The 114111-nt window shown below is 67.0% G+C and carries 99 protein-coding genes, 3 tRNA genes and 1 pseudogene (2 of these 103 running past the window's edge); 57 read left to right on the top strand and 46 right to left on the bottom strand.

The genetic code is table 11. The features are described 5' to 3' along the window. Together ACZK33_RS07585 and ACZK33_RS07580 are read right to left on the bottom strand one after the other, a co-directional pair. A protein-coding gene (locus ACZK33_RS07585; RefSeq protein ID WP_032127908.1) for an ATP-binding protein crosses the window boundary here: on the bottom strand, positions 1-197 show its 5' portion. It extends 1213 nt beyond the left edge of the window; the window shows 197 of its 1410 coding nt (coding positions 1-197); its start codon is at positions 195-197; its stop codon lies off the left edge, out of view. A gap of 6 nt (positions 198-203) precedes the next feature. After that, the gene (locus ACZK33_RS07580) at positions 204-932 is read right to left on the bottom strand and encodes a response regulator (RefSeq protein ID WP_005408779.1); all 729 of its coding nucleotides are present in this window, start codon (positions 930-932) and stop codon (positions 204-206) included. Positions 933-1136: 204 nt separating this feature from the next. Between ACZK33_RS07580 and ACZK33_RS07575 the strand changes: the two genes are divergently transcribed. Genes ACZK33_RS07575 through ACZK33_RS07565 form a run of 3 tightly spaced genes read left to right on the top strand, consistent with a single transcriptional unit; the run spans position 1137 to position 5769 of the window. After that, complete coding sequence (locus ACZK33_RS07575; protein ID WP_201118576.1) at positions 1137-2378, top strand: efflux RND transporter periplasmic adaptor subunit; 1242 nt, start codon at positions 1137-1139, stop codon at positions 2376-2378. Then, the gene (locus ACZK33_RS07570; protein WP_032127910.1) at positions 2375-4333 is read left to right on the top strand and encodes a MacB family efflux pump subunit; all 1959 of its coding nucleotides are present in this window, start codon (positions 2375-2377) and stop codon (positions 4331-4333) included. Before ACZK33_RS07575 ends, ACZK33_RS07570 begins: the two co-directional genes overlap by 4 nt. Further along, on the top strand, positions 4330-5769 hold the full coding sequence (locus tag ACZK33_RS07565) for an efflux transporter outer membrane subunit (RefSeq protein ID WP_423174768.1): 1440 nt from the start codon (positions 4330-4332) through the stop codon (positions 5767-5769). Before ACZK33_RS07570 ends, ACZK33_RS07565 begins: the two co-directional genes overlap by 4 nt. A gap of 76 nt (positions 5770-5845) precedes the next feature. Here ACZK33_RS07565 and rlmB read toward each other — a convergent pair whose 3' ends face one another. From rlmB to rnr, 3 genes are all read right to left on the bottom strand, one after another. Continuing rightward, positions 5846-6589, bottom strand: a complete 744-nt coding sequence (gene rlmB, locus ACZK33_RS07560; protein ID WP_005408775.1) for a 23S rRNA (guanosine(2251)-2'-O)-methyltransferase RlmB — start codon at positions 6587-6589, stop codon at positions 5846-5848. Between the two features lie 93 nt (positions 6590-6682). After that, entirely contained in the window at positions 6683-7177 is a 495-nt protein-coding gene (locus ACZK33_RS07555) for a GFA family protein (RefSeq protein WP_279943068.1), read from the bottom strand. A gap of 94 nt (positions 7178-7271) precedes the next feature. Then, the gene (gene rnr, locus ACZK33_RS07550; protein WP_423174767.1) at positions 7272-9737 is read right to left on the bottom strand and encodes a ribonuclease R; all 2466 of its coding nucleotides are present in this window, start codon (positions 9735-9737) and stop codon (positions 7272-7274) included. 128 nt (positions 9738-9865) lie between these two features. Between rnr and ACZK33_RS07545 the strand changes: the two genes are divergently transcribed. After that, a tRNA-Leu gene (locus tag ACZK33_RS07545) sits at positions 9866-9950 on the top strand. 54 nt (positions 9951-10004) lie between these two features. On the opposite strand, the gene ACZK33_RS07540 is transcribed toward ACZK33_RS07545, so the two are convergent. The 4 genes from ACZK33_RS07540 to ACZK33_RS07525 form a co-directional block, all read right to left on the bottom strand. Then, on the bottom strand, positions 10005-10391 hold the full coding sequence (locus ACZK33_RS07540; protein WP_032127914.1) for a cupin domain-containing protein: 387 nt from the start codon (positions 10389-10391) through the stop codon (positions 10005-10007). Between the two features lie 75 nt (positions 10392-10466). Then, complete coding sequence (locus tag ACZK33_RS07535; RefSeq protein ID WP_223276835.1) at positions 10467-10883, bottom strand: helix-turn-helix domain-containing protein; 417 nt, start codon at positions 10881-10883, stop codon at positions 10467-10469. Next, positions 10870-11292, bottom strand: coding sequence for an AraC family ligand binding domain-containing protein (locus ACZK33_RS07530; protein WP_223276836.1), 423 nt, complete (start codon positions 11290-11292; stop codon positions 10870-10872). Before ACZK33_RS07530 ends, ACZK33_RS07535 begins: the two co-directional genes overlap by 14 nt. 79 nt (positions 11293-11371) lie before the next feature. Then, positions 11372-11932, bottom strand: coding sequence for a helix-turn-helix domain-containing protein (locus ACZK33_RS07525; RefSeq protein WP_423162641.1), 561 nt, complete (start codon positions 11930-11932; stop codon positions 11372-11374). A gap of 101 nt (positions 11933-12033) precedes the next feature. Here ACZK33_RS07525 and ACZK33_RS07520 point away from each other — a divergent pair, with 101 nt between their 5' ends. Both ACZK33_RS07520 and ACZK33_RS07515 read left to right on the top strand, forming a co-directional pair. Beyond that, positions 12034-12945: a DMT family transporter gene (locus ACZK33_RS07520; RefSeq protein WP_423174765.1), complete on the top strand. Its 912-nt coding sequence runs from the start codon at positions 12034-12036 to the stop codon at positions 12943-12945. Positions 12946-12983: 38 nt separating this feature from the next. Then, positions 12984-13068, top strand: a tRNA-Leu gene (locus ACZK33_RS07515). A 78-nt stretch (positions 13069-13146) separates the two neighbouring features. On the opposite strand, the gene ACZK33_RS07510 is transcribed toward ACZK33_RS07515, so the two are convergent. Continuing rightward, positions 13147-13893 carry a sulfite exporter TauE/SafE family protein gene (locus tag ACZK33_RS07510; protein WP_107433349.1) on the bottom strand — a complete coding sequence of 249 codons (747 nt, stop codon included), beginning with the start codon at positions 13891-13893 and terminating at the stop codon, positions 13147-13149. 99 nt (positions 13894-13992) lie between these two features. On the opposite strand from ACZK33_RS07510, the gene ACZK33_RS07505 reads away from it, so the two are divergent. The 3 genes from ACZK33_RS07505 (at position 13993) to ACZK33_RS07495 (ending at position 15631) form a co-directional block, all read left to right on the top strand. Further along, a complete protein-coding gene (locus ACZK33_RS07505; RefSeq protein WP_423174764.1) occupies positions 13993-14892 on the top strand; it encodes a LysR family transcriptional regulator in 900 nt (299 codons plus the stop codon). A gap of 50 nt (positions 14893-14942) precedes the next feature. Next, positions 14943-15027, top strand: a tRNA-Leu gene (locus tag ACZK33_RS07500). A 325-nt stretch (positions 15028-15352) separates the two neighbouring features. Beyond that, positions 15353-15631: a hypothetical protein gene (locus ACZK33_RS07495; protein ID WP_106550641.1), complete on the top strand. Its 279-nt coding sequence runs from the start codon at positions 15353-15355 to the stop codon at positions 15629-15631. A gap of 110 nt (positions 15632-15741) precedes the next feature. Here ACZK33_RS07495 and emrB read toward each other — a convergent pair whose 3' ends face one another. Genes emrB through emrR form a run of 4 tightly spaced genes read right to left on the bottom strand, consistent with a single transcriptional unit; the run spans position 15742 to position 20459 of the window. After that, positions 15742-17328 carry a multidrug efflux MFS transporter permease subunit EmrB gene (gene emrB, locus ACZK33_RS07490; RefSeq protein ID WP_423174763.1) on the bottom strand — a complete coding sequence of 529 codons (1587 nt, stop codon included), beginning with the start codon at positions 17326-17328 and terminating at the stop codon, positions 15742-15744. A gap of 7 nt (positions 17329-17335) precedes the next feature. After that, a complete protein-coding gene (gene emrA / locus ACZK33_RS07485) occupies positions 17336-18514 on the bottom strand; it encodes a multidrug efflux MFS transporter periplasmic adaptor subunit EmrA (RefSeq protein WP_049399501.1) in 1179 nt (392 codons plus the stop codon). 11 nt (positions 18515-18525) lie between these two features. Continuing rightward, positions 18526-20019, bottom strand: coding sequence for a multidrug efflux transporter outer membrane subunit EmrC (gene emrC, locus ACZK33_RS07480; protein WP_049463707.1), 1494 nt, complete (start codon positions 20017-20019; stop codon positions 18526-18528). Then, a complete protein-coding gene (emrR, locus tag ACZK33_RS07475) occupies positions 20016-20459 on the bottom strand; it encodes a multidrug efflux system transcriptional regulator EmrR (RefSeq protein ID WP_032127923.1) in 444 nt (147 codons plus the stop codon). The genes emrC and emrR overlap by 4 nt, the downstream gene beginning before the upstream one ends. A 172-nt stretch (positions 20460-20631) precedes the next feature. On the opposite strand from emrR, the gene ACZK33_RS07470 reads away from it, so the two are divergent. Then, complete coding sequence (locus tag ACZK33_RS07470) at positions 20632-21513, top strand: helix-turn-helix domain-containing protein (protein WP_049399506.1); 882 nt, start codon at positions 20632-20634, stop codon at positions 21511-21513. A 60-nt stretch (positions 21514-21573) separates the two neighbouring features. Beyond that, complete coding sequence (gene parC, locus ACZK33_RS07465; protein ID WP_182267510.1) at positions 21574-23817, top strand: DNA topoisomerase IV subunit A; 2244 nt, start codon at positions 21574-21576, stop codon at positions 23815-23817. 303 nt (positions 23818-24120) lie between these two features. Here parC and bfr read toward each other — a convergent pair whose 3' ends face one another. Next, entirely contained in the window at positions 24121-24609 is a 489-nt protein-coding gene (gene bfr / locus ACZK33_RS07460; RefSeq protein ID WP_004151115.1) for a bacterioferritin, read from the bottom strand. Positions 24610-24732: 123 nt separating this feature from the next. Here bfr and ACZK33_RS07455 point away from each other — a divergent pair, with 123 nt between their 5' ends. Beyond that, positions 24733-27060 carry a penicillin acylase family protein gene (locus ACZK33_RS07455; protein WP_423174762.1) on the top strand — a complete coding sequence of 776 codons (2328 nt, stop codon included), beginning with the start codon at positions 24733-24735 and terminating at the stop codon, positions 27058-27060. Between the two features lie 39 nt (positions 27061-27099). Here ACZK33_RS07455 and ACZK33_RS07450 read toward each other — a convergent pair whose 3' ends face one another. Further along, the gene (locus ACZK33_RS07450; RefSeq protein WP_423174761.1) at positions 27100-28488 is read right to left on the bottom strand and encodes a cation:proton antiporter domain-containing protein; all 1389 of its coding nucleotides are present in this window, start codon (positions 28486-28488) and stop codon (positions 27100-27102) included. A 100-nt stretch (positions 28489-28588) separates the two neighbouring features. After that, a complete protein-coding gene (gene asnB, locus ACZK33_RS07445; RefSeq protein WP_049399515.1) occupies positions 28589-30280 on the bottom strand; it encodes an asparagine synthase B in 1692 nt (563 codons plus the stop codon). Positions 30281-30619: 339 nt separating this feature from the next. On the opposite strand from asnB, the gene ACZK33_RS07440 reads away from it, so the two are divergent. Further along, a complete protein-coding gene (locus tag ACZK33_RS07440) occupies positions 30620-31498 on the top strand; it encodes a tetratricopeptide repeat protein (protein ID WP_423174760.1) in 879 nt (292 codons plus the stop codon). Between the two features lie 66 nt (positions 31499-31564). On the opposite strand, the gene dapE is transcribed toward ACZK33_RS07440, so the two are convergent. From dapE to map, 6 genes are read right to left on the bottom strand one after another with little or no spacing between them, the layout of a single operon-like run. After that, complete coding sequence (gene dapE, locus ACZK33_RS07435) at positions 31565-32701, bottom strand: succinyl-diaminopimelate desuccinylase (RefSeq protein ID WP_423174759.1); 1137 nt, start codon at positions 32699-32701, stop codon at positions 31565-31567. Beyond that, the gene (locus ACZK33_RS07430; protein WP_204305881.1) at positions 32698-33069 is read right to left on the bottom strand and encodes an arsenate reductase; all 372 of its coding nucleotides are present in this window, start codon (positions 33067-33069) and stop codon (positions 32698-32700) included. The genes dapE and ACZK33_RS07430 overlap by 4 nt, the downstream gene beginning before the upstream one ends. A 31-nt stretch (positions 33070-33100) precedes the next feature. After that, positions 33101-33970 carry a hypothetical protein gene (locus ACZK33_RS07425; RefSeq protein WP_423174758.1) on the bottom strand — a complete coding sequence of 290 codons (870 nt, stop codon included), beginning with the start codon at positions 33968-33970 and terminating at the stop codon, positions 33101-33103. Between the two features lie 2 nt (positions 33971-33972). Next, a complete protein-coding gene (dapD, locus tag ACZK33_RS07420) occupies positions 33973-35052 on the bottom strand; it encodes a 2,3,4,5-tetrahydropyridine-2,6-dicarboxylate N-succinyltransferase (protein ID WP_423174757.1) in 1080 nt (359 codons plus the stop codon). Next, positions 35052-37661, bottom strand: a complete 2610-nt coding sequence (locus tag ACZK33_RS07415) for a [protein-PII] uridylyltransferase (protein ID WP_478057913.1) — start codon at positions 37659-37661, stop codon at positions 35052-35054. The genes dapD and ACZK33_RS07415 overlap by 1 nt, the downstream gene beginning before the upstream one ends. 20 nt (positions 37662-37681) lie before the next feature. Further along, positions 37682-38524, bottom strand: a complete 843-nt coding sequence (map, locus tag ACZK33_RS07410; protein ID WP_080355365.1) for a type I methionyl aminopeptidase — start codon at positions 38522-38524, stop codon at positions 37682-37684. A 173-nt stretch (positions 38525-38697) separates the two neighbouring features. Here map and ACZK33_RS07405 point away from each other — a divergent pair, with 173 nt between their 5' ends. From ACZK33_RS07405 to ACZK33_RS07290, 24 genes are all read left to right on the top strand, one after another. Beyond that, entirely contained in the window at positions 38698-39228 is a 531-nt protein-coding gene (locus tag ACZK33_RS07405; RefSeq protein ID WP_032127934.1) for a Csu type fimbrial protein, read from the top strand. After that, on the top strand, positions 39228-39977 hold the full coding sequence (locus ACZK33_RS07400) for a fimbrial biogenesis chaperone (protein ID WP_049399527.1): 750 nt from the start codon (positions 39228-39230) through the stop codon (positions 39975-39977). Before ACZK33_RS07405 ends, ACZK33_RS07400 begins: the two co-directional genes overlap by 1 nt. A gap of 7 nt (positions 39978-39984) precedes the next feature. Next, positions 39985-42363 (top strand): fimbria/pilus outer membrane usher protein, encoded by a 2379-nt coding sequence (locus ACZK33_RS07395; protein WP_423174756.1) that lies wholly within the window; start codon positions 39985-39987, stop codon positions 42361-42363. Then, the gene (locus ACZK33_RS07390; RefSeq protein ID WP_049463631.1) at positions 42360-43397 is read left to right on the top strand and encodes a Csu type fimbrial protein; all 1038 of its coding nucleotides are present in this window, start codon (positions 42360-42362) and stop codon (positions 43395-43397) included. Before ACZK33_RS07395 ends, ACZK33_RS07390 begins: the two co-directional genes overlap by 4 nt. A 260-nt stretch (positions 43398-43657) precedes the next feature. Further along, the gene (locus tag ACZK33_RS07385) at positions 43658-43876 is read left to right on the top strand and encodes a hypothetical protein (RefSeq protein WP_164081126.1); all 219 of its coding nucleotides are present in this window, start codon (positions 43658-43660) and stop codon (positions 43874-43876) included. Then, on the top strand, positions 43876-44574 hold the full coding sequence (locus ACZK33_RS07380) for a fimbrial biogenesis chaperone (RefSeq protein WP_423174755.1): 699 nt from the start codon (positions 43876-43878) through the stop codon (positions 44572-44574). Before ACZK33_RS07385 ends, ACZK33_RS07380 begins: the two co-directional genes overlap by 1 nt. A gap of 219 nt (positions 44575-44793) precedes the next feature. Next, on the top strand, positions 44794-45600 hold the full coding sequence (gene rpsB, locus ACZK33_RS07375) for a 30S ribosomal protein S2 (protein WP_005408748.1): 807 nt from the start codon (positions 44794-44796) through the stop codon (positions 45598-45600). Positions 45601-45726: 126 nt separating this feature from the next. After that, positions 45727-46602 (top strand): translation elongation factor Ts, encoded by an 876-nt coding sequence (gene tsf, locus ACZK33_RS07370; RefSeq protein ID WP_032127939.1) that lies wholly within the window; start codon positions 45727-45729, stop codon positions 46600-46602. Positions 46603-46860: 258 nt separating this feature from the next. Next, the gene (locus tag ACZK33_RS07365) at positions 46861-48399 is read left to right on the top strand and encodes a GGDEF domain-containing protein (protein WP_423174754.1); all 1539 of its coding nucleotides are present in this window, start codon (positions 46861-46863) and stop codon (positions 48397-48399) included. 121 nt (positions 48400-48520) lie between these two features. Then, entirely contained in the window at positions 48521-49249 is a 729-nt protein-coding gene (pyrH, locus tag ACZK33_RS07360) for a UMP kinase (protein WP_010486325.1), read from the top strand. 96 nt (positions 49250-49345) lie between these two features. Beyond that, a complete protein-coding gene (gene frr, locus ACZK33_RS07355) occupies positions 49346-49900 on the top strand; it encodes a ribosome recycling factor (protein WP_032127942.1) in 555 nt (184 codons plus the stop codon). Positions 49901-49905: 5 nt separating this feature from the next. Further along, a complete protein-coding gene (gene uppS, locus ACZK33_RS07350; protein ID WP_032127943.1) occupies positions 49906-50673 on the top strand; it encodes a polyprenyl diphosphate synthase in 768 nt (255 codons plus the stop codon). Continuing rightward, positions 50670-51506 (top strand): phosphatidate cytidylyltransferase, encoded by an 837-nt coding sequence (locus tag ACZK33_RS07345; RefSeq protein ID WP_010486331.1) that lies wholly within the window; start codon positions 50670-50672, stop codon positions 51504-51506. The genes uppS and ACZK33_RS07345 overlap by 4 nt, the downstream gene beginning before the upstream one ends. A gap of 2 nt (positions 51507-51508) precedes the next feature. Further along, on the top strand, positions 51509-52699 hold the full coding sequence (locus ACZK33_RS07340; RefSeq protein WP_423174753.1) for a 1-deoxy-D-xylulose-5-phosphate reductoisomerase: 1191 nt from the start codon (positions 51509-51511) through the stop codon (positions 52697-52699). Positions 52700-52754: 55 nt separating this feature from the next. Continuing rightward, the gene (gene rseP, locus ACZK33_RS07335; RefSeq protein WP_423174752.1) at positions 52755-54113 is read left to right on the top strand and encodes an RIP metalloprotease RseP; all 1359 of its coding nucleotides are present in this window, start codon (positions 52755-52757) and stop codon (positions 54111-54113) included. Positions 54114-54187: 74 nt separating this feature from the next. Continuing rightward, on the top strand, positions 54188-56551 hold the full coding sequence (bamA, locus tag ACZK33_RS07330; RefSeq protein ID WP_049463624.1) for an outer membrane protein assembly factor BamA: 2364 nt from the start codon (positions 54188-54190) through the stop codon (positions 56549-56551). A gap of 434 nt (positions 56552-56985) precedes the next feature. Next, positions 56986-58008, top strand: coding sequence for a UDP-3-O-(3-hydroxymyristoyl)glucosamine N-acyltransferase (lpxD, locus tag ACZK33_RS07325; protein ID WP_423174751.1), 1023 nt, complete (start codon positions 56986-56988; stop codon positions 58006-58008). Next, complete coding sequence (fabZ, locus tag ACZK33_RS07320) at positions 58005-58463, top strand: 3-hydroxyacyl-ACP dehydratase FabZ (protein ID WP_032128326.1); 459 nt, start codon at positions 58005-58007, stop codon at positions 58461-58463. Before lpxD ends, fabZ begins: the two co-directional genes overlap by 4 nt. A 16-nt stretch (positions 58464-58479) precedes the next feature. Further along, positions 58480-59271 (top strand): acyl-ACP--UDP-N-acetylglucosamine O-acyltransferase, encoded by a 792-nt coding sequence (lpxA, locus tag ACZK33_RS07315; RefSeq protein WP_032128327.1) that lies wholly within the window; start codon positions 58480-58482, stop codon positions 59269-59271. A 53-nt stretch (positions 59272-59324) separates the two neighbouring features. Next, entirely contained in the window at positions 59325-60527 is a 1203-nt protein-coding gene (gene lpxB / locus ACZK33_RS07310; RefSeq protein ID WP_279912341.1) for a lipid-A-disaccharide synthase, read from the top strand. After that, positions 60524-61192, top strand: a complete 669-nt coding sequence (locus ACZK33_RS07305) for a ribonuclease HII (protein ID WP_049461544.1) — start codon at positions 60524-60526, stop codon at positions 61190-61192. The genes lpxB and ACZK33_RS07305 overlap by 4 nt, the downstream gene beginning before the upstream one ends. Positions 61193-61410: 218 nt before the next feature. Beyond that, positions 61411-65001 carry a DNA polymerase III subunit alpha gene (gene dnaE, locus ACZK33_RS07300; RefSeq protein ID WP_125893833.1) on the top strand — a complete coding sequence of 1197 codons (3591 nt, stop codon included), beginning with the start codon at positions 61411-61413 and terminating at the stop codon, positions 64999-65001. A gap of 65 nt (positions 65002-65066) precedes the next feature. Next, complete coding sequence (locus ACZK33_RS07295) at positions 65067-65936, top strand: hypothetical protein (RefSeq protein ID WP_423174750.1); 870 nt, start codon at positions 65067-65069, stop codon at positions 65934-65936. A gap of 113 nt (positions 65937-66049) precedes the next feature. After that, the gene (locus ACZK33_RS07290; RefSeq protein ID WP_032128332.1) at positions 66050-67009 is read left to right on the top strand and encodes an acetyl-CoA carboxylase carboxyltransferase subunit alpha; all 960 of its coding nucleotides are present in this window, start codon (positions 66050-66052) and stop codon (positions 67007-67009) included. Between the two features lie 140 nt (positions 67010-67149). Here ACZK33_RS07290 and ACZK33_RS07285 read toward each other — a convergent pair whose 3' ends face one another. After that, a complete protein-coding gene (locus ACZK33_RS07285; protein ID WP_423174749.1) occupies positions 67150-67605 on the bottom strand; it encodes a CopD family protein in 456 nt (151 codons plus the stop codon). A gap of 149 nt (positions 67606-67754) precedes the next feature. On the opposite strand from ACZK33_RS07285, the gene ACZK33_RS07280 reads away from it, so the two are divergent. Together ACZK33_RS07280 and ACZK33_RS07275 are read left to right on the top strand one after the other, a co-directional pair. Continuing rightward, positions 67755-68345 (top strand): class I SAM-dependent DNA methyltransferase, encoded by a 591-nt coding sequence (locus ACZK33_RS07280; protein ID WP_032128334.1) that lies wholly within the window; start codon positions 67755-67757, stop codon positions 68343-68345. A 93-nt stretch (positions 68346-68438) separates the two neighbouring features. Continuing rightward, positions 68439-69746: a polyhydroxyalkanoate depolymerase gene (locus tag ACZK33_RS07275; protein WP_088025384.1), complete on the top strand. Its 1308-nt coding sequence runs from the start codon at positions 68439-68441 to the stop codon at positions 69744-69746. A gap of 199 nt (positions 69747-69945) precedes the next feature. Here the strand turns inward: ACZK33_RS07275 and ACZK33_RS07270 are convergent, their stop codons facing one another. Then, positions 69946-70935 carry a sensor domain-containing protein gene (locus ACZK33_RS07270; protein ID WP_423174748.1) on the bottom strand — a complete coding sequence of 330 codons (990 nt, stop codon included), beginning with the start codon at positions 70933-70935 and terminating at the stop codon, positions 69946-69948. Next, the gene (locus tag ACZK33_RS07265; protein ID WP_032128337.1) at positions 70932-71297 is read right to left on the bottom strand and encodes a PadR family transcriptional regulator; all 366 of its coding nucleotides are present in this window, start codon (positions 71295-71297) and stop codon (positions 70932-70934) included. The genes ACZK33_RS07270 and ACZK33_RS07265 overlap by 4 nt, the downstream gene beginning before the upstream one ends. 136 nt (positions 71298-71433) lie before the next feature. On the opposite strand from ACZK33_RS07265, the gene ACZK33_RS07260 reads away from it, so the two are divergent. Further along, on the top strand, positions 71434-72336 hold the full coding sequence (locus tag ACZK33_RS07260) for a peptidylprolyl isomerase (RefSeq protein ID WP_423174747.1): 903 nt from the start codon (positions 71434-71436) through the stop codon (positions 72334-72336). A gap of 277 nt (positions 72337-72613) precedes the next feature. After that, positions 72614-73558 carry an IS481-like element ISStma3 family transposase gene (locus ACZK33_RS07255; RefSeq protein ID WP_478454306.1) on the top strand — a complete coding sequence of 315 codons (945 nt, stop codon included), beginning with the start codon at positions 72614-72616 and terminating at the stop codon, positions 73556-73558. A gap of 393 nt (positions 73559-73951) precedes the next feature. Here the strand turns inward: ACZK33_RS07255 and ACZK33_RS07250 are convergent, their stop codons facing one another. Continuing rightward, the gene (locus ACZK33_RS07250) at positions 73952-74824 is read right to left on the bottom strand and encodes a DMT family transporter (RefSeq protein WP_423174426.1); all 873 of its coding nucleotides are present in this window, start codon (positions 74822-74824) and stop codon (positions 73952-73954) included. 115 nt (positions 74825-74939) lie between these two features. Here ACZK33_RS07250 and ACZK33_RS07245 point away from each other — a divergent pair, with 115 nt between their 5' ends. Beyond that, on the top strand, positions 74940-75884 hold the full coding sequence (locus tag ACZK33_RS07245; RefSeq protein WP_279913186.1) for a LysR substrate-binding domain-containing protein: 945 nt from the start codon (positions 74940-74942) through the stop codon (positions 75882-75884). Between the two features lie 68 nt (positions 75885-75952). Then, positions 75953-76246 carry a hypothetical protein gene (locus ACZK33_RS07240; RefSeq protein ID WP_005415831.1) on the top strand — a complete coding sequence of 98 codons (294 nt, stop codon included), beginning with the start codon at positions 75953-75955 and terminating at the stop codon, positions 76244-76246. A 31-nt stretch (positions 76247-76277) separates the two neighbouring features. Here ACZK33_RS07240 and ACZK33_RS07235 read toward each other — a convergent pair whose 3' ends face one another. Next, positions 76278-77057: a DUF4349 domain-containing protein gene (locus ACZK33_RS07235; RefSeq protein ID WP_423174428.1), complete on the bottom strand. Its 780-nt coding sequence runs from the start codon at positions 77055-77057 to the stop codon at positions 76278-76280. A gap of 32 nt (positions 77058-77089) precedes the next feature. Then, positions 77090-77446, bottom strand: a complete 357-nt coding sequence (locus ACZK33_RS07230; protein ID WP_110711692.1) for a GFA family protein — start codon at positions 77444-77446, stop codon at positions 77090-77092. A gap of 112 nt (positions 77447-77558) precedes the next feature. On the opposite strand from ACZK33_RS07230, the gene ACZK33_RS07225 reads away from it, so the two are divergent. Continuing rightward, positions 77559-79367, top strand: a complete 1809-nt coding sequence (locus ACZK33_RS07225; protein WP_423174425.1) for a DUF885 domain-containing protein — start codon at positions 77559-77561, stop codon at positions 79365-79367. Positions 79368-79430: 63 nt separating this feature from the next. On the opposite strand, the pseudogene ACZK33_RS07220 reads toward ACZK33_RS07225, so the two are convergent. Both ACZK33_RS07220 and ACZK33_RS07215 read right to left on the bottom strand, forming a co-directional pair. Beyond that, positions 79431-80633, bottom strand: a pseudogene (locus ACZK33_RS07220) (ISL3 family transposase). A gap of 131 nt (positions 80634-80764) precedes the next feature. Next, positions 80765-81001 carry a hypothetical protein gene (locus tag ACZK33_RS07215; protein WP_423174424.1) on the bottom strand — a complete coding sequence of 79 codons (237 nt, stop codon included), beginning with the start codon at positions 80999-81001 and terminating at the stop codon, positions 80765-80767. A gap of 164 nt (positions 81002-81165) precedes the next feature. Between ACZK33_RS07215 and ACZK33_RS07210 the strand changes: the two genes are divergently transcribed. Continuing rightward, the gene (locus ACZK33_RS07210; protein ID WP_423174423.1) at positions 81166-82164 is read left to right on the top strand and encodes a polysaccharide lyase; all 999 of its coding nucleotides are present in this window, start codon (positions 81166-81168) and stop codon (positions 82162-82164) included. Between the two features lie 9 nt (positions 82165-82173). Here the strand turns inward: ACZK33_RS07210 and agp are convergent, their stop codons facing one another. From agp to ACZK33_RS07195, 3 genes are all read right to left on the bottom strand, one after another. After that, positions 82174-83397, bottom strand: a complete 1224-nt coding sequence (gene agp / locus ACZK33_RS07205) for a bifunctional glucose-1-phosphatase/inositol phosphatase (protein WP_423174422.1) — start codon at positions 83395-83397, stop codon at positions 82174-82176. Positions 83398-83464: 67 nt separating this feature from the next. Beyond that, positions 83465-85297: a multidrug efflux ABC transporter SmrA gene (gene smrA / locus ACZK33_RS07200; protein WP_423174421.1), complete on the bottom strand. Its 1833-nt coding sequence runs from the start codon at positions 85295-85297 to the stop codon at positions 83465-83467. 199 nt (positions 85298-85496) lie between these two features. Next, positions 85497-87056: a serine hydrolase gene (locus tag ACZK33_RS07195; RefSeq protein WP_423174420.1), complete on the bottom strand. Its 1560-nt coding sequence runs from the start codon at positions 87054-87056 to the stop codon at positions 85497-85499. 110 nt (positions 87057-87166) lie between these two features. Between ACZK33_RS07195 and ACZK33_RS07190 the strand changes: the two genes are divergently transcribed. From ACZK33_RS07190 to ACZK33_RS07180, 3 genes are read left to right on the top strand one after another with little or no spacing between them, the layout of a single operon-like run. Continuing rightward, entirely contained in the window at positions 87167-87610 is a 444-nt protein-coding gene (locus tag ACZK33_RS07190; RefSeq protein WP_049461764.1) for a VOC family protein, read from the top strand. Further along, positions 87607-88437, top strand: a complete 831-nt coding sequence (locus ACZK33_RS07185) for a DUF72 domain-containing protein (protein WP_423174419.1) — start codon at positions 87607-87609, stop codon at positions 88435-88437. Before ACZK33_RS07190 ends, ACZK33_RS07185 begins: the two co-directional genes overlap by 4 nt. 34 nt (positions 88438-88471) lie before the next feature. Further along, a complete protein-coding gene (locus tag ACZK33_RS07180; protein WP_049461762.1) occupies positions 88472-89419 on the top strand; it encodes a DMT family transporter in 948 nt (315 codons plus the stop codon). Positions 89420-89449: 30 nt separating this feature from the next. On the opposite strand, the gene ACZK33_RS07175 is transcribed toward ACZK33_RS07180, so the two are convergent. The 6 genes from ACZK33_RS07175 to ACZK33_RS07150 all read right to left on the bottom strand — a co-directional run bounded on the left by ACZK33_RS07175 (position 89450) and on the right by ACZK33_RS07150 (position 99071). After that, entirely contained in the window at positions 89450-90610 is a 1161-nt protein-coding gene (locus tag ACZK33_RS07175) for an AAA family ATPase (RefSeq protein WP_180844844.1), read from the bottom strand. Between the two features lie 117 nt (positions 90611-90727). After that, positions 90728-91798 carry a sensor domain-containing diguanylate cyclase gene (locus tag ACZK33_RS07170; protein ID WP_125893804.1) on the bottom strand — a complete coding sequence of 357 codons (1071 nt, stop codon included), beginning with the start codon at positions 91796-91798 and terminating at the stop codon, positions 90728-90730. A gap of 144 nt (positions 91799-91942) precedes the next feature. Next, positions 91943-92665, bottom strand: coding sequence for a pseudouridine synthase (locus ACZK33_RS07165; protein WP_049424580.1), 723 nt, complete (start codon positions 92663-92665; stop codon positions 91943-91945). Between the two features lie 34 nt (positions 92666-92699). Continuing rightward, complete coding sequence (locus ACZK33_RS07160) at positions 92700-94364, bottom strand: sensor domain-containing diguanylate cyclase (protein ID WP_423174418.1); 1665 nt, start codon at positions 94362-94364, stop codon at positions 92700-92702. Positions 94365-94473: 109 nt separating this feature from the next. Next, a complete protein-coding gene (locus ACZK33_RS07155; protein ID WP_134951488.1) occupies positions 94474-96897 on the bottom strand; it encodes a putative bifunctional diguanylate cyclase/phosphodiesterase in 2424 nt (807 codons plus the stop codon). A gap of 227 nt (positions 96898-97124) precedes the next feature. Further along, on the bottom strand, positions 97125-99071 hold the full coding sequence (locus ACZK33_RS07150; protein ID WP_032128355.1) for a DEAD/DEAH box helicase: 1947 nt from the start codon (positions 99069-99071) through the stop codon (positions 97125-97127). A 265-nt stretch (positions 99072-99336) separates the two neighbouring features. On the opposite strand from ACZK33_RS07150, the gene ACZK33_RS07145 reads away from it, so the two are divergent. Further along, positions 99337-99558, top strand: a complete 222-nt coding sequence (locus ACZK33_RS07145) for an RNA-binding S4 domain-containing protein (protein ID WP_010486399.1) — start codon at positions 99337-99339, stop codon at positions 99556-99558. A 25-nt stretch (positions 99559-99583) separates the two neighbouring features. On the opposite strand, the gene ubiM is transcribed toward ACZK33_RS07145, so the two are convergent. The 4 genes from ubiM to ACZK33_RS07125 all read right to left on the bottom strand — a co-directional run bounded on the left by ubiM (position 99584) and on the right by ACZK33_RS07125 (position 103011). Then, complete coding sequence (gene ubiM / locus ACZK33_RS07140; protein WP_121503863.1) at positions 99584-100762, bottom strand: 5-demethoxyubiquinol-8 5-hydroxylase UbiM; 1179 nt, start codon at positions 100760-100762, stop codon at positions 99584-99586. Positions 100763-100842: 80 nt separating this feature from the next. After that, positions 100843-101232 carry an MAPEG family protein gene (locus ACZK33_RS07135; protein WP_201118509.1) on the bottom strand — a complete coding sequence of 130 codons (390 nt, stop codon included), beginning with the start codon at positions 101230-101232 and terminating at the stop codon, positions 100843-100845. A gap of 11 nt (positions 101233-101243) precedes the next feature. Further along, positions 101244-101789: a DUF4019 domain-containing protein gene (locus ACZK33_RS07130; RefSeq protein ID WP_180854203.1), complete on the bottom strand. Its 546-nt coding sequence runs from the start codon at positions 101787-101789 to the stop codon at positions 101244-101246. A gap of 58 nt (positions 101790-101847) precedes the next feature. Further along, complete coding sequence (locus ACZK33_RS07125; RefSeq protein ID WP_032128359.1) at positions 101848-103011, bottom strand: COG3904 family protein; 1164 nt, start codon at positions 103009-103011, stop codon at positions 101848-101850. A 429-nt stretch (positions 103012-103440) separates the two neighbouring features. Between ACZK33_RS07125 and ACZK33_RS07120 the strand changes: the two genes are divergently transcribed. From ACZK33_RS07120 to ACZK33_RS07110, 3 genes are all read left to right on the top strand, one after another. Next, positions 103441-104919 (top strand): AlkA N-terminal domain-containing protein, encoded by a 1479-nt coding sequence (locus ACZK33_RS07120; RefSeq protein ID WP_423174417.1) that lies wholly within the window; start codon positions 103441-103443, stop codon positions 104917-104919. Next, positions 104916-105407, top strand: a complete 492-nt coding sequence (locus ACZK33_RS07115) for a methylated-DNA--[protein]-cysteine S-methyltransferase (protein WP_012510484.1) — start codon at positions 104916-104918, stop codon at positions 105405-105407. Before ACZK33_RS07120 ends, ACZK33_RS07115 begins: the two co-directional genes overlap by 4 nt. A gap of 411 nt (positions 105408-105818) precedes the next feature. Then, positions 105819-107069, top strand: a complete 1251-nt coding sequence (locus ACZK33_RS07110; protein ID WP_423174416.1) for an alkaline phosphatase family protein — start codon at positions 105819-105821, stop codon at positions 107067-107069. A gap of 98 nt (positions 107070-107167) precedes the next feature. On the opposite strand, the gene ACZK33_RS07105 is transcribed toward ACZK33_RS07110, so the two are convergent. Then, positions 107168-107347, bottom strand: a complete 180-nt coding sequence (locus tag ACZK33_RS07105; protein WP_004150462.1) for a 30S ribosomal protein THX — start codon at positions 107345-107347, stop codon at positions 107168-107170. Between the two features lie 110 nt (positions 107348-107457). Continuing rightward, entirely contained in the window at positions 107458-107871 is a 414-nt protein-coding gene (locus tag ACZK33_RS07100) for a MerC domain-containing protein (RefSeq protein WP_008264835.1), read from the bottom strand. Between the two features lie 136 nt (positions 107872-108007). On the opposite strand from ACZK33_RS07100, the gene ACZK33_RS07095 reads away from it, so the two are divergent. The 5 genes from ACZK33_RS07095 to ACZK33_RS07075 all read left to right on the top strand — a co-directional run. Continuing rightward, positions 108008-110212: a TonB-dependent receptor gene (locus tag ACZK33_RS07095; RefSeq protein WP_153856873.1), complete on the top strand. Its 2205-nt coding sequence runs from the start codon at positions 108008-108010 to the stop codon at positions 110210-110212. A gap of 229 nt (positions 110213-110441) precedes the next feature. Beyond that, positions 110442-111008, top strand: coding sequence for a TetR/AcrR family transcriptional regulator (locus ACZK33_RS07090; protein WP_010483118.1), 567 nt, complete (start codon positions 110442-110444; stop codon positions 111006-111008). Continuing rightward, entirely contained in the window at positions 111008-112681 is a 1674-nt protein-coding gene (locus ACZK33_RS07085) for an MFS transporter (RefSeq protein WP_164079473.1), read from the top strand. The genes ACZK33_RS07090 and ACZK33_RS07085 overlap by 1 nt, the downstream gene beginning before the upstream one ends. A 10-nt stretch (positions 112682-112691) precedes the next feature. Further along, the gene (locus ACZK33_RS07080) at positions 112692-113852 is read left to right on the top strand and encodes an HlyD family secretion protein (protein ID WP_423174415.1); all 1161 of its coding nucleotides are present in this window, start codon (positions 112692-112694) and stop codon (positions 113850-113852) included. A 75-nt stretch (positions 113853-113927) separates the two neighbouring features. Next, a protein-coding gene (locus ACZK33_RS07075) for a hypothetical protein (RefSeq protein WP_423174414.1) crosses the window boundary here: on the top strand, positions 113928-114111 show its 5' end (the start). 470 nt of this gene lie beyond the right edge of the window; only the first 184 of its 654 coding nucleotides appear in the window; the start codon lies at positions 113928-113930; its stop codon lies off the right edge, out of view.

Genomic DNA, 114111 nt, shown 5'->3' with positions numbered 1-114111 from the left:
TCGGGGTTGCCGTCGAGCAGGTTGACGTAGCCCTGGAGGCGGTCGGCGATGCGGTTCAGGTTCTGCCGCTCGAACTCCTGCTGGCGTTTGGAGGTAGCCAGCATGGTCGCGCCGATCGCGGCCACGCTCATGCCCAGCAGCAGGATCACGAACAACCGCCCGACCATCGAGGACAGGAAATGGCGCAGGCGCTTCATCGCGGCTTATTCCAGGTTCACCGAGGAGGCCAGTACATAGCCTTCGTTGCGAACGGTCTTGATCAGTCCGTCCGGGCCACCGTCGTCGCCCAGCTTGTTGCGCAGCCGGCTGACCTGCAGATCAATGGCGCGGTCCTGTGCCTCGTAGTTGCGGCCGCTGCTGAGCGCGACCAACTGCTCGCGCGACAGCACCTTGTTGGCGTGGGCGATGAACACCCGCAGCAGGCGGAACTCGGCGCCGGACAGCACCACCACGCGATCGTCCGGATCGACCAGGTGGCGATGCTCCAGATCGAACACCCAGCGCGAGAAGCGCGCACGGCGCACCGCCAGCGGCTCCAGGTTCGCCGGCAGCGCCTCGGTCCGGCGCAGCACGTTGCGTATGCGTGCCAGCAGCTCGCGCGGTTCGAACGGCTTGGCCAGGTAGTCGTCGGCGCCCATTTCCAGGCCCAGCACGCGGTCGATCGGCTCGGCACGCGCGGTCAGCATGATCACCGGTGTGTTCGAGCGCGCGCGCAGGTCGCGGCACAGGGTCAGGCCATCCTCGCGCGGCAGGTTGAGGTCGAGCACGATCAGGTCCACGTGTTCGCGGTCCAGCAGCTGGCGCATGGCGGTGCCGTCTGCGGCCGTGCTCACCTGGTAGCCGGCCCGGCCGAGCTGTTCGGCCAGCAGGGTGCGGATGTCGTTGTCGTCGTCGACGATCAGCAGTCGATGCATCGTGTTTTCAGTCTCCATGTCGCGATCATCCCGTGTCGGCAGCTGAACCGCATCCGGGGCAATGCGTACCAGTGTATCCACCCATGGGCGGGATACCTGTGGTTACGCGTATTCACCGACAGTGTTACATAGAGACATACCCCGAGGATTGAGCCGCCCATCGCCCGGTCTTCACAATGCCCACCAACGCCGCCACCGCGGCCCCGAGAGTGAAGCCACGACGTGACGTTCCGCCTGCTGCCCGCGACCCGCCGGGGTCGCCTGATACTGATCGCCCTGCTCGCCCTTGCCGTTGCCGCAGCCGCCTGGTGGCTGCTGCGCAAGCCCGCCGCCCCGGCGGTGGCGACCACGCCCGTCAGCCGTGGTGACATCGAGCAGACGGTGGACGCCACCGGCGTGATCGACGCCTACAAGCTGGTCAGCGTCGGTGCCCAGGCCTCGGGCCAGATCAAATCGCTGAAGGTGCAGCTGGGCGACACCGTGAAGGAAGGCGACCTGATCGCTGAGATCGATGCCACCACCCAGCAGAACCAGGTGCTCAATGCGCAGGCCTCGCTGGACCAGGTCACCGCCCAGCGCGCCGTGCAGCAGGCCACCCTGCGCCAGGCCGAACTGGAATTCGCGCGCCAGCAGCAGATGCTGGCCGCCGAGGCCACCTCGCGCCAGGAGTACGATGCCGCCGAGGCGCAGCTGAAGACCGCCCGTGCCCAGCTGCAGTCCTACGAGGCGCAGATCAAGGGCCGCGAAACCGAGCTGGGCACCGCCCGCGCCAACCTTGCCTACACCCGCATCACCGCGCCGATGGACGGCACCGTGGTGGCGGTGGTGGCCGAGGAAGGTCGCACCGTGAACGCCAACCAGACCGCACCGACCATCGTCATGCTGGCACGGCTGGACGTGGTCACGGTCAATGCCGAGATCTCCGAAGCCGACGTGGTGAAGATCAAGGCCGGCATGCCGGTGTACTTCACCACGCTGGGCGACCCGGATCGCAAGTACCACGCCACGCTGCGCCAGATCAATCCGGCGCCGGCCTCGATCGCCAACGAGAGTTCGTCCAGTTCCAGCAGCTCGTCCAGTTCCAGCTCCAGCAGCGCGGTGTACTACAACGCGCTGTTCGACGTGGAAAACCCGGATGGCACCCTGCGCATCGACATGACCGCGCAGGTCTCGGTACTGCTGAAGCAGGCCAAGGGCGTGCTGATGGTGCCGGCGGTGGCACTGGGGCCGAAGCGCCGTGGCGACGAGCGCACGGTGCGGGTGCTGGACGACAAGGGCCAGCCGCAGCCGCGCAAGGTCACCGTCGGCATCAACAACGGCGCCTCGGCCGAGATCCTGTCCGGGCTGGAGGAAGGCGAGCGCGTGGTGGTCGGCGAAGCCGGTGCGGCCGGTGCCAGCGCCGGCGGTGGCAACCGTGGCGGCATGCAGATGCGGGTCGGCGGCCCGGGCATGGGGCGCCGATGAGCACGACGGCGCCGCTGCTGCGCCTGCGCGACCTGCGACGCGAATTCCCGGCCGGCGACGATGTGATCGCCGTGCTGCGCGACGTCAACCTCGACATCCACGCCGGTGAGATGGTGGCCATCGTCGGCCAGTCCGGCTCAGGCAAGTCGACGCTGATGAACATCCTCGGCTGCCTCGATCGTCCCACCCGTGGCAGCTACCAGGTGGCCGGCCGCGAAACCGGGAAGATGGAGCCGGACGAGCTGGCCGAACTGCGTCGCGAGCATTTCGGCTTCATCTTCCAGCGCTACCACCTGCTGGGCGACCTCGATGCGCGCGGCAACGTGGAAGTGCCGGCGGTGTACGCCGGCAGCCCCGGCCCGGTGCGCAACGCGCGTGCCGAGCAGCTGCTGCAGCGGCTGGGCCTGAGCGACCGCATGCACCACAAGCCGGGCCAGCTGTCCGGCGGCCAGCAGCAGCGCGTGTCGATCGCACGTGCCCTGATGAATGGCGGCGAGGTGATCCTGGCCGACGAACCGACCGGCGCGCTCGACACGAAATCCGGCGAGGAAGTGATGGCGATCCTCGGCGAGCTGCACGCTGAAGGCCACACCATCATCATCGTCACCCACGACATGAGCGTGGCCGAACACGCGCAGCGCATCATCGAGATCCGCGACGGCGAGATCATCGCCGACCGCGCCAACCCGAATGCACCGACCTACCGCGCGCAGCGCGAGGCCAGCACCGGCGTCGCCCGCGGCAACAGCTGGCGGGCCGCGCGCGACCGCTTCACCGAAGCATTCCGCATGGCGTTGCTGGCGATGAACGCACATCGGCTGCGCACCTTCCTGACCATGCTTGGCATCATCATCGGTATCGCCTCGGTGGTCTCGGTGGTGGCGCTGGGCAACGGCTCGCAGCAGCAGATCCTGCAGAACATCAGCGCGCTCGGCACCAACACCATCGATGTCTACCCCGGCCGTGGTTTCGGCGACATGCGCTCGGCCCGCGTGCAGACGCTCAAAGCCAGTGATGCCGATGCGCTGGCCCGGCAGAGCTACGTCGACAGCTCCACGCCCAGCGTGTCGACCTCGGTCACCGCGCGTTACCGCAACCAGTCCTCCACCGCCCAGGTCAGCGGCGTCGGCGAGCAGTTCTTCCGGGTCAAGGGCGTGACCCTGCTCAGCGGCAGCTTCTTCGATGCCGATGCGGTGAAGGGCCTCGGCCAGGTGGCGGTGATCGACGAGAACACCCAGACCCAGTTCTTCCCCGATGTCGATCCGATCGGCCAGGTGATCCTGCTGGGCAACGTGCCGGCGCGCGTGGTCGGCGTGGCCAAGCGCCAGAGCTTCGGGTTCGGCGGCAGCACCAGCCTGAGCGTGTGGCTGCCGTACACCACGGTGATGTCGCGCATGCTCGGCCAGAGCCACGTGTCCAGCATCACCGTGCGCGTGGACGACGCCACGCCGATGGATGCGGCACAGGAAGCAATCACCCGCCTGTTGACGATGCGCCATGGCACCGAGGACTTCTTCCTCAGCAACAGCGCCGAGATCCGCCAGACCATCGAGCAGACCACGCGCACGATGACCCTGCTGATCGGCGCCATCGCCGCCATCGCGCTGCTGGTCGGTGGTATCGGTGTGATGAACATCATGCTGGTGTCGGTGACCGAGCGTACCCGTGAGATCGGCGTGCGCATGGCCGTGGGTGCACGGCAGAGTGATATCCGCCAGCAGTTCCTGATCGAGGCGGTGCTGGTCTGCCTGCTTGGCGGCGTGCTCGGCATCGGCCTGGCCCTGCTGCTGGGCTCGATGATCGGGCGCTTCGCCAGCGACTTCCAGGTGCTGTTCTCCACTGCCTCGATCGTTGCCGCGTTCGCCTGCTCGACCCTGATCGGCGTGGCGTTCGGCTTCCTGCCCGCGCGTAACGCCGCGCAGCTCGACCCGGTGGAGGCCCTGGCCCGCGAATGAAGATGATGACCCGACTGCCCTTCCCTGCTCCATCGCGCCTGCTGCTGGCCGGCGCCGTACTGCTCGCCCTGTCCGGCTGCGCGTCGGTGGGCCGCTATCCGGTGCAGGCCCCCGACGTGGCGGCGACTTACGGTCGTGGCGACGCCACCCTCAATGCGCCCGCCGACGATCCGCGCAGCAGCCTGGATACTCCGGGCCGCGACATCCGCCAGGACACCTGGTGGACCGGTTTCGGCGATGAACGTCTCGACCGTCTGGTGGCGCAGGCGCTGGCCGCCAACAGCGATCTTGCCGCCGCTGGCCTGGCCGTGCAGCGTTCGCGCCTGCAGGCCGGCCTGGCCAGCAACGCGCTGTGGCCACAGCCTTCGTCGTCCGGCGTCAGCGGCAATGCCAGCCGCGCCACCGACCAGGCCGACGACTGGCGCCGCAGCTATTCCACCGGCGTCTCGCTGGGCTGGGAAGTGGACCTGTGGGGCCGCCTGCGCACCCAGCGCGACATCGCCCGCTGGGAAGCCGAGGCCAGCGAGGAAGACCGGCAGAACACCGCGCTGCTGGTGATCAGCGACACCATCAACCAATACTGGAACCTGGCCTATCTCAACCAATCCATCGCCACCGGCCAGGCCAACCTGGAGCGGCTGGAACGTACCCGCGAACTGGTCCAGGCCCGCTTCGACGCCGGTGCAGTATCGCGCCTGGAAGTACGCCAGGCACTGCAGAACCTGCAGTCGCAGCGTTCCTCGCAGAGTGCGCTGGAACAGCAGCGAGTGGAGGCCCGCAATGCACTGACCGTGCTGCTGGACGGCACGCCCTGGCCGCAGCAGGACGAACCGCAGGACCTGCTCGGCGCAAGCAGCCCCAGCATCGCGGAGGGCCTGCCGACCGACCTGCTCGGTCGCCGTCCCGACCTGCGCGCGGCCGAACTGCGCCTGCGCAACAGCCTGAAGACCATCAAGGTGACCGCTACCCAGTACTACCCGGCGCTGAGCCTGACCGGCAGCCTCGGCTCCAGTGCAACGTCGCTGGGTGACGTGCTGCGCAACCCGGTGGCCACGCTGGGCGCCGGCCTGTCGCTTCCGTTCCTCAACCTGCAGCGCGCGCAGCTGGATACCGATATCGCCGGCACCGCCTACCAGATCGCCGCGACCAATTTCCGCAAGACGCTGTATACCGCGCTCTCGGAAGTGGACAACGCGCTGTCGGCACGCGAGCAGCTGGCGCGCCAGGTGGCGGCCTCGCAGGCTTCGTACGACGAAGCGGTGGAAGTGGAACGGGCGCAGGAAGTGCGCTACCGCGTGGGTGCCACCGACCTGCGCACCTGGCTGGAAGCGCAGCAGACCCGGCGCGATGCCGAGCTGTCGCTGGCGCGCGTGCGCCAGGGCCAGCTGAACAACGACGTGACCCTGTTCAAGGCACTGGGCGGCAGCGCGGGGTGAGGCTTTAGGAGCGCCAACCAAGGTTGGCGACTACCTGGTGGGAGTCGACCTTGGTCGACACAGCCGCTGCTGCCGATCAACCGCGCTGGCGCACGGCCTCGAACAGGCTGACACCGGCCGCGACGGAGACGTTCAGGCTCTCGATCTCGCCCGGCATCGGGATCTTGACCAGGCCATCGCAGTTCTCGCGGGTCAGGCGGCGCAGGCCATCGGCTTCGCCGCCCAGCACCAGCGCGATGTTGCCCTTCAGGTCCAGCTGGTACAGCGAGGCGGTGGCTTCACCGGCCAGGCCGTAGATCCACACGCCCTGCTTCTGCAGGTCCTTCAGGCAGCGCGACAGGTTGGTCACCGCCACCACCGGGATAAGATCGGCGGCACCGGCCGAGGTCTTGCGCACAGTGGCATTGACCGTGGCCGACTTGTCCTTCGGGATGATCACCGCAGTCGCCCCGGCGGCAGCGGCCGAGCGCAGGCAGGCGCCCAGGTTGTGCGGGTCCTGCACTTCGTCCAGCACCAGCAGCAGGGCCTTGCCCTCGGCTGCGGTGACCAGGCCTTCCAGCTCGTTCTCGCTGTAGGTGCGGGCGGCGGCATAGCGCGCGGCCACGCCCTGGTGGCGCACCGAACCGCCAACACCGTCCAGCGCCTGGCTGTTCACCTTGCGCACGTCGATGCCCTTGCGGCGGGCGTTTTCCTCGATCTCGGTCAGGCGCGGGTTCTTCGCACCGGCCTCGACCAGCACTTCGCGGACGTTCTCGGCGTCGTTCTCGATGGAGGAGGCGACGGCGTTGACGCCGACAATCCACTGGCTGTTCTTGCTCATGCTGGCGGGGACCGGAAAGGGGGTGGCTATGGTAGAGCATCGGCGCCGACCGCGCTGCGCGCTCGCCGGGCACGGCCCGGCGCTACCCGCCGCTCAGCCTTCGGCGGAGCGGCTGCGCGGCGGCCAGTGCGGGGTGTCGTGGTCGGGGTGCTGGTGGGACACGATGGTGGCCAGGAACTCCAGCGCCGCGACGTCTTCCTCGGTACGTCGCGCCGGCAGGCTGGACAAACTGTCGACGAACGGCAGCTTGCGCTCCACCCCGTACTGGATGGTCGGTGGCAGGCGTTCTGGCTCGTCGAAGGCACCGGCGGCCACGGCCACGCCATCCGGGGCTTCGTAGGTCAGGGGCGTTCCGCAGTCGGCGCAGAAGCCACGCCGCACCACGTTGGACGACTGGAAATAGCGTGGCTGGCCGCGGGTCCAGCTGAACTGCACGCCGCGCACCGACACCAGCGGCGCATAGTAGGCACCGAAGGCCTTCTGGCACATTCGGCAATGGCAGATCGAGCTGTCGGTCAGCTCGCCTCGCGCCTGGAAGCGGATCGCGCCGCACTGGCAGCCGCCGCTGTATTCGGGTTGGCCCTGCATGCGATGTCTCCTGGTGGTGCCGGCCGCTGGCCGGCAACCCGTCGGTGCCGAGGGTGCCATGGATGCCGGCCAGCGGCCGGCACTACCACGGTCATCAGTATTTCTCTTTCTTCCGCTTGGCCGGCTTGCCACGCTCGGGCAGCGGCGGCAGGCCATCGCCTTCATCCTCACCCTTGTGCTCGACCAGGCGGAAGTCGATCTTGCGCTCTTCCATGCTGGCCTTCAGCACCAGGATGCGCACGCGATCACCCAGCCGGTAGCTGCTGCCACGGCGCTCGCCGGTCAGCGTCTTGCGGGTCGCGTCGAACTTGTAATAGTCCTGCGGCAGCTGGGTCACATGGACCAGGCCCTGCACCTTCGACTCGTCCAGCTCCACGAACAGGCCGAAGCTGGTCACGCCACTGATCACACCGTCGAACTGCCCGCCTACGTGCTTTTCCATCCACGCGGCGCGGTAGCGCTCGTCGACCTCGCGCTCGGCCTCATCGGCACGGCGCTCACGCTCGGAGCACTGCAGCGCCAGCGCAGCCATTTCGCGTGCGTTGTAGGTGAACTTGTCCAGCGGCTTGCCGGACAACGCGTGCTTGATCGCGCGGTGCACCAGCAGGTCAGGGTAGCGACGGATCGGCGAGGTGAAGTGCGCGTACGCCTCCAGCGCCAGGCCGAAGTGACCGTGATTCTCCGGGCTGTAGATCGCCAGGCTCTGGCTGCGCAGCAGCACCGATTCCAGCAACGTGGCATCAGGACGGTCGCGGATCTTCTTCAGCAGCTTGGTGTAATCGCCCGGACGCACCTTGGACCACGGCGGCAGGCTCAGCTTGAACTCCTTGAGGAATTCCAGCAGGTCGGCGTACTTGGTTTCCGGCGGCTTCTCGTGGATGCGGTACGGGGCCGGCACATGGCGCGACAGCAGGTACCTGGCCGCCTCGACGTTGGCCGCGATCATGCATTCCTCGATCAGCTTGTGCGCGTCATTGCGCACCAGCATGCCGGCCTGGGTGACTTCACCGCGGTTGTCCAGCACGAAGCGCACTTCGCTGCTTTCGAACTCGATGGCGCCGCGCTTGGCACGTGCCTTGGACAGCACCTTGTACAGCTGGTGCAGGCGCTGCACCTGCGGCAGCAGGTCGCCCATCCAGGCCTTGGTATCGGCATCGTCCTCGCCCACCGCCTTCCACACCTGGGTGTAGGTCAGGCGCGCGTGCGAGTTCATCACCGCCTCGTAGAAGCGCGAATGCGTGACCAGGCCGTCGCGGTCGATCTGCATGTCGCAGACAAAGCACATGCGGTCGACCTTCGGCATCAGCGAACAGATGCCGTTGGACAGCGTCTCCGGCAGCATCGGCACCACGAAGCCCGGGAAGTACACCGAGGTGGCGCGCTTCTGCGCCTCCTCATCCAGCGGCGTGCCGGGGCGCACGTAGTTCGAGACATCGGCGATCGCCACCACCAGGCGGAAACCCTCGGCATTCGGCTCGCAGTAGACCGCGTCGTCGAAGTCCTTGGCATCCTCGCCATCGATGGTGACCAGCGGCGTGCTGCGCAGGTCGACGCGGTCGCCGATCATCGCCGGTTCGACCACCAGCGGTACCGAGGCGGCTTCGTCCAGCACTTCCTGCGGGAACTCGAACGGTAGCTCATGACCGTGGATGGCGGTTTCCACCACCAGCGAGGCGGTCAGCTTGTCGCCGAGCACGGCAATGATGCGGCCGATCGGCGGGCGGCGGCTGTCCGGCGCCTGGGTCAGTTCACAGACCACCAGCTGGCCATCGCGCGCACCACCGGTCTGGTCCGGCGGCACCTGCACGTTGCGCTGCACGCGCTTGTCGTCGGGCACCACGTAGTTGATGCCCATCTCGATGCTGAAGCGGCCGATCAGGCGGGTCATGCCGCGCTCGAGCACGCGGGCGATGCTGCCTTCGCGACGGCCACGATGGTCGATGCCGGTCACACGGGCCAGCACCTTGTCGCCGTGCATGACCTTGCGCATCTCATACGGCGGCAGGAACAGGTCGTCACCGCCCTCGACCGGGCGCAGGAAACCGAACCCTTCCGGGTTGGCGATCACCACGCCAGTGACCAGGTTCAGGGTCTGGATCGGGGCGAAACCGCCGCGACGGTTCTGCACCAACTGGCCGTCGCGGACCATGGCACCGAGCCGGCGCGACAGCGCCTCGGCCCGGTCCGGCGCGGTCAGGCCCAGGCGCGCGCCCAGTTCTTCGGCGGTCTGCGGCCCTTCGCAGCGCTCCAGCAGGGCCAGGATGGCCTCGCGGCTGGCGATGGGCTGTTCGTACTTCTCGGCTTCGCGGGCGGCATAGGGATCGTCGATCACCTTGCCGGTCGGCGGCAGCTTGCGGCCCGGGGCCGGGCCCGGAGCGGCGGCATCGGCGCTGCGGACCTTGCGACCACGCGGTGGTGCGCCGCCTTCATTCAATTCGGGGAACCAGCCCGGCAACGGCTTGCCCGGCTTGGTGGTGCGGGCCGGGCCCGCCTTGGCGCCCTTCTTCGGGGCCTGGCTGCGGGAGGTGCTCCCGCCCTTGCTTGGTTTTTTGGTAGTCATCGCCCTACATGGTAGCCGCTGACGGCGTGCAGAACGGGTCAGCGGCTGTCTTGAAGGCCTTGCATGAAAAATATTCAGGAAGTCGTTGACAGCCTGCGGATTCATCTTCACAATTGCGCCTCTGGAACGCCCAGGTGGCGGAATTGGTAGACGCACTAGTTTCAGGTACTAGCGGGTAAAACCGTGGAGGTTCGAGTCCTCTCCTGGGCACCACTGATAAAGAACCCCTGAGCGATCAGGGGTTTTTTGTTGTCCGGCGCCTCCGCCTCATATCCAGACATCGTTCTGCGCAGTGCGCTCGCCGCGCGAATCGCCCGTATTGAGCACGCCTCGCGGCTCGACCAGCATCAACCACACTTCGTGATCGGCACAGGTTCTGTGCTCCACCCCTTTAGGCACGACGTACAGTTCGCCTCGTCGCAGCAGGATGTGCCCGTCGCGGAATTCGATGCGCAGCTCTCCCTCAACCACCAGGAACGCCTCATCAGTGTCGGCGTGCACGTGCCATACGAATACGCCCTCGATGCGTACGATCTTGAACTGGTAGTCATTCATCTCGGCGATGACCTTGGGTGCCCACTGTTCGGTAAACAGCGCAAATTTCCGGGCAAGCGAGACCGGCTGGGGCAGAGGAGAGGGATCAAGGTGTGACATGCGGATGCTCTTGGCGACATGGAAGAGGAAGCATGGAAAACTCCGCCGTGGGGTTCTTGTACGATCGTGCAACGATCAACGGCGCCGGCCGCGCATGCCCATCCGCTTGAGCCACAGCGCAGGCGTGACCCCGTAGGCAAGCAGGAACTGCCGCGCCATGTGGCTCTGATCGAAGAAGCCCGTATCGAGTGCAGCCGAGGCGATTGATTGCCCGGCCAGCAGGGCCCTGCGCACCCTGTCGAGCCGCCGAAGTGTCAGGAACCGATAGGGGCTGGTACCCAGCAGCGCGCGAAAATCACGACTCAGCTGCCAGCGATCCATGTCGCTGACCTGCTCCAGCGCATCCAAGGTCACCTGCTGTCCGAGCCTGTCCATCAGGTAAGCGCGGGCCCGCTCCACCCCGGCCGCATCGGGCCTGCGCATGGCACGCGGGCGCCCGGCCACCGCGACAAGGCTGTGCGATAGATCATAGAGCGCGTCAGCCTCTTCCATGGGATCCAGGCAGGCCTGTAGGTGCGCCAGTAGAGGCAGAATCGCGGCCCTCAGGCGAGGGTCGCTGGATACCCCCCCCCTGCACGAAGGGAAGCGGCGCACCGCCAAGCACCTGTTGCACCTGCCAAGGTGAGACATAGGCCATCCTGTAGCGGAATCCGGCGGCCGTGCCCGCCTCACCATCGTGCAGTTCATCAGGATGCAGCACGAGCACCGATCCAGGCACGCCGTGCCGCCGTGAGCGCTGATACTGGAAACTCTGCACCCCAGCCAGCGTGAATCCGATGGCATAAGTGTCATGTCGATGAGGCGCGTAACCGTGGCCTTCGAAGAACGCCTCGATGCGCTCAATGCCACCGTCACCCTCCCCGCGCTTGACCCAGTCACCTGGCGAAGCCTTCTCAGTCATTTCCACGCTCCATCAGGCACCACCACTCCAGCATGGATGTCGGCAGGGATTCTCTTACCAGCGTTCCGGTCGTCCGGGTTCAGCGATGCTCGATCAACATCACCGCGGTGACCGGTTCCGATATCGCCTCCAGCACATGCGCGACATCGGCCGCATAGCTGATGTAGTCGCCAGCCCCCAGTTCGACGCACTGCCCCACTGGCCCCAGGCGCGCGCGGCCACTGCATAGCACCACGTGCTCCACCGTTCCCGGCGGATGCGGTGCGGATTCACGGATGGATGCAGGCTCGACCACGATCCGATAGATATCGCGGCGCGCCCCCGCGGGGCACGCGGCCAGCAGATGCACGACGTAATCAGCCTGCTCGGAGGCCAAGCGAGCGCCCTCTCCAGCACGTATCACCTGCACCGGCTGCTGCGGCGGAGCGATCAGCTGCGATACCTGAACCTCCAGCGCCGAGGCCAGCGCCCACAGCGTTTCAAGGCTGGGATTGCCAACACCAGCCTCCAGCTGGGAAAGCGTGGACTTGGCAACGCCAGCGCGCTTGGCCAGCTCGGAAACAGACACCCCCAACTGGTCACGCTCCCGCCTGAGGGCACGGGCGAGGACATCAATGGGCGCGAATGTGGATGAAGACATGAATACTCCATATCGAACGAACGTTCGACTTGACGAACACTAGTGGTCACTTCTATCTTAGCGGCCAATCGTTCGACATATCGAACACCGCTGGAGGTGGCATGCAGTCCGTCCGCGTTGGCGCGTTGCAGATGGCGGCAGCGATGGTGATATCCGGCAGCGTGGGTTGGTTCGTGGTGGAAACCGGACTGCCCGCGCCGGCCGTGGTGTTCTGGCGCTGCCTGCTGGGCGGACTGGCCATGCTGCTGGCCTGCGTCGTACTGCGCCTGCCGTTACGGGATGCGCGCAAGCGGCGCTGCCTACCCTGGATTCTTGCTGGCGGTGCAGCCCTGACCCTCAACTGGATCTGCCTGTTCTCCGCCTACCCGCATGCGTCGATCGGCGTGGTGACCGTCACCTATCACACCCAACCGTTCCTGCTGGTGGCCCTTGGCGTGCTGGCCTTCGGCGAACGCCCACGCCCCGCTCAGTGGGGCTGGCTGCTGCTGGCCTTCGGCGGCGTGGTGATGATCGTTGTTGCCACCCCCTCAGGCGCCCCCCCTTCGGCCAACTACTTCACTGGCATTCTGCTGGCGCTGGCGGCCGCCCTCTTCTACGCCATTGCCGCAGCCATCGGCAAACGACTGGTGGATGTGCCCACGCCCGTGGTCGTAACGGTGCAGCTCCTGATGGGCAGCCTGTTGCTGCTACCCTTCGCGCGCTGGCCGGGCAACGCTCCGTCGCATGGATGGGCACTGCTGCTGACGCTGGGCTTCGTGCATACCGGCATGATGTCGACGCTGTTGTACTCAGCCCTGAAGAAACTACCGACCCTGCTGGTTGGCGTCCTGTCCTTCCTCTACCCGGTCATCGCCATTGCCATCGATGCGGCGGCATTCGGCCATGTGCTGGGGCCGGCCCAATGGATGGGCAGCGCTGCGATCCTCGGCGCCGTCGCCGGCATGAACCTGCTGCGGGCGGGCGGAATGCAGGGCGGCACAGCGATTGACGCCGGACACGACCAAAAGTGTTGACACCCCCGTAACAACACCCCATAATCTCGCTCCTCGACGCCCAGGTGGCGGAATTGGTAGACGCACTAGTTTCAGGTACTAGCGGGTAAAACCGTGGAGGTTCGAGTCCTCTCCTGGGCACCACGTCGAGAATGAGAAAAACCCGCGAAAGCGGGTTTTTTCATGCCCGTGATTCGGCATCGCCGCGACCGGCGGCCGGCATCACAACAGCGGCCGCAGCACCAGCTCCAGCCCGAGCAGCAGCAGGAAACCCAGGAAGCAGGCGCGGAACACCCGCGCACTGATGCGCTGCCGGATCACCTGCCCCAGCCACATGCCCAGCAATGCCGGCAGCACCGCCAGCGTACTCAGCCCCAGCTGCTGGATGCCGAATGCGCCGTGCAGCACCAGGCCAGTGGTCAGCGAAATCGTCGACACAGTGAACGCCAGCCCCAGCGCCTGCACCAGCTCCTCGCGCTGCAACCCCAGCGACTGCAGGTACGGCACCGCCGGCATCACGAACACGCCGGTGGCGCCGGTCACCACACCCGACAACGCCCCCACCAGCGGCCCCAGCCATCGCTCGCGCCGCTGCGGTACGCGGAACACCGGCGCGAGCAGCGCATATGCTGCGTAGACCACCAGCGCCACGCCCAAAGCCACGCGCGACCAGGTGCGATCGACCCGCACCAGCAGCGCCGCCGAACCCAGCGTCACCACCACCACGGCCAGCATCATCGGCCACAGGCGCCGCACGATGTGGCCCAGCGATGGGCCGGACAACAGCTGCCACGCATTGGTGACGAAGGTGGGGATGAACAGCATCGATGCCGCCGCCACCGGCGACAGCGCGCCACCGAGCAGACCCATCGCCACTGTCGGCAAGCCCATGCCGGTCACGCCCTTGACCACACCGGCCAGCACGAACACCACCACCAGCAGCACGTAGAAGTACATCGATTCATTCATGCCTTCATTGGATCGGCCGGCCGCTCGGCGCACAATGCGGTCTTCCCGGCCTCGCCTTCGGCTGATCCGAAGGCGCAGGCGTTGCGATGAGGGCATCACATGCGGATGGATATCGCCGACCTGCGCCTGTTCCTGGCCATTGCCGAGGCGGGCAGCATCACGGCCGGTGCCGCGCAGGCAAACCTGGCACTGGGCTCAGCCAGTGAGCGCCTGCGCACGATCGAAGCCGATGCCGGTACCCCGCTGTTGAACCGGCACCCACGCGGCGTCAGCCTGACCGAAGCCGGTGCCGCGCTCGCCCACCATGCACGCTTGATCCTGCAGCAGCAGGCACAGCTGCGCGGTGAACTGCAGGCGTTCGCGCACGGTGCGCGCGGCACCCTGCATCTGTATGCCAACACCGCAGCGCTGACCAACTACCTGCCCTCTCGGCTGGCACCGTGGCTGGCCGAACGCCCGCGCCTGCACGTGGAGCTGCTGGAGCGCACCAGCCCTGAAGTCGTGCGTGCGATCAGTGCTGGCCAGGCCGAGGCCGGCATCATCAGCGATGCCGTCGACGCTGCCGGCCTGCAGCAGCATGTGGTCGCCGAAGATCCGCTGGTGATGCTGCTGCCCGAAGACCACCGCTTCGCATCGCGGCGCAGCGTGGCCTTCACCGATGTTGCCGGCGAGACCTTCGTCGCACTGGCCGATGGCAATGCACTGCAGACCTACATCGAGGACCAGGCGCGTGACATCGGGCGGCGCCTGGACGTACGCATCCGCATGAAGACCTTCGAAGGCGTATGTATCATGGTCGGCCACAACATTGGTGTCGGCATCGTGCCGCGGACCATCGCCCGCCAGCATCGGCGCAGCACGCATACCGTCGCCGTACCGCTCGCCGATGCATGGGCACAGCGCCGCCTGTGCGCCTGTTTTGCCGAGTGGGCGCAGTTGTCATCGGCGATGCGCAGCCTGCTGCTTCACCTGGGCGTACAGCCGCAGAAAAAGGTGTGAAATGTTGTTGACACATCTTCTGTCGCTCCCCATAATTCATCTCCTGAGTCGCCCAGGTGGCGGAATTGGTAGACGCACTAGTTTCAGGTACTAGCGGGTAAAACCGTGGAGGTTCGAGTCCTCTCCTGGGCACCACGACTCAATATGATCAAACCCGCGAAAGCGGGTTTTTTCGTTTCCGGGGTCTGGCGAGCCAGGCATCGCATCTACCGCTGGAACTGTCGTATCTCGCACCACCCGGCAGTCGCCTGCTGCTGCATACCTCCTCCCGGCGCGTCGTTACCAGACCTTGAACGGCCTCCTTTTGGGGGCGCATTTCACGTTAGCCGTTCAATTCGTACTTTTCCTAGTCGAGATTTACCCGATTCCTTTTCGGTGGAAGGCAGATTTACAGAAGCCGGTTGCAGGTGTATCGCCACGACCTGACCAGCGCCCTCCCCCTTCCCCAAAGGACGCACCCATGCAGCGCAGCATCATCTGCCCTCACTGCCATACCGGCTCGAACCACGGCGTACGCGTATGCGTGGGATGCCAGGCCGAGGTCCACTACGGCGCATCGAAGGAGGCCGTAATGCTGGTCTTTGTTGCCGCCATCATCTGCGGCGCACTGGTCGGCAGCCGATTGCAGGCCACTGCTGGCTGGCTCACATGCGGCGCCGTACTTGTGGCGGGAATGTGGGCCATCTCCCGATTGTTCTGCGATCGGGTGGTGTTCAAGCGCGTCTATCGCACGCGCTGAACCTGCGCCGCGGCAGGGCTCCAAGGGCAGGGCCCGTGCGATCCGCGGTGCACAAACAAAAACCCCGCCTTGCGGCGGGGTCAAAATACAGCACGTGTTTCCAGGGAGTTTCAGTGCCCGCCACCGGCGGCCGCACCTGCGCCTGCGCCAAACGGCGGCTTGGCCAGCCACAGGAACGCGATGATCGCCAGGAAGATCCAGCCCAGCAGGAAGAAGATGTCGTTGAAGCCCATCTGCGATGCCTGGTGGTTGATCATGTTGTTCAGTACCGCTGCGCCATGTTGCAGGTCGCCCTGCCCCATCGCTGTCACCTGGTCCTGCATGCCCGGCTGATAGACCGAGATGTGCTCGGTCAGGTCGGCGTGGTGCACCTGGGTGCGCCGCGCCCACAGCCACGTCGTCAGCGACGCCGCGAAGCTGCCGCCCAGCGTACGCAGGAAGGTGGCCAGGCCTGAGCCCGCCGCGATCTCGCGTCCATCCAGGTCCGACAGCAGGATCTGCAGCACCGGCATGAAGAACAGCGCGACGCCGATGCCCATGATCAGCTGCACGCCCGCCACATGGTTGTAGTCCACCTGCAGGTTGAAGTTCGAACGCAGGAAGCTGGTCATCGACAACACAATGAACGCAATCGTAGCCAGCATGCGCATGTCGAAGCGCGATGCATACTTGCCCACGAACGGGGTCATGATCACCGGCAGGATGCCGATCGGCGCCGTCGCCAGGCCCGCCCAGATCGCGGTGTAGCCCATGTCACGCTGCAACCACTGTGGAATCAACAACGCCACGCTGAAGAACGCCGCGTAGGCCACCACCATCGCCAGCGTACCGGCGCGGAAGTTGCGATGCCGGAACAACTTCAGGTCGACGATCGGATCCTTGTCGGTCAGTTCCCAGATCAGGAACACCGTCAGCGTGACCACGGCCACACACGCCAGCACCACGATCTTCATCGACGAGAACCAGTCCTCGTCGTTGCCCAGGTCGAGCACCAGCTGCAGCGCACCGACACCGATCACCAAGGTGACCAGGCCGACGTAGTCCATCTTCGGCTTCTCGATGTGCTCCGGGCGCCCCTTCAGCTGGTTGCCCACAACGAGCGCAGCGAAGATGCCCAGCGGCACATTGATCAGGAAGATCCATTCCCAGCTGTAGTTGTCGGTGATCCAACCGCCGAGGATGGGCCCGCAGATCGGCGCAACCACCGTGATCATCGCCAGCAGCGCCAATGCCTGCCCGCGTTTCTCGCGCGGATAGATCGAGACCAGCAGCGACTGCGTGATCGGGTACATCGGGCCGGCCACGAAACCCTGCAGCGCACGCGACACCACCAGCATGCCCATGCTCTGCGCCAGGCCGCACAGCAGCGAGGTGATGACGAAGGCCAGCGTGGCCCACACAAACAGCTTGCGTTCGCCGAAGCGGCGGCTGAGCCAGCCGGTCAGCGGCAGCGCGATGGCCGTGCTGACCGCGAAGGAAGTGATGACCCAGGTCGCCTGCTGCGAACTGGCACCGAGATTACCGGCGATGGTCGGCAGCGAGACGTTGGCGATGGTGGTGTCGAGCACCTGCATGAACGACGCCATCGCCAGGCCAACGGTGCACAGGGCGACGCTGGGCGGCAGGAACCCGGAGGCCGCACCCGGCGCCGCCGGGGCACCCGGAGCACCGGGCGCGGCTGGAGCTTGTGCGGACATGGCGACCTCAGCCCACCTTCGCCTGCTGCGGCAGGTTGCCCTGGATGATCGTGTGGATCACCTCGTCGGCATCATGCAGCTGCTTGGCATACACGTCGGTGTCGAACACCGTGCCCTTGGCCGGGGTGCTCGGCAGCACTTCGCCCTTCTGGTCGCGCAGGCTCACTTCGGCCTTCATCGACAGGCCGATGCGCAGCGGGTGTTCGGCCAGCTGCTTGGCATCGATGGCGATGCGTACCGGCACGCGCTGAACGATCTTGATCCAGTTGCCGCTGGCATTCTGCGCCGGCAGCAGCGAGAACGCCGAGCCGGTGCCCAGGCCCAGGCTCTGGACGCGGCCCTTGTACTTCACGTCACCGGCGTACAGGTCCGACTTCAGCTCCACTTCCTGGCCCAGGCGCATGTGGCGCAGCTGGGTTTCCTTGAAGTTGGCCTCGACCCACATCTGCTCGGTCGGCACCACCGCCATCAGGGCATTGCCCGGCTGCACGCGCTGGCCAACCTGCACCGAACGACGGGCGACGTAACCGGTGACCGGCGCGACGATGCCGGCGCGGGCATTGTTGAGGAAGGCCTGGCGCAGCTGCGCGGCGGCCGCCTGCACGTCCGGCTGGGTGGCGATCACGGTGTCGTCGACCAGCGCGCGGTTGCGCTCGACGGTCTCGCGCGAACCGGCCACGGCGGCTTCGGCAGCGGCCAGCTCGTCACGGGCATGGGCCAGTTCTTCATTGGAAATGGCGCCGGTGGCGGCCAGATCCTTGCGGCGGGCGAAATCGTCGCGCACGCGCTTCAGGGTCACCTGGCGGGCGTTCAAATCTGCCTGTGCGCCTTCCACGCTGCGGTACAGGCCACGGGTCTGGCGCACAGTCTTGGCCAGGTTGGCTTCGGCCTGCTGCAGCGCCACCGACGTGTCGGACGGGTCCAGCTGCACCAGCAGCTGGCCGCGCTCCACGCGCATGCCGTCATCGGCGTTGATGGCGACCACGGTACCGGCCACCAGCGGGGTGATCTGCACCTGGTTGCCCTGCACGTAGGCGTCGTCGGTCTCTTCGAACCAACGGCCGAACATGAAGTACCACAACGCCAGTGCGGCAAGCAGCAGCACGACGATCACGAACAGGCCGCGCAGCAGGTTGCCGCGGCGGTTGGGGGCGGCCGGGGCCGCAGTGTCTTGGGTCTGGCTCATGGCGGAAGTCTTCAGGAATGCGAGGAATCGGAATGGGAGGCGATCGGTGCGCGGTCGGCGTCAGAGGGCTGGAAACCACCGCCCAGCGCCTTGCTCAAGCGCACCGAGGTCTGCACCTGCTGCGACTGCAGGCCGGCCAGCTGCTGCTGTGACTGCAGCAGGGTGGACTGCGCGGTCAGCACGTCCAGGTAGCTGCCGATGCCGGCGCGGTAGCGCTGCTGGGCCAGGTCGAAGGCCGAACGTGCGGTATCCACCGCCTGCTGCTGCGAATGCGCCTGCTGTGCCAGCGAACGCACCGCGTTGACCTGGTCGGCCACGTCGCGCAGTGCATCGAGCACGGTCTGGTTGTAGTTGGCCACCGCCAGGTCGTACTGCGCATCGGTGTTGGCCAGGTTGGCGCGCAGCTTGCCGCCTTCGAAGATCGGAAGGCTCAACGCCGGGCCGATGTAGGCGAAGGTGGAGCTGCTCTTCAGCAGATCGCCCACGTTCGGTGCGACGACGCCAGCCAGTGCGGTCAGGTTGAAGCTCGGGTAGAACTTGGTCCTGGCGACCTTGATCTGCTTGTCGGCCGCTTCCACGCGCCAGCGCGCGGCAACGATGTCCGGGCGACGACCCAACAGTTCGCTTGGCAGCACGCCCGGCAGCTGCAGGGCCATCGGATTCAACGCCTGCGGGCGCTGGATCGACAGGCCACGGTCCGGACCCTTGCCAACCAGCGCGGCCAGCGCGGTGCGGGCCGCATCGATGCGCTGCTGCGCGGCCTGCACCTGCTGCTGCGCGGCGGGCACGCGGGCCTCGGCCTGGCGCACCTGCAGATCACTGTCGATGCCGGCGCTGCGGCGCTGGCGGGTCAATTCCAGCGACTTCTGCGAGCGGCCCAGCTCTTCTTCGGCCACGTCATTGAGCTGCCATGCATACGCCAGGTCGGCATAGGCCTGGGTGATGCCGGTGGACAGGTTCAGGCGTGCAGCCTGGGCTTCGACAGTGGCGGCATGGGCGCCGTCCACGGCCGCTTCCCAGGCAGCGCGCTTGCCGCCCCACAGGTCCACGCCATAGCTGAAATCAAACGCGACCTGGCTGCTGCCAGCGTAATGGCCACCCATCTCGCTGCCGGCCATCGACTCGGGCAGGCGCAGACCGGTGTAACCACCGGACACCGACAGGCTCGGCAGGCGATCGGCACGCGCGGTACCGACCTGCGACTGCGCCTGGCGCAGGCGCGCATCGGCAGCGTCCAGGCTCGGGTGGCCAGCCAGGCCCTCGGCGACCAGCGCGTCCAGCTGCGCATCGCCCAGCGCCTTCCACCAGTCCTGCGCCGGGAAGCCGGTGGCGCTCAGGTCGGTGTCGGCCAGGGTGCGTTCGCTGTGCAGGCTGTCCACGTCGAGCACGTGGCCCTGCGGGTTGAGGCCACGACTGCTGGCGCAGGCGGCCAGGGCCAGGGCCAGCGCTGATACCAGCAGCGCGCGCCCGGACCGGCGGAGAGTGGATTGCGGGATCGGGTTCATGGGGTCGTCAGGGAATCGCGGATTCGGGTGAGGAGGGACAGCAGCTGCGTGCGCTCGTCGGCGGAAAGATCACGCAGGGCGTAATCCATCACCGCGTCGCCACGCAGCTTCAGCCGCGCCCACAGTGCGCGGCCTTCATCGGTCAGCACGATCTGCAGCGCACGCCGGTCCTGGGCATGCGGTTCGCGGCGGACGCAGCCCAGCGACTCCAGCTTGTCCAGCAGGCGGGTCACCGCACTGGGCACCTGGTCGATGGCCTGGGCCAGCTCGTTGGCCGTGCACGGAGCCATGTTGGAAAGCACCTTCAACCCGATGTAATGGGTGAAGCCGATACCCAGGTCTTCTTCAGCCATGGATGCGTCGAGTTGACGGACCAGGCCGTCGCGCACCTGGCGCAGCAGCAGGCCGAAGCTGGGGGGAGTGGTTGCAGGACAGATCATGGAGGAGCATTCTCTTCCAAAAAAAATATTTCTCAATGGAAATATTCGATCTGGCATCGAATGCTGTGTTGCAGCAGCGGGCTGGATCAACGAAGGCGCCTACCTTAATGATCTGGTCAGGTGGCCCGGTAGTACAATTCAGCCAATGGATGACACATTTCAGCCAGCGGATATGATGAACAAGGCAGAAATCCCCCCTCCCAAGCGGTTGCTGCGCGACGACGCGCTGGATTGGTTCGAGCGCAATGACGGGCCACCGGTTGTCGCCTTCCGCTTCGACAGCCCCTTGGGCCTGGTCCGTGAAGTGGACTGGCACCACCATCAGCGCGCGCAGCTGATCTGCGTCGAACGCGGCCTGTTGACCACCCGCACCTCGCACGGAACGTGGTCACTGGCGCCGGGCTCGGCCGGCTGGATGCCGCCGCTGGAGCCGCATACGGTCACCCTCGACGGCCCGCTGCGTGGCTGGGGCATGGCGCTGGCCGCACCGGCCTGCGCCACCCTGCCCGCCGATCCCTGCGTACTGGGCCTGTCCAAGCTGGCGCAGGCGCTGGCCGACCGCATCTGCGAATGGCCGCTGGGCTACGACACCACGCCCGAGCGCCAGCACATCATCGAGGTGCTGCTGGACGAGATCCGTACCGCGCCGCGCCAGCGCATGCACCTGCCGATGCCGCATGACCGGCGCCTGCTGAAGATCGCCTCGCAGCTGCTGGCCGACCCGTCCGACGAGCGCAGCCTGGCCGAATGGGCGCACTGGGCCGGACTGTCGCCGCGCAGCCTGACCCGCCACTTCCGCGACGAGACCACGCTCAGCTTCGCCCAGTGGCGGCAGCAGGCCCGGCTGTCCGAAGCCCTGCGCCAGCTGACCGACGGCCGCAGCGTGGCCGATATCGCCCACGCGCTGGGCTTCAGCAGCGCCAGCGCCTTCGTCACCGTGTTCCGCCGCCACTTCGGGCTGCCACCGGGGCGCTACCTGGCACGGGCCGGACACGGCCTGGAAACCGGGCTGGACCCTGCGCGCGGCTTGGCATCCCCCGCCGCATCCGGATAATCACAGGATTGCGAGCGGCGACCGCCGTCGCCGCCTCCCGACAACAGGTAACAACGCCGCATGACCGAACTTGCCCGCCCCGTGTTCCACGGATTCGAACAACTGCCGCTGCGCGAGTACGCTGAACGCGCCTACCTCGACTACTCGATGTACGTGGTCCTGGACCGCGCCCTGCCGTTCATCGGCGACGGCCTGAAGCCGGTGCAGCGCCGCATCATCTATTCGATGAGCGAGCTGGGCCTGAATGCCGCGTCCAAGCCGAAGAAGTCCGCGCGCACCGTCGGTGACGTCATCGGTAAGTACCACCCGCATGGCGACAGCGCGTGCTACGAGGCGCTGGTGCTGATGGCACAGCCGTTCTCGTACCGCTACCCGCTGATCGAGGGCCAGGGCAACTTCGGCTCCAGCGACGACCCGAAGTCGTTCGCGGCGATGCGTTACACCGAATCCAAGCTGACCCCGATTGCCGAAGTGCTGCTGGGCGAACTGGGCCAGGGCACCACCGACTGGGCACCGAACTTCGACGGCACCCTGCAGGAGCCGACCTGGATGCCGGCACGGCTGCCGCACCTGCTGCTGAACGGCACCACCGGCATCGCCGTGGGCATGGCCACCGACGTGCCGCCGCACAATCTCAACGAGATCGTCAGCGCACTGCTGCACCTGCTGGACAACCCCGATGCCAGCGTGCGCGACCTGTGCGAGCACGTGCAGGGCCCGGACTATCCGTCCAGCGCCGAGATCATCACCGCGGCCAACGATCTGCGGAACATCTACGAAACCGGCAACGGCAGCGTGCGCGCACGTGCGACCTTCACCAAGGAAGCACACAACATCGTGGTCACCGCGCTGCCGTTCCAGGTGTCGCCGTCGAAGGTGATCGAGCAGATCGCCGCGCAGATGCGCGCCAAGAAGCTGCCATGGCTGGAAGACATCCGCGATGAGTCCGACCACGCCAACCCGGTGCGCGTGGTGCTGGTACCGCGTTCCAACCGCGTCGACGCCGAGCAGCTGATGGGCCACCTGTTCGCGACCACGGACATGGAACGCAGCTACCGCGTCAACCTCAACGTGATCGGGCTGGACGGCCGTCCGCAGGTGAAGAACCTGAAGATGCTGCTCAGCGAATGGCTGACCTTCCGCAGCAACACCGTCACCCGCCGCCTGCAGCACCGCCTGCAGAAGGTCGAGCGCCGCCTGCACCTGTTGGAAGGCCTGCTGGTCGCCTTCCTCAACCTGGACGAGGTGATCCACATCATCCGTACCGAGGACGAACCGAAGGCGGCGCTGATCGCGCGCTTCGGCCTGTCCGACGACCAGGCCGAGTACATCCTGGAAACCAAGCTGAAGCAGCTGGCCCGCCTGGAGGAGATGAAGATCCGTGGCGAGCAGGACGAGCTGGCCAAGGAGCGCGAGAAGATCCTCGGCATCCTCGACAGCAAGGCCAAGCTGAAGAAGCTGATCCGCGACGAACTGACAGCCGATGCCAAGAAATTCGGCGACGCGCGCCGTTCGCCGCTGGTGCAGCGCCAGGCCGCGCAGGCCATCGACGAGACCGAGCTGGTGCCGAGCGAGCCGATGACCGTCGTGCTGTCGGAAAAGGGCTGGATCCGCGCCGCCAAGGGCCACGACGTCGATGCGTCCGCCCTGTCCTACCGTGATGGTGACGCCCTGCAGGGCGCGGTGCGTGCGCGCAGCACGCAGCAGGTCGCGTTCCTCGACAGCGAGGGCCGCGCCTACTCGACGCCGGTGCACACCCTGCCCTCCGCGCGTGGCAACGGTGAACCGCTGACCGGCCGCTTCTCGCCGGCCGCGGGCACCAGCTTCGTGACCCTGGCCAGCGCCGAGCCGGACACCCGCTTCGTGCTGGCCTCCACCCACGGCTACGGCTTCGTCACCCGCTTCGAGAACCTGATCGGCCGCAACAAGGCCGGCAAGGCGATGCTGAACCTATCGGCGGGTTCGTCGGTGCTGACCCCGTCGGTGGTCGCCAACGTCGCCACCGACCGCATCGTGGCAGTGACCAGCTCCGGCAACCTGCTGGCGATTGCCGCCAACGACCTGCCGGAACTGGACAAGGGCAAGGGCAACAAGATCATCGAGATCCCCAAGGCCAAGCTCGCCACCGAACGCGTGGTCGCCATCGTGGCGATCAGCCCGGGGCAGACCCTGCAGGTGCGCAGTGGGCAGCGCACGATGGGCCTGAAGTTCAACGAGCTCGACGCCTACCTCGGCGCCCGCGCCACCCGCGGCCACCTGCTGCCGCGCGGCTGGCAGAAGGTGGAAGGGCTGTCGGTGGAATAAGGGCTGGGGCCTTGCTCCTGGTGGGTGTCAACCTTGGTTGACACGCCTTGCCGGAGACCAGACACGAAAAAGCCGGGGCATTCCCCGGCTTTTTCGTTGTCGGCTGGCGGGCGGTGGAGCAGCTGGCTGGCGAAAGCTGGCTGGCGGTGCTCCGATGCTGGCGGGCGACAGAACGCTGTGCTTCTTCTGGTAGAGCCGACCGCTGGTCGGCCGCTTTTTGCCTCTGGTAGAGCCGACTGTTAGTCGGCTGCCGTTTGGAGAGCGGCCGACTAACAGTCGGCCCTACCGGATCGCGGCGCCGGCTCAGTGCGCCGGGGCGCCGTTGCCGTCGATCTTGCTCAGCTGGTACAGCTCCAGGCCGATGCGCTTGATCAGGCCCAGCTGCTGCTCCAGCCACCAGGCGTGGTCTTCCTCGGTATCCTTCAGCTGCGCCAGCAGCATGTCGCGGCTCACGTAGTCACCCTTCTCTTCGCACAGCTTCATGCCGGCGGCGAGATTGTTCCGAACTGCGTATTCAGTATCCAGATCCTTCTGCAGCATCTCTTCCACGGTCTTGCCCGGCTCGGTGGCATGCGGGCGCATGTCCGGGTCGCCGCCGAGGAACAGGATCCGGCGCAGCAGCGCGTCGGCGTGCTGGGTTTCCTCTTCCATCTCGTGGTTCAGGCGTTCGTACAGCGCGAACAGGCCCTGGTCCTCATAGCGGCGGGAATGGATGAAGTACTGGTCGCGGGCAGCGAGTTCGCCGCGCAGCAGTTCCTTCAGGCAGGCGATGACGTCCGGGTTGCCTTTCATGGGGGGCTCCTGTGAATCGATGTGGCATAGGGTGCCGCATTTCAAAATACGGTGATCTAATCGGAATCAGTCGCAGTTGCGCCTGCGGCTACAATCGGCCCACGAGTTCGGAAAGGACGTGCGATGCGACGTACATGGCGTTGGGTGCTGGGTGTGTTGGTCGCCATCGTGCTGGTCACCGCACTGGCCCTGTGGCTCCTGCTGCGCGGCAGCCTGGCCGACCTGGACGGCGAGCATGCGCTGCCGGGCCTGGCCAAGCCGGTCACCATCGAGCGCGATGCGCTGGGCGTGGTCACCATCACTGCCGGCAGCCAGGCCGACGCGATGCGCGCACTCGGCCATGTGCATGCGCAGGAACGCTATTTCGAGATGGACCTGATGCGCCGCAGTGCCGCCGGCGAGCTGTCGGCGCTGTTCGGACCGAAGGCCATCGACGCCGACAAGCGCATGCGCGTGCACCGCCTGCGCGCCCGCACCGAGGCGCATCTGGATACCGCGCTGGGCGACAACGGCGCGGTCGTGCGCGCCTATGTGGATGGCGTCAACGAAGGCCTTACCGATCTCTCCGTGCGGCCATGGGCCTACCTGCTGCTGCGGCAGTCACCGCAACCGTGGCAGGCCAGCGACAGCGTGCTGGCCGGGCTGGCCATGTACGCCGACCTGCAGGACCCGAACAACCAGACCGAGCTTGCCCTCAGCCGCATCCGTGCGGTGGTGCCGCCGGCGCTGTACGCGCTGATTGCCCACGACGGCACCGAATGGGATGCACCGCTGTTTGGCGAAGCCACCGGCAATGCGATTCTGCCCGATGCCAGCCAGCTCGATCTGCGCACATTGAAGGGTAAGCCGGGCACCGAGCAGGAGGAGGCGGACGTCATCGGCAGCAACAACTTCGCGGTGGCCGGCGCACTCACCGCCGACGGCCGCGCCATCGTCGCCGACGACATGCACCTGGGCCTGCGCGCGCCTGGCCTGTGGTTCCGGGTGCGCCTGCGTTACCCCGACCCGCAGGCTGCCGGCGGCCAGGTCGACGTCACTGGCTTCTCGCTGCCCGGCCTGCCGGCGGTGATCGTTGGAAGCAACGGGCACGTGGCCTGGGGCTTCACCAACAGTTACATCGACACGGCGGACTACCGCACGGAACCGGCCAACGCCACGGTGACCGTGCACGAAGAACGCATTGCGGTGGCCGGCCAGGCCGACGTGCTGTTCCCGGTACGCGAAACCGCCTGGGGGCCGATCCTGCACACCCATGCCGATGGCAGTGGCGATGCCCTGCGCTGGGTCGCACACCTGCCCGGCGCCGTACGCCTGGATTTCGCTGATCTGGCCCGCGCCGGTGACCTGGACGGTGCACTGCACTTCGCCGACCGTGCCGGCATTCCCGCGCAGAACCTGGTGGTCGGCGACCGCAGCGGACGCATCGCCTGGCGCCTGATCGGCGCCCGCCCCGACCGAGGCCCCGGCTGTGCGCCGGCCGGCTTCACGGCCGCCAGCAACCAGGACTGCGCACCGTGGCCGATCCGCAGCGATGCCTCGCCTGCATTGATCGATCCCCCCAACCATCGCCTGTGGACCGCCAACGGACGCGTCCTCGACGGCGAGGCACTGGCCAGCGTCGGCAACGGTGGCTATGACCTCGGCGCGCGTGCGCAGCAGATCCGCGACCTGCTCGCCATCCAGGACCGCTTCGACGAACACGACCTGCTGGCGATCCAGCTCGATGATCGCGCCGTGTTCCTGCAGCGCTGGTGGGCGTTGCTGCATGACGTCATCGAACGCAGTGACGATCCTGCGCTGAAGCGGTTGAAGTCCGTCAGCCATCAATGGGGCGGCCGGGCCTCGGCCAGCTCGGTCAGCTACCGGGTGGTGCGCGCGTTCCGCACGCAGGTGATGGATACCCTGTCCGAAGCACTGCTGGCACCGGCCAACGCGCAGCTGGGCGATGACTATCTGGACCCGCGCCTGGCACAACTGGAAGGTGTGGCCTGGCCGATGCTGCAGCAGCGCCCCGCCAACCTGCTGCCACCGGCCTACGACAGCTGGGACGCGCTGCTGCTTGATGCAGCTCGCCGCACCGAGAGCGAGCTGGCCAAGCAGGGCCCACTGGCCCAGCGCACCTGGGGAGAGCGCAACACCGCGGCGCTCTGCCATCCCATCGCGCGTGCATTGCCGGACATCGCCAAGCGCTGGCTGTGCATGCCCGCCGATCCCCTGCCCGGTGACCGTGACATGCCGCGCGTGCAGACGCCGAACTTCGGCGCCTCCGAACGCATGGTGGTTTCGCCCGGCCACGAGGCCGACGGCATCGTGCACATGCCCGGCGGCCAGAGCGGGCACCCGCTTTCGCCGTACTGGGGCGCCGGCCACGAAGACTGGGTGCATGGGCGGCCGACACCGTTCCTGCCCGGCAAAGCGCAGCACACGATGACGCTGGTACCGGCGCGGTAGCGGTCGTGCCGGCCGCTGGCCGGCACGACCGTCCAGCGCTCAGCCCCGGCGCCGCTCGATCAGGTTCAGTAGCGGCCCGGTCATCGCCGTGGTCACCAACGCCATGATCACCAGCACCGCGAACAGCCGATCGCCGAGCAGGCCCAGCTCGTAGCCCAGGTTGAGCACGATCAGCTCCATCAGACCACGGGTGTTCATCAGCGCCCCCAACCGCCACGCTTCGCGCGTGGGCATGCCCGCACTGCGCGCGGAACTGAAGGTACCCAGCAGCTTGCCCGTCGTGGCCACCGCGATCACCACCACGCACAACACGATATCGCTGGCCTGCAGCGCATCGGCGCGCATGCGCAGGCCGGTCATGGCGAAGAACAACGGCAGCAGCAGGGTCACCGCGAACGGTTCGACGCGGGCCATCAACAGGTCGCGCAGCTGCGCGTTGGACGATACCGCGACGCCCGCAGCGAATGCACCGAACAACGCGTGGATGCCCAGCATCTCGGTGACCAGCGCACTCGCCAGTGACAGCAGCAGGATACCCAGCAACCAACGTCCCTCACGGCCCGGCGCGATCTGCTGGCGGGCAAACCACGGCTTCACCAGCCCCAGCATCAGCGCCACGAACACGACCACGCACAGCAGGTTGAGGCTGGCCGGCAACCAGCCGCTGGCCTGGGCGGCGGCGACGATCAAGGCCAGCAGGCACCAGGCGGTGGCATCGCCCAATGCCGCGCAGGCGATCGCGGTCTGGCCCAATGGCGTCTGTGTGATCCCACGATCGGCAAGGATGCGCAGCAACACGGGGAACGCGGTGATGCTCATGGAGATGCCGACGAACAATGCGAATGCAGTAAAGCCCACACCCTGCGGACCGTGCTGCGGATACAGCCAGATCGCCAGCGCCACGCCGAGCACGAACGGCACTGCAATACCGGCATGGCTGACCGTGAAGGCGAAGCGCCGGCGGCCACGCAGCGCCGCCAGGTCCAGCTCGGCACCGGCTACCAGCAGGAACATCAGCACGCCCAGCTGGCTGAGCATGCCCAGCGGACCCAGCGAGCTGGCCGGGAACAACGCACCATGCAGCTGCGGCAGCAGGCTGCCGAGCACCAGCGGCCCCATCATCAGGCCAGCGGCCATCTCACCGATCACCGCCGGTTGTCCAAAGCGCTTGAGCAGCGCACCCGCGCCCTTGGCCACCAGCAGCAGCACCAGCAGCTGCAGCAGGAACAGGCCCAGTGGGGACGCCAGATGCTGAGCCCAGCCGCCTTCAGCGGCTGCGGTGGCGCGGGCAACCGCCTCGGGCGCCGCCGGCCCGGCATACCGCGCCAGCAGTACGCCAGCCAGCAACGGCACCCCGGCCCAGGCCAGATAACGCCATCCCCATTTCGTGGGCGGCACGTCGCCACCTGCCTGTACGTCCATGAACATTCCCCAATGCGCAGGGGGCGATCATACAAAAAGGGGACGGAGGGGATTAAGTCGTTAGTGGCACAAACGACTTAATCCCCTCTGTCCCCTTTTTGAGGGCTTAGGCCAGTGCCTGTTCGTGCACCCCGGCGATCGCGCGGCCCGAGGGGTCCGCCGCCGCGGCGAAGCTGGCATCCCAGGCAATGGCGGCCGGCGACGAACAGGCGATCGACTTGCCGCCCGGCACGGTCTCGGCCGCCGCACGGCTGGGGAAGAACTGCTCGAACAGGTGGCGGTAGTAGTACGCCTCCTTGGTCTGTGGCGGGTTGTGCGGGAAGCGCTTGTCGGCCGCCGCCAGTACACGGTCGCTCACCTGTGCTTCGGCATGCGCCTTCAGCCCGTCGATCCAGCCGTAGCCAACGCCATCGCTGAACTGTTCCTTCTGCCGCCACAGGATGCTGTCCGGCAGGTAGCCGTCGAACGCCTCGCGCAGCACCGCCTTTTCGATGCGACGCCCGCCAAAGCCGGCGCCGACCATCTTGTGCGCGGCATCGAAGCGCATCGCCACATCAAGGAACTCACGATCGAGGAACGGCACGCGCGGCTCCACGCCCCAGGCCATCATCGACTTGTTGGCGCGCAGGCAGTCGTAGTTGTGCAGCGCGTCCAGCTTGCGCACCAGCTCGTCGTGGAATTCACGTGCATCCGGCGCCTTGTGGAAGTACAGGTAGCCACCAAAAATCTCATCGCTTCCCTCGCCGGACAGCACCATTTTCACGCCCATCGCCTTGATCCGCCGTGCCAGCAGGAACATCGGCGTCGAGGCGCGGATGGTGGTGACGTCGTAGGTTTCGATGTGGCGGATCACTTCCGGCAGTGCGTCGAGGCCTTCCTCGAAGGTGTATTCGAAGCCGTGATGCACGGTGCCGAGTGCCTCGGCAGCGATCGCCGCGGCCGCCAGATCGGGCGAGCCCTTCAAGCCGATCGCGAACGAATGCAGGCGCGGCCACCAGGCTTCGGTCTGCCCGCCATCCTCGATGCGGCGGCGCGCATAGCGCGCGGCCACCGCCGCCACCAGCGACGAGTCCAGGCCACCGGACAGCAGCACCCCATACGGCACGTCGCTCATCAGCTGGCGCTCCACCGCATGCTCGAAGGCCTGGCGCAGTTCGGCCAGGTCGGCCTGGCGGCCCTGCACGTCGGCGTAGTCGCGCCACGGCTGCTGGTAGTAGCGCACCAGCTCACCGCTGGCACTGTCGAAGTAGTGACCCGGCGGGAACTGTGCGACGTCGGCACAGGTATCGACCAGCGCCTTCATTTCCGAGGCCACCCGCAGGCGCCCCTGGGCATCGTGGCCCCAGTACAGCGGCACCACGCCCACCGGGTCACGCGCCACCAGCACGCGCCCGCTGTCGCGGTCCCACAGCGCGAAGGCGAAGATGCCGTTGAGCTGTTCCAGCCACTGCGCCGGCGAACTGCCCTGGCGATACAGCGCGTTGATCACCTCGCAGTCCGAGCCGGTCTGGAAGTCGTAGGCGGTGGTCAGCGCCGCCTTCAATGCCTGGTGGTTGTAGATCTCGCCGTTCACCGCGAGCGCCAGCTGGCCATCGGCCGACAGCAGCGGCTGCGAACCACCGGCCGGGTCGACGATGGCCAGCCGCTCATGGACCAGCAGCGCACCTTCGTCGAGGTACACGCCGCTCCAGTCCGGGCCACGGTGGCGCTGGCGCTGCGACAGTTCCAGCGCATGGCGGCGCAGGGCGGGAAGATCGTCACCAGCCTGCAGGCCGAAGATTCCGAAGATCGAACACATGGGAGAGCTCCTGTTGGGGGATTTCACGGGTGGGAGGGTGTTCGACCGGCCATCCAGGCCCGGGTGGGGCTGCGCCCGGGCACAAAAAAACCCGCATCGGCTGATGCGGGTTTTCTGGTGTCCGGGCGTGTGTTGCTGTCTATCTACCCAGGTCGCAGTCCCGCATCGGCCGCGCACGATTATTCGCGCGCAGATTATTGCGGTTGTTGTTATTGACGGCGGTGGCCAGGCGGATCGACATGGCATCGACCCTACCCCGGTTTCCGGCACGGCGCAACCGTTGCGTTGGCAACCACTCCCCGGCGCGCATAATGGCCCGCCGTGAAACGTGTAATGGAAATGCAACACCGCACTGGACGCAACGCGGCGCTGGCCGCCCTGCTCTGCCTGGGCCTGGCCGCCTGCCAGACCCTGCCTCGGCCCTCCACGTTGCCGCTGGCGCAGCAGCAGGCACTGGAGCAACGCGGCACCGACGGCAGCTTCGACGGAGCCTGGGACACTGCGCAGACCTTCGAACGTTTCAACGATCCGCGCGCCGTTACCTACTACGAGCGTGCTGCCGCGATCACGCCCTGGACCTTCCACAACACCAAAGCGGAAGAAGCACTGGGCCGGATCTGGATCTCCGGCACACTGCAGCATGCCGACAGCCCCCACATCAACCCGGCACCTGTCCTGCGCGCGTCCTGGCGACGTGGCGAACGCGCGTATCTGGCAGCTGCCAACCACGGCAATCCCTATGCGTTCTACGGGCTCGCCAAGGCCTACCGCCAGCGAGGCGACGCGCAGCAGGCGCTGCGCTGGGACCTGCGCGGAATGATCTACAAGCGCTACCCGAGTTCATCGTCGCGACTGCCGGATGCGGTGGCCGCACAGGGTGACACCGTGCATCCGCTGGTGGCGCAGATCCAGCGTCGTGCCGAGCACGGCGACGCCGAAGCGCAGGTCGACCTGGGCGCGCTGCTGGAAAAGGGCGTGGGACTGCCGCGCGATCCGGCGAGTGCGCTGCAGCTGTACCAGCGCGCCGGTGAAAAGGGCAATGTGTTCGGCCAGTACTTCGCCGGTCTGCTGCTGGGCCGCAGTGCGCCGGGTGTGGAGAAAGACATCGACGCGGCGGCGCGCTGGTTCGCCAGAGCCGAGGCGCAACACTTCTACATGGCCGCGCCAAGTTACTGGAAGAAAGCGGTCGAGCCGCCGTTCTTCATTTTTTCCGAGTAGAGAAGCGGCCCCGGCGGGAGGCGTGCCGACCAACGGTCGGCACCCACCCTCGCGGGATTCATTCCGTCATGGGGTTCCCACCAGCAGCCGTTCCACCAGGCGCTGGTACAGCCCCGGCAACGCTTCCAGATCGTCCACGCGTACGTTCTCATCCACCTGGTGGATACTGGCGTTGACCGGCCCCACTTCGATGCACTGCGCACCCAGTGGCGCGATGAAGCGTGCATCTGACGTGCCGCCGCCGGTGCTTTCTTCCGGCGCACGGCCGATGTGCTCGGCCAGCACCGCACGCGCGGTGGCGCGCAGCGTGCCTTCCGGGGTGTAGAACGGCTCGCCGCTGCGGTGCCACTTCAGCGTGTACTGCAGGCCATGGCGGTCCAGCAATGCGGTGATCTCCGCCTCCAGCTTCGGGGCATCCCAGTGCGGGTTGTAGCGGATGTTGAAATCCACCTCCAGCTCGCCGGGAATCACGTTGTTGGCACCGGTGCCGGCATGGATGTTGGAGACTTGCAGGCTGGTCGGCGGGAAGCTCTCGTAGCCGTCATCCCAGCGCCGCGCGCTCAGTTCGGCCAGGGCCGGAGCAGCCTGGTGAATCGGGTTGCGCGCCTTATCCGGGTACGCCACATGCCCCTGCACGCCCTGCACGCGCAGCTTGGCCGACAGGCTGCCACGACGGCCTACGCGCAGCAGGTCACCCAGCGTCGAGGTCGACGATGGCTCTCCGGTAATGCACCAGTCGATGCGCTGGCCACGTTCGGCGAACAGCCGCGCGACGTGGCGCACGCCGTCGATGGCATCGCCCTCCTCGTCACTGGTCAGCAGTACCGCCAGCGTGCCGGGATGATCGGGATGCGCAGCGACAAGCTGCTCGGCGGCGACCACGAATGCAGCCACGCTGCCCTTCATGTCGGCGGTGCCACGGCCGTACAGCACGCCGTCACGGATCTGCGGCGTGAACGGGTCGCTGGCCCAGGCCTCGCGCGGGCCCGTCGGCACCACGTCGGTATGGCCCAGCAGCACCAGCACCGGCGCGCCCTGGCCATGGGTCGCCCACAGGTTGTCGACCTCGCCCAGGCGCAGGTGATCGCACTGGAACCCGGCCTGCTTCAGGCGTGCCGCCAGCAGTGTCTGGCAGCCGGCATCATCCGGCGTCACCGAGGGTCGTGCGATCAGCTCGCAGGTCAGGTCGAGGACCGCGCTCATGCGTCACCCACGCCGAAGCGGGCCTTGAAGCCGTTGTCACTGAAACCCTGGCTGACCGCGCCGTCGGCGGTGACCACCAGCGGGCGCTTGATCAGCTGCGGGTACTCGCGTAGCAGCAGCTTCCATTCGGCCTCGGAGTCGGCGGCCTTGCGGTTGTCCGGCAGCTGCCGCCAGGTGGTGGAGGACTTGTTGACCATCGCGGCCAGGCCACCCAGCTGCGCCGCCCATGCCAGCAGCGTTTCCGGGCTCGGCTTGTTCTCGCGGTAATCGACGAAGGTGTAAGGCACGCCGAAGCGGTCCAGCCACTTGGTCGCCTTCTTGCAGGTATCGCAGTTCTTCAAACCGTAGACAGTGGTGCTCATGGCCATCTGTGATGCTGGAAAACAGAGGGCCAGAATCTCACAACAGGCGCTCGGACACGACCCGGAACGGCACCCGTGGCAGCCGGAAGGCCAGCCCTTCCTGCAGCGCCAAGTCCATCGCCTGCAGCCGCGGACACTGCTGCTCACCGATCAGGCGCAGGGGCTGCAGGCTGTCGATCTCCACCGGCAGCGCGATGCGGGTGCTGGCCCAGCGGCCGTCGCAGGTACGGGCGATGGCCTCCTCCTGGCAGGTGAGGAAACGCAGCAGGGCCTGGTGGCCGCCGAAGGCCGCCGACCACGCCGCCACATCCTCCCAGCCTTCAGCGGCCTGCCACTGCAGGTGCAACGCCGGGGCACTGCCCTGCCCGCCTTCGATCAGGGTGTGCCCATCGCCATCGGTGCGCACTACATGCTCGAAGCGTGTGGACAGATGCGGCTGCATGGCATCGCTGAAAACGCGCGCGCCGGCGACGAAGGCCAGCTGGTCCATCACGTTGCGATCAAACAGCACCACCGGCGTCCCGTCCGGATCGTCGTCACGACGCAGGTACCAGCGCCAGTTGCTCTGCCGTGGCGACGGCATCAGGGAACGCAGCGGCCCAGCCAGCGCGGGCCCGAAGTGGCCGTGACGGTAGCTGAGGATGGTGTAAGGCGTGCGTCCGGCATGGACCACGTAGTGATGGCCTGGTGGTGGCATCGGTGCGTGACGCACGTCGACCCACCAGCTCACGTAGACCACATCGCGCACGTCACTGACCAGCGCCGGCATCGGCCAGCGCCGCGACAGTGCACGGCGCAGCCGGGTCCAGCGCGGGGCGTGCAGCAGGCGCGGCAGCATCCGCCCGACCAGGGTGTCGGACGGATGCCGGTAGATCGCGGACTGCGCCAGATCCTCCGGCGCAGTCACCTTCAGTCGGCCAGGCCGCGCAGCAGGTCGTTGACGCTGGTCTTGCTGCGGGTCTTGGCATCGACCTGCTTGACGATCACCGCGCAGTACAGCGAGTGGGTACCGTCCTTGCTCGGCAGCGAACCGGACACCACCACGCTGTACGGCGGGATGTAGCCGTAGCTGATCTCGCCGGTGGCGCGGTTGTAGATGCGGGTGCTCTGGCTGAGGAACACGCCCATGCCGATCACGCTGTGGTGGCCGACCACCACGCCTTCCACCACTTCCGAGCGCGCACCGATGAAGCAGTGGTCCTCGATGATGGTCGGGCTGGCCTGCAGCGGTTCCAGCACGCCACCGATGCCGGCGCCGCCGGACAGGTGGCAGTGCTGGCCGATCTGCGCACAGGAACCGACGGTGGCCCAGGTATCGACCATGGTGCCTTCGCCGACGTAGGCGCCGATGTTGGTGAAGCTCGGCATCAGCACCACGTCCTTGCCGAAGTAGGTGCCGCGGCGGGCGATCGCGCCCGGCACCACGCGCACGCCACCACGGCGGAACTTCGCTTCGTCATAGCCGGCGAAGCGCGATTCGACCTTGTCCCAGAACGGTGCGGGGCGCGCATCGACCACCGCCATGTCGTTGACGCGGAAGTACAACAGCACGGCCTTCTTCAGCCACTCGTTGACCTTCCAGCCACCCTGGCCGTCCGGCTCGGCAACACGGAACTCACCGCTCTCCAGGCCGTCAATCACGCGGTTGACCAGCGGCTTGGTCGAGCCTTCCAGCTCGTGCAGGGTCAAGGTAGCGCGGCGCTCGAAGGCACTCTCGATGCCGAACTTCAGCTCTTCCACGCCCGGGGCTGACGGCTTGCGCAGCGACTTGCGGGCGATGGTTTCGGCGCGGACCGCTTCGGCACTCTTGGCCGGCGCCGGCTTCTTCACAGCACGCTTCACCGCAGCCGCTTTCTTCGCCGGGGCCGTCACCGCAGCGGCCTTCTTCGGCGCTGGGGTCTTCTTCGCGGCCGGTGCGGCAGCAGCAGGTTTCCGGGCCGCTGCGCTCTTGGGGGTCGCGGCGGTCTTCTTGGCGGGCTTGGTGGCCATCAGGCGGGGTCTCCGGCGTTTCGATCAGGGTCCAGGCAGGCCAGCATCGCGTCATGCAGCTGCTGCCGGGCAGGTTCAGTCAGGGGGAGGTCGTGTTCGTCACTGATCACGAAGGTGTCTTCGGCGCGTTCGCCGAACGTGGCAATGCGTGCATCATGCACGCGCAGGCCCTGATTGCGCAGCACGAACGCCACATCGGCCAGCAGGCCGGGGCGGTCGGGGGCGACCAGGGCGAAACGGGTTGCGCCCGGCTCATCGCGGAATTCGATGCGCGGGGCGAAGCGGAAGTGCCGCAGCTGCCGTGGCACCACCCGGCGTGACGGCCGCAAGCGCGACAGGTCACCACTGAGTGCCTCGCGCAGCGCCGCTTCCAGGTTGGCACTGCTGCCATCGGCGAAGGTATCGGCCGGGTTCACTTCGAAGGTATCGAAGATGGTATCGGCCGGACCGTCCAGCACGCGTGCGCGGTGGATGCCGTAGCCCTTGCGGTCCAGCGTCATCACGATCGCGGCGAACAGGCCGTCGCGGTCCGGCGAATGCACGAAGACTTCCAGCGCGGGGTCGTCGACACTGATCCGGCGTACCTTCACCAGCGCCTGGCCCTGCTTCACCGGCACCAGCGCGGCAGCCTGCCAGGCCAGCTGCTCCGGGCGCAGGCGGATGAAGCCTTCGTCGGGCATCACCGCGAACTGGCGATCGATGGTGGCATCGTCGTAACCCCGCTCGCGCACCAGCGCGCGCACGCTGTCACGCGCTTCGGCCACGCGCTCGGCCGCCGGCACCGGGTGTTCCAGCCCCTCGCGCAGCGCGCGCCGGGTGGCGAAGTACAGGTCGGCCAGCAGGCGGTCCTTCCATGCATTCCACAGCTTGGGGCTGGTGCCGGCGATGTCGGCGCAGGTCAGCAGGTACAGGTAGTCCAGGCGGTCGCGGCTGCCGACCAGGGTGGCAAAGCGATGGATCACTTCCGGATCGGCGATGTCCTGCTTCTGCGCGGTCACCGACATGCGCAGGTGCTGTTCGACCAGCCACGCCACCAGTTCGGTGTCGGACGTGCTCAGCGCATGCGCCTGGCAGAACGCGCGCGCGTCCACCGCGCCCAGTTCCGAGTGGTCGCCGCCACGGCCCTTGGCGATGTCATGGAACAGGCCGGCCAGCAGCAGTAGTTCCGGCTTGCGCAGGCGCGGCCACACTTCGTGCGCGATCGAGAAGCGCTCGTCGGCGCGACTGCTGGCAAACAGGCCGATATTGCGCAGGACCATCAGCGTGTGCTGGTCGACGGTGTAGACATGGAACAGGTCGAACTGCATGCGCCCGCTGACCTGGGCAAAAGCGGGAATCCACTGGCCAAGCACGCCCAACCGTGCCATGCGCGAGAGCGTATCGACCGGGCGCTGGCCGCGCAGCAGCGCCAGGAACTGCTCGCGTGCATCGGCATCAGCCTGGTCGTAGGCCGGCAGCAGCGGCAGCGCTTCGGCCAGCGCACGCGCGGTCAGCGAATGCAGGCCGCGCACCTGCGGATTGTTGGCCCAGCTGGCGAACAGCGCGAACACCTGGCCGATGTCGCCGCGCGGCCAGTCGGCTTCGTTGGCCGCCAGGTAACCACGGCGCAGGGAAAAACCCACGGTCAACGGCTCCGGCTGCGCCTCGCCGTCGAACTGCTCCTCGAAGCGCTGCAACAGGCGGTCGCTGATCCGGCGCACCACCAGTGCAGCACGGTAGAACCCCTGCATCATCTTCTCGACACCGAGATTCTCGGCATCGTCTTCAAAGCCCAGGCGTGCCGCCAAGGTCTTCTGGTAATCAAAACGCAGGCGCTCTTCCGGGCGACGCGCGACCAGATGCAGGCCAAAGCGCAGCCGCGCCAGCACCGCACGTTCGCGCTTCAGTGCTGCCGCTTCGTCTGCGCCCAGATGGCCGAGCCCGACCAGCGCCTCCAGGTCACGCACGCCGAAGGCACGCAACGCCATCCAGCCCAGCGTATTGAGATCGCGCAGGCCGCCGGGGCCATCCTTCAGGTCCGGCTCCAGGTTGTCGGCGGTGTCGCCGAAGCGCTGGTGTCGGTTGCGCAGCTCTTCCAGCTTGGCCAGGAAGAAGGTGCGCGCCGGCCACAGTTCACGATCGTCGACGGCCTCGCGCAGCGCGCGGCGCGCCACATCATCGGCCAGGATCGGGCGCGCCTCGATCAGCGCGGTCAGCACGGTCTGGTCCGCTGCCGCCTCGCGGCACTGCGATGCAGAACGCACCGCATGGCTGACGGCCAATCCGCAGTCCCACAGCAGCGCGAACAGGCGCGCCAGCGCCGCCTCATGGGCCAGCTGTGCCGGCGGATCGCCGAACACCAGCAGGTCGATGTCCGAACGCGGGAACAGTTCACCGCGTCCGTACCCACCCACCGCGAACAGTGAAAGGCCACTGTCGGCCGGCAGGCAGCGCTGCCAGGCCAGGCGGATCAGATGGTCGGCAGCGCGCGCCCGCAGCGCCAGCAGGCGCTCGATGTTGTCGCCCTGGTCGAAGCGGCGGTACAGGCGCGCGTCGGCCTGCTGCAGCGCCTGGCGCGCGGCAGCAGCCCAGTCCGGGTCGTTGAGCGACGCGGCCGGCGTGTCCAGCAGCGAACTCGCCGGCAGCATCCTCAGGAGACCTGCGACTCGCCCGGCGACAGGGTCAGCACGTCCACGCCGGTCTCGGTGACCGCGATCATGTGCTCCCACTGTGCCGACAGCTTGCGGTCCTTGGTCACCACGGTCCAGCCATCCGGCAGCACCTTGTTGTAGCGGGTGCCCTCGTTGATCATCGGCTCGATGGTGAAGGTCATGCCAGGCTGCAGCACCAGGCCCTGGCCCGGACGGCCGTAATGCACCACCTGCGGCTCATCGTGGTAGACCTTGCCGATGCCGTGGCCGCAGTACTCGCGCACCACGCTGAAACGCTCGCCTTCGGCATAGCTCTGGATGGCATGGCCGATGTCGCCCAGGGTCGCGCCCGGACGCACCGCGCGGATGCCGCGCCACATGGCTTCGTAGGTGGTTTCCACCAGGCGGCGGGCCATCACCGACGGGGTGCCGACGAAGTACATGCGGCTGGTGTCGCCGTGCCAGCCATCCTTGATGACGGTGACGTCGATGTTGATGATGTCGCCATCCTTGAGCACCTTCCCTTCGCTGGGGATGCCATGGCAGATGACGTTGTTGACCGAGGTGCACACGGTCTTCGGGAAGCCGCGGTAGCCGACGTTGGCCGGAACGGCGCCCTGCACGTTCACGATGTGGTCGTGGCAGATGCGGTCCAGTTCCTCGGTGGTGACACCGGGCTTGACGTGGGGGGTGACGATGTCGAGCACTTCGCTGGCCATGCGGCCGGCGATTCGCATCATCTCGATTTCCTGCGGGGTTTTCAGATTCACGCTCATGGCCCCCATTATCGCCGATCCGGCCACAATCTGAACGAACGCCACCCAACTGGCGATCCGGGCCATGCACGGTTCCGGCAAGGAAAGTGAAAGCGTGATCGCCGCCCCCCTTTCGTCTCCCTGTTTATCACGGAATACAGACACTTACGCCTCCTAAGCTGGGGTCACCGTCGCCGAAGCGGTGCCGAACGTGCCGCCTTCGCCTTGTTCAACGGACCTTCGGGTCAGGGAGGTTGTCCATGCGATCCGCGCTTCGTTCCCCGCTTGCCTGGGCCCTGGCCGGGGTCCTGCTGTCCGGCCCGGCCCTGGCCGCAGACACCACCACCTTCAATGTCACCCTGGTGGTGACCAAGGCCTGCACGATCACGGCTGCTGCCGCCACCAACGTTGACTTCGGCACGGCGGCCTCGACCACCGCGACCCCCACCCTGGGTCAGGGCACGGTGACCGCCCAGTGCTCGGCACTGACCCCGTACACGATTTCACTGAATGCGGGTGCCAATGCCAGCACCGCCAATGACGTCACCACTCGCCGGATGAAGAACACCAACGCCGCGGTGACCGCCAACAACTACGTCGGCTACCAGCTCTACCAGGACGCCGCGCACACCCTGGTCTGGGGTGCCACCTCCGGCACCAACACCCAGGCTGGCATCGGCACCGGCCTGGCCGTGCCCTACATCGTCTACGGCCAGATCCTGAACCTGAGCACCAACAACCCGGCGACCGGCAACTACCTGGATACGGTTACCGCCACGATCACCTATTGATGGAGCACGCCCGCATGGCCGGACCCCGCCCGTGGCGCGCCACCGGCGTGGCGCTGCTCGTCCTGAGCCTGGTATTCGCCGCCCCGGTCGAAGCCACCAGCCTGCAGGTCGCCCCGACCAGCCTGCAGCTGGAAGCGCGCCAGCGTGCCGGCGAGCTTTGGCTGACCAACAGTGGCACCTCGCCGGTGAAGCTGCAGGTTCGGGTGTTCCGCTGGGTGCAGCAGGACGGCCAGGAGCAACTGTTGCCCACCGATGAACTGGTGGTCACCCCGCCGATGCAGGAACTGGCTGCCGGGCAGCAGCAGCTGGTCCGGGTGATGCGTCCGGACAGGACGCCACCGCCGGCACAGCAGTACTACAGGCTGATTGTCGACGAGGTGCCCGACCTGGCCACCCGCGCCGACGGCATGCAGTTCGTGCTGCGCTATTCGATACCGGTGTTCGTGCAGCCCGCCGCCGGCAAGCTTGCGCCGCAGCTGCAGGCCCGCCTGGTGCAGTTGCCCGATGGCCGCAACGGCGTCGAGGTGGCCAACGCAGGCAACAGCTATGCGCAGATCGCCGATCTTGCGCTGGGCAGCCCCACGCGCCCACGCATCGTGCATCCCGGACTGCTGGGTTACGTGCTGCCCGGGCAGGTGATGCGCTGGCCGATCGAGCGCACGGCGATCGACCGCGACAACGACCAGATCACGGCCAAGCTCAATGGCGAGTCGGAACAGACGCCGCTGTCGCCCCCATCGGCTCGCTGAGGCGTTGATGGGCGCGCTGCTTGCTGCCCTGGCTCCTGCGCCGACCCAAGCCGCCGATGTGTCCGGCGCAGCGGCTACCGCCACCGCCGATGTATCAGGCATCTCCGCCGATGCGATGCTGCCACCGCCCACACCGTTGACCGCCAACCAGACGCTGTACCTGGACGTTTCGCTCAACAGCACCCCACGCGGACTGCTGCCTTTCATCGAGAACCGTGGCCGCCTGCAGGCCAGCCCCGACGTACTGCGCCAGCTCGGCTTCAACGCCCACGGCGATGCACCGGTGTACCTGGACCAGATCAGCGGCGCGGTGGTGCGCTATGACGCACGCCTGCAGACACTGGCGCTGGACGTGCCACTGGACCAGCTGACCCTGCCAACCACCGTGCTCAGCCGCCCGCAGACACGCGCGCCCGCAGGCAGTGCCTCACCCGGACTGCTGCTCAACTACGACGTGTATGGCAGCCGCGTGGATACGCTGGGCAACCTCAGCCTGAGCTCCGAACTGCGCCTGTTCGGCGTCGGCAACGGCACCTTCGAAAACACCGCGGTCAGCAGGCGCTACCAGCAGCCTGGCGACCGTCGCTGGCGAGGGGAGAGCGTGCGCCTGGATACGCGCTGGAGCCTGGATTTCCCCGACCAGGCGATGACGCTGGAGGTCGGCGATTTCTACAGCGGCTTCGTCGACTGGACCCGTCCGGTGCGCCTGGGTGGCCTGCAGATCGGTCGCAACTACGGCCTGCAGCCCTATCGCGTGCTGACCCCCACGCCCAGTTTCCTCGGCCAGGCGGTGGTGCCGTCCACGGTCGAGCTGTACGTCGATGGCCTGCGCCAGTACAGCGGCCAGGTCCCGGTGGGCCCGTTCCAGCTGGCCGCACAGCCGGGGATCAGCGGCACCGGCAGCGCACAGGTGGTGGTGACCGATGCGTTCGGCCGCATGCAGACCCTGGATTTCAGCTTCTATGGCACCCAGCAGCTGCTGGCCAAGGGCCTGTCGGACTGGTCCGCCGGCATCGGCCACCTGCGTGAGGACTTCGGCCAACGCTCCTTCGCCTACGACGACCGCACCGTGGCCAGTGCCAGCTGGCGCGGTGGCATCAGTGACACGTTCACCGGCGAGGCTCATGCCGAAGGCGGTGGTGGCCTGGCCCAGGCCGGCATCGGCGGCTGGTGGCTGCTGGGTGGCGCGGGCGTGTTCAACGCCGCCTATGCGCACAGTGACTATCACGGCCTGCAGGGCGGGCAATGGGCACTGGGCTACAGCTGGAACAACCGCCGACTCAACGTCAATCTGCGCACTATGCGCAGCCATGGTGATTACCGCGACCTGGGCGCACTGCAGGGCAACCTGCCACCCAGCATCAGCGAACAGGCCACGGTCGGCGCGGATCTGCTGCGGCTGGGCACGCTCAGCGCCAGCTACCTGCGGCTGCGCTACCCCGATGGCGAAGACAACCGCTACGCCAGCCTGTTCTGGTCGCGTACCTGGAGCCAGCGCTGGTCAGCCTACCTCTCGGTGAACCAGAACCTGGACCAGAGTGATGACCGCAGCATCTATCTGTCGGTGACGGCCAGCCTGGGCAACAACCGCCAGGCCAGCCTGTCCAGCCAGCGCAATGGCGACAGCCAGACCTGGGTGGCCGACGTCACCCAGCCGGTGCCCGGCGATGGCAGTGCAGGCGGCATCGGTTGGCGCGCGCAGGTGCGCCACGGCGAGGACGGCAGTGGCGGCCTGGCCGAAGTCGGCATCCTCAATGACGTCGGCCGCTACTCCTTCGGGGCCTCGCGCCAGGGCGGGCTCAACTATGCCTACGGCAGCGCCAGTGGCAGCCTGGTCTGGATGGGCGGGCACGCGTTTGCCACCCGCGAGGTCTCCGATGCATTCGCGGTGATCAGCACCAATGGTGTCGGTGGCGTGCCGGTGCGGCTGGAGAACCGCCTGATCGGCGTCACCGATGATCGTGGCCTGTTGCTGGTCAGCCCGCTGCTGTCCTGGCAGCGCAACCGGGTCTCGATCGACACCCTGGACCTGCCCGAGGACATGCGTGCCGACCGCATCGAGGACTGGGTGACGCCGCGCCAGCGCGCTGGGACCCACGTGACATTCCAGTTGCGCTCGCGGCCCTCTCTGAGCCTGACGCTGCAGAGCATGGACGGGCAGCCGCTGGAAGTGGGCAGCGAAGTGCAGTTGCCCGGCGGACGCCAGGCCACGGTGGGCTATGACGGCCTGCTGTATCTGGAAGACGTCGCTGCCGGCAGCGTGCTGTACATCACCACCAGCCGCGGCCAGTGCCGGGTGAAGGTACCCGAGCAGCCCAAGGTAGTGGCGTCCGGCGCCCGGCCGAAGCCGGCACCGCTGCCGTGCATCCCGGAGGTGGCGCCATGAGAGTGCTGCTGCTCGGCATGCTGCTGTTCGCCGGCCTGCTCGCGGCACTACCGGCCCAGGCGACAGCGGTCTGCACGGCAACCGCGAACCCGACCCTGCCGTTCGGCAACATCAACAGCAACGCTCCCGGCCCTACGGCGGCGACGCTGAACATCACGGTGACCTGCACCACCGCCGCACTGAGCCTGCTGGCCACCACCGGCGTCCGCGTCTGCGTGGGTGTCGGCGCAGGCAGTGGCGGCGGCAGCAGCTCCACCTTCCGCACGATGTCCACTTCCAGCAGCGACACCATGAATTTCCAGCTCTACAACAACGCCAGCTACGGCCAGGTCACCGGCCTGGTGCCACGCGGCACGCCGCCGGCGCAGGAACTGACCATGAGCTACAACGTGCCGCTGCTGACCGGCGGCAGCGGTGCGCAGTCCGTGCAGCTGTTCGCGCAGATCCCCGCCAACCAGATCCTCGCTTCGGGTGCTTACAGCAGCACCTTCAGTGGCGCCAACGTGGTGCTCACCTGGGCCTGGAATGAAGTCCTGCTCGGCAACGCCACCGTGCCGGCCGCCTGCAACGGCGGCGCAACCGGCACCAACAGCGCCAGTGCGGCCTTCAGCTTCACTGCCACTGCCAACGTGCTGCCGCAATGCGGCAGCTACGTCACCACCAACATGGACTTCGGCAACGTCACCGGCAGCATTCCCGCCAACATCGACCGGACCGCCACGCTCACGCTGACCTGCCTGAAGAACACCGCCTACCAGATCAGCCTCAACAACGGCCAGAACAACCCCGCCGCCTCCACCACCCGGCGCATGGCCACCACCATTGGCAGCGGCACCTACTACCTCCCCTATGAGCTGTACCGCGACGCCGCGCGCAGCCTGCGCTGGGGCAATACCCTCAACGTCGATACCGTTGGCGGCACCGGAAGTGGCAGCGCGCAGCAGCTGACCATCCATGGCCGGGTGCCGCCGGTCACCGGCCAGCCCCCGGCCGGTACCTACAACGATCTGGTGCAGGTGACGATCACTTACTGACCTGTGTGCCGACCAACGGTCGGCATCCACCGGGATGGATTGGAATGGTCGGCACCCACCGGCGTGGGTTTGGAATCGTCGGCATCCACCGGGGTGGGTTCCGGTAGATCCACGCCGTGCGTGGATGTGCGCATCCCTCCTGCGCCAGGACCAGTCGACTGGCAGTCGAGCCTACAGATTCGGCCGATCCGGCCGATACCGCGCAACGGGTCCTACAGTACGGTGGATGGCAGGTGGTTCGCGCACTTCTGATCGGGGCGATGCTGGTCGCCAGTACGCCCGCGTGGGCCGATCCCGGCAGCACCTCCCTGCAGATCCGGCTGACTGTGGTCGAGGGCTGCAGCAGTGATGCCGGCAACACCCGATGCGCGGCACCGCACCGGCGCAGCGACGCGCCCGAGCTTCCGCAACAGATCCGCGACCTCGCGCCGCCGGCCGACAGCGACGACGCGGCGCCTGCCGTGACCCTCATCTACTGATGCGCATCCTGCTGAGCCTGCTGGCACTGCTGCTGGCACTGCCCGCTGCGGCGCTGGACCTGGTGCCCACCACCCTGCAGCTGCCCGCCGAAGGGGGGCACGGCGAGCTGTGGCTGTACAACCCCGGGCCCGGCCGCTGGCAGGGCGAGGTTCGGATCCTGGCCTGGGAACAGCAGGTCGATGCGGAAAAGCTGCGGCCCAGCGACCAGATCCTGGCCAGCCCCGCCCGGCTCGACCTCCCGCCCGGCACCCGTCAACGCATCTGGCTGCTGCCTCGGGAGACGTCGCCCGTTGCCGTCGAGCAGGCCTACCGGGTGATCCTGCGCCCCAGCGGACCGGACCTGCCACGCTACTCGCTGCCCTTGTTCCGGGGGCATGCGGCGCCCCTGGCGCGGCCAGACCTGCATGCCGAGATAGAGCCCGGAACGTCGCAGCCCCTTCTGCGACTGCATAACGCAGGCACGGTACACGCCCGCCTGCACGATCTTGCGTTCGTCGCCGGCGATGGACGCCGCACCCTGCTGCTGCCGGGACTGGCCGGCTACCTGCTGGCGGGCAGGGAACGCCGCTGGGCCCTCCCCGTCCATGCCGACGGCTATGCCGGTGGCCATTTCCAGGCCCGGCTGCAGGACGGCCGCGTGGTCGATCTGACCGCGCCGGCCCCGGCAATTGCAGCGAGCGCTCCCAGCGGGCTATAATCGACCGGATTCCTGCCGCCTGCGTGCGCGGGAGACCGTCCACACCGGACGTCACCGGTGAATCCACACCTGCTGCCCCCATCCGTGCCGGGGTGCTCCGCAAGGAGTTCGGCCACGGAGGCAACAGGGAAGCCCAACCCCGGAACCATCCGCGCTTCCACGCGTCCCGCATACCTATCCCGCGGGCGGAAACGCCGGTTCCATATCAGGAGTATTGCAATGCCCCAGGTCACCATGCGTCAGATGCTGGAAGCCGGCGTCCACTTCGGCCACCAGACCCGCTACTGGAACCCGAAGATGGCTCCGTACATCTTCGGCGCCCGCGGCAAGATCCACATCATCAACCTGGAAAAGACCGTCCCGCTGTTCAACGATGCGATGAACTTCATCTCGTCGGTTGCCCAGAAGCGCGGCACCGTCCTGTTCCTGGGCACCAAGCGCAGCGCCCGCGAAACCATCAAGGAAGAAGCCGAGCGTTGTGGCATGCCGTTCATGAACCAGCGTTGGCTGGGCGGCACCCTGACCAACTTCCGTACCGTCAAGCAGTCGGTTGCCCGCCTGAAGGAACTGGAAGCCGGTGAAACCGACGGCACCTTCGAGAAGCTGGTCAAGCACGAAGTGCTGGGCCTGCGTCGCGAGCGCGACAAGCTGGAAGCCTCGCTGGGCGGCATCAAGGACATGAACCGTCTGCCGGACGCCATCTTCGTGATCGACATCGGCCACGAAGACATCGCGATCAAGGAAGCCAAGAAGCTGGGCATCCCGGTCATCGCCGTGGTCGACACCAACTACAACCCGGAACTGGTGGACTACGCCATCCCGGGCAACGACGACGCCATCCGCGCTGTGCAGCTGTACGCCCGCGCCGCTGCCGACGCCGTGCTGGAAGGCAAGGCTGCTGCTCCGCACGCTGCTTCGGTGCGTGAGGAAGAGTTCGCCGAAGCCGCTGCTGAAGGCGAAGAAAAGCCGGCCCGCCGCGCTCCGGCCAAGAAGGCTGCCAAGAAGGGCGACGACGCCCAGGCCTGATCCAGGCCCCGGGGTGGACGCCCTGCGTCCACCCTCCCTGCGCGCAGCCTTTGGCGCGTGACAGGACCGTGTCACACGGGCCGGCCACCATGCCGGCCCAACCCCTTTCTTTCGTGAGGTAATCCCGTGGAAATCACTGCTTCCCTGGTCAAGGAACTGCGCGAGCGCACCGGCGCCGGCATGATGGAATGCAAGAAGGCTCTCACCGAAGCCAACGGCGACATCAACGCTGCTGCTGAAGCCATGCGCAAGTCCGGCGCTGCCAAGGCCGACAAGAAGGCTGACCGCGTGGCCGCCGAAGGCCGTCTGGGCCTGGCCCAGGATGGCGGCAAGGCCGTGCTGGTCGAAGTCAACTCGGAAACCGACTTCGTCGCCAACGATGACAACTTCAAGTCCTTCGTCAATGCCGTCGCCGCTGCCGCCCTGGCATCGGGCGCCAACGACGTCGAAGCCGTGAAGGCTGCCAAGCTGGCCGATGGCCGCACCGTTGAAGAAGCCCGCGCCACCGCCGTGCAGACCCTGGGTGAAAACATCCAGATCCGTCGCATGGTGAAGGTTGATGGCAACAACACCATCGGCGCCTACGTCCACACCAACGGCAAGGTTGGCGTGCTGGTCGACCTGGTCGGCGGCGACGTCGAGCTGGCCCGTGGCCTGGCCATGCACGTGGCAGCCCTGAAGCCGCCGCACAACAAGGCTGCGGACGTCCCGGCCGAGTTCGTCGAGAAGGAAAAGGAAATCGAGCTGGCCAAGATGTCCGAAAAGGACAAGGCCAAGCCGGCCGAGATCCTGGAAAAGATCATCAGCGGCAAGATCAACAAGATCGTCAGCGACGTGACCCTGTACGGCCAGACCTACGTGCTGGGCGACACCACCGTCGAGCAGGTGGTCAAGGCCGCTGGCGCCGACGTGGCTGGCTTCAAGCTGCTGATCGTCGGCGAAGGCATCGAGAAGGTGGTGGAAGACTACGCCGCTGAAGTTGCCAAGGCGATGCAGGTCTGATTCCAGCCTTCCGGCTGTGAAGCGACCAGAAGGAGCCGCGGGAAACCGCGGCTCTTTTTTTATGTATGGGCCAAGGGATGAACCCATGCCCCATCGGTGGGTGCGCACCGTTGGTGCGCACAACCGGCACCTTTGCGTTGCGCGCGAATCAAGCCGATACTCGGCGCAGGGAATCCACAGTCACATAGCAGGAACGAAAATCGCGGACTGTGATGCATTCCTAGGTATTCTTGTCCCAATGGAATTGAACGACCCGACATGCCTCCCGAGCTGACAGCTGCCCTGGCGCTCTGCCGCAACCTGCCCTCGCCACCCGGTATTGCCCTGCGCATCATCGAGCTGGCCCAGGACCCGGAAGCGGACATCGCCACCGCCGCCGACATCATCGCCATCGACATGGCGCTGAGCGCTCGCATGCTGCGCATCGCCAATTCGCCGCTGTACGCCAGCCGCCGCCGCATCGAGAACCTCGGCCAGGCGCTGACCATGCTCGGCCTGAATGCCACGATCAGCCTCGCCCTCGGCTTCACCGTCACCCAGGGCCTGACCGGTGGCGGCGGTGCCGACCACGACCTGCGCCAGCGCGCGTGGAAGCGCAGCATTCTCAGCGCCCTGGCCGCCAGCCAGCTGGGCCAGGCGCGCGGCCTGCGCCGGCTGGAGGAACTGATGCTGGCCGGGCTGCTGCAGGACCTGGGCGTGCTGTGCCTGACCCAGGCCGAATCGGAGCGCTACCTGCCACTGCTGCGCGAAGCCCGTGACAATACCGATCTGGTCGCACGCGAGCGCGAGGAACTGGGCTGCAGCCACGCCGATGTCGGCGCCTGGGTGGCCGAACAGTGGGGCCTGCCGCGCTACCTGGTGGAAAGCATCAGCCACAGCGAGGACGACGACGCTGCCGATTCGCCGTTCCAGGCCTGCGTGCAGCTGTCCGGCGCTGTTGCCGACATCTGGCTGGACGAAGACGCCGATGCCGCCCGCGAACGCGCTCTGCACCAGGTGCATGACCGGCTGGAGCTCGACAGCGCCCGTTTCGATCAGGTGCTGACCCGCATCAGCGATGCCCTTCCAGATATCGCCAGCCTGTTCGAGGCCGGCCTGAACTCGCCCTCGCGGGTCCGTGAGCTGATCGACCACGCGCAGGAACTGGCCACCCTGCGCAACCTGCGCGAGCTGCAGGATGCCGATCAGGCACGCCGCCGCGCCGACGAATTCGAGGCGCGGGCCAAGCGCCTGGCCGACCAGGCCCACCGCGACGCCCTGACCGGCGTGCTCAACCGCCGCCAGCTGGAGGCGGTGCTGGAACAGGAGTTCCTGCGCGCCGGGCGCCAGGGCTGGCCGCTGTCGGTGGCCTTCATCGACCTGGACGACTTCAAGAAGATCAACGATGCCCACGGCCACCTGACCGGCGACGAGGTGCTGCGCGCCTTTGCCGGCAAGCTGCAGGGCCAGCTGCGCAACAGCGACACCGTGGCCCGCTTCGGTGGCGAGGAATTCGTCGCGCTGCTGCCCAACACCAGTGAATCGGTGGCGCTGGACGTGATCCGGCGTGTGCTGGCCAACATCGTCGCCACGCCGATGGCCGAGCTGGAGGGGGGCCCGCTGTTCGTCACCTTCTCCGCCGGCGTGGCCACCCAGGGCGGCTACGAACGCTTTGCCGACGTGCAGGACCTGCTGCGCGCAGCCGACGATGTGCTGTACCGCTCGAAGAACCTGGGCCGCAACCGGGTGATCGCCCGCTCCCCCGGCGCCCTCGGCCACGACGAGCTTTCAGCCACCGCCGGCGCCGAGCTGGGCTGAACGGGACGCCCCGCGTGAGCGGGGCGGACGGCAGGATTTCGCGCCGCAGTGCACAAAACACTTTGGCCCAACGCCGCATGCGCGTAGAATCGCCCGCGATTTCCACGCACCCGAGGTCCCTATGTCCAAGCTCGCCTATCGCCGCATCCTTCTGAAACTGTCCGGGGAGGCGCTGATGGGAGATGAGGACTACGGCATCGACCCGAAGATCATCAATCGCCTGGCCCGTGAGGTCATCGAAGCCCAGCAGGCCGGTGCCGAAGTGGCGCTGGTGATCGGCGGCGGCAACATCTTCCGCGGCGCCGGCCTGGCCGCTGGCGGCATGGACCGGGTCACCGGCGACCAGATGGGCATGCTGGCCACGGTCATCAACGCCCTGGCCATGCAGGACGCCCTGGAAAAGCTGGGCGCCAAGGCCCGCGTGATGAGCGCGATCAAGATCAACGACGTGTGCGAGGACTACATCCGCCGCCGCGCCATCCGCCACCTGGAAAAGGGCCGCCTGGTGATTTTCGCCGCCGGCGTCGGCAGCCCGTTCTTCACCACCGACTCCGGCGCCGCGCTGCGTGCGATCGAGATCGGTGCCGACCTGCTGCTGAAGGCCACCAAGGTCGATGGCGTGTACGACAAGGACCCGAACAAGCACAGCGACGCGGTCCGTTTCGACAGCCTGAGCTACGACGAAGTGATCCGCCGCGGCCTGGAAGTGATGGATACCGCGGCCTTCGCACTGGCCCGCGACAGCGACCTGCCGATGCGCGTGTTCGACATGGGCCAGCCGGGCGAGCTGCTGAAGATCCTCAGCGGCGAGAACATCGGCACCCTGGTCCAGGGCCGCGACCCGGCCTGAGCCTGAGCGCCAGGCGAGCTCCGGGCCGATTCTGGCCCGGCAGCGTCCCGTATTCGCCTATAATCGCCCGATTCCAGTTACACCCAGGACCGGGCGATGCTCAACGACATCAAGAACAACGCGCAGACGCGCATGGCCAAGAGCATCGACGCTCTGAAGCACACCCTCACCTCGATCCGCACCGGCCGCGCCACCCCGGCCCTGCTGGACCGCGTCACGGTCAGCGCCTATGGCAACGCCAGCACCCCGCTGAACCAGGTCGCATCGATCTCCAACGCCGACGCCCACTCGCTGCTGGTCACGCCGTTCGACAAGAGCATGATCAAGGAGATCGAAAAGGGTCTCTACAACGCCGAGTTCACGCCGAACACCCTGGGCACCGCGATCCGCATCAACATGCCGCCGCCGACCGAAGAGCGCCGCAAGGAGCTGGCCAAGCAGGTGCAGAAGGAAGGCGAAGGCGCCAAGATCGCGATCCGCAACATCCGTCAGGACGCGAACAAGGAAATCGCCAAGCTGGTCAAGGACAAGGCGATCAGCGAAGACGAGAAGAAGCGCGGTGAGGACGACATCCAGAAGTTGACCGACACCAACATCAAGGACGTCGACAAGGTCGTTGCCGACAAGGAAAAAGAACTGCTGTCGGTCTGAAGTCGATGCCTTCAGTCCCGCCTCCGTTGCCGGCCGCCCTGCCCCGCCACATTGCCATCATCATGGATGGCAATGGGCGCTGGGCACAGCAGCGCCGTCGTCCGCGCGTGATCGGCCACCGGGCCGGCGCGCGTGCGGTCAACCGCACCATCGAGCGCTGCCTTGAGCTGGGCATTCCGGCGCTGACCCTGTTCGCGTTTTCCAGCGAGAACTGGGGCCGGCCGCAGGAAGAAGTCGATGCGTTGATGAAGCTGTTCCTCGGCGCGCTCGACCGCGAAGTGGACGAGCTGCATCGGCGTGGCGTGCGCGTGCGCTTCATCGGCGAGCGCGAACGCTTCGGTGCCGGGCTGGTCAGCCGCATGCAGCTGGCCGAGCAGCGCACCGCAGACAACACCACCCTGACCCTGTCGATCGCCGCCAGCTACGGTGGCCGCCAGGACATCGCCCGTGCCGCGCGCGCGCTGGCCGCTGAAGTCGCCGCCGGCCGCCTGCTGCCCGAACAGATCGACGAATCGCTGCTGGGCAGCCAGGTCGCCCTGGCCGACCTGCCGCCACCGGACCTGTTCATCCGCACCGGTGGCGACACCCGCATCAGCAACTTCCTGCTGTGGCAGCTGGCGTACACCGAGCTGTGGTTCACCGAGGCGCTGTGGCCAGACTTCGATCCCGCCCTGCTGCAGCAGGCGCTGGACGCCTACGGCAGCCGTGAGCGTCGTTTCGGCCTGACCAGCGCCCAGATCGCCGCACTGGCCACCGAGACTTCCAGCCCATGACCAAGACCCGAGTCCTTGCCGCGCTGATCATGGCGCCGGTCGCCATTGCCGCGATCCTGCTGCTGCCGACCCAATGGCTGGCAGCGGCGGCCGCTGCGGTTCTGCTGATCGGCCTGTGGGAGTGGCTGAAGCTGGCCGGCATCGAAGACACCCTGGCGCGCACCGTGCTGCTGGTACTGAACCTGCTGCTGATGGTGCTGCTGGTGTGGGCCGATGGCAGCACGCTGGTGCTGTTCCAGATCACCACATTGGCCGGTGTTGCCTGGTGGCTGGCGGCGCTGGTCTGGCTGCGCTTCTTCAATTTCGGCGCGCAACCGTCGGCACCCTCGCGCATCGTGAAGATGCTGGCCGGTACGCTGGCCATCGTTCCGGCCTGGGCCGCGCTGGTGCTGATCCATGCCGGCGGCGATCCGCCGGGCAAGCAGGGCCACCTGTGGCTGCTGGCTGCGCTGGCACTGGTCTGGGCGGCCGATTCGGGCGCCTATTTCGCCGGCCGTCACTTCGGCAAGCACAAGCTGGCCCCGCGCATCAGCCCCAACAAGACCTGGGAAGGCCTGTTCGGCGGCCTGCTGGCCGGTGTCGCCGTGGCCGTCGGCCTGGGCTGGCTGGCCGGCATCGATACCGCACACCTGCCGGGCCTGCTGATCACTTCGGTGGTGGCCGTATTCGCCTCGGTGCTGGGTGATCTGTTCGAAAGCCTGATCAAGCGCCACGCGGGCGCCAAGGACTCGGGCCACCTGATTCCGGGCCATGGTGGCGTACTCGACCGTGTCGACGGCGTCCTGGCTGCAGTGCCGGTGTTCGCACTCGGCAAGGAAATCTTCGGGTTCTGACCATGAATGCTGTCGCAGACCTGCGCCGGGTCGCCGTATTCGGCGCCACCGGCTCGATCGGTGCCTCCACGCTGGACGTGATCGCCCGCCACCCGCAGCGCTACCAGGCCACCGTGCTGGCCGCCGGTCGTCAGGTGCAGGCGTTGCTGGCACTGTGCCGCCAGCACCGGCCCGCGCACGCGGTGATCGCCGACGAATCGCTGTTCGCTCAGCTGCGCGATGGCCTGCGCGATGCCGGACTGGCCACCGAGGCGCATGCCGGCCATGCCGCGCTGGACCAGCTGGCCGCCAGCGATGCCTGCGACACCGTGGTCGCCGCCATCGTCGGTGCGGCCGGGCTGTCTTCCACCCTGGCCGCCGCCGCCGCGGGCAAGCGCATCCTGCTGGCCAACAAGGAATCGCTGGTGCTGGCCGGTGAGCTGCTGACCCGCACCGCTGAACGCGCCGGCGCCGAGATCATCCCGATCGACAGCGAACACAGCGCGATCTTCCAGTGCCTGCGCTCGCGCGATGCCAGCGTCGATGGCGCCGGCGTGCGCCGCATCCTGCTGACCGCCTCCGGCGGCCCGTTCCGTGGCCGCAGCCGCGCCGAACTGGCCCAGGTCACCCCGGCCCAGGCCGTTGCCCACCCGAAGTGGTCGATGGGGCCGAAGATCTCGGTCGATTCGGCGACGTTGATGAACAAGGGCCTGGAAGTGATCGAGGCCCACCACCTGTTCGGCATCCCCGGTGAGCGCATCGAAGTGCTGGTGCACCCGCAGAGCCTGGTCCACTCGCTGGTCGAGTTCGTGGACGGCTCGACTCTGGCGCAGATGGGCCTGCCGGACATGCGCACCACACTGGCCGTTGGCCTGGGCTGGCCACAACGCATCGAATCGGGCGTATCCGGGCTGGATCTGCTGGCCCAGGGCCGGCTCGATTTCGAGGCCCCGGACACCGACGCCTTCCCCTGCCTGGCCCTGGCCTGGCAGGCGATGCAGGCCGGCGGCACCGCCCCGGCGGTGCTGAACGCTGCCAATGAAGAGGCGGTTTCAGCGTTTCTTCAGGGCCGGATCGGTTTCCTGACCATCCCGGAGCTGGTTGCTAACGCTCTTTCAACACTGCCGACCCAGCCAGCCGATACACTGGAGGTCCTGTTGTCCGCCGACCAGCGGGCACGCCAGCTGACCCTGAACGCCATCGACGCCGCCTGAACGACCGCCTCGCCCAGCATGACGACGCCGCCCCTGCCCGCCACTGTGAGCCTGCATGACTGACTTCATCGGATCGGTCTGGTGGATGATTGTCAGCCTCGGGCTGCTGGTCACGTTCCACGAGTTCGGGCATTACTGGGTCGGGCGCCTGTGCGGGGTCAGGATCCTGCGCTTCTCGGTCGGCTTCGGCCGGCCGCTGTGGTCGCGCCGGGACAGGCACGGCACCGAGTTCGCCATCGCCGCCATCCCGCTGGGCGGTTATGTGAAGTTCCTGGACGAGCGCGAGGTCGAAGTGCACCCGCACGAGCGCGGCCAGGCCTTCAACCACAAGACCGTCTGGCAGCGCATCGCCATCGTCGCCGCCGGACCGATCGCCAACCTGCTGCTGTGCATCCTGCTGCTGTGGGCGATGTTCGTGATCGGCAAGCAGGATTATTCGCCGACCATCGGCCGTGTCAGCGGCATCGCCGCCAGCGCCGGCCTGACCAGCGGCGACCGCGTGCTGCGCGTGGACGAGCGCCCGGTGGTCACCCTCGGCGAGGCCAGCATGGCGCTGACCGCCGCCGCGATGGACCGCCGCGACGTGAAGCTGGAAGTGCTGGACCCGACCGACCAGGTGCGCGTGCGCAGCCTGCCGCTGTCGCAGCTGCCCCCCGGCTTCGATGAACGGCGCGTGCCGATCCTGGCTGGCCTGTACTGGCAGTCGTGGCTGCAACCGGCGCTGGTCGAGTCGCTCACCGCGGACTCCGTGGTGGCCGGGCAGCTGCAGCCGGGCGATCTGATCGTAGCGATCGACGGCCAGCGCATCGACGGCGCCGACCAGGTCATCGGCGAGATCCAGACGCTGGGCCGCGCCGGCGGCCCGGGCATGATCGAGGTCCTGCGGGGCGGCGAGCGCCTGGCGCTGGAAGTCACCCCGCGCCAGGGCAAGGATTCAAAGGGCGAGCCGATCTGGCAGATCGGCGTGCAGTTCCCGACCTCGTTCAGCCCTCCCTACGACACCCTGCTGCGCTATGGCCCGCTCGACGCGGTCACCGTGGCCGTGCGCGAAACCGGCCGCCTGGCGGCCGATTCGCTGGGCATGATGGGCCGCATCGTCACCGGCAAAGCCTCGCTGCAGAACGTTTCCGGGCCCGTCACCATCGCCCGGGTAGCCAACATCTCGGCCAAACGCGGCCTGGACTGGTTCCTGCAGTTCCTTGCCCTGCTGTCACTCAGCCTGTGCATCATCAACCTGTTGCCGATCCCGATCTTGGACGGCGGCCACCTGCTGTATTACCTTATCGAGTTGGTCAAGGGCAGCCCGCTGAGCGAGCGTGCCATCGCCGCCGGCCAGTACATCGGCCTGGCGTTGCTGGCCGGGCTGATGGGGTTGGCGTTCTACAACGACATCCTCGGCCTGGTCCCGCGATGAACTTTTCCACGTTGTTGCCGTCTACAGCGTCGGCATCCCGCACCAATGAAATCGACCTTCCTACCGGACGTGACATGACGCGACTCCCCAATCGCCGCCTGCTGGCCCTCGCCCTCGCCGCCGTCACCGGCGCTCCCGCCCTGGCCCAGGCAGCCGAGCCCTTCACTGTCAGCGACATCCGCGTGGATGGCCTGCAGCGCATCAGCTCGGGCACGGTATTCACCTACCTGCCGGTGGAGCGTGGCGAGACGGTCACCGACAACAAGGTCGGCGAGACCATCCGCGCCCTGTACAAGACCGGCTTCTTCGAAGACGTGCAGCTGGACCGCCAGGGCAGCATCCTGGTGGTGACCGTCAAGGAACGCCCGGCGATCAACAAGCTGACCGTGACCGGCAACAAGGACATCAAGTCCGAGCAGCTGCTCAAGGGCCTGTCCGACATCGGCCTGACCGAGGGCGGCACCTTCGATCGCCTGAGCCTGGACCGCGTGACCCAGGAACTGCGCCGCCAGTACAACGACCGCGGCAAGTACAACGTCGAGATCACCCCGACGGTGAGCCCGCTGGACCGCAACCGCGTGGACATCGCGATCGCCATCAAGGAAGGCAAGGCGGCCAAGATCCGTCACGTCAACCTGGTCGGCACCGAGAAGTTCGAGAGCAAGGACATCCTGGAGACCTGGGAGTCCAAGGAGCACAACTGGGCATCGTGGTACCGCCGTGACGACCAGTACTCCAAGGAAAAGCTGTCCGGCGACCTGGAAAAGCTCAATTCCTGGTACCTCGACCGCGGCTATGTCGACTTCAGCATTGATTCGACCCAGGTGTCGATCAGCCCCGACAAGCGCGACATGTTCCTCACCGCCGGCGTGACCGAAGGTGCGCAGTACAAGATCTCCGAGATCAAGGTCAGCGGCGACACGATCCTTCCGCAGGAGGACGTCGAGCGCATGGTGATCCAGAAGTCCGGCGACACGTTCTCGCGTGCGCTGCTGGAATTCAGCTCGGACACCATCACCAACTCGCTGTCCAACATCGGCTACGCGTTCGCCAAGGTGAACCCGATCCCGACCACCAACCGCCCCGAGCAGACCGTGGCGATCAACATGCAGGTCGTGCCCGGCCCGCGCGTATCGGTGCGTCGCATCCTGTTCCGTGGCAACACGCGTACGTCCGACGAAGTGATGCGTCGCGAAATGCGCCAGTTCGAGAACAGCTGGTACTCGCAGGCCGCGATCGACCGCTCCAAGATCCGCCTGCAGCGCCTGGGCTACTTCGAGTCGGTGGACGTTGAAACCCCGGCCGTGAGCGGCAGCAACGACCAGGTCGACGTCGTCTACAACGTCAAGGAAACCACGTCCGGCAGCTTCGTGTTCGGCCTGGGCTACTCGCAGTCCTACGGCATGACCACCTCGGTGCAGCTGTCGCAGAACAACTTCCTCGGCGGCGGCAACCGCGTGTCGGTCGAAGCCTCGCGCAGCAGCTACCTGCAGCGCTACGGCTTCAGCTACACCAACCCGTACTTCACCGATGACGGCGTGTCGCTGGGCTACAACCTGTCCTGGCGCGAACTGGACTACTCCGACTTCAACACCGCGCAGTACAACAGCACCAATGGTTCGGCGCAGGTGGTGTTCGGCGTGCCGATCACCGAGACCGATACCGTCTCGCTGATGTTCGGCATCGACAGCAACCAGATCACCACCTACCAGGGCTCGACCCCGCAGTCGATCATCGACTACATCAACGCCGTCGGTAGGCGCACGTTCCATGCCTGGCGCACCGAGCTGGGCTGGGCGCGTGACTCGCGCAACGACTACTTCATGCCGACCCGCGGTACCTACCAGCGCATCGGCCTGGAAACCACGCTGCCGGGTTCGACCATCGAGTACTACAAGCTGAACTACCAGATCAGCAAGTACTGGCCGATCATGCCGTCGCTGGTGATCAACACCCGTGCCGAAGTGGGCTACGGCGATGCCTATGGCAACGACTACACCCGCACGCTGACCAACCCGGACGGCACCACCCGTACGGTGACCGCCAGCGGCCTGCCGTTCTTCGAGAACTTCTACGCCGGCGGTACCAACTCGGTGCGCGGCTTCGAAGACAACACCCTCGGCCCGCGCGAAGTCACCAACGGCTACCCGGAAGGCCAGCCGCTGGGTGGTTCGCTGAAGACCGTCGGTTCGGTCGAAGCCTACTTCCCGCGCCTGTTCGACAGCCCGTCGGCACGCGTGTCCGCCTTCGTCGACTTCGGTAACGTCTACAACGGCACCAAGAACTTCAAGGCCAACGAACTGCGCGTGTCCACCGGTGTGGCCCTGCTGTGGCGCGCCCCGGTCGGCCCGATCTCGATCAGCTACGCCTTCCCGCTGAAGAAGGAAGACGATGACAAGATCGAACGTCTGCAATTCACGTTCGGTGGCCAGTTCTGAGGAACGTCGTTCCTCAGAACTGATCCACCTCCGGTGAATTGCCCGCGCATTTCACCTATCCCCCGCGCCGCTGGCGCGCCCCCCTTAACAAAGGGGGGCTCTCCACCAGACGGGGTGCGAAGCGCCGGGCATTGCCCGGCGTTTTCGTTTGGCCTGGATGCCGGAAGCGCCCGCTCTGCTTTTGATCTTTTCTGTTTTTCCGTGGCTGGCACTCGCGCCACGCCCTCGGAGGTCGGACGGGGTGGGACTGCGGGGGTGTGAGCCGCATGGATGCGGCGACCAAGGCTACATGGACGTACTTGCGCCGCCCCCGCGCAGCCCCGCCCCGTCCGACCCAGCCCATGACACTGGCTCTGCCGGCCGCGAGGGGCCCTGCCGTTGGCTGCATGACCGCCCCGCATGACCGCAATGCCGTCACACGTTAAACTCCCGCCGTGAATACTCCCACCTACACCGCCCAGCAACTCGCCGAGCAGTTCGGCCTGCAGGTCCACGGCGACCCCGCCACCGCCATCCATGGCGTGGCCACCCTCGCCCATGCCGGTCCTGGCCAGCTGACCTTCCTCGCCAACCCGCGCTACCGCGCCCAGCTGGCCGACAGCCAGGCCTCGCTGGTAGTCCTGCGTGCCGACGACGCCGAGGCCGCCCCCGGCGCCGCGCTCGTGGCCAAGGACCCGTACACCACCTTCGCCAAGATCGCCGCGCTGTTCGACATCGCGCCGACGCGCCCGCCGGGCATCCACCCCAGCGCCGTCATCGATCCCAGCGCGCAGGTCGCCGCCAGCGCGCATATCGGCCCGTTCGTCTCCGTCGGCGCACGCAGCGTGGTCGGCGAAAACTGCATCATCGGCACCGGCAGCGTGATCGGCGAAGACTGCAGCCTGGACAACGGCTGCGAACTGATCGCGCGGGTCACCCTGGTCACCCGGGTCAAGCTCGGCAAGCGGGTTCGTGTGCATCCCGGTGCCGTGCTCGGCGCCGATGGCTTCGGCCTGGCCATGGACGCCGGCAAATGGATCAAGGTGCCGCAGCTCGGCGGCGTGCGCATCGGCGATGACTGCGAGATCGGCGCCAACACCTGCGTCGACCGCGGTGCGCTGGAAGACACCGTGCTGGGCGAAGACGTGCGCCTGGACAACCTGGTGCAGATCGCGCACAACGTGCAGATCGGTGCGCACTCGGCCATCGCCGGCTGCACCGGCATCGCCGGCAGCGCCAAGATCGGCCGCTACTGCCTGCTCGGCGGCCACGTTGGCGTGGTCGGCCACCTCGAGATCTGCGACAAGGTCGTGATCACCGGCAAGTCGGTGGTCCGCAATTCCATCCATGAGCCGGGCGAGTACTCGTCCGGCACCCCGTTGACCGACAACCGCACGTGGCGCAAGAACGCCGCGCGCTTCAAGCAGCTGGACGCATTGGCTCGCCGCGTCCTGGCTGCTGGCAAGGAGAAAGAATGAACGACACGCTGCAGCTTCCGATCGACGTCTGCCAGATCCAGGAACTGCTCCCGCACCGCTACCCGTTCCTGCTGGTGGACCGGGTGCTTGAGCTCGACATCGACGCCAAGCGCATCCTTGCGCAGAAGAACGTCAGCATCAACGAGCCGTTCTTCCAGGGCCACTTCCCGGGCCGCCCGATCATGCCCGGCGTATTGATCATCGAAGCGCTGGCGCAGGCCGGTGGCGTGATGACCCAGCTCACGCTCGGCCGTGACTCGCAGTCCAAGCTGTTCTACATGGTCAAGGTGGAAAACGCCCGCTTCAACAAGCAGGTCGTTCCCGGCGACGTGCTGATGCTGGATGTGCAGATGAAGCGCCTGATCCGCAACATGGGCTGGTACTACGGCGAAGCCAAGGTCAACGGTGAAGTCGTTGCCTCGGCCGAAGTCATGTGCGCCGGCGCCAAGGGCTGATCCACTGGAGGCAGGAATGACTGACAACGCACCGCGGATCCACCCGACCGCCGTCATCGATCCGGCCGCGCGCCTGGCCGATGACGTCCAGGTGGGCGCGTTCACCCTGATCGGTGCCGATGTGGAAATCGGTGCCGGCACGGTGATCGGCCCCCACTGCAGCATCCACGGCCCGACGAAGATCGGCCGCGACAACCGCTTCATCGGCCACGCAGCCGTCGGTGGCGAACCGCAGGACAAGAAGTATGCAGGGGAGCGCACCGAGCTGGTGATCGGCGACCGCAATGTGTTCCGCGAGTTCGTCACGCTGAACCGTGGCACCGGCGGCGGCGGCGGCATCACCACCATCGGCGACGACAACTGGATGCTGGCCTACACGCACGTGGCGCATGACTGCCATGTCGGCAACTTCTGCGTGTTCTCCAACAACACCACCCTGGCCGGCCACGTGACCGTGGGTGACTACGTGATCATCAGCGGCTTCGCCGGGGCCCACCAGTTCTGCCGGATCGGCGCGCATGCCTTCCTCGGCATGGGCGCGCTGACCAATGGCGATGTTCCGCCGTTCACCATGGTCGGCACCGATTCGTTGGGCCGCCCGCGCGGCATCAACAGCGAAGGGCTGAAGCGCCGCGGCTTCGACGCCGAGCGCATTTCCGCCATCAAGCGTGCCTACCGCACGCTGTACGTGGCGGGCCTGCCACTGGCCGAAGCCAAGGTGCAGCTGACCGAACAGGCGCGCGACAGCGATGACGTGAAGGCCATGCTGGACTTCATCGAGCACGCCGAGAGGCCCTTGCTGCGATGAGCAGCACGACCGGCCAGGCGCCGGCCGGCGCCGCCGTGATTCCGCTGGCCTCGATGGCCGGCAGCGTCCCCGCGCAGCGGGTGCTCAGCGAGCGCCCCTTGCGGATCGCGCTGGTGGCCGGTGAGGCCTCCGGTGATCTGCTGGGTGCGGGCCTGGTGCGCGAACTGAAGGCACGCTTTCCAAATGCCGAATTCGCCGGCATCGGTGGCGATGCCATGCGCAGCGCCGGCTGCCTGACCTGGCACGATGCCAGCGAGCTGGCGGTGATGGGCCTGACCGAAGTGCTGCGCCACCTGCCGCGGCTGCTCAAGCTGCGTTCCGCGTTCCGCCAGCGTGCGCTGGAATGGCAGCCGGACGTGTTCATCGGCATCGACGCGCCCGACTTCAACCTGGGCATCGAACGCTGGCTGAAGCAGCGCGGCGTGCGCACCGTGCATTACGTGAGCCCCTCGGTCTGGGCCTGGCGCGAGAAGCGCGCCGAGAAGATCGGCAGCAGCGCCGACCTGGTGCTGTGCCTGTTCCCGATGGAACCGCCCATCTATGCCAAGCACGGCATCGACGCGCGTTTCGTTGGCCATCCGATGGCCGATGACATCCCCCTGCAGGGCAACCGCGAGGAAGCGCGCGCCGCGCTTGGCCTGCCGACGTCGGCCAAGGTGCTGGCGGTGTTGCCAGGCAGCCGCCTGGGCGAAATCTCGCGCCTCGGTGAACCCTTCTTCGAAGCCGCCTGGCAGGTCTCCGAGCGCATCCCCGGCCTGCACGTGGTGGTGCCTGCCGCCAACGCCGCATGCAAGCGGCTGATCGAAGAGCAGCTGTCGCGCTCGGCGCTGCCGGTCGCGTACTCGCATGTGCTCGACGGCCAGGCGCGCAACGCCATGATCGCGGCCGACGTGGTGGTGCTGGCGTCCGGTACCGCGACCCTGGAGGCGATGCTGGTGAAGCGGCCGATGGTGGTCGGCTACCGTGTCAACGAGCTGACCTACCGTCTGGTCAAGGCATTCGGCCTGATCAAGGTCGACCGCTTTGCCCTGCCCAACATCCTGGCCGGCCAGGACCTGGCACCGGAGCTGATGCAGCATGACTGCACGCCGGACAAGCTGGCTGCGGCCATCCAGCAATGGTTCGACCACCCGCAGCGGGTGACCGACCTGCAGGACACCTATGCCCGCCTGCATGAGCGCCTGCGCCGCAATGCGTCGGCACGTGCCGCCGACGCCGTCGGCGAGCTGCTGATGCGCGACCAGGCCCAGGCATGAGCCGCCGCCACGCCGCAGCGGCCAGCCTGACCCTGTTCGATGGCGCGGCGGTGGTCGAGCCGGAGCGCCTGGTCGCCGGCGTCGACGAAGCCGGTCGTGGCCCGCTGGCCGGGCCGGTCGCGGTGGCGGCCGTGGTGTTCGACCCGGCACGGCCGCGCATCAACGGCCTGGACGATTCCAAGCAGCTGACCGCGGCGCGCCGCGAGCAGCTGCATGACCGCATCATCGAGCGCGCCCTGGCCTGGCATGTGGTGCTGGTGGACGTGGACACCATCGACCGTCTGAACATCTACCAGGCCACCCTGCAGGGCATGCGCGACGTGGTCGCAGCGGTCGCCCACGTGGCCGGCTTCGCGCGCATCGATGGCAACGTGGTGCCCAAGGGTCTGGTACTGCCGGCGCAGGCGCTGGTCGGCGGCGATGGCATCGACCGCGCGATCATGGCCGCCTCGATCCTGGCCAAGGTCTCGCGCGACCGCTACATGCAGGAGGTGCATGCCCGCCACCCGCAGTACGGCTTCGAGCAGCACAAGGGCTATGGCACCCCGGCCCACCTGGCCGCCCTGCGCGAGCACGGCCCCTGCGTGGAGCACCGGCGCAGCTTCGCCCCGGTGCGCGAGTGCCTGGAAACAGCGCCAGCCCCCGCGATCACAGCCATCGCTTGAACAACGGCTGCCGGGTATCGTCCGGCGCTTTCACGGCAATGTGAACGCCTCCGCTGGCGCCGGGCCATGCCCGGCGACATTCGCGCAATCGGCGCACCGTCAAGTCCTTGTCGCTTCCCCCTGCCCTCGCTACCCTGACCGGGCACTCCAGCGCATCCCGACCCCGGCGACGATCTTCCGTCAGCACCCGGGGCCCGCGCGCTCCAACCTGGTCCGGCATGTCCAACTCCCGCTTCGTACATCTCCACGTCCACACCGAGTTCTCGCTGGCGGACTCGACCATCCGCGTGCCGGCCAAGCCCGACCAGGCGGACCCGAAGAAGGCCAAGCAGGCCAACCTGCTGTCGCGCTCGGTCGAGCTCGGCCTGCCCGCGCTGGCGGTGACCGACCTCAACAACCTGTTCGCGCTGGTCAAGTTCTACAAGGCCGCCGAAGGCGTGGGCATCAAGCCGATCGCCGGCGCCGACGTGCTGATCGCCGAGGAAGGCCAGGACCCGTGGCGGATGACCCTGCTGTGCCGCGACCGTGAGGGCTACCTGAGCCTGTCGCGCCTGCTGACCCGCGCCTGGATGGAAGGCCATCGCCCGGAAGGCGGCGTGGCAATCCACCCGGACTGGCTGAAGGCCGGCAACGCCAACCTGTTCGCCCTCGCTGGCCGGCAGAGCCTGGCCGGGCGCCTGGCGTTGGACGGCAAGCATGAACTGGCCGAGCAGCAGCTGGCCGACTGGCAACGCGTGTTCGGCGACGGCCTGCACCTGGAGCTGACCCGCACCGGCCGCGAGGGCGAAGAAACCTTCAACCAGTTCGCGCTGATGGCCGCCGGCCAGCGTGGCCTGCCGGTGGTGGCCAGCAACGACGTACGCTTCCTGTCGCCGACGGATTTCAGCGCGCACGAAGCGCGCGTGTGCATTTCCACCGGCCGCGTGCTGGACGACCCCAAGCGCCCGCGCGAATACAGCGACCAGCAGTACCTGAAGTCGGCCGAGGAGATGTGCGCGCTGTTCGCCGACATCCCCGATGCGATCGACAACACGCTGGCGCTGGCCGAGCGCTGCAACATCGAGATGCGGCTGGGCACCTACTTCCTGCCCAACTACCCGGTGCCGGACGACGAGACCCTGGACACCTGGATCCAGAAGATGTCGCGCGATGGCCTGGAAGAGCGCCTGGAGAAGAATCCACTGGCGCCGGGCAAGACCCGCGAAGAGTATTTCGAGCGCCTGGAGTTCGAGCTCAACACCATCATCAAGATGGGCTTCCCGGGCTACTTCCTGATCGTGGCCGACTTCATCCAGTGGGGCAAGAACCAGGGCATTCCGATCGGCCCGGGCCGTGGTTCGGGTGCCGGTTCGCTGGTGGCGTGGGCGCTGAAGATCACCGACCTGGACCCGCTGCCGTACAACCTGCTGTTCGAGCGCTTCCTCAATCCCGAACGCGTGTCGATGCCCGACTTCGACATCGACTTCTGCATGGACCGCCGCGACGAGGTGATCGACTACGTTGCGCGCAAGTACGGGCGCGAGCGCGTCAGCCAGATCATCACCTACGGCACCATGGCCGCCAAGGCGGTGGTGCGCGACTCCGGCCGCGTGCTCGGTTTCCCGTATGGCCTGGTCGACGGTGTCTCCAAGCTGATCCCGAACATCCTCGGCATCCACCTGAAGGATGCGCTGGGCAAGGGCAAGGAAGGCCCCAGCTCGGAAATGGCGTCGGCCGAACTGATCCAGCGTTACGAGACCGAGGACGATGTCCGCGACCTGATCGACCTGGCGCTGCAGCTGGAAGACCTGACCCGCAACGCCGGCAAGCATGCCGGTGGCGTGGTGATCGGGCCCGAGCCGCTGAGCGAGTTCTGCCCGCTGTACGCCGAACACGACGAGAACGGCCTCGGCAAGAACCCGGTCACCCAGTTCGACAAGAACGACGTGGAAGAAGTCGGCCTGGTGAAGTTCGACTTCCTGGGCCTGCGCACGCTGACCATCATCGACTGGGCGGTGAAGGCGATCAACAAGCGCCATGAGCGCGCCGGCATCCCGCCGGTGGACATCGCCGCGATCCCGCTGGACGACACGCCCACCTACAAGGACATCTTCGCCAACGGCAACACCGGCGCGGTGTTCCAGTTCGAATCCTCGGGCATGCGCCGCCTGCTGAAGGACGCGCGCCCCGACCGTTTCGAAGACCTGATCGCGCTGGTGTCGCTGTACCGTCCCGGCCCGATGGACCTGATTCCCTCCTTCAACGCGCGTAAGCACGGCCAGGAAGAAATCATCTATCCCGATCCGCGCACCGAAGCGATCCTGAAGGACACCTACGGCATCATGGTGTACCAGGAGCAGGTGATGCAGATGGCGCAGATCGTCGGCGGCTACTCGCTGGGCGGCGCCGACCTGCTGCGCCGCGCGATGGGCAAGAAGGTGCCGGCCGAAATGGCCAAGCACCGCGAGATCTTCCGCGAAGGCGCGGCCAAGGACGGCGTGGACGAGGCCAAGGCCGACGCGATCTTCGACCTGATGGAGAAATTCGCCGGCTACGGCTTCAACAAGTCGCACGCCGCTGCCTACGCGCTGGTCAGCTACCAGACCGCATGGCTGAAGCGCCATTACCCGGCCGAGTTCATGGCGGCCACGCTGTCCTCGGACCTGGACAACACCGAGAAGGTGGTCGGCTTCCTCGACGAGGTGCGCAACCTCGGCCTGACCGTGCTGCCGCCGAAGGTGAACCACTCGGCCTTCATGTTCGAAGCCGTCACCCCGGACACCATCCAGTACGGTCTGGGCGCGATCAAGGGCGTCGGCCAGGGTGCCTGCGAAGCGGTGGTGGACGAGCGCCTGAAGGGTGGCGACTACAAGGACCTGCTCGACTTCTGCACCCGCGTCGGATCGGCCAAGCTCAACCGGCGCACGCTGGAAGCGATGATCAACTGCGGCGCACTGGATGAGCTCGGGCATAACCGCGCCTCGCTGATGCTGCAGCTGCCGGAAGTGATCAAGGCCACCGACCAGATGGCGCGCGAACGTGCGTCCGGGCAGAACTCGCTGTTCGGCGGCCCTGACCCGAGCGCGACCACGATCCAGCTGGACCTGCCCGAAGCCGAGGAATGGCCGCTGCTGCAGCGCCTCAATGGCGAGCGCGACACGCTGGGCTTCTACCTCAGCGGCCACCCGTTCGATCCCTGGCGCGACGATGTGCGCGACCTGGTCGGCAACGACCTGGGTTCGGTGGAGAAGATCTGGAGCGCCAACAGTGGTGGCGGCGGCGGCGGCGAGAAGCGCTGGCGCCCGGAAGTACAGACCGTGCTGGCCGGCCAGGTGGTCGGCGTGCGCCGCAAGGGTGAGAGCCAGATCTTCATCCAGCTCGAGGACGGCCGTGGCCGCGTCGAGTGCAGCGCGTTCTCCGACGCGATGGCCGAGTTCGGCCACCTGATGACCAAGGACCGCATCCTGGTGGTCAAGGGTGGCCTGCGCGAGGACGAATTCAACGGTGGCTTCGCGCTGCGCATCCGCCAGTGCTGGGACTTCGACGAAGTCTGCGCCAACTACGCCACCCGGCTCTCGCTGCGCCTGGACCTGCGCCAGCAGCGCCCGGTCTGGGAGCGCATCGACGCCCTGCTCGACCGCCATCGCCCCGGCCGCACGCCGCTGCGCCTGGATCTGCTGCTGAAGGGTCCGCAGGGCGGTGTCGCCGGCATGCTCGATGTGTCCGGGCAGAGCGCGGTACGCATCGATTCCAAGCTGATGGAGGCGCTGCGCGCCGACCCGGCCGTGCGCACCCTGAAGGTGCGCTACAGCCCGCCGTGGGCCAGCTGAAGCTGGCTCCCTGGTTTTTGCTGAAATCCCTGCTTTCCCGTTCCATGTATCAAGGACGATTGCCGATGAAGACCCTGCTGTTCCCGTTCGCCGCCGCTCTGGCCCTGGCCGCCTGCTCGCCCTCGAAGGTCGAGTTCCAGATCGACAACCCGACCGACGCGCCGCTGGCCCTGAGCATCGATGGCAAGGACCTGCCGGTGGCCGCACAGGGCTCGCGCCCGGTCTCGCTCGCTGTCGGCGAGCATCGCCTGCATACCGACAAGCTCGGTGATGTGCGCTTCATCGTCTACGTCGACGGTCGTGGCGGGCTGATCAACCCGACCCTGAGCGAGTACGTGGTCGCCCGCGAGATCTATGTCACCGACGAGAGCAAGCTGAAGAACTTCGGCACCGGCAAGGCCGGCATCGAGCTGGGCGGCGTCGACTTCGAAGGCCCGTTCGAAAAGAGCCACGAACTGTTCATCGACAAGACCTGGACCTACGGCGTGCGCGAGCCCTTCCCGAAGGAAAAGGTGGTGGCCCACGTCGACACCAGCGGTGGCCAGATCGTGGCCAAGGTGTTCACCGCGCCGGACTTCATCGCTTACGTGGAAGAAGGCATGGGCGAGCCCGGTGCGTTCAAGCGCGAGCAGCCGGCCGGCTACGTGGCCCCGGCGTTCAGCCTGGAACCGGCCCCGGCCAGCCTGCCGGCGCTGGTGCCGGCCTTCGAGGCGCATGCCGCGCCGCTGCGTGAGGTCTATGCGCGCTGGCTGAAGGCCACCACCGCCGATGAACAGAAGGCCCTGCGCAAGCAGGACTTCGCCGCGCAGATGGCCTTCACCTCGGCCACTGCCACCCTGGGCAGCGGGCTGGGCCGGGAGGCCAACGAGGCCTACAACGACTTCGTTTCCCAGCGCAGCCAGCTGATGGGCCGCAGCGCCCTGGTGGTGCCCTGAGCTGACTGGCGCGCCCTGCCCGGCTGCGCTACCGTCGCCTTCCAGACGAAGGCGTACGGGTGGTTTGCACGCATTCGGCTAGAATTCCCCTCTTCTTTACACGACGGCTTCCGATGAATCCGAACTACCTCGACTTCGAGCAACCCATCGCCGACCTGGAAGCCAAGATCCAGGAACTGCGCAACGCCAGTGCCGGGCCGGCGGTCAATGTCGAGGCGGAAGTGCACGCGCTGCAGGACAAGCTGCGCATGCGCACCGCGCAGATCTTCCGCAACCTGACCTCGTGGCAGGTGCTGCAGCTGGCCCGTCATCCGTCGCGCCCGTACACCGCAGACTACCTCCGCGTCATGTTCGATGAGTTCCAGGAGCTGGCCGGCGACCGTGCCTTCGCCGACGACAAGGCCATCATGGGTGGCCTGGCACGCATCAATGGCCGTGCGGTGATGGTGATCGGCCACCAGAAGGGCCGTGACACCAAGGAAAAGATCAAGCGCAACTTCGGCATGCCCAAGCCGGAGGGCTACCGCAAGGCCCTGCGCCTGATGAAGATGGCCGAGCGCTTCGGCCTGCCGGTGCTGACCCTGATCGACACCGCCGGCGCCTGGCCGGGCATCGATGCCGAATCGCGTGGCCAGTCCGAAGCGATCGCACGCAACCTGATCGAGATGGCCGAACTGAAGGTGCCGATCATCTGCACCGTGATCGGTGAAGGTGGCTCCGGCGGCGCGCTGGCGCTGGGCGTGGGCGACCGCACCGTGATGCTGGAGTACTCGGTGTACTCGACCATCACCCCGGAAGGCTGCGCCTCGATCCTGTGGAAGGATGCCGGCAAGGCCAAGGATGCCGCCGAACAGCTGGGCCTGACCGCCCCGCGCCTGAAGAGCCTGGGCCTGGTCGACAAGGTCGTGCGCGAGCCGACCGGCGGCGCCCACCGCAACCCGACGCAGATGGCCAAGCGCCTGAAGGCGGTGCTGCTGAACGAGCTGGACGCGCTGGACAAGCTGTCCACCGAGCAGCTGCTGGAACAGCGCTACGCCCGCCTGCGCAGCTACGGCACGTACGAAGCGGCCTAAGCCCGGTAGTGCCGGCCGCTGGCCGGCAACACGCAGGTGATTGCAGAAACGAAAGAGCCGGGCATTCGCCCGGCTCTTTCGTTTGCGCCCTGGCGGCATCCACGCATGACGTGGATCTACCGGGTGCAGATGACCCCGCGTCAGAACGGCTTGGCCAGCACCAGCCACACGATCGGGATGAAGGCCAGCAGCGGGATCTCGTTGATCCAGCGCAGCGCGCGCGACGACGGCAGCGCCCTGCCCTTGGCCACGCCCTTGAGCAGGCGCCCGATCCAGCTGAAGTACACCAGCAGCAGCACCACCAGCCCCAGCTTGGCATGCAGCCAACCGGCGCCGCCCGAGGCAACCATCGTCGGGAAATCCGGAATGACCTTGTAGCCCAGCCACAGCACCAGGCCCAGCAGGAACGCCAGGCCGAACATCGAGTGGCCGAAACGGTACAGGCGCAGGCCCATCAGCTGCAGGCGCTCGGTCACCGCCGGCTCGCCTGCGGTCTCGGCCAGGTTCACCAGGATGCGCGGCAGGTAGAACACCGTCGCCATCCACGCCACCACGAACACGATGTGGAAGGTCTTGACCCAGTAGTAGCTCTGCATGCGCTCGCTCCGGCGGCTGGCGTAGGTTGGCGGCCATTCTCGCATGCCGTGGCCGGGCCACCCCACGCCCCAGCGCCGCGACACATCGACGCATGGCGCGTCGCAACACCGTACGATAGGCGCCGTTTTCCCCGACCGCGCACCGCCCCATGGACAAGACCTACGACGCCGCCTACTTCCAACGCTGGTACCGCCGTGCCGACATCGGCGGCAGCGCTCGCCTGGCGCGCAAGGTCGCGTTGGCCGTGGCCAGCGCCGAGTACTACCTGGAGCGGCCGATCCGCAGCGTGCTGGATATCGGCTGCGGCGAAGGCGCCTGGCGCGCGCCGCTGCTGAAGCTGCGTCCGAAGGTCGAATACCTCGGCTTCGACAGCAGCGAGTACGCTGTGCGCCGCTACGGGAGGACCCGCAACCTGCACCTGGCCCGCTTCGGCGATTTCGCCTGGCTGCGGCCCTGCGCCCCGGTCGACCTGCTGATCTGCTCGGACGTGATGCACTACGTGCCCGACCGTGAGCTGCGTGCCGGACTGGCCGGCGTGGCGGAGCTGACCGGCGGCGTGGCCTTCCTGGAGACCTTCGCCGCCGAGGACGCGTTCGAGGGCGACCACGAGGGTTTCCAGGCCCGCCCGGCGCGCTGGTACCGGCGGACGCTGGCCCGGCACGGTCTGCAGCCGGTAGGGTCGCATTGCTGGCTCGGCCCCGCCCTGGCAGGCGATGCGGCCGCGCTGGAACGGATGTGAATCCGGATTCATTATTTTCAGCCAACTTAACCTGCGGGACACCCGGATGGGATATGCTGCGCGGCAACATATGACCATACATATTCGGTCGTCATGCTCTATCAACTGCACGAACTGACCCGCAACCTGCTCGCCCCCTGGGTGCACCAGGCCCAGGCCAACGCCAGGTTCTTCGCCAACCAGGGCCACTGGTGGTCGCAGATGCCGGGTGCCGATCGCCTGGCGGCGGTCAATGAACTCTTCCACCGCATCGGCAAGGATTACGAGAAGCCCGAGTGGGGCATCAACGAAATCGACGTCGATGGCGAGCGCGTGCCGATCGTCGTGCACGAGGAAGTGAGCAAGCCGTTCTGCAAGCTGCTGCGCTTCAAGCGCCACAGCAATGAAGCCGACCAGCTGCACACCATGCTCAACCAGCCGTTCGTGCTGGTGGTGGCGCCGCTGTCCGGCCACCATGCCACGCTGCTGCGCGATACCGTGCGCACCCTGCTGCGCGACCACCGCGTGTACGTCACCGACTGGGTCGATGCGCGCATGGTGCCGTCCAGCGAAGGCGAGTTCGGCCTGGACGACTACATTGCCTACATCCAGGAGTTCATCCGCCACCTCGGCGTGGAGCGCCTGCACGTGGTCAGCGTGTGCCAGCCGACCGTGCCGGTGCTGGCGGCAGTTTCGCTGATGGCCAGCCGTGGCGAACCGACGCCGCGCACGCTGGTGATGATGGGTGGCCCGATCGACGCGCGCTGCAGCCCGACCGCAGTGAACAATCTGGCCACGCAGAACCCGCTGTCGTGGTTCGAGAACAACGTCATCCACACCGTGCCGGCCAGCTATCCTGGCGCCGGCCGTCGCGTGTACCCGGGCTTCCTGCAGCACGCCGGTTTCCTGTCGATGAACCCGAGCCGCCACTTCAGCTCGCACTGGGACTTCTACACCGACCTGGTCAAGGGCGACCTGGAAGACGCCGACGCGCACCGTCGTTTCTACGACGAGTACAACGCGGTGCTGGACATGCCGGCCAAGTACTACCTCGATACCATCCGCGTGGTGTTCCAGGACTTCCTGCTGCCGCGTGGCGAGTGGGTGGTCAACGGCGAGAAGGTCGATCCGTCGGCGATCCGCGACACCGCGCTGCTGAGCATCGAAGGCGAGCTGGACGACATCGCCGGCCTCGGCCAGACCGAAGCGGCGCAGGCGCTGTGCACCGGCATCGACGCTGACCGCCGTGAGCATTTCATTGTCGAAGGTGCCGGCCACTACGGCATCTTCAGCGGCCGTCGCTGGCGCGAAGTCGTGTACCCGAAGGTGCGCGACTTCTTCGCCGCGCATGCCGAAGCACCGGCGGCGAAGGTCACGAAGAAGAAGAGCAACGTCACCCCGTTGCGGCGAAAGGCGGGGTAACTCGCCCAGGGTGGGTGCCGACCTTGGTCGGTATGCCCTGGTAGATGCCAACCTTGGTTGGCGCTCTACCCTGAATCCCGGTATCTGAAAGATTGTGCCAACCAAGGTTGGCACCTACCAAAGCGAATTCCGCCAAGCGCCCCTGCACTGATGGATCGTGCCAACCAAGGTTGGCACCTACCGGAGCGTCCGCACCCGCTTACAGCCGCACGAGCAGGTTCTTGGCGATCAGCCCATGCAGCTTGCCGATGCCACGTGCCAGGTGCATCGTCAGCAGCAGCAGCAGCGCCCCCGCCGCGGCAACCGCGATCGCCACCAGCGGCGAGGCCGCCATCGGCAACACGTTCACGTCGTTGATGTACACGCCGGGGATGTCGCCACTGAAGATCGCTGCGACTGGCGCCCAGATCAGGCTCAGCGACAGCGACAGCAGCGTCACCGCGATGGTGAAGTAGATCACGCCCAGCGGCAGCATCAGCACGAAGTACAGCAGGGTCAGCCAGGTGCGGCCGTCGGTGAACATGTCGCCGATGCGCTGCAGCCAGCTGCGGCTGCGGTCGGTGTAACGCGGACGACGTGGCATGCGCTCGCCCAGCAGCGCTTCCACCAGCCGCCCTTCCAGCAGCGCCAGCCCGCGCACCGAACCGAAGAACAGCACGGTCAGCGGGATGCCGATGATCAGGATCAGCAGGCCCAGCGACAGCGACAGGCCGGTCACCACCCAGGTGAAGAAGAAGGTGCCAGTCGCCAGCGACAGCAACATGTAGAACAGCGCACCATAGGTATGCGGATCGGCCACCACACCGAAGAAGCGGGCCAGCAGCGAGCGCTGTACCGGCGCTGGTGGCGGCGCGGCCGGCTCGACACCACTGGCTTCCGCCGCCGCACGCAGCACCGGCGCGGTATCCGCACGCGGTGTACGCAGCGCGCGATTCACCGTCACTTCGGTCTCGCGGTAGATTTCGGCTACCTCGTCCGGCGCGCCATAGCTGCCGGCAACGTCGGCGATCACCTCGGCCTCGCTGCGGCCGGGCTGCGCGGCCAGTTCCGAGCGCAGGTATTCCTCGGCGTCGTACAGCGCGTCCTGCACCATCGCCGGGTCGGCGCCTTCCAATGCCGCGCGCAGCTGCGCCAGGTACTGCGGGATGGTCGTGGGCAGGGCTCGGCCTGCCAGGCTCGGGTCGTTCATTGCGGTACCCCCTCCAACACGGAATCGACGGAATCGCGTGTGGCCTGCCAGGCTTGGCGCCATTGCGCCAGCACCTCGCGGCCACGTTCATTGATGCGGTAGTAGCGCCGCGGCGGCCCGCTGCTGGACGGCTCCACATGGCTTTCCAGCAGGCCGGCGCCCTCCAGATTGCGCAGCACCGGGTACAGCGCGCTCTGCTTGCCGCTCAGCACGCCCTCGCCCACCCGCTCCAGCTCCTTGGCGATCAGGTAGCCGTACAGCGGCTCCCCAGCCCGGGCCAGCACCGCCAGCAGGGCCAGCGACACCGTTCCAGCGCTGAGTTCCTTCTGGAACTTCTTCAGCTGGACATCGTCCTCGGACATGACCGGCCCTCCACTACGTTGAAGTCCACAGTAGTGCGAAGTTCAGTATAGCGAATGTGTCATTAGTCACTCTGCCGGTTGGCGTGGCCGGGCCGCTCACGCAGAATCGAAGCCTCGTTCATGTTCCGGGGATCCCATGCCGCACCGCCGTCGCCTTGCCCTGACCGCCCTCGCCCTGTCCTGCCTGCTGCCCGCCATGGCCAGTTCGGCCACGCCCTACCGCAGCCCGCAGCAGATCCTCGATGCCTCGGCGGCCAGCGACTGGCGCGCCCCGGACCCCGCCAACCTGCTGTACATGGACCTGCCGGCCGGGCGGGTGATCATCGAACTGGCACCGCAGTTCGCTCCGCGCCATGTCGCCAACATCCAGACCTTCGCCCACGAGCACTTCTGGGACGGCACCAGCATCTACCGCTCGCAGGACAACTTCGTGGTGCAGTTCGGCGATGCCGACGCCGATGACGCGGCCAAGGCCAAGCCGTTCGGCAGCGCCGCGCGCAAGCTGCCGGCCGAATTCGAACGCGCCAGCGCCGGCCTGAAGGTCAGCGTGCTGCCGGATCGCGATGGCTGGGCCGCGCAGACCGGTTTCGTCGACGGCTTCCCGGTCGGCCAGGACCCGCAGGCCGGCAAGGCCTGGCTGGCGCACTGCTACGGCATGCTCGGCGCTGGCCGCAGCAACGAGGAAGACAGCAGCATCGGTGCCGAACTGTACGTGGTGACCGGCCAGTCGCCGCGCCAGCTGGACCGCAACATCACCCTGGTCGGCCGCGTGCTGAAGGGCATGGAGCTGCTCAGCGCGACCCCGCGCGGCCCGGCGCCGATGGGCTTCTACACCGACCCGAAGCTGCGTACGCTGATCGTGTCGATCCGCCGCGCCAGCGATGTGCCGGTGGCCGAGCGCACGCCGATCCAGGTGCTGCGCACCGATTCGAAGACGTTCGCCGATACGGTGGAGGCGCGTCGCAATCGCGTGGATGATTTCTACAAGCGCCCGGCGGGGCATATCGATCTTTGCAATGTTCCGGTGCCGGTGAAGTAACGCCGTCGCGGGTTCTGCGCGTGGCGCGTGCTGAAGGTGCTTCATCGTTCATGGGCGTCACTTTTCTTTTCGCGCGAAAAGAAAAGTAACCAAAAGAAACGCGCCGCCAGGTCGCGAGCCGCCGTGCTTCGCACGCCGGTCCCCTGCGCTTCTCGGTGAATCAGGGGACGGCGCGAGGAAGTCAGCCGACTAGCTGTGATCTCTCTGTAGGTTGTTCATCCGGGACATCTTTGGAAAATGGTGGTTACCACACCGTTCCAGCCCCCAAAGAGCCCGGATGAACAATCATAAAAATGCCCGTTTGACGCCGTTTAGTCGAGCGCTTCTGGTCCGCCGTATCCTCCACGAGGGCCTACGCCCGGAAGAAGCAGCTCAAGCGTGTGGCGTAAGTGTGCGTACGGCCTACAAGTGGCTGGCCCGATTCCGCCAGTTCGGGGCACCGGGCCTGGAAAACCGCAGCTCACGGCCTCACCAGACGCCGCATGCCACACCTGCTCCGGTAGTCGAGCAAATCAAGGAGCACCGCCGTAAGCGGCAGACCTACCTGACCATCTCCAAGGCGCTGGGGGTCGGCCACAGTACGATTTCAAGGCTGATGCGCGCCCACGGCCTCAATCGGTTGTGTCGGCTTGATCCGCCCAAGGAGGTCATCCGATACGAATACGATCAGCCCGGAGGGCTGCTGCACTTGGACATCAAGAAGCTGGGCAACTTCCAGCGGCCAGGGCACAGAACCGATGCCAAGCGCAGGGGAAACGCCGCCGGCGGTGGCTGGGGCTACGTCCACGTGGCCATCGACGATCACTCCCGGGTCGCCTTCAGCAGCATCCACCCCAACGAACAGGGCGAAACCGCCTGTCAGGCGTTGCTGGGCGCTCTGGAGTACTACGCCAGCCTGGGAATCACCTTCAAGCGGATCCTGACCGACAACGGTGCGTGCTATCGCTCCACTGCATTTGCCAAGCTGCTCAAATCCCTTGGGATCAAGCACATCAGAACCAAGCCCTACACGCCGCGGACCAATGGCAAAGCCGAGCGCTTCATCCAGACCAGCCTGCGCGAGTGGGCTTACGCCTGCGAGTACGCATCCTCGGACCAGCGCAATTCCGTGTTGAACCAATGGCTGCACTACTACAACTGGCACCGTCCCCATATGGCGATCGGCGGCCAGCCACCTATCTCAAGAGTGCCGCTGAACAACGTAGTGGGTTTACACAACTAGCAGTCGGCTCTACAGGACATCGGCGCCTCTTTGCCCCTGATTCCCCTGCGGTGCTCGGCTCGCTCAAGGCGGACTGGAAGGTCAAGATCAACCGCAAAGGCATCCACGCATGGCGTGGATCTACTGGGTGCAGCTGTGGCCTTTGATCTGGGTCCGCCTTGAGCGAGCCGAGCACCGCAGGTCCGGCGAGGGCGAAGAGGCGCGGGTGTCTGAGCGCAGCGAGTTCCCGCGCCGTCCCTCGACGGGCCGAGGAGCACAGGGCACCGATGCGTAGCATCGGCTCTCGGCTGGCGGAACGTTTCTTTTGGTTACTTTTCTTTGCGTACAAAGAAAAGTAACGCCCATGAAAGGTGAAGCACCTTCAGCACGCGCCACGCGCAAAACGCCAACACCTCAGCCCTTCTGACTCACCGCCACACTACCCAGAATCAACGCACCCGCAATCAGCATCTGCAGCGTCACCGGCTCACCCAGGAACAACCACGCGAACGCAGCGCCGAACAGCGGAATCAGATAGGTCACGGTCGACGCACGCGACGGGCCGATACGGCCGATCAAACGATAGAACATCAGGAACGCCAGCGCGGTGCAGGCCACGCCAAGCGCGATCGCTGCGCCCCAGGCCTTGGCCGGAATCGCCGCCTGCGGCCAGTGGCTGACCGCCATCGGCAGCATCCACAGCGAGGCACACGACAGCGTTGCCGCCGCCGCGGCCGCCGACGGCAGGCCGGTCATGTGCCGCTTCACCAGGTTCACGCCCAGGCCGTACAGCAACGAAGCCGCCGCACCGGCCAGCACCGCGGTGCCGATGCTCAGGCCGGAGACCTTGGCCGTGGCCAGCACCACCACGCCGGCGAAGCCGACCAGCAGCGCACCCGCACGGCGCATGCCGATCTTCTCGCCGAAGAACAGGAAGGCGATCAGCGCGGCGAACAGCACGGTCATCGCATTGCAGATCGCACCGATCGCGGCCGGTGCCTGTTCGGCGGCATAGGCGAACAGCACGAACGGCAGCGCCGAGTTGATCAGGCCGATCGGTGCCAGCCACAGCCAGCGTCGCGGCGGGAACTGTGCGCGGGCACGCCACAGGAACGGCAGCAGCACCAGCGCGCCCAGCACCAGCCGCACCTCGACCAGCGCGAACGGGCCGAACGACGGCACCGCCACCCGCATGAACAGGAACGAGCAGCCCCAGATGGCGCCCAGCAGGGTCAATTCCAGCGGCGTGCGCCAGTCGCGCTCGGCCGCCTGTGGGACCGCATTCATGCCCTGCCTCCGTCCATCGTCGGTTCCTCGCCAAGGCAGACAGGATCAGGCGCAGACGCCCGCCACACAAGCGCGTAGTATCGCTGCCAGCCACAAATATGGTTTGAGGCTGGACATGCAGCTACGCCCTTCCCTGCTCCCCGCACTGGCCGTGTTCGCGGTCGCAGCGCGCCACCAGAACTTCGCCCAGGCCGCCCAGGAGCTGCACCTGACCGCCAGCGCGGTCAGCCACCATGTGCGCCGGCTGGAGGAGGTGCTGGAAACCCGGCTGTTCCTGCGCCACGCCCGCGGCGTGCGCCTGACTGCCGAGGGCCGGCAGCTGGCCGACGCCGCCAGCGCCGCCTTCTCCGATGTCGCGGCCGTCGCCCATCACCTGCAGCCGGATGCCGACAGCGTGCCGCTGCGGATCACCACGCTGCGCTCGCTGTCCTACTGCTGGCTGCTGCCACGGCTGCCACGCTTCACCCAGGCCCATCCGCACATCCGCATCGAACTGCACACGGGCAGCGGTCTGGACCGCTACGACGACAACGGTCCGGAGGTCGGCATCCGCTATGGCCTGGGCCAGTGGCCGGGCCTGCGTGCACAGCACCTGATGGATGACTACCTGTTCCCGGTCGCCTCACCGGCGCTGGCCGGGGTCGAAACGCTGGTCGATCCGGCGCGCATCGCCGACCTGCCGCTGCTGACCGATCTGTCGCCGCAGGGCTGGCGCGACTGGTTCCGCCACTCGGGTGTGCGTCCACCGTCGCCGCTGCCGCCGATGCATACCTTTGCCGACAGCACTGATGCGATGCGTGCCGCGGTGTACGGCATGGGCGCGGTGCTGGCACGTACCCATATCGCGCAGCCCTACCTGCAGCGCTACGAGGTGGTACGCCTGCCTGGCCCGGCGCTGAAGGCGCGCTACGCGTATCACGTGGTGCATGCCGAAGGGCAACCGCCGAGCCACGCCGCGCGCCTGTTCATCGACTGGTTGCTGGAGCAGGCGCAGGACGAACGCACGCCGATTCCCGCGTTGCCGGAAAGCCTGCTCGGGCGCCCGGCCACGCACGGCTGACTGCGCCCTCACCCGTTCTTTGCTTCACGCTGGCTAGGCTGCAGGCAACCCCACACCGTATCGACGCCATGGCCATGCTGCGACTGCGCATCACCGGAACCGAAGACGACGCCCGTGCCATCAGCGACCTGCTGCTCGGCCTGGACGGCATCGAACATGTCGAGGAAACCGACGACCTGATGCCGCACATGGACGACGACGATTCCAGTTCGGCCGGGCTGTCCGATGACATCGGCCCGGGCATCCACGAACTGGAAGTGGAAGTCGGCAATGAAAGCACCGCGCAGAAGGTGCGCGATGCCGTGCAGGAACTGGCACTGGAGCTGGACGTGTTCGTCGAGTACGAGACCGACGAGGGCTGATGCCGGCGGGTTGCCGGCATCAACCTTCACCTCAGAGGCTGGGCGGCAGCCTGCGGCGGCGGCGACGCCACCACGCCCGCACACCCCAGGCCGCGATCAACGCCAGCACCGCTACCGGCAGCAGCGCGGCGGCAGCACGGATCAGGAACGCAATACTGGTGCTGAGGATGCTGCCCGATTCGCTCAGCGCCTCACCGATCTCGCTGCGGCTGCGCTGGCCCGAGGTGGTGTCGAAGTGCATCGTGACCAGCTGTGTATCGATGCGCCGGCGCTGCTGCGCAGAATCCTTGTTGGCCTGCTCGACGCCCGCTTCGATCTCCGACAGGCGCGTGGTGATCGCCATCAGGTCCTCGATCTTCAGGTCCTTGCGGTCCTGGTAGGACAGCAGCCGCGCGTGTTCCTTCTCCAGCCGCGCCTTGGTCAGTGCGGTGTCTGCTACCTCCTGCGCCAGGTCCTCGGCGCGCGTATTGCGCGACTGCAGCGTGCCCCCCTCACCGGCCAGAGCGATCAACGGCTCGGTGCCCTTCGGCGCAATGCGCACCTTGACCTCGCCGCTGGGCTGCTCGCCACTGCGCTGGTCGACCTGCAGCACCGCGCAGTCACCGAACTTCGCGCTCTGGCAGGCCTGCGCCACCTGCTGGATGCGCGGTGCAATCTGCGCCGCTTCCAGCTGCACCTGCACGTCGTGTTCGTAGGCGAGGAATGCGCCCTCCGGTGAAGCAACGGCCGCTTCGGCGGCAGTAGCGCCTGCATCGGCCGCCACATCGCCGTGTTTGGCGCAGGCTGCCAATGCAAGCAGCAGCACCGGCATCGCCACCACGCGCGTCCACGCGTGCAGCGGCCTCACAGTGCCGCTCCGTCGTAGGACATGACGGCCAATGTGGCCAGATCCACCTGCGGTACGCAGCGCACGTTCACCGCCACCATCGGCGTGCCGGTGCGCGGATCCACCGCTTCACTGTACGGCGCGACGCCACACTCGCGGCAGTGGTGGTGATCGATATGCGCCTTGTTGAAATGATAGGTGGCCACGTCCGCCGGATCGGTGGTCAGCTGGAACGCCTCGCGCGGGGCGAACCACAGCAGGCTGCCGCGGCGGCGGCACATCGAGCAGTTGCAGTCGATGACATCGCTGATTGGCGCCTCGGCCTGTACGGTGAATGCGATCCTGCCGCAATGGCAGCTTCCCTGGTATTCCATGTCCTGCGCTCCGCTGGAGAGTCCCTGTCTGCGCCCATGGTAATCCTATGGCACGGGGACAAAGCAGCCCCGGGGCCCTATGCTCGGGGTTTGACCCTGTACAGGAACGCCGATGCGCCCGCATCTCCTTGCCCTCGCCCTGGTCGCCGCCCTGGCCGGTTGCCAGCCGGCCGACGCCCCGACCAACGGTTCCACCCCGGCCGCCAGCCAGCAGGCCGGTGACGCGGCGGTCGATGCCGCCTTCGCCGACCTGTCCAAGCGCGCCCTGGACACCTGGATGCAGCTGTCGCCGGTCAGCGCCACCCAGATCGGTGACCACCGCTACGACAGCGAACTGGATGACCTCAGTGCCGCCGGCCAGCAGAAGACCCTGGCCGCCTACAAGGCGCTTCTGGGCGAGCTGGACAAGATCGAGGTGGCCAAGCTGGGCCGCGAGAACCAGGTGGACGCGGCGATCCTGCGCAACCAGCTGCAGTCGGAAATCTGGAACGCCGAAGTGCTGCAGTCCGGCAAGTGGGACCCGCAGCTGTACAACGGCATTGCCGGCAGCGCGATCTACGGCCTGATGGCCCGCGAGTTCGCGCCGCTGCCGGAGCGCCTGAAGTCGGCCACCGCGCGTATGGAAAAGCTGCCGGCGATCTTCGCCCAGGCACGCGAGAACCTGGATCCGGCCCGCGTGCCGAAGATCCACGCCGAGACGGTGGCCAAGCAGAACAAGGGCATCCTCAGCATCGTCGATACCTTCATCACCCCGCACATCGGCGAACTGCCGCAGGCCGACCAGCAGCGCCTGCAGGCCGCCATCGATGGCCTGAAGAAGGCGGTGGACGAGCAGCAGACCTGGCTGGACAAGACCCTGGTGCCCAACGCCAAGGGCGATTTCCGCATCGGCGCGGAGAAGTACGACCAGAAGCTGAAGTTCGCGCTGAACTCGTCGCTGTCGCGCCAGGAGATCGGCGAGCGTGCACGCGCCGAACTCAAGCGCGTGCGCGAAGACATGTACGGCATCGCGCAGACCGTGCTGAAGGACAAGCCGGGCGCACCGGAGATGCCGGCACAGCCGACCGACGAGCAGCAGCAGAAGGCGATCGAGGCCGCGCTGGAGCTGGCCTACGCCGACAAGCCGGCGCGCGACAAGGTGGTCGACGATGCCAAGGCCGCACTGGAGCAGTCCACCGCGTTCGTGCGCGAGCACGACCTGATGACCCTGCCCGACGCGCCGGTGGACATCATCCTGATGCCGGAATTCCAGCGCGGCGTGGCCGTGGCCTACTGCGATTCGCCGGGCCCGCTGGACAAGAACCTGAAGACCTTCTACGCCGTGTCGCCGATTCCGGACGACTGGAACGACAAGCAGGTCGACTCGTTCCTGCGTGAGTACAACTCGCGCATGATCCACCTGCTGAGCATCCACGAAGGTACTCCGGGCCACTACCTGGAAGGTTGGCATTCGGCCAAGTTCCCCTCCACCCTGCGTGCGGTGCTGCGTTCTGGCCTGTTCGCCGAAGGCTGGGCGGTCTACACCGAGCGCATGATGCAGGAGCAGGGTTACCTCAACAACGACCCGCTGTTCCACCTGGTGCAGCTGAAGTTCTACCTGCGCACGATCTCCAACGCGATCCTCGACCAGGGCGTGCACGTGGACAACTGGGATCGCGAGAAGGCGATGCACCTGATGACCCACGATGCCTTCCAGCAGGAAAGCGAAGCCGCCGGCAAGTGGGTGCGCGCGCAGCTGACCTCGGCGCAGCTGCCGACCTACTTCGTCGGTGCGCAGGAACACTTCGACACCCGCAAGGCGGTGCAGGAGAAGCTGGGCGACACGTTCAACCTGAAGGCCTACCACGACCAGGTGCTGTCCTACGGCGCCCCGCCGGTGCGTTTCGCACGCCAGCTGATGCTGGACCAGCCGATCGAGTGATCGGGACGGTGTGAGATGAAGCGGAGCGGCCCGGGGAAACCCGGGCCGCTTTTTTTTGGTTCTTCACCCAACTCCGGGGAAGGCGGCTCGGATTTTGAGGAAGAAATAGGCGTCGTCCCGGTATCCGTAGGCAACGCGCATTATGACCTTTATCTTGTTGTTGATCCCCTAGACCAGATTCGTTCCGAGGGGCCACCGGCAATGAGCCAGAATGCCTGCCAGATAGGGCTGTAGGCGACGGACAAACGTTCGCAGGGGCTCCAGGCGGCTACGCAATGCGCGCTGTCGCCAGCTCTTCCACGCTTTTGCTGCCCAAGCCTGGCTACGGTAGCGCCAGAGCTGCTTCAAGTCGTCTTTCAGCACATAGGCCGTCAGTAGTGCCTTGTTGGCAGCCAGCAGCTCCTTGAGCTTCACTCGTTGATCCGCCGGGACATTCTGCCGGTTGCGTAGCAAGAGCCAGCGAGAGGTCTTCACCACACGCCGAGCAGGTTTGTCCTGACGCAGCCTGTTGGCTTCATCCACGCGGACCCTGTCGATGACCTCCCGGCCGTATTTGGCCACCACATGGAACAGGTCGTAGACCACTTCGGCATTTGGGCATTGGGCTTTCACTTCTAGGTCGAATGCCGAATTCATGTCCATGGCGACCGCTTGGATACGTTCGCAGCCCTCCCGGCCCAACAGCTCGAAAAAGGGGCGAACATCCGCTCGGCTACGACCACGCCCAACCCATAGCACTCGTTTGCGGGACGGCTCTACTATCACCGTGGCGTAGCGATGGCCCTTCTGGATCGCGAATTCGTCCATTGCAAGAATACGGATTCCGGAGAGGTCCACCGGTCCCAACGTCTGCTGCAAGTGCCTGAAATCAAGCGCCTTGACGGTTTTCCAGTCCAGTCCGTGCCATCTGGCTGTGGCATGGATCGACGTGGTAGCACACATCTGTGCAACGCTCTTTGCGAGTCGTTGCGTGACCCGGCAGTGCCGATCCAGCCAGTCCAGATGCTCCAGCTTCGGCCCGCAACGAGGGCAGGCCACGCGCTGCCGCTGCACCTCCAGCTCGACCGGCTCATCGAAAACAGGCAGATCACGGATACGCCGGATCACATGGTCGTGGATGGAGGTAACCCACTTGGAACAGCCGCTGCAGCGGTGCCTGCGGCGTCCATCGGGAAGCAGCGAAAGTACCAGCCACGAGACCCCATGACGAACCTCGCGTCTCCAACCATCCAGGCGATACCCCGCCCAGTCCCCCAACAACGGCATACAATCCAGCTTGGCCACGGCCGGCCCCAGTTTGTAGTCTCGACAACCACAATCTAGCGGGTCGGCCGTGAGCCTCTCCCCTCAGATGGGAGAAGAACCTTTTTTTTGCCCCTGCTTGGGCTGCTGCCGGGTCAGAGCAGATGGATGTACATTTTCTTTGAGCCCAGCCGCAGATCCACGAAGTACTCAACACCACAGCCACGACAGGCTGAAGGGCAATCCTCATCGCTGCCCCGCTCGTTTTCCAATGAGCCAGCCACTACCGGGTATCCGCACTCGAAACAGTTGAAAGCCACATGGTTGCCATGCGGATCAGCAGGGATCTCATCACCCTCACCGTCCATCACGAGAAAATCCGTGATTCTCATCGCCACTCCCTCCCGCTGAATTGATGACGACAGACTAGCCGACTCTTGAGCTTCAGGCGCCGCTCCGGTCCTGAATACTCGCAAACCGGGCCCGTGCGGCCTCACAACTGGCAAACGACTCCGGGCGCATCGTTCGCATCGCCTCCCCGTCCCTGCTGGTTCCCATGCCCTCCCTGGTGCTACGCCTCGGCCTCCTCTGCGCTGCCCTGGCGGCCGGTCCTGCCTTCGCCGCCTGCCCCCCGCCGCCGCCCGGCCAGCCGGACATCCGCGCTCTTGGCTACTACACCGACAAGGCCGGCTCGGTGATCGACCCGGTACTGCACCAGCAGAACAAGGACGCCACTGCGCCGCTGGACCGCTATGCCGCGGACGTGGCGCGCATGAGCGACGACTACCTGCGCACCGGTGACCCGGCAGCGGCACAGTGCACGCTGAGCTGGCTGGGTGCGTGGGCCGACGATGGCGCCATGCTCGGGCAGATGATCCGGGTCAACAACGATCAGTCGTTCTACATGCGGCAGTGGATGCTCGATGCGGTAGCGATGGCCTACCTGAAGGTGCATGACCAGGCTGGTGCCCGGCAGCGCGCGCGCATCGACCCCTGGTTGCAGAAGCTGGCCCTAGCGAATCTGGCGTACTGGGACAATCCGAAACGGCGCCGCAACAACCACTACTACTGGGGCGGCCTGGGCGTGCTGGCCGCCGGCCTAGCCACGAGTGACGAGGCCTTGTGGCAGGCCGGCCACGCCGCCTTCCAGAAGGGCATCGATGACATCCAGGACGATGGCAGCCTGCCGCTGGAGATGGCGCGCGGGCAACGTGCCCTGCACTACCACGACTACGCATTGGCGCCGCTGGTGATGATGGCTGAGCTGGCGCGGCTGCGCGGCCAGGACGGGTACGCCAGCAGGGATCACGCCATCGACCGCCTTGCCCGCCGCGTCGTCGAAGGCAGCAAGGACCCTGCATGGTTCAACGAACACACCGGCGTTGCACAGCTGCCGCTGCAGGCCAGCGGCTGGGTCGAGTTCTACCGGTTGCGATCACCGGATGGCGGCCTGTTCGACGCCGCGCATGCACGTGGCCCGTTCCACTCGCCCCGGCTCGGCGGCGACCTTACGCTGATGGCCACGCATGGCATCGTGCGCGCGCCGCTGCGTTAGCGGCGTATCTCAGCGCGCTGCCGGATGCAGCAGACGTTGGAACTCGGCGACGGTGCACCCCTGAGCCGCGCACCCCGGCACACGAAGCGCGACGCGGCCCGGCGGCTGCGCGTTGGCCAGCGGCAGCGCATCGCGCAGCTGCGCGGTGGTCGGGTAGACGTAGGCCAGGCGGATCCGTTCCACCCCGCTGTGGCGATCACGCCAGCGCTCGAACTGCAGCAGGCCGCCGATCGGCGTCTTCTCGTACTGGCCCGGCAGGCTGTAGTCGCTGATTCCCAACGCCGCCAGCACCGAACCGATATTGGAATCGTGACCGACCAGCAGGCTCACTTTCGGCGATGCGGGATCTTCCAGCAACGCATCCACGCGTGCCAGCAACGGTCCGGCCACATCCCGCGCCACCTCGGGCGTTCCGAACAGGATGTCCTGGTAGCGGTTGCGGATCTGCGCCAGCGCCTGCCATTGCGCCTCGGTGGTCAACCGGCCCCAGCCTTCGCGGGGGATGCCACTGCCCTGGTAGTGCTCCATCAACAAGGCATCGACCAGCCCGCTGGCCAGAGCCAGTGATCCGGAGACGCGTGGCTCCTTTCCCGGTTCCGCGCTGAAGGTGGTGTCGGACAGCGCCAGATGGCAGTCGTTGTGCCCCTTGCATGCCGCCGACTGCGGATAGCGGGTGATCTCCTCCACCACGGACAGTGCCGGTGCCAGATCGGATGCGGACAGCGCCTGCTGCATCGCCGATGCCGCACGTGCGCGGAACGCCGCGTCATCGCGGTGGATCACCGGATTGAACAGCGGGTCCATCGTGCCCAGCGGCATGCGTTGCTCGACCGCAACATGGCAGCCCGGGAAGGCACCGGCAACGAAGAACTGCGCGGTGGCCTGGGTGCGCTGCAGGCTGTTGGCGTACGCGTGGAAGTCATCCTCCTGCGGGCAACCCGACACCGGCAACAGCTGCGCCTGGCGCAGCCACTGGGCGATGTAGCGGCCCATGTAGACCTCCAGCACGCCTCCCTTGGTAGTCAGCTCGCCCGGTGCCACCTCCCAGCGCGGCCAGGCCTCGGGCGTCGCATTGGCCAGCGCGCCGGAGGCTACCACCGGCGCGCGCAGGTTGTGACGGCTGAGCAGGACGACCTGCTTGAGCTGGTCGCCGTCCATGGGTGCCGGCGCAGCCGTGGCAACCGTGGCAACCAGGCTGAGTGCCAGCAACAGGGAGCGCAGGGGGCGGATCATGCAGGTCTCCGGAAACACGCTGGGGTCAGAGCCCTTTCCTGCGGAAAGGGATCCGACCCCGAAGCGATCATTGATCGGCAGCCACGAAGCCACCGGTCTGCCGCGCCCACAGCCGTGCGTACAGGCCACCGGCCGCAATCAATTCAGCGTGGCTGCCGGTCTCGACGATGCGCCCCTGGTCCATCACCACCAGCCGGTCCATGCGCGCGATGGTCGACAGCCGGTGCGCGATCGCGATCACCGTCTTGCCGCCCATCAGCTGGTCCAGGCTGTCCTGGATCGCCGCTTCCACTTCCGAGTCCAGCGCCGAGGTCGCTTCGTCCAGCACCAGGATCGGTGCGTCCTTCAGCAGCACACGGGCAATGGCGATGCGCTGGCGCTGGCCACCTGACAGCTTCACGCCACGCTCGCCGACATGTGCGTCGTAGCCACGACGGCCCTGCCCGTCCACCAGCGTATCGATGAAGGCTTGGGCACGTGCCTTGGCCACCGCAGCGCGCAACTGTTCATCGGTCGCGTCGGGGCGACCGTACAGCAGGTTGTCGCGGATCGAGCGATGCAGCAGCGACGTGTCCTGGGTGACCACGCCGATCTGCTGGCGCAGGCTTTCCTGGGTGACGTAGGCAATGTCCTGGTCGTCGATCAGGATGCGGCCGCTTTCCAGGTCGTACAGGCGCAGCAGCACGTTGACCAGGGTCGACTTGCCGGCGCCGGAAGGACCGACCAGGCCGATCTTCTCGCCCGGCTTCACCACCAGGTCGAGGCCGGCGATCACACCGCCCTTCTTGCCGTAGTGGAAGTGGATGTCCTGGAAATGCACGCCACCACGGGTCACCTGCAACGGGACCGCATCCTCGCGGTCCTGCACGGTCAGCGGCTGGGCGATGGTAGTGATGCCATCCTGCACCGTACCGATGTCCTCGAAGATGCCGTTGATGGTCCACATGATCCAGCCGGACATGTTGTGAATGCGGATCACCAGGCCGGTCGCCAACGTGATCGCGCCAACAGTGATGTGGCCACCGTTCCACAGCCACAGCGCGAGCCCACAGGTACCGGCAATCAGGAAACCGTTGACGATGGCGATGGTCAGGTCCATGCCGGTGGTGATGCGGGTCTGCGCACGGTGCTTGACCGCCAGTTCCTGGATCGACTCGGCCACATAGGCCTGCTCGCGTCCGCCATGGGCGAACAGCTTCAACGTGGGAATGTTGGTGTAGCCATCAACGATGCGGCCCATCGCCTTGGAACGCGCTTCGGAGGCGATCCATGCGCGTTCCTTCGCGCGCGGAACGAAGTAGGCCAGGATCACTGCATAGGCCAGCAGCCACAGGATCAACGGCACCATCAGCCGCCAGTCGGCCTGCGCGAACAGGTACAGCGCGGTGCCGGTGTAGACCACGATGTACCAGAGCGAGTCGACCATCTGCACCGCCGATTCGCGCAGCGAGGTACCGGTCTGCATCACCCGGTTGGCCACGCTGCCGGCGAAGTCGTTCTGGAAGAAGTTCAGGCTCTGCCGCACCACGTAGTTGTGCATCAGCCAGCGCGAGCGGTTGCTCAGGCCGGGCACGATCGCCTGGTTGACCAGCAGGTTATGCAGGCCGACCAGGATCGGCCGAGCGATGACCGTGATGAACAGCATCCAGCCCAGCTCGTTGGCATGGCGCTGGAAGAAGCCGGCACCGGGCTGCTCGGCGACCATGTCGACGATGCGGCCCAGGTAATCGAACATTGCCACTTCCACCAGCGCCAGCAGCAGGCCAGCGATCAGGGTCGCCAGCAGCACCGGCCACACTGGGCGCAGGTAGTGCAGGTAGAACGGCAGCACCTTGCGCGGTGGCATACGCCCATCCACGGGCGGGAACACCGGGATCAGGGATTCAAACCAACGGAACATCGCACTCCCTCGCCTCTTGCAAGCGGCGGAGTATCCCACGCCGGATGTGTACGCCAGCCGATGATCGCCACCGCTCCGGTAGTGCCGGCCGCTGGCCGGCAACCTTGCGACGCATCCGGGGATCATGAGGTTGCCGGCCAGCGGCCGGCACTACCCATCGGATTCGTCAAACGTCAGCGCCGGGCCACGCCCCGCGGCGTCATTTCACCGGGGTGAACAGCAGGTCCTGGAAATCGAAGCTGAAATCGGTCAGGTCGGAGATCGACTGCATGCGCACCTCGCGCACCTTGCCGTCCGGATCCAGGCTGAAGTTCACGAACGCGTCGGCGTTGAGCGAACGGTCGTCCCAGCGCACGATGAAGGTGTCATGCTGCCAATGCTCCAGGCGCCCGCTCAGCTGCGCGGTCTTCATGAAGCGCAGGCGCAGGCCCTTGCCCTCGGTACTGACCTGCATGTCGCCATACCAGCGGTCGCGGAACGTGCCGGTGTAGCCGGCCAGTGCCAGCGATGGCTTGCTGCCCTTGTCACGCGCGCTCTGGTGCTTGGCCCAGGCCTCATCGGCCTTGTCCTGGCCCTTGGCCACGGCCTTGGCATAGGCGTCCACCCAGTCGTGCTTCTCACCGCCCAGGTAAGCATCAAGCACGCTCAGGGTGATCGCGTTGAACGCCGCGCCTACTTCCTGGTTGGTCAGCACCACCACGCCCAGCTTCTCGCCTGGCACCAGGGTCAAACGCGAGACCATGCCCGGCCAGCCACCGGTATGCCAGACCAGTTTCCGGCCGCGGTAGTCACTCAGGCTCCAGCCTTCGCCGTAGCCGGCAAAGTTGGCCCGCGCCGGCGCCAGCTCCGGCACGCTCGGCGCCGGAATCGACTGCGGCGTGATCATCCGCCACATCTGCTGCTGGCTCTTGTTGCTGAACAGCGCGGTGCCATCGGCCAGCTTGCCTTCGTCCAGCTGCACCTGCATCCAGCGCGCCATGTCGTGCGCACTGGAATAGATGCCACCGGCGCCGGCATTGTTCGACCAGGTCAGCGGTGCAACGGTACGCAGGTCCTTGAAATCGTACTTGGCGTGGCCGACCGCGGCCTTGTCGCCCGGCTTCAGGTGATCGGCGTTGTAGCGTGTGCCGGCCATGCCCACCTTGTCGAAGATGCGGGTCTGCAGGAACTGCTGGTAGCTCATGCCGGAGACATGCTCGATCACCTGCTGGGCAACCGCGTACAGGATGTTGTCGTACGCATAGCTCTCGCGGAAACCGCCCTTCAGCGGCACCTTGCCCAGCCGCTCCACCACTTCGGCATTGCTGTAGGAGGTGGTCGGCCAGAACAGCAGGTCACCTGCGCCCAGGCTCAGCCCGCTGCGATGCGACAGCAGGTCGCGGATCGTCATCTGCCCGGTCACGAACGGATCGGACATGCGGAACGACGGCAGGTGGTCGATCACCTTGTCGTCCATCTTCAGTTTGCCGTCCTCGGCCAGCAGGTTCAGCGAGGTGGCGGTGAACGCCTTGGTGTTGGAAGCAATGGCGAACAGCGTATCGGCCTGCACCGGTTCCGGCTTGCCCTGCTCGCGCACGCCCCAGCCGCGTTCCAGCACCACCTCGCCATCCTTGACCACGGCCACGGCAATGCCGGGCACGTCGAACTGCGCGCGCACGCGCTCGACGGTGGCATCCAGGTCCTGCAGCTGCGCGGGGGTGGCAGCACTCGCCATGGTCGTGCACGCCAGCAGCACGGCTCCTCCAATCCAGGGTTTCATCCAGCACGATCTCCGAACAGGGGTGGCGGCCATGTGCAGGCCGTCACCGGGGTTTCGCGCGATGGTAACGATCTACGGCGCACCCTGCCCTGTGCCATAGGAGGGGTGTCATGGGCGGGAACGGCCAACCGAGCAACGGCTCCACCATCATTCCGTGCCTGCGCTATCGCGACGCGCAGGCCGCCATCGACTGGCTGCAGCGCGCCTTCGGCTTCCATGCCCAGGCCGTCTACGCCGATGGCGATACGGTCTTCCATGCACAGCTGACCTTCGGCACCGGCATGATCATGCTCGGCTCGGCCGACAAGGAAAGCGAGTGGAGCCAGCATGCGGCGATGCCTGATGAGGTCGGCGGCCGCCAGACCCAGAACGCCTGCGTGATCGTCACCGATGCCGATGCGCACTATGCACGGGCCAAGGCCGCCGGTGCCCGCATTGTCATCGACATCGCCGACCAGGACTATGGCGGACGCGGCTACGCCTGCGCCGACCCGGAAGGCTATCTGTGGTGGTTCGGCAGCTACGACCCGTGGCGCGCGGACCACGGCCAGTGACCGCGACCGCCCGGCAGGCGGAGATCCGCTGCGGCATTGGTGGCTGGGTGTTTCCCGAATGGCGCGGCGGCGTTTTCTACCCGGTTGGCCTGCCGCAGCGTGAAGAACTGGCCCATGCCAGCCGTGCCCTGCGTTGTATCGAAATCAACGGCACCTTCTACCGCACGCCCACCGCGGCGCAGTGCGCGCAGTGGGCCGCACAGACGCCGGAAGGCTTCCAGTTTTCGATGAAGGCGCCACGCTACCTGGTACAGCGCCGCGACCTGTCCAGCACGGTGGAAGCGGCCGCGCCCTTCCTGCAGGCGGCGATTGCACTCGGTGACCGGCTCGGCCCGTTGCTGTGGCAGTTCGATCCGCGCCATCCGGCCGATGCCGATGCATTGGGTGCCCTGATGGCGCAGCTGCCGAAGCAACTGAAAGGGGTGACGCTGCAGCATGCGCTGGAGGTCCGCAACGCCGAGGCACATGGCCCGGCACTGGTTGCTGCCGCCCGTCGACACGGCGTGGCGCTGGTGATCGAGGACAGCGACGAGGCGCCACTACACGGCGATGTCAGTGCCGGCTTCGTCTACGCCAGGATCAAGCGCAGCCAGGCCCGCTTGAACGAGGGTCTGCCGGCACCCGTGCAGCAGCGCTGGGCCGAACGCGCGCTCCACTGGTCACGCGGCGAACCGGTGGACGACCCGCCCTGCCTGGCCGCGCCGGCACCGTCAGAGCCGCGCGAGGTCTACCTGCTGTGCATTGGTGCGGGCAAGGCACGCAACCCGGCGGCGGCGATGGCCCTGCAGCGGCGGGTAGATGGGGCCAGCAATTCCTCACGCGGATAGCGCTGCGGTCATCGCCTTGCCTCACAATAGGCGGATGAGCACACCCGACACCCGCAAAGCGCTGTGGCAGATCCACTTCTGTGTCCTGCTGTGGGGCGTCACCGCCATCCTCGGCAAGTTGATCACCCTGCCGGCGCTGCCGCTGGTGTGGTGGCGCATGCTGCTGGTAACGGCAATGTTGGCGCTGCTGCCGCGGGTCTGGCGCGGATTGCGCACCCTGCCACTGCGCCTGGTGGCGGGCTACGCCGGCATCGGCGCGCTGGTCGCCCTGCACTGGCTGACGTTCTACGGCGCGGTGAAGCTGGCCAACGCCTCGGTGGCCGCCACCTGCATCGCGCTGGCGCCGGTATTCACCTCGATCATCGAACCGTGGGTAGCCAAGCGACCGTTCCAGCTGCGTGAACTCGCCTTCGGCCTGGCCGTGCTGCCGGGTGTTGCACTGGTGGTCGGTGGCGTGCCCGATGGCATGCGCCTGGGTGTACTGATCGGCGCGATCTCGGCGCTGCTGGTGGCGGTGTTCGGCTCGCTCAACAAGCGCATGGTCAGCCACGCCGATCCGCTTACGGTCACGGCACTGGAGCTGGGCGCCGGCACCCTCACCCTGACCCTGCTGGCACCGCTGATGCCCTACCTGCTGCCGGCGCTGGCCAGCCCACTATGGGTGGTTCCGGACCTGCACGACGGCATCCTGCTACTGGTACTGGCCGGGTTCTGCACGCTGCTGCCGTTCGCCCTGGCCCTGGTCGCGCTACGCCACCTGAGCGCCTACACGGTGCAGCTGGTGACCAACCTGGAACCGGTCTACGCGGTGGTGCTGGCGGTGGTGCTGCTGCGCGAGCAGCACGAGGTCACGCCGTGGTTCTACCTGGGCGTGGCGATCATCGTCGGCGCGGTGTTCCTGCATCCGTTGTTGAACCGCCGCAAGCCGGTGCAGCACCCGGAGATTCTCGGTACGTCGGAAGCACGCAACATCGCCGATTGAGTGCCTCCGCGCAGGGTGCGAATCGCCTTGTCAACGCTGCGGCCAGTGCCATGCCGGTGCATCCAGCAGGCCCTGCCCGCTCAACAGCGTGCGCCCCTGTTCCTTGTGCAGGTGCAGCGAATGACAGCCGGGCGCCTGCTCCAGTGCTGCGATCAGTCGGCTGGCGTGTGAGACCACCCACACCTGGCTGCGCGCACTGGCCGCGATGATCAGCCGCGCCAGCGCCGGAAGCAGGTCAGGATGCAGGCTGGTCTCCGGTTCGTTGAGCACCAGCAGCGGCGGCGGGCGCGGCGTGTGCAGTGCCGCGGCCAGCAGCAGGAAGCGCAGCGTGCCGTCGGACAGCTCGGCCATCGACAACGGCCGCAGCAGCCCCGGCTGGTGGAAGCGCAGGGCGAGTCGACCGTCCAGTTCTTCGAACCCCACCGTGGCGCCCGGGAACGCATCGTCCACGCTGCGCGCCAGTGCGCCCGGATCACCGATCTCGAGGATGGTCACCCAGGCCGCCGCCAGATCGCGACCGTCGTGATGCAACACCGGCGTGCGCGTGGCCATCGCCGGTTGCCGTGCCGGGGCATCGGCGTCGCTGCGGAAGTGGTCGTAGAAGCGCCAGCGACGGATGTACTCGCGCAGGGCGATGGTTTCCGGCATGCGCTGCGGATCGCCAACCTGGGTGAACAGACTGTCGAACAGCGACAACCGGTCATCGACCAGATCCCAACCGCGCGCATGGCGTTGCCGCACCATTGCCCCACGTCGGTCGACCAGCAGGTTGGCGCTGCGCAGGAACGGCCCGGCCCAGATCGCCTCGGCCTTGATCTGCGGGTCCAGTGCGAAAGCCGAACGGCTGGGCGGTGGGTAGCCCAGGTCGATGGCATAGCCGAACTCGTCGGTGGTGAAGCCCAGCTTCAATCCCACCGATTCCTGCCGTGGGCCGCCCTGCAAGGGGATTTCACCGGCAGCAACCCGACGGTCCATTTTTTCCGGCCCCGCCCACAGCGCCGAACCGAGCCCACCTTCGCGGGCCAGAACCGCCGCGACGCCGCCCTGCGCGGTCTCCGCCAGCAGGCGCAGCGCGCGGTACAGGCTGGATTTGCCACTGCCATTGTCGCCGGTCACCACATTCAACTGCTGCAGCGGCAGTACCAGCCCGTGCAGCGAGCGATAGTGGGCGATGGCCAGGGTCTGCAGCATGGTCGGCGTCCGTGGGAACAGGGACGGCATGGTGCAGCACGTGGATCGCAGGGAATGCGACGCGCACGGTGTTCGAGTGGTTTTTCATCCACGCGTGGCGTGGATCTACCTGGGGCTTCAGCCCGCCCGTTCCACCCGGTTGCGACCATTGCCCTTGGCCCGGTACAGCGCCTTGTCGGCGCGCGCCAGCATGTCATCCACGCTTTCACCTGGCTGGTGCTGGGCAACGCCGATGCTGATCGTGACCGGGAAACCCAGCGGAAGATCCGCCACGGCCAGGCGCAGGAATTCGCATTGCAGTTCGGCCGTGTGCAGGTCGGTGCCCGGCATTACCGCCACGAACTCCTCGCCGCCGTAGCGCGCCGCCATGCCGCGGCCGGCGAAGTGCGAGCGCAGCAGCACGCCCAGCTCGGCCAGCACCCGGTCGCCTGTAGCGTGGCCCTGGAAATCATTGATGTGCTTGAAATGATCGATGTCGAGCAACGCAACGCAGGCGACGCCCGGTTGCCCATCGATCTCCACCACCGCCTCTTCCAGTGCCGCCGCCATTGCGCGGCGGTTGGGCAGGCCGGTCAGCGCATCGGTGCGGCTCTGCTCGGCCAGGTCGGCATTCTGCGCCAGCAGCACGTCCTGGTACTCCGCCAACAGGCGCTCGTAGTCATCGCGCTCCAGCATGTGCTTCTGGATGTCGAGCGCGAAACGGCGCAGCTCCATCACCAGCATCACCTGCCGTGACAGCGCGGCCAGTGCCTCGGCCTTGTCGCTGGGCAGGTGCTGCGGATGTGCATCGAACACGCACAGCGTGCCCAGAGGCAGTCCATCGGAACTGATCAATGGCGCACCGGCGTAGAAGCGGATGTGCGGGTCGCCGGTCACTACCGGGTTGTCGTGGAAGCGGATGTCCTGCAACGCGTCCTCGACCACCATGATTTCCTGCGGCTGCAGGATGGCGTGGCCACACATCGATTCGCTGCGCAGGTTTTCCGCCGCGTCGATGCCCTGGATCGACTTGAACCACTGCCGTTCGACGTCGATCAGGGTCACCGCCGCCATCGAGGTACCGCAGACCGCCTTGGCGATCGCGACCAGGTCGTCGAAGGATTTCTCACGCTGCGAATCCAGGATCCGGTAGCGGTACAGCGCCTCGAGCCGCAGGGCTTCGTTGGCAGGCTTGTCGGGCTTGATCATGCAGCGTCACGTTCCGGCAGGTCACTGCGGAGTCTAGCTGATGCCGGTGCGCAATCCGCACAACGGGGAGTGCCGGCCGCTGGCCGGCATCCCGCGCTCATTCGATGCCTGGTGCAGCCGGCCAGCGGCCGGCGCTACCGCGCGTTACCAGTCCAGCTGCTTCGGCAGCAGGCCCTGCAGCTCCTGCTCGGTCAGGTTGCGCCACTGGCCCGGCTTCAGCGCACCGATCTTGATGTTGTCGATGCGCACGCGGCGCAGCTGGGTCACGCGGTAGCCGAACTCAGCGGCCATCAGCCGGATCTGCCGGTTCAGTCCCTGCTGCAGGGTGATGCGGAAACCGAACTTGGCGATGCGCGAGGTCTTGCACGGCAACGTCATCTGGTCGTGAATGCGCACGCCGCGCGCCATGCCACGCAGGAACTCGTCGGTGACCGGCTTGTTCACCGCCACCAGGTACTCCTTCTGGTGGCCGTTCTCGGCACGCAGGATCTGGTTGACGATGTCGCCGTTGCTGGTCATCAGGATCAGGCCTTCGGACTCCTTGTCCAGGCGCCCGATCGGGAAGATGCGCTGTTCGTGGCCGACGAAGTCGACGATGTTGCCCTTGACCGAGGTTTCGGTGGTGCAGGTGACGCCCACCGGCTTGTTCAGCGCGATGTAGACGTGGCGGCGGGCGCCGGGCTTGCGTGCCACGCGCGCGCGCAGCGGCTGGCCGTCGACCAGCACCTGGTCTTCCTCGCCCACCACCGCACCGGTGCCGGCCGCGTGGCCGTTGACGGTGACGCGGCGGGCGGCGATCAGGCGATCGGCCTCGCGGCGGGAGCAGAAGCCGGTGTCGGCGATATGTTTGTTGAGTCGGGTGGTCATCGGTCCATTATCCGGCATCGCCGCCCGCTGCGCTTCATGCCGGGGCCGGCGGATCGAGCTCTTCGCCGTCGAACACCCGGTTGCGACCCGCCCGCTTGGCCACGTACATGGCATGGTCGGCCCGCCGCAGCAGCCCGGCCAGGTCATCCTCACCCGGCCGCCACTGCGCCAGTCCGATGCTGGCGGTCACTTCCAGGCCCGGCACCTGCAGGGCCTGGCCGGCTTCGGTGATGCGCTGGCGCAGGCGGTCCAGGCGCGCCGACGCCGCCTCGCGCGGCATGCCCGGCATCAGCAGCAGGAATTCCTCGCCGCCCATCCGCACCACTTCGTCCTGGCTGCGCACCGCAGCGCGCAGTGCGCGTGCCACCGCCACCAGTACCTGATCACCTACGGCATGGCCGTGGCGGTCATTGATGTCCTTGAACAGGTCGATATCGAGGAAGCCGATCACCAGCGGGCCGCGCTCACGGTCAACCTGTGCCAGGTGACGGGCCAGCTGCTGCAGGCCGGCGCGGCGGTTGGGCAGTCCGGTCAGGCCGTCGGTTTCGGCCAGCTGGCGCAGTTCATCGCGCTGCTGGCGCAGCCGGCCCAGCCGCTGGTTCATGGCATAGGCGGCCATCATCAGCAGCCAGGTCACCGACAGCTGCAGTGCTTCCACCCGGTACTCCAGCAGCCACCCCGCACTGCTGGCATCGGCGGCGATCATCACCAGCAGTGGCACCAGCGCCGCCAGGCCCGCCAACGCCCAGCAGTCACCGCGCAACCAGGCACGCATGCCAGCAGCCAGTGACAACAGGCAACCGAGGATGAAGGTCAGCTGCAGGCTCTGTGCGACCAGCGCCAGGGTGTCCCAGCGCAGCCACGGCACCAGCGCGGCCAGTCCCATCAGGCCCCACAGCACAGCCTGCTGTGCCGGCCGCGAGCGCGGCAGCAAGCGGTCCCCGCCGTTGAGGCGCCACAGAGCGGGCAGTACCAGCGCCTGGGTCGCGGCGGTCAGCGCCAGCAGCCACCATGCGCCGCGCTCGCCCACCGGCAGCCACGGTTCGGGATAGCCGCTCAAGCCGCCAAGAACCGCCTGCCACACCACCACCACGATCGTCGCGCCGATGTAGACCAGGAAGCTGCGGTCACGGGTGGTCAGGTAGGCCATCAATGCCGACAGCGCCAGCGCGATCGCCACCGCGATGCAGGCCGCGCGCACCAGCAGGCGGGCGGTATCGTTCTGCTGGACCGGACTGGGCGCCCCCAGCCGCAAGGTTGGCACCCAGCGCGCTTTCAGCGGCGCCTGCCACGACACCAGGAACGGCTCATGGCTGCCTGCCGCTGGCACCGCCACCAGGCCGATGCCGGCGCGGAAGCGCGAATCACGGGTGCGCGCATCGTGCATGTTGCCGCAGATCTCGCGGTCACCATGCTGTACGCGGACTTCGCCAGCGAACACGTTGAACACATCCAGCGCCTGGGGTTGCCCCGACCAGCCCCCGGGCGGCGCCGGTACCTCTACCTGCTCGCGCGGCCCGGCCAGCATCGCGGGCGTACAGCCACGATGGGGTGTCGGTTCGTCCGTCGGTGCGCCAACCAGCAGGAAATCCCGGCCGGCCTCGGCCAGGCGCGCGTGCACCAGACCGGGAAGCAACACTCCCATCAGCAGGACGACCAGCAGCGCCCCTGTTTCGTACCGCCACTGCCTGACGCCCACGCCACATCCTGTTCCTGCTTACGTCCGCGCCCACTGCGCGTCGCCCCTGGCGCGCATTATCGCAGCCGGGCACGCCGCGCATGTGTAGACCAAAGTCGCCGTGCGCCGTTCAGCCAGCGGCCGGAGGCCCCTTCACCGCCACCAGGCGGACCGGCCTCAGGTCACTCAGGGTCATCCGTTCCAGCGGCTGCGGCCGCTCGATCGCGTAGCCCTGCAGGCCCTGCACGCCGAGCCGGGTCAGTGCGCCAGCCACCTCGGCAGTTTCCACCCATTCGGCCACCACCTCCATCTGCAGTTCCCGCCCGAGCTCGCTGATCGCCCGCACCGTGGCGTGGCTGACCGGGTCGGTGTCCATGTCACGCACGAAGGTGCCGTCGATCTTCAGGATGTCCGCAGGCAGCTGGCGCAGATAGCCGAACGAGGACAGGCCGGAGCCGAAGTCATCCAGTGCCATCCGGCAGCCACGCGCCTTGACCGCATCGATGAAAGCGCGTGCCTGGCTGAGGTTGCTGATCGCCGCGGTCTCGGTGATCTCGAAACACAGTTTCGAAGCCAGCGCGCGGTTGCGCTCGAGCAGGTCGCAGACGAAGGCGAGGAATCCCGGCTCGGCGATCGACTGCGCCGACACGTTGACGTTGCACAGGCCCAGCTGGCGCACGTGTGCCGGGCAGACCTGCAGGTGGCGGAACAGCAGCCCGAGCACGTGCCGGTCCAGCGCCACCGCCATGCCATAGCGCTCCACCGCCGGCATGAACTGACCGGGCAGGTGCAGGCTTCCATCGGTACCGCGCATGCGCACCAGCACTTCGTAGTGCAGGTAGGACGGATCGCCCACGCGGGCGATGCGCTGCGCGTACAGCAGCATGCGATTCTCCGCCATGGCCAGGCTGACACCCTGCAGGCGCTCGGCCTCCTGCCGCCGCTCCTCCAGCGCCATGCGGTTCTCGTTGAAGCAGTGCACGCGGTTGCGACCGGCCTGCTTGGCGGCATAGCAGGCGCTGTCGGCAGCGCTCATCAGCCAGTTCACATCGGGGGCGTCGGCACTGACCTCGACCACGCCGATGCTGCAGCTCAACTGCGGGCTGCCCTCGCTGATCGGGAACGTGGCCTGGCCCAGGTTGCGGATCACCCGCTGCAGTACCCGCTTGGCTTCATCCTGGCCGGCGTGGGCGAGAAACACCGCGAACTCATCGGCCCCCAGGCGGCCGACCCAATCGCCATCACGCACCGCCGCCACCAGATAGTCGGCGAAACCGCGCAGCATCTGGTCGCCGGCGGCATGACCGAAGCTGTCGTTGACCAGCTTGAAGTGGTCCAGGTTGATGTAGCACAGCGCATGCGTACCACCGTCGGTCCGGACCTGCAGCAGCGCGCGTTCCAGCAGGCGTTCGATCTCGCGGCGGTTGATCAGGCCGGTCAGCGGATCGTGGCTGGCGTGATGCTCGATCTCGCGCGCCAGTGCATGGTTCTGGCTGACATCCTCGATGATCGCGAACACCGACAATCCTCCGCCCGAGCTGCGAACCGCGGTACCGCTCCAGCGTCCCCAGACGAGGCTGCCATCGCGCCGCCGGAAACGCAGCTCGCTCGGCCGCAGCTGCCGGTCCCAGTCGATGCGGCCGACACCATCGAGGACCAGTTCCCCCTCCATCAGCAGGTCACCCAGCAGCATCTGCAGCAGCACATCACGCCGGTAGTCGAGGATATCCGCCATCGCCTGGTTGGCCTCGACCACGCGGCCATCGGTGTCGAGCTTCAGCATGCCGACATTGGCCTGATAGAACGCCGCGCGGAAGCGGCTCTCGTGCTCGGTCAGGTCCTTGCCGACACGACGCGCCAGCGCCACTGCCATCAGGCTGATCACCAGCACCGACAGGCCACCAACCATCAGCGTGGCGATCCGGACCATGGTGGCCATCCTCAGCAGCGCCTGCGAGAACGCCTGGGCCTGCACCTGCAGGCGGCGGTCGAGATCCCGCAGCTGCTGCAGGTAGCGATTGCGGTCGGCCACGGGCAGTTCACCTGCCGCATGCCTCCGTTGCAGCTCGGCGACCAGGGCCTGCACAGCCTCCAGATCACCATCGGTCTGCCGCCACAGTGCAGTGGCTTCGCGGAATGCTCCCAGGTCACGGGCGTAGCGGAACGAGAACACCAGGCGTGGAATATCGGCGCGCGCGTTGCCGCCCTGCAGGAAACCCTGCCGGGCCTTCTCCTCATCCGGTACCGCCTGTTCCAGCGCCAGCCGGGCCTGCAGATCCCCCAACGGAATCCGCAGGGCCTGGCGCGCGTCATCCAGGTCCTGCGCATCGCCACGCGCCAGGTAGCGGCTCAGCGCAGCGGTCGCATCCTGCTGCCCCCGCGACCAGTAGCCCTGGCCGGCAATCCAGGCCGTCGAGGCCGCCTGCAGTTCCTGGATCAACGCGGACAGCGCGACCAACCCGATCGCCATGCCCGTCAACAACGCAAAGCGCAATCCCAGGCCACGGGTCATCGGCACCCGCCGGCTCTGCTGGTCCGTGCCACTTCTACCCATCCCGGATCCCCCCGAATGTGCTGCGGTGACAACCTCCCTTGGAACCGGCCCAGCCTATGACCGGCAATGTGTTTGCCATGCGAAAAGGGGACGGAGGGGATTAAGTCGTTTTCGGCATAAGCGCACTGCCGGGCATAAACGACTTAATCCCCTCCGTCCCCTTTTCCAGGCCCATAACGGACAACGCCAACCCGGAGGCTGGCGTTGTTCAGGACCGCTGGTGCGGCTTAGAAGCTGCGCGGGCCGCGCGGCTTGAAGCCGTCACGACGCGGCGGGCGGCTGTCGCGGTCACCGCCGCGGTCGCCACCGTGGCCACCCGGACCGCCCGGGCCACCGCGACGCGGGCCACCCGGGCCGCCCGGACCACGCTTGTCGAAGCGCGGCTTGAACGGACGCGGGGCCGGGTTGGTGTCTTCACCCGGAGCCAGCGCACGCATCTGCAGCTGCTGGCCGGACACCCACACCTTCTGCAGGTGCGACAGCACGTCCGGCGGCATCTGTGCCGGCAGGTCCAGCAGCGAGAAGTCGTCGTGGATGTCGATGCGGCCGATGAAGCGGCTTTCCAGGCCAGCTTCGTTGGCAATGGCGCCAACGATGTTGGCCGGCTTCACGCCGTGCTGGTGGCCGACCGAAATGCGGTAGGTCTCCATGCCCTGCTCCGGCGCACCACGCGGCGGAACCTCACGGCGCGGACGCTGCTCGAAGCCACCTTCGGCGTCGTCGCGGCGCGGGCCACGCTCGAAGCGCGGACCACGCTCGTTGCGGTCGAAGCGATCGCCACGTTCCGGGCGGTCACCACGGTCGAAGCGTTCGCGCGGTGCGCGCTCTTCACGCGGGGCACGTACCGGCGGCTGCAGCAGGAACGGGGTGTCACCCTGCAGCATCTTGGCCAGCGCGGCAGCCACTTCGATGGCCGGCACGTTCTGCTCGTTCTCGAAACGCTCCAGCAGCTGGCGGTAGAAGTCCAGGCCACCGGCGCCGAGGGTTTCGCTGATGCGCGAGGTGAACTTGTTGATGCGGGTGTCGTTGACCGCTTCCACGCTCGGCAGCTGCATTTCTTCGATCGGCTGGCGGGTAGCGCGCTCGATCTGGCGCAGCATGCCCTTCTCGCGCGGGGTGGCGAACAGGATCGCCTCGCCGCTGCGGCCGGCACGACCGGTACGGCCGATGCGGTGCACGTAGCTTTCGGTGTCGTACGGGATGTCGTAGTTCAGCACGTGGCTGATGCGCTCCACGTCCAGGCCGCGGGCAGCCACGTCGGTGGCGACCAGGATGTCCAGCTTGCCTTCCTTCAGCATGGCGATGGTGCGCTCACGCTGGGCCTGCTGCATGTCACCGTTGATGGCGGCAGCGGCCAGGCCACGGGCCTGCAGCTTGCTGGCCAGTTCTTCGGTGCCGGCCTTGGTGCGCGCGAAGATGATCATCGCGTCGAACGGCTCGACTTCCAGGATGCGGGTCAGCGCGTCCAGCTTGTGCATGCCGCTCACCCACCAGTAACGCTGGCGGATGTTGGCCGAGGTGGTGGTCTTGGCCGCGATGGTCACTTCCACCGGGTCCTGCAGGTAGGTCTGCGCGATGCGGCGGATCTGCGGCGGCATGGTGGCCGAGAACAGGGCCACCTGGCGCTGCTCCGGCAGCTTCTTCAGCACGGCTTCGACGTCGTCGATGAAGCCCATGCGCAGCATTTCATCGGCTTCGTCCAGCACCAGCGTCTTCAGCTCGGACAGGTCCAGGGTGCTGCGGTCCAGGTGGTCGATCACGCGGCCGGGGGTACCGACCACGATGTGCACGCCGCGGCGCAGGGCCGACAGCTGCTGGCCGTACGGCTGGCCGCCGTACACCGGCAGCACGCGGAAGCCCGGGATCTTCGACGAATAGGACTGGAACGCCTCGGCAACCTGGATGGCCAGTTCGCGGGTCGGTGCCAGGATCAGGGCCTGCGGCTTGATCTGCTGCAGGTCGATGTTGGACAGTACCGGCAGCGCGAACGCTGCGGTCTTGCCGGTGCCGGTCTGGGCCTGGCCCAGCACGTCGCGGCCTTCCAGCATCGCCGGGATGGTGGCGGCCTGGATCGGCGACGGGGTTTCGTAGCCGATGGCGGTGACCGCCTGCATCACGGGCTCGGACAGGCCGAGCTGCGCGAACTGCAGCGGCGCTTGGGAATCTTGGGACATGGGGAACTCCGAAGACACTGCCGTCTTCCTGGCAGTGCGATAAAAAAGGTGATGGTCCGCGCTTTGGGCGCCCTTCTTATCGCGTGCCCTGGCGCTGCTCGGTTGGAGGAGATTTCACTCGCTCAGAGCGGAATCATACCGCATTGATCCTGAACAAGGCGTACAGCTTGCCGTGCGCGTACCGTCATGCCCCAAGCTGGCGCACAATACGCGCCCTCTTCACCGGCCCGGCCGCTGCTGCGCCCTTCCCCAGGAACCCCGCTCCATGCAGATTCTCGAATTCGACCTCGACGGTGACTACGTCGAACTCAAGCAGCTGCTCAAGCTGGCCGACCTGGTCACCAGCGGCGGCGAGGCCAAGATGGTCATCGGTGACGGCCAGGTGCGGGTCGACGGCGAGGTCGAACTGCGCAAGGCCTGCAAGATCCGCGCAGGCCAGGTGGTTGAATTCGCCGACAGCCAGATCCGCGTGCTGGCCGCCGGCTGATCTGAACGGGCTGATCTGAACCGGTTCAGGCCACGCGCTGGGTCAGGTGCGAGGCGATCAGCTGCCTGAACGGTGCCACGCCCTGTGCCAGACGCAGGCCCGCCGCGCGCAGCAGCCGCGCCGGGCGGCGATCGTCGGTATACAGGCTGGCGATGGCATTGGTGGCCTCGTACAGCGGCCGCGACGCCAGCCGGTGACCCCGCTGGTAGCTGGCCAGCATGCCGGCAGCGGCAATGTCGGCACCACGGCGCTGCTGCGCGACGATGCCCTGCGCCAGCCGCTGTGCGCTGGCCAGGCCCAGGTTGAAGCCATGCGCGGTGACCGGATGCATGCCCACCGCGGCATCGCCGATCAGCGCCGAACGCTCGCCGACGAAGCGATGCGCGTACACCCCCACCAGCGGATACGCCTGCGGCGTGGCCACTGGCTGCATGCGGCCAAGACGGTGTTCGAAGCAGGCACCGATGGCCTCACCGAAGGCCACCTCGTCCATCGCCAGCAGTTCTTCAATCTGCCGCGGTGGCAGCGTGATCACTGCTGATGCCTGGCCTTCGTTAAGCGGCAGCAGCGCCATCGTGCGGCCGTAGCCGAACCACTCCCAGGCAGTGTGGTGATGATCACGCTCAACCTGCATGCGGCACACCAGCATCGACTTGCCGAAGTCGCGCATCTGCGCGCCGATGCCGAGCATGCGGCGGGTTGCGGAGAAGCGGCTGTCAGCGGCGACCAGCAGGCGCGCATGAAGTTGGCTGCCGTCATCGAGTTTGACCACGTGGCCCTGCGCATCGGCCTGCACGCCCAGCACCTTGCGCCCGTCGAACAGCTCCAGGCCGTCCTGCCCCTGCACGGCATCCCATGCAGCGCGGCGGATCAGATGGTTGGGCACCAGCCAACCCAGCGGCTGACCGTCCACCTGGCTGCTGGCGAAGGTCAGCGCGAACGGCGAGCCGCCGTTCATCACCTTGGCATCGCGCAGTTCAGCGACTTCGGCCTGCGGCAGGCGCTGCCACAGCCCCAGCTGCTCCATGCTCTGCCGCGAGGCATGGGTCAGCGCGATCTCACGGCCATCGAAGGCGGCCTCGGCAAGGGCCTGGCGCGGTTGAACTTCGACCAGCCCGACCTGCAGGCCGCTACCGGCCAGCGCACGCGCGAAACACAGCCCCGCCGGTCCGGCGCCGACCACCACCACGTCCATCCTGCGCATGCGCGCCTCCTGCCGTTGATTCAGTCCGCGCCAGCATAGCGCCGCGCACCTGACCGGCCTTGATCTGGATCAGGCCGGGATCACAACAACGCGAACACCAGCGCCAGGATCGACAGCAGCGACACTGCCCAGACCAGGCTGCGCACGTAGGGCACGCCCGCGGCATACAGCGGCAGGTAGACCACGCGCGCCCAGAGGTAGGCCTGCGCCGCCAGCGCCGTGGTGTCGTTGCCGCGCCCGGCCACGACCACTGCGATGGCGGCGGCAGCGAAGAACGGGAACGTCTCCAGAAAGTTGGCCTGCGCACGCTGCAGGCGCCCGGCCAGCGGGCTGAGTGGCCTGGCTTCGCCATCACGCGCCGAGGCATTCCACTTCATCCCGCGCTCGCGGGTGACCACGGTGGAGGTAGCGAAGATGTAGACAAAGCCCAGCAGCACCGACCAGGCCAGCATCGTCAGTTCAGTTGCCATCGATCATCTCCTCAGGGTGCCGACGCACGCAGGCTGTAACCGGCCAGGCGCCACACCTGGTCCTCGTCGAAACGGAACGAGACGAGCTCGCGTACCGGCTGCGCGCTGTTGGCGAAACGGGTCGGGAAGCTGACGTTGATGTACAGCCCCTCCGGCACCGCGGCACCGGCGCTGTACTTGACCCGGGTGATGGTCGGCTGGCCACGCCCGGCCAGCGCGCCCAGGCGTGTGCGCTCGGCAGTCAACTGGCTGACGAAGGCAGCCTTCGGTACTGCACGGCGCGCGACGGCCGAAGCGCCATCCCACAACTCGCCTGCGCGGTTGGCATCGACCAGCTGCGCCGCCTTCACTGCGGCCGCGCCCATTTCCGCATCCTGCTTCTGCACCTGCGCCTGCTGCGCGGCAGTCAACGCCGGAGCGCCGGCCGTGGCCGGTTTCGCAGCCGCCGGCGATGACGGGGCCGGACGCGCAGGCGCCGGGGCGGGCGTGGCCGGCGCAGGTGCCTGCGCCAATACAGTCAGGGGCAGCAGGGACAGCAGCAGGAGCACGCGCTTCATGGACACCGCCGGTTCTCAGGAAAGAACCGCAGTCTACGCCAGCGCAGTGAGCCGTTCGTCAGCGCGCGTGGGCGCTGCCTTCCACCGCTGCGGCATCGGCCTGCGCGGCAGGCGTGCCGGTGTCTGCTGGCGCCTGTTCGGCCACCGGCGGCGGCTCCGACGGTGCCGGCGGCAACGTTGCCACATCGATTTCCGACAGCGGGCTTTCTTCCGGGCACACCGCATCCGGGAAACCGAAGCGCTGCTTCAGTGCCTGGCCGCAGCTGTTGATCGATTCCATGTCGGCGCCTTCGCGCTTGCACTGCTGGTCGAAGGCGATCAGGAACGCATCCTTGCGCTGCACGAAGTCATCGCCGCAGGCGCGCATCTGCTTGATCCGTTCCAGATCGTCCTGCACCGCGTTGGTGCCATCCAGACCGTACTGGCGCAGTTCGTCCGGCGTCAGCAGGCGCAGGCTGCGGTTGGGCACCGTCATCATCAGATCGGCCACGCCCACCGCCACGCCGTTGCGCTGCAGGTAGTCCTTTACGTTGTCGTAGACCTCGTGCAGCTCGCGGTTGAGCTCGGCGCGCGAGGTGGCCTTGGAACTGATGCGCATCATGCGGTGGATGCCGACCTTTCCCGACAGCAGCCGGTTGTCACCAGCGGCCAGCACGAACACGCAGGCGCTGTGGCAGATCGAGCCTTCGCGCACCCAGATGGTCCAGCCCGATTCACCGATGCTGTCACCGGCGACGATCGCCGATTCCACCTGACCGCCGCTGGAGTCCAGATCGAGGATGCGCTTGTGGATCTTCTGTTCATCGGCGACCACGGCAAGTCGCCACATCATTTCGGCGAAGCCCGGATTGATCTTGCCGGCGTAACGCACCCGCATCAGGCCACGCTCGGCACACGGCGCCAGGGCCTGGGCAATCTGCTCGCGCTGCAGGCCCTCCAGCTCGACGCCATCGCCCGCCTCACCGGCGTACTCGGTACTGCAGCTGACCCAGGCGCGGCCATTCTCCAACTGCGCCTGCGGCCACGGCCGATCCGCCCGGCTGCGCGGCGGCGCCGGCGGTGGCGGTGCGTCAGCCGCATTGATCGACACCATGTTCTCGCCATCGCTGGCCGGCGCCCGCGCCGCCTTGTCGGCAGCGGTCACATTGCCCGGATTCTCCAGCTGACTGCAGCCCGCCAGGGCCAGGCACAACAGGGGCAACCAGCGGAATTTGGCGGACATCGGGCTACCGGGATTGATGGGAGCAAGAGCCACAGTCTACCCGCCCAGGCCGCGCATTCAGCGCGTGGCACTGAACCCCTTCTGACCCTTGGGAAAGTGTGTCGACCAAGGTCGACACCCACCAACAGCAAAAGCGTGCCGACCAACGGTCGGCACCCACCAACTGCAGCGACCAACTGTCAGAGGTGGGGCGGTGTGGGCTGACAGGACCGTTGGCGCCATGGATGGCGCCATCGAGCCCCCATGGACGGGTTTACGGCGTGTCCTGACAGCCCACACCGCCCCGCCATCCCACGGACTGCCAGCTTTTGATTGAGACGTTGACGTTGACGTTGCGGGTGCAGGGCTGCAAGCCCTGCCAGAACCCCCTCCAGCATCCATGTCCGAATCCGGCGAGTATCCCCGCCCTCACACGCCTAGACTGGCGCCATGGACACCGCCCTCGCCCTCGACACCGCCGCCTGCGACCGCGCCCGCCTGGCCCGCGACGCACGCTTCGACGGCGTGTTCTTCACCGCCGTGCGCAGCACCGGCATCTATTGCCGCCCCATGTGCCCGGCACCGCCGCCGAAGCCGCGCAACATCACTTACTACCCGACTGCGGCCGCTGCCGCGGCAGCCGGTTACCGCCCGTGCCTGCGCTGCCGCCCCGAGCTGGCACCGCAGGCGCAGCAGGCATTGGCCGGGCAGACCGTACAGCGCGCCTTGGCCCTGATCCATGGTGGCTTCCTGCAGGAACAGCCGGTAGCCGACCTCGCAGAGAAGATCGGACTCAGCGCGCGCCAGCTGCAGCGCCTGTTCGTCGAACATCTGGGCGCAACGCCAGGGCAGATCCACGCCACCCATCGGCTGCTGCTGGCCAAGCAGCTGCTGACCGAGACCACGCTGCCGGTGACCGACGTCGCGCTGGCCGCCGGCTACAACAGCCTGCGTCGTTTCAACACGGCCTTCCTGCAGGGCTGCGGCATGGCGCCGACCGCACTGCGTCGCCAGCACCAGCCGCTGGCCGCCGACGATGGCTGCCTGGTACTGCGTCTGGCATACCGGCCACCGCTGGATTTCCCGCGCATGCTGGCCTTCCTGCGCAAGCGCAGCCTGCCCGGCATCGAGCTGATCGGCGAAGACAGCTACCAGCGCGTGCTCGGCACGCCGGAGCGCCCCACCCTGCTGAGCGTCACCGCCGCCCCCAAGCGCCCGGAACTGCGCCTGCAGCTGGGCGCGGTCGATCCGCGCCTGATCCCCGACATCGTCCGCCGTGTGCGTCGCGTATTCGATCTGGATGCCGACCTGCAGCAGGTCCACGCCGCACTGGATGAGGAACCCTTGCTGGCGCGTGGCATCGCCGAGCGCCCCGGGCTGCGCGTCCCCGGCGGCTGGGATGGCTTCGAGGTGGGCGTACGCGCCGTGCTCGGACAGCAGGTCAGCGTGGCCGCGGCCACCACCTTCGCGCGGCGGCTGGTGGATGCCTATGGCGCGCACCTGCCGGGCATGCCGCCGGAGTTCGATCGCCAGTTCCCGGCCCCCGAGCTGCTGGCAGAAGCGCCACTGGAATCGATCGGCCTGCCACGCAGCCGCGCCGCCACCGTGCGTGCGCTTGCCGCCGCCTGTGCCAGTGGCGCGCTCGACTTCGGCCCGGGCCAGGCGCTGGAAGAGTTCGTTTCCCGCTGCGTGGCACTACCCGGCATCGGTCCGTGGACCGCGCAGTACATCGCCTTGCGCGGGCTCGGCCAGCCCGATGCCTTCCCGGCCGGTGACCTGGTACTGCAGCAGGTGCTCGGCCATGCGCAGGGCCAGCGCCTGAGCGAACGCGCGACCGAAGCGCGCTCGCAACCGTGGCGCCCCTGGCGTGCCTATGCCGTGCTGCACCTGTGGCACCTGTCCGGCACTTTCGTTGGAGAACCGACATGACCCTGTTGTTCGACCGTTTCGACAGCCCGATCGGCGTGCTGACCATCGCCGGTGACGAACGTGGTCTGTCCCACGTGCTGTTCCCGGAAAACCGCCACCCGGCACGCGGGCGCGACGACTGGCACTACGCGCCGGATGCGCTGCCGGAAGCACGCGAGCAGCTGCTGCAGTTCCTGCACGGCGAACGCAGCAGCTTTGACCTGGAGCTTGCGCCACGCGGCACGCCGTTCCAGCTGCGCGTGTGGCAGGCGCTGGCTCTGATCCCGTTCGGCCAGACCTGGAGCTACCTGCAGCTGGCGCAGCACCTGGGCCAGCCCAGTGCGACCCGCGCCGTCGGCGCTGCCAATGGGCGCAATCCGCTGCCGATCATCCTGCCCTGCCATCGCGTGATCGGCAGCAACGGGGCACTGACCGGCTTCGGTGGCGGCCTGGAAACCAAAGCCGCACTGCTGCGACTGGAACAACGCCAGGCACCGCTGTTCGCCTGAGAGGGTTTGCCGGGCTGCGCCCGGCACCCGCAGAGGCAACGGCAAGGTCAAGAGCCAATACGGCTCCGATTTTCTACGCGCTGGGCGGGGCGGTATGGGTGGGCAGGACACGCCGTAAACCCATCCATGGGGGCTCGATGGCGCCATCCATGGCGCCAACGGTCCTGCCCACCCATACCGCCCCACCTTCGACAGACTCCCGCGGCTGTGGGTAGGTGTCGACCTTGGTCGACACGGTAGATCCACGCCATGCGTGGATGGAAGCATCAGGAACATGTCTGGAGAAAAGCCCCCTTCTTGTTGAAGGGGGCGCGCCGACAGGCGCAGGGATAAGGAAAAATGCGCGGACACGCTGCGCCCTTCGGCGCAGCGTGTCTTGGGCGCGTCATTGCACCGGCTTATCATGCGCGGATGACTTCCGTACGCCTGACCTGCGCGCTGGCGCTGCTGCTGCCATTGGCCGCCTGCACCACCGCGCCCTCCCCTTCCGCCTCCGCTCCCATCGCTGTCGCTGCGGCTGCGCCGCCGAAGCTGCTGCTGATCTCCATCGACGGCCTGCGCGCCGATGCGCTGGACCGCGGCCTGACCCCCAACCTTCAGCGCCTGATCGACGGCGGCGTGCGTGCACGCTGGATGACCCCGTCCTATCCGTCGCTGACCTTCCCCAACCACTACACCATCGTCACCGGCCTGCGCCCGGACCACCACGGCATCGTCAACAACAGCATGGACGATGAAGCCCTAGGCCGGTTCGAGCTGAGCAACCGTGAGGCGGTCACCACCAGCGGCTGGTGGGGCGGCGAACCGATCTGGGTCGGCGCCGAGAACGCCGGGGTGCGTTCGGCCACCACCTCGTGGCCGGGCAGTGAATCGGAAATCCGTGGAGTGCGCCCAAGCCAATGGCGCGTGTACGACGGCAAGGAACCGCTGGAACAACGCGCGGGCACCGTGCTGGACTGGCTTGCACAGACCGATGCCGACGCACCGCAACTGACCACGCTGTACATGGAGCACGTGGACAAGGCCGGCCACAACTACGGCCCCGAATCGAAGCAGTACGCCGACGCCATCGTGCGCGCCGACCAGATCGTCGGCCAGGTGCTCGATGGACTGCAGCAGCGCGGCCTGGCCGCGACCACCAACGTGATCGTGGTCTCCGACCATGGCATGGCCAGCGTCCCGGTCGGCCAAGTGATCTCCACCGAATCAATGGCCGCCCCGGCCATCGCTCGCAACGTCAGCCAGGGCCAGTCGGTGGGTTTTGCGCCGTTGGCCGGTCACGAAGCCGCAGCCGAGCGCGCCCTGCTCGGTCGTCACGCGCACTACGAGTGCTGGAAGAAAGAGAACCTGCCGCCGCGCCTGCACTACGGCACCCACCCGCGCATTCCCGCCATTGTCTGCATGATGGATGAAGGCTGGGATGCCCTGCACCAGGAGAAGATCGCCAAGCGAGACCATCAGGATCGTGGCTCGCATGGCTACGACAATGCCCTGCCCTCCATGCGCGCGGTATTCGTGGCCAGCGGCCCGTCGTTCCGCCAGGGCCTGGTGATCGATGGCTTCGACAATGTCGACGTCTACCCGCTGCTGGCGCACCTGCTGCAGGTGCCGGCTGCACCGAACGACGGCAATCCGGAAACGCTGAAGAAAACCCTGCGCTGATCCGGTTGTAGAGCCGAGCCCACGCTCGGCTCGCCGGACAGGCATAAAAAAACGCGGCGCCAGGCGCCGCGTTTTTCATTGAACCGGTCCAGGCCGGATCAGGCCTTGGCGACGGCCTTCTTCGCCACAGCCTTCTTCGCCGGAGCCTTGGCCACGGTCTTCTTGGCAACCGGAGCGGCGGCGCCTACGGCGACCTTGCTCGCGGTGTGCGAACGGGCGTTGCCGTAGCTGGCGTTGTAGCGCTTGCCCTTGGCGGTCTTGCGGTCACCCTTACCCATGTCTTCAACTCCTCAAATGTGAAATCTGGTTACCCCGTACTGACACGGGTTCGGCGGGGCCGCCTTGCTGGGCGCCCCCGCGCACGATCGAAAATCCTATCACGGAGCGCCTAGTGCGCGCAGCTGGCGTCGTGCACGTGACCGTGGTTGAGGCGCAGGTTGACCAGATGGGCGACTCCCACCAGCAGGCCGCCGATGGTCATCACCACCGCGTGTGGCACCGCATTGTGGTGCAGCGGGTCGTACAGCACGCCGGCCCACAACGCGACCAGGCCGGGAATCAGGAAGCCCAGCGCACGCAGCGCACCGTGCCGGCGGTAGCCCCAGACCAGGCTGAACAATCCGAGCAGGGTGACGAACACCACCAGCGCCTGTTCCACCCCATCGCTCAGCCAGAACGACAGGCCCAGCGACGGCGCCGCCGCCAGCAGCACGGGGATCACCGCGCAGTGCACCGCGCACAGCATCGAACCAGTGGCGCCGAAACGGTCGAGCAGGTGGCGCAGGCGTGAGGACAGGGACATGACTTCCAGCAGGGTCGGCGAATCGTTATGGAATAATATAACATCTGTTCCCGACCCGCACGGTTTCCCTCCCCCTGTCCCGCTGACGGGAAACGTGCGCCCAGCGATTGATACACTGTAACAAAGGACCCGCTCCATGCCCGCCCACACCCCGCGGTTGAAGCCGCATTCCCTCGCTCTGGCCCTCGCCGCCCTGCTGCCTTCGGTTGCCTTTGCCGCCGGCGATGACAGCGCTCATCGTGACCGCCACCTGACCGAACTGTCGTCGGTGCAGGTGACTGCGTCGCCGCTGCAGGGCGATGCCGAATCGCTGGCGCGCCCGGTCGAGGTGCTGGCCGGCGAACGCCTGGACGAGCAGAAGGCCGGCACCCTCGGCGATACCGTGGCCAAGCTGCCGGGCGTGCAGAGCACGTTCTTCGGCCCCGGCGTCGGCCGCCCGATCATCCGCGGCCAGGAAGGCCCGCGCGTGGCCGTGCTGTCCAATGGCATGGGCAACATGGATGCGTCCACGGTCAGTGCCGACCATGCCACCAGCATCGAGCCGTTCCTGGCCGACCAGATCGAAGTACTGAAGGGCCCGGCCACGCTGCTGTTCGGCAGTGGCGCCATCGGTGGCGCGGTCAATGTGGTGGATGGCCGCATCGCCCGCGAGCTGCCGGAGCGCCCGCTCAGCGGCCGCGCCGAGCTGCGCGGCAATTCGGTGAACAACGAGCGCAGCGGCATGTTCCGCCTCGATGGCGTCAGCGGAAATGTCGTGCTGCATGTGGACGGCCTGGTGCGCAATGGCGACGACTACCGCATTCCCGGCTATGCAGTGATCGACAGCCTTGAAGACCATCACGATCACGACCATGACCACGCGGGCGAAGAAGGCGAAGAACCGCGCCGCGGCCGCCTCGACAACAGCTCGATCCGCACCCGCGCCGGCGGCGTCGGCGCGACCTGGCTGGGCGACGGCGGCTACTTCGGCGTATCGGCCAGCACCTATCGCACCAACTACGGCATTCCCAATGGCGCGCACGTGCATGCCGATGGCGATGATCATGGCCATGACCACGGCCACGACCATGGCGATGAAGAGGAAGGCGGCGACGAGCATGACGTGCGCATCGACATGGTGCAGAACCGCTTCGAGACCAAGGCTGGCATCTACAACCCGGTCTCGTTCCTGAAGAACATCAATGCACGCGTGGCCTACACCGACTACGAACACGTGGAGCTGGAAGCCGGCACGCCGTCCACCCGCTTTACCAACCGTGGCATCGAGGCGCGCCTGGAAGCCGTGCAGCAGCAGATCGGCGGCTGGGACGGCGCGTTCGGCCTGCAGTTCGGCAACAGTGATTTCGGTGCCAAGGGCGAAGAGGCGTTCGTTCCGGATACCGGCACGAAGAACATCGGCCTGTTCGTACTGCAGGAAAAGCAGTTCGGCCCGTTCAAGCTGGAACTGGGCGGCCGCCACGACCAGGTCAAGCTGGACCCGACCGGTGACTACCGCCGCCGCACCTTCGGCGCCACCAACCTGTCTGCGGCCGGCATCTGGAAGCTCAACGATGCCGTTGACCTGCGCATCGGCGTGGACAGCTCCGAGCGTGCACCGACCAACGAAGAGCTGTATGCCGCCGGCGCACACATCGCCACCCGCTCGCTGGAAATCGGTGACGCCAACCTGAAGACCGAGCGCGGCCAGCGCGTGGAACTGGGCATCCACACCCACAGCGAACGCCTGGACTTCTCGGCGTCGGTCTACCAGACCAAATTCAAGGACTTCATCTACCTGGCCGACACCGGCGTTACCGAGGGGCTGCCGGTGCGCGCCTGGACGCAGCAGGATGCGGTGTTCCGCGGTGCCGAAGCCGAAGCGCTGGTGCATCTGTTCGAAGGCGGCGCCGGTGATTGGGACCTGCGCGTGTTCGGCGACTACGTGAAGGCCAAGCTGGATGGCAACGGCAGCCGCAACCTCGACATCGCCGTGCCGCATGGCGACCACAACCACAACTACAGCGTGGAGCTGGCCAACACCGGCTACCTGCCGCGCATCGCCCCGGCCCGCGTCGGCGCCGACCTGCGCTGGTCGAAGGACGGCTGGCGCGCCTCTGTCGGTGCGGTCCGCTACAGCCGCCAGAAGGATGTCGCCCAGAACGAAGCGCCGAGCGACGGCTACACCCTGGTCGACGCGCATCTGGCCTACCGCTGGGATCGCAACGCGAGCAACAGCTACGAGGTGTTCCTGGATGGCAGCAACCTGACCAACCGCGAAGTGCGCCCGCATACCTCGCTGCTGCGCGACTACTCGCCGCTGCCGGGCCGCGGTGTCGCATTCGGCATCCGCGCGTTCTTCTGATCGCGTAGTGGAGTCGGATCCCATTCCAGAGGAATGGGTTCTGACCCCAGCCTCAGCCCACGCATGGCGTGGATCCAATGCAAGCAGATCCGATGGGGGCCTTCTGGCCCCCATCTCTTTGTGCAGCATCCATCACGCATTCGTCACAAAGATGTGCGTACCACAACAAGCGGACAATCCCGTCACTCAAAGTCTCGCCAATCGGACACTTTTGTCCGAAAATAATTCCATGACTGCCCAACGTGCCGATGCTGCTGCCCGCCGTGCCCTCATCCTCGACGCCGCCGATCATGTGTTCGGCCAACACGGTGTCACCGCCCCGCTGGACCTGGTGGTCGAACGCGCCCAGGTGGGCCGCGCCACCCTGTACCGCAACTTCCCCGACCGCACCGCGCTGATCCAGGCACTGCTGCAACGTACGGTCGACCGTATCCGGCGCCAGGTCGAGCAGCTCGGCGACCGCGACGATGCCCTGTTCGAGGTGTTCGAAGGCATGGCCCAGCGCATCATCGATTCGCCGGCACTGGCCGATTACTGGCGTGCAGTCGATTCGGACGTGCCAGCCATGCGCACCGCGCGCGAGACCGTGCGCGATCTGCTGGAAGCACCGATCGCCCGTGCCAAGGCCGCCGGCCTGTGCCGTGCCGACCTGGAGAAGACGGATATTTCACTGATCTCGGGCATGCTGGGCGCAGCCCTGCGCGGCAAGACCCGCGACGAGCGCGCCCACCTGGCCGGGCGTGCCCTGCAGCTGCTGCGCGGGGGTCTCCAGGGAGCAACCAGCGAGGCCCGCTGATGGTCCAGCCGTATCTGAAGCCGGTTCCGGATTGGGAGGAGCACGAGAAGCCGACCATGCCCGGTTCGGCGTCGATGCCCTGGCACCCACCGTATCGACGCGTGGCCTATGCACTGGTGTCGCTGCTGGTGGCGATCACCGGTGGCCTTGGCAATGCACTGGTCACCGCCAACCTGCCCTTCCTGCAGGGCCAGCTGGCACTAACGCCGACCCAGGGCAGCTGGCTGGTGGCGGCCTATGCAATGGTCAACGTCACGGCCAACCTGCTGGCCTTCAAGTTCCGCCAGCAGTACGGCATCCGCCTGTTCGCCGAGATCGGCCTGGGCCTGTACGCGGCGCTGGCGGTGCTGCACCTGTTCGTTGGCAGCTTCGAGACCACGATGCTGACCCGTGCCGCCAGCGGCTTCGCTGGCGCCGCCTGTTCGACACTGGGCACGCTGTACATGCTGCAGGCGCTGCCACGCCGCTTCACCGGCAACCTGCTGGTGGTTGGCGTGGGCCTCTCGCAGCTGGCGGTGCCGATTGCCTGGATCGTCTCGCCGGGCCTGGTCGATACCGGCCAGTGGCACCAGCTCTACTCGTTTGAAGCCGGGCTGGCCCTGTGCGCGTTCGCGGCAGTGGTGGTGCTGAAGCTGCCGCCCGGCATCCAGGTGAAAGCCTTCGAGCCACTGGACTTCCTCACCTTCGCCCTGCTCGCCCCCGCCGTTGCCCTGCTGGTGATCGTACTGGCGCAGGGCTACACCCGCTGGTGGCTCAACACACCGTGGCTGGGCTGGGCGCTGGTCGCATCGATCGTGCTCTCCACCACTGCCTTCATCATCGAACACTACCGGCGCAATCCGCTGCTGCAGATCCGCTGGCTGTCGAAGTTGCCGGTGCTGCACTTCATCGTCGGCGCGTTCCTGATCCGCTTCCTGACCACCGAGCAGTCCTATGGCGTGGTCAACCTGATGCGCACGCTGGGCATGGGCCCGGACCAGATGCGCCCGCTGTTCGTAGTGATCCTCGCGGGCGTGGTCACCGGCATCGCCGGTGCCTCGCTGACCTTCGGCCCGAAGCGGCTGATCGCGCAGCTGCTGATGGCGATCCTGCTGCTCGGCGCTGCCGCCTTCTTCGATCAGCACCGCACCAGCATGGATCGACCGCACGATTTCTATGTCAGCCAGTTCCTGGCCTCGGTCGGTGCCGGCATGTTCATGGGCCCGTTGATCATGCTCGGCATTTCCGCGGCGCTGAAGCAGGGTGTGGACCACATGATCACCTTCCTGGTGACGCTGTCGATCACACAGACACTGGGCGGCCTGGCCGGTTCGGCGGTGCTGGGCACCTTCCAGCTGCACCGCGAGCAGCTGTACTCCAGTGCATTGACCAGCCAGCTCGACCCGGCCGACCCGGTGGTGGCACAACGCCTGCGCCTCCAGCAGCAGCTGTACAGCGCACAGATCACCGACCCGGTGCTGCGCAGCGCGCAGGGCAGCGCGCAGCTGGCGCAGACCACGCGCCGCGAAGCCAACGTGCGTGGCTTCAATGATGTGTTCACGCTGAGCGGTTGGCTGGCGATCGGCTTCCTGGGCTGGTTGCTGCTGCTGTCGCTGCGCACCGCCGTGCTCAAGCAATGGCGCAAGCGCCACCCCACTTCCCCCGCTGCGGTCACGCCGGCCGCGCCCCGCTGAGTCCTCCTCCATGCCTCCCGTCCCGCCCCGCCCCGACGACATCGACGCCGACAACGTCACTCCACCGCCGCCGACCGATGCGGCGCCTGCGCCCACGCCCGCGACACCGGCTGCCGCGCCGAAGTACCTCAAGCCCAGCGCGCGCAGCGTGGTGGTGATGGTGGTGGTGGCCTTGCTGGGCATTGCGCTGATCCTGCGCGCCTGGCACCTGTGGCCGTTCACCAGCAGCGTGATGGTGACCGACAACGCCTATGTGCGCGGGCAGATCACAGTGATGGCGCCACAGGTGAACGGCTACGTGACCGAAGTGCTGGTGAAGGACTTCCAGCACGTGAGGGAGGGCGAGCCGCTGCTGCGCATCGACGACCGCATCTACACGCAGCGTGTCGCCCAGGCGCAGGCAACGCTGGACAGCGCACGTGCGGCACTGGCCAACTCGGACCAGTCGCAGGCACAGAATCGTGCGCAGATCGCTTCGGCGCACGCCACGCTGTCGGCCGGCCAGGCCGAGCTGCAGCGTTCGCGCAATGAATTGAAACGCTACGAGGAACTGGCTGCGCAGCAACTGGTGTCGGTCAACGACCGCGACAAGTTCCGCACCATCCAGGCCTCGGCACAGGCCAGCGTGCAGCAGTCGCAGGCGCAGATCCGCATCGCCGAGGAAACGCTGGTGTCGACCCAGGTGGCGCGCAAGAGCCTGGAGGCCCAGGTGGAAAGCGCGCAGGCGCAGCTGGAGCTGGCACGCATCGATCTGGCCAATACGGTGATCCACGCACCGCGCGACGGCCAGATCAGCGAAGCCAGCGTGCGCGTGGGCCAGTACGTCGCCGCCGGTTCGCAGCTGCTGTTCCTGGTGCCTGACACGCTATGGGTGGTGGCCAACTACAAGGAAGGCCAGACCTGGGGCATGGCGATCGGTCAGCCGGCCACGTTCTCGGTGGACGCGTTCCAGGGCCAGGTGCTGCGCGGCCGCGTGCAGGAGATCGCACCCGCCACAGGTTCGGAGTTCAGCGTGCTGCGCCCGGACAACGCCAGCGGCAACTTCACCAAGGTGGTGCAGCGGCTGCCGGTGCGGATATCGATCAATGAAGGTCAGACGCTGGCCGCGCAGCTGCGGCCCGGCATGTCGGTGATCGTGCGGGTGGATACCCGGTCCAAGCCGATGGACTAGGGTGCAGGCTGCTGGCTGCCTTCACCCCATTGATCCGCTACCGTTGCGGATCTGGATCAGGATCGCTGGAAGACGATGAAATTCACGACACTGGCCAGGCGGGCGGCCAAGGACACGCTGGAAGCGGAAGATCTGATCGCCTTCGTGCAGGAGCACGGCGCCGAAGGTGGCGAGGAGATTGAGCGGCTGCGGATACTGCACGGTTGGCCGGATGATGGCCTGCTGGGCGATGGTAGCCGGGTCGTACCGTTCGGCGGCT

Source organism: Stenotrophomonas sp. 86156_Sma (assembly GCF_056481625.1).
The sequence above is the reverse complement of the archived record's forward strand: the minus strand, read 5'-3'. Positions and strand labels throughout refer to the sequence as shown.

What these genes read in the sequence shown, in the direction of transcription:
- fabZ (WP_032128326.1), top strand. Translation starts at nt 58,005, where the DNA reads ATGAACGACACGCTGCAGCTTCCGATCGACGTCTGCCAGATCCAGGAA.
- ACZK33_RS07240 (WP_005415831.1), top strand. Translation starts at nt 75,953, where the DNA reads ATGGCCATGCTGCGACTGCGCATCACCGGAACCGAAGACGACGCCCGT.
- ACZK33_RS07505 (WP_423174764.1), top strand. Translation starts at nt 13,993, where the DNA reads ATGCGGATGGATATCGCCGACCTGCGCCTGTTCCTGGCCATTGCCGAG.
- rseP (WP_423174752.1), top strand. Translation starts at nt 52,755, where the DNA reads ATGACTGACTTCATCGGATCGGTCTGGTGGATGATTGTCAGCCTCGGG.
- dapE (WP_423174759.1), bottom strand. Translation starts at nt 32,701, where the DNA reads ATGAGCGCGGTCCTCGACCTGACCTGCGAGCTGATCGCACGACCCTCG.
- ACZK33_RS07090 (WP_010483118.1), top strand. Translation starts at nt 110,442, where the DNA reads ATGACTGCCCAACGTGCCGATGCTGCTGCCCGCCGTGCCCTCATCCTC.
- ACZK33_RS07110 (WP_423174416.1), top strand. Translation starts at nt 105,819, where the DNA reads ATGACTTCCGTACGCCTGACCTGCGCGCTGGCGCTGCTGCTGCCATTG.
- ACZK33_RS07130 (WP_180854203.1), bottom strand. Translation starts at nt 101,789, where the DNA reads ATGAAGCGCGTGCTCCTGCTGCTGTCCCTGCTGCCCCTGACTGTATTG.
- bfr (WP_004151115.1), bottom strand. Translation starts at nt 24,609, where the DNA reads ATGAAAGGCAACCCGGACGTCATCGCCTGCCTGAAGGAACTGCTGCGC.
- emrB (WP_423174763.1), bottom strand. Translation starts at nt 17,328, where the DNA reads ATGTCCGCACAAGCTCCAGCCGCGCCCGGTGCTCCGGGTGCCCCGGCG.
- ACZK33_RS07225 (WP_423174425.1), top strand. Translation starts at nt 77,559, where the DNA reads ATGCGCCCGCATCTCCTTGCCCTCGCCCTGGTCGCCGCCCTGGCCGGT.
- ACZK33_RS07450 (WP_423174761.1), bottom strand. Translation starts at nt 28,488, where the DNA reads ATGTTCATGGACGTACAGGCAGGTGGCGACGTGCCGCCCACGAAATGG.
- ACZK33_RS07530 (WP_223276836.1), bottom strand. Translation starts at nt 11,292, where the DNA reads ATGACTGAGAAGGCTTCGCCAGGTGACTGGGTCAAGCGCGGGGAGGGT.
- ACZK33_RS07540 (WP_032127914.1), bottom strand. Translation starts at nt 10,391, where the DNA reads ATGTCACACCTTGATCCCTCTCCTCTGCCCCAGCCGGTCTCGCTTGCC.
- ACZK33_RS07250 (WP_423174426.1), bottom strand. Translation starts at nt 74,824, where the DNA reads ATGAATGCGGTCCCACAGGCGGCCGAGCGCGACTGGCGCACGCCGCTG.
- ACZK33_RS07180 (WP_049461762.1), top strand. Translation starts at nt 88,472, where the DNA reads ATGAGCACACCCGACACCCGCAAAGCGCTGTGGCAGATCCACTTCTGT.
- ACZK33_RS07125 (WP_032128359.1), bottom strand. Translation starts at nt 103,011, where the DNA reads ATGTCCGCCAAATTCCGCTGGTTGCCCCTGTTGTGCCTGGCCCTGGCG.
- ACZK33_RS07525 (WP_423162641.1), bottom strand. Translation starts at nt 11,932, where the DNA reads ATGTCTTCATCCACATTCGCGCCCATTGATGTCCTCGCCCGTGCCCTC.
- dnaE (WP_125893833.1), top strand. Translation starts at nt 61,411, where the DNA reads ATGTCCAACTCCCGCTTCGTACATCTCCACGTCCACACCGAGTTCTCG.
- ACZK33_RS07080 (WP_423174415.1), top strand. Translation starts at nt 112,692, where the DNA reads ATGCCTCCCGTCCCGCCCCGCCCCGACGACATCGACGCCGACAACGTC.
- ACZK33_RS07120 (WP_423174417.1), top strand. Translation starts at nt 103,441, where the DNA reads ATGGACACCGCCCTCGCCCTCGACACCGCCGCCTGCGACCGCGCCCGC.
- emrC (WP_049463707.1), bottom strand. Translation starts at nt 20,019, where the DNA reads ATGAACCCGATCCCGCAATCCACTCTCCGCCGGTCCGGGCGCGCGCTG.
- ACZK33_RS07235 (WP_423174428.1), bottom strand. Translation starts at nt 77,057, where the DNA reads ATGCCGGTGCTGCTGCTTGCATTGGCAGCCTGCGCCAAACACGGCGAT.
- ACZK33_RS07580 (WP_005408779.1), bottom strand. Translation starts at nt 932, where the DNA reads ATGGAGACTGAAAACACGATGCATCGACTGCTGATCGTCGACGACGAC.
- ACZK33_RS07280 (WP_032128334.1), top strand. Translation starts at nt 67,755, where the DNA reads ATGGACAAGACCTACGACGCCGCCTACTTCCAACGCTGGTACCGCCGT.
- ACZK33_RS07430 (WP_204305881.1), bottom strand. Translation starts at nt 33,069, where the DNA reads ATGGCCATGAGCACCACTGTCTACGGTTTGAAGAACTGCGATACCTGC.
- lpxA (WP_032128327.1), top strand. Translation starts at nt 58,480, where the DNA reads ATGACTGACAACGCACCGCGGATCCACCCGACCGCCGTCATCGATCCG.
- ACZK33_RS07150 (WP_032128355.1), bottom strand. Translation starts at nt 99,071, where the DNA reads ATGTCCCAAGATTCCCAAGCGCCGCTGCAGTTCGCGCAGCTCGGCCTG.
- ACZK33_RS07395 (WP_423174756.1), top strand. Translation starts at nt 39,985, where the DNA reads ATGGGCGCGCTGCTTGCTGCCCTGGCTCCTGCGCCGACCCAAGCCGCC.
- ACZK33_RS07295 (WP_423174750.1), top strand. Translation starts at nt 65,067, where the DNA reads ATGAAGACCCTGCTGTTCCCGTTCGCCGCCGCTCTGGCCCTGGCCGCC.
- ACZK33_RS07340 (WP_423174753.1), top strand. Translation starts at nt 51,509, where the DNA reads ATGAATGCTGTCGCAGACCTGCGCCGGGTCGCCGTATTCGGCGCCACC.
- pyrH (WP_010486325.1), top strand. Translation starts at nt 48,521, where the DNA reads ATGTCCAAGCTCGCCTATCGCCGCATCCTTCTGAAACTGTCCGGGGAG.
- ACZK33_RS07385 (WP_164081126.1), top strand. Translation starts at nt 43,658, where the DNA reads ATGCTGGTCGCCAGTACGCCCGCGTGGGCCGATCCCGGCAGCACCTCC.
- ACZK33_RS07190 (WP_049461764.1), top strand. Translation starts at nt 87,167, where the DNA reads ATGGGCGGGAACGGCCAACCGAGCAACGGCTCCACCATCATTCCGTGC.
- ACZK33_RS07440 (WP_423174760.1), top strand. Translation starts at nt 30,620, where the DNA reads ATGCAACACCGCACTGGACGCAACGCGGCGCTGGCCGCCCTGCTCTGC.
- ACZK33_RS07345 (WP_010486331.1), top strand. Translation starts at nt 50,670, where the DNA reads ATGACCAAGACCCGAGTCCTTGCCGCGCTGATCATGGCGCCGGTCGCC.
- ACZK33_RS07365 (WP_423174754.1), top strand. Translation starts at nt 46,861, where the DNA reads ATGCCTCCCGAGCTGACAGCTGCCCTGGCGCTCTGCCGCAACCTGCCC.
- ACZK33_RS07095 (WP_153856873.1), top strand. Translation starts at nt 108,008, where the DNA reads ATGCCCGCCCACACCCCGCGGTTGAAGCCGCATTCCCTCGCTCTGGCC.
- ACZK33_RS07210 (WP_423174423.1), top strand. Translation starts at nt 81,166, where the DNA reads ATGCCCTCCCTGGTGCTACGCCTCGGCCTCCTCTGCGCTGCCCTGGCG.
- lpxB (WP_279912341.1), top strand. Translation starts at nt 59,325, where the DNA reads ATGGCCGGCAGCGTCCCCGCGCAGCGGGTGCTCAGCGAGCGCCCCTTG.
- ACZK33_RS07305 (WP_049461544.1), top strand. Translation starts at nt 60,524, where the DNA reads ATGAGCCGCCGCCACGCCGCAGCGGCCAGCCTGACCCTGTTCGATGGC.
- frr (WP_032127942.1), top strand. Translation starts at nt 49,346, where the DNA reads ATGCTCAACGACATCAAGAACAACGCGCAGACGCGCATGGCCAAGAGC.
- ACZK33_RS07390 (WP_049463631.1), top strand. Translation starts at nt 42,360, where the DNA reads ATGAGAGTGCTGCTGCTCGGCATGCTGCTGTTCGCCGGCCTGCTCGCG.
- ACZK33_RS07495 (WP_106550641.1), top strand. Translation starts at nt 15,353, where the DNA reads ATGCAGCGCAGCATCATCTGCCCTCACTGCCATACCGGCTCGAACCAC.
- ACZK33_RS07270 (WP_423174748.1), bottom strand. Translation starts at nt 70,935, where the DNA reads ATGAACGACCCGAGCCTGGCAGGCCGAGCCCTGCCCACGACCATCCCG.
- emrR (WP_032127923.1), bottom strand. Translation starts at nt 20,459, where the DNA reads ATGATCTGTCCTGCAACCACTCCCCCCAGCTTCGGCCTGCTGCTGCGC.
- dapD (WP_423174757.1), bottom strand. Translation starts at nt 35,052, where the DNA reads ATGGCCACCAAGCCCGCCAAGAAGACCGCCGCGACCCCCAAGAGCGCA.
- ACZK33_RS07195 (WP_423174420.1), bottom strand. Translation starts at nt 87,056, where the DNA reads ATGAAACCCTGGATTGGAGGAGCCGTGCTGCTGGCGTGCACGACCATG.
- uppS (WP_032127943.1), top strand. Translation starts at nt 49,906, where the DNA reads ATGCCTTCAGTCCCGCCTCCGTTGCCGGCCGCCCTGCCCCGCCACATT.
- ACZK33_RS07520 (WP_423174765.1), top strand. Translation starts at nt 12,034, where the DNA reads ATGCAGTCCGTCCGCGTTGGCGCGTTGCAGATGGCGGCAGCGATGGTG.
- rnr (WP_423174767.1), bottom strand. Translation starts at nt 9,737, where the DNA reads ATGACTACCAAAAAACCAAGCAAGGGCGGGAGCACCTCCCGCAGCCAG.
- ACZK33_RS07175 (WP_180844844.1), bottom strand. Translation starts at nt 90,610, where the DNA reads ATGCTGCAGACCCTGGCCATCGCCCACTATCGCTCGCTGCACGGGCTG.
- ACZK33_RS07245 (WP_279913186.1), top strand. Translation starts at nt 74,940, where the DNA reads ATGCAGCTACGCCCTTCCCTGCTCCCCGCACTGGCCGTGTTCGCGGTC.
- bamA (WP_049463624.1), top strand. Translation starts at nt 54,188, where the DNA reads ATGACGCGACTCCCCAATCGCCGCCTGCTGGCCCTCGCCCTCGCCGCC.
- ACZK33_RS07085 (WP_164079473.1), top strand. Translation starts at nt 111,008, where the DNA reads ATGGTCCAGCCGTATCTGAAGCCGGTTCCGGATTGGGAGGAGCACGAG.
- ACZK33_RS07455 (WP_423174762.1), top strand. Translation starts at nt 24,733, where the DNA reads ATGCGACGTACATGGCGTTGGGTGCTGGGTGTGTTGGTCGCCATCGTG.
- ACZK33_RS07290 (WP_032128332.1), top strand. Translation starts at nt 66,050, where the DNA reads ATGAATCCGAACTACCTCGACTTCGAGCAACCCATCGCCGACCTGGAA.
- ACZK33_RS07275 (WP_088025384.1), top strand. Translation starts at nt 68,439, where the DNA reads ATGCTCTATCAACTGCACGAACTGACCCGCAACCTGCTCGCCCCCTGG.
- ACZK33_RS07535 (WP_223276835.1), bottom strand. Translation starts at nt 10,883, where the DNA reads ATGGAAGAGGCTGACGCGCTCTATGATCTATCGCACAGCCTTGTCGCG.
- ACZK33_RS07405 (WP_032127934.1), top strand. Translation starts at nt 38,698, where the DNA reads ATGCGATCCGCGCTTCGTTCCCCGCTTGCCTGGGCCCTGGCCGGGGTC.
- ACZK33_RS07215 (WP_423174424.1), bottom strand. Translation starts at nt 81,001, where the DNA reads ATGAGAATCACGGATTTTCTCGTGATGGACGGTGAGGGTGATGAGATC.
- ACZK33_RS07165 (WP_049424580.1), bottom strand. Translation starts at nt 92,665, where the DNA reads ATGACCACCCGACTCAACAAACATATCGCCGACACCGGCTTCTGCTCC.
- ACZK33_RS07255 (WP_478454306.1), top strand. Translation starts at nt 72,614, where the DNA reads ATGAACAATCATAAAAATGCCCGTTTGACGCCGTTTAGTCGAGCGCTT.
- map (WP_080355365.1), bottom strand. Translation starts at nt 38,524, where the DNA reads ATGGCCCGGATCGCCAGTTGGGTGGCGTTCGTTCAGATTGTGGCCGGA.
- ACZK33_RS07230 (WP_110711692.1), bottom strand. Translation starts at nt 77,446, where the DNA reads ATGGAATACCAGGGAAGCTGCCATTGCGGCAGGATCGCATTCACCGTA.
- ACZK33_RS07555 (WP_279943068.1), bottom strand. Translation starts at nt 7,177, where the DNA reads ATGCAGGGCCAACCCGAATACAGCGGCGGCTGCCAGTGCGGCGCGATC.
- rlmB (WP_005408775.1), bottom strand. Translation starts at nt 6,589, where the DNA reads ATGAGCAAGAACAGCCAGTGGATTGTCGGCGTCAACGCCGTCGCCTCC.
- ACZK33_RS07105 (WP_004150462.1), bottom strand. Translation starts at nt 107,347, where the DNA reads ATGGGTAAGGGTGACCGCAAGACCGCCAAGGGCAAGCGCTACAACGCC.
- ACZK33_RS07400 (WP_049399527.1), top strand. Translation starts at nt 39,228, where the DNA reads ATGGAGCACGCCCGCATGGCCGGACCCCGCCCGTGGCGCGCCACCGGC.
- rpsB (WP_005408748.1), top strand. Translation starts at nt 44,794, where the DNA reads ATGCCCCAGGTCACCATGCGTCAGATGCTGGAAGCCGGCGTCCACTTC.
- ACZK33_RS07265 (WP_032128337.1), bottom strand. Translation starts at nt 71,297, where the DNA reads ATGTCCGAGGACGATGTCCAGCTGAAGAAGTTCCAGAAGGAACTCAGC.
- ACZK33_RS07155 (WP_134951488.1), bottom strand. Translation starts at nt 96,897, where the DNA reads ATGGGTAGAAGTGGCACGGACCAGCAGAGCCGGCGGGTGCCGATGACC.
- ACZK33_RS07100 (WP_008264835.1), bottom strand. Translation starts at nt 107,871, where the DNA reads ATGTCCCTGTCCTCACGCCTGCGCCACCTGCTCGACCGTTTCGGCGCC.
- ACZK33_RS07470 (WP_049399506.1), top strand. Translation starts at nt 20,632, where the DNA reads ATGATGAACAAGGCAGAAATCCCCCCTCCCAAGCGGTTGCTGCGCGAC.
- agp (WP_423174422.1), bottom strand. Translation starts at nt 83,397, where the DNA reads ATGATCCGCCCCCTGCGCTCCCTGTTGCTGGCACTCAGCCTGGTTGCC.
- asnB (WP_049399515.1), bottom strand. Translation starts at nt 30,280, where the DNA reads ATGTGTTCGATCTTCGGAATCTTCGGCCTGCAGGCTGGTGACGATCTT.
- parC (WP_182267510.1), top strand. Translation starts at nt 21,574, where the DNA reads ATGACCGAACTTGCCCGCCCCGTGTTCCACGGATTCGAACAACTGCCG.
- ACZK33_RS07565 (WP_423174768.1), top strand. Translation starts at nt 4,330, where the DNA reads ATGAAGATGATGACCCGACTGCCCTTCCCTGCTCCATCGCGCCTGCTG.
- ACZK33_RS07285 (WP_423174749.1), bottom strand. Translation starts at nt 67,605, where the DNA reads ATGCAGAGCTACTACTGGGTCAAGACCTTCCACATCGTGTTCGTGGTG.
- ACZK33_RS07145 (WP_010486399.1), top strand. Translation starts at nt 99,337, where the DNA reads ATGCAGATTCTCGAATTCGACCTCGACGGTGACTACGTCGAACTCAAG.
- ACZK33_RS07115 (WP_012510484.1), top strand. Translation starts at nt 104,916, where the DNA reads ATGACCCTGTTGTTCGACCGTTTCGACAGCCCGATCGGCGTGCTGACC.
- ACZK33_RS07510 (WP_107433349.1), bottom strand. Translation starts at nt 13,893, where the DNA reads ATGAATGAATCGATGTACTTCTACGTGCTGCTGGTGGTGGTGTTCGTG.
- emrA (WP_049399501.1), bottom strand. Translation starts at nt 18,514, where the DNA reads ATGAGCCAGACCCAAGACACTGCGGCCCCGGCCGCCCCCAACCGCCGC.
- smrA (WP_423174421.1), bottom strand. Translation starts at nt 85,297, where the DNA reads ATGTTCCGTTGGTTTGAATCCCTGATCCCGGTGTTCCCGCCCGTGGAT.
- ubiM (WP_121503863.1), bottom strand. Translation starts at nt 100,762, where the DNA reads ATGCGCAGGATGGACGTGGTGGTGGTCGGCGCCGGACCGGCGGGGCTG.
- ACZK33_RS07135 (WP_201118509.1), bottom strand. Translation starts at nt 101,232, where the DNA reads ATGGCAACTGAACTGACGATGCTGGCCTGGTCGGTGCTGCTGGGCTTT.
- ACZK33_RS07380 (WP_423174755.1), top strand. Translation starts at nt 43,876, where the DNA reads ATGCGCATCCTGCTGAGCCTGCTGGCACTGCTGCTGGCACTGCCCGCT.
- ACZK33_RS07170 (WP_125893804.1), bottom strand. Translation starts at nt 91,798, where the DNA reads ATGATCAAGCCCGACAAGCCTGCCAACGAAGCCCTGCGGCTCGAGGCG.
- ACZK33_RS07570 (WP_032127910.1), top strand. Translation starts at nt 2,375, where the DNA reads ATGAGCACGACGGCGCCGCTGCTGCGCCTGCGCGACCTGCGACGCGAA.
- ACZK33_RS07260 (WP_423174747.1), top strand. Translation starts at nt 71,434, where the DNA reads ATGCCGCACCGCCGTCGCCTTGCCCTGACCGCCCTCGCCCTGTCCTGC.